Source organism: Enterococcus sp. AZ067 (genome assembly GCF_051715005.1).
In the GTDB taxonomy this organism is placed as follows: Bacteria; Bacillota; Bacilli; order Lactobacillales; family Enterococcaceae; genus Enterococcus_D; species Enterococcus_D casseliflavus.
The window spans coordinates 712,501-827,843 of the sequence record NZ_JBIOSY010000001.1 but is presented as its reverse complement, the minus strand read 5'-3'; the positions used below and the strand labels follow the sequence as shown (position 1 = coordinate 827,843).

Here is a 115,343-nt window from a genome sequence, read left to right as displayed (position 1 = left end):
GCCATATCGATAATGGTATCCTCTTCCAGTCCTTTTTTCTTTGCTTCCTTGGTGCTCAACTGGAGAGCCGCTAATATGCCCGCTGCAATAATGACTCCATACCAATGAATCACAACAGAACCAATCTCCACCGCATGGGGATTCAAAACGCCTAATACGAATTCCATTCTATTTGCTCCATTTCTTCAATTTTTCGCGTCATTCTAGTCATGGTGATGCTGAACAAGATTCCGGCTAAGCTCCATGGAAACCAAACAGTGAATACACTTTTATCTCCCTGGTCACTCGCTTCGTAATACGCCACTTTTCCGTGTCCGATTACGCCGGCTCCTTTTACAACTTCCTCTTCTTTTTCCATAGCTAACCTATCTGCCTCAACAACGTTAGACGTTTTTGCTTCGCCGCCAATCGTGTTCTTGGTGAAAGGGACGACAAAGAATGCACCCGCTGCTGACAACGTGATGGCAACTATCACCCAAAAATAATGCACATTCACCCCTACTTATTTTTACGTTTTGTTCGACAACCCTATCTTAAAGAAAAATAAAACAAAAAAACTTGAGGGTTATCATGTTTGTGCTTTTATTTTTCCAATGAATGAAGGTCGTTCTGTCTTAAAAAAGCCAAAAACGGACAGATGGAAGCAAAAGCACTGAGTTCTGTCCCGTTGTTAATGAAGAGCGACAGAACACCAACGTGTAGAAAAAAGTGTGTCCGATTATTCGCTGTAAAGCAATAAATCATCTAAATCCTGAATCTTGATCCTTTTCCCAGACAGCTGTTGAATCAATCCCTCGTCCTCCAATTCTCCAAATTTGCGACTGATGGTCTCAGGTGTCGTTCCTAAATAGGAAGCAATGTCCTTTTTTTCCATCGGCAGGGTGATGGTGGGAGAGTTGCCCATTTCAGGTTCCACATTTTCTGCCAAAAACAAAACTAAACGGGTAATGACACTCTCCAAGGCTACTTGTGTCGTTTGACGTTCTGAACTTTCTAACCGTTTAGACATTTCCGCCAATAGTTTTAAAGAAATAGCTGGGTATTGTTCCAGAAAATCTTGGACATCTTTTTGCTGAATCATACAGACAACGGTATCTCGGGTTGCTTCGGCATATTCCTCGTGTACTGCATCCGGGTTGAACAAGGTCCATTCTCCGGTGAAATCACCAGGGTTCAAGATCCGCACTAGCTGCTCTTTGCCAGAGTCTGCCAATCGATAAATACGGATTTTCCCACGATTGATAATATATAAAGTATCCTCTTTTTCTTGTGAACGAAACAGAAACTCTCCTTTTTGATACTGTTTCGTGTGGGCTTTTTCAGCAATGTAATTCATCGCGCTATCCTCTAAGTGATTGAATATTGGAACCAAGCGGATACAGGCTGCGTGGTCGCCAATTTCATGATGGGTATGTTTAGTCAATTCATTCTCCCCCTTTATTTATTTTGTTTATATTCGCTGCTTTTATTATATAAGTCTCTTACTACAAAAAAATTGATGCACATCAAGAAAATGGAAAAAGGACTGGAAAGAATTCCAATCCCTAAATCAGCTTTTACTTTTACCTTAATCTTCATCCTCATCAAGAGCGTCATCATCTTCTAATGCTTCTTTACCAATGAACGCTTGCAGCATCCAAATGTTCTTGTCTAAGTCATTTTTAAAAGCAATCAATGTATCTTCTAAAGCATCGTCACCCTCGTCTTGAGCTAAACGAATCGCGCGAATAGTTAGGTCACGAGTGCTTCTGAAGTCCTCGATAATATTTTCAACCATGTCTTCTGCTTTAGCGTATTTATTAACTGCATCTTCCGAAAGCATCGAATATTTTTCAAATTCAACCGTTGTCGAAGCAGGTTTATGCCCAGAAGTAATTAGACGCTCCGCAAGTTTGTCGAACCATTTTTCATTTTCGTTATACAACTCTTCAAATTTTTCATGCAACGTAAAGAAATTGGCTCCTTTTACATACCAGTGATATTGGTGCAGTTTCACATGTAATGTATGCATGTTGCCTAAAAGATGATCCGCAATGGCCGCTGCATTAATTTTCGTATGATGAACATGTTCCTTGTGTTCTTGTTCTTCTTGCAATCTTTCTTGGGGTGTTCTTTCTTGAGTGGCTTTATTTTCAGTCATGATTTATTCCTCCTATAATTTTGGTTTGTTTAAAATAGCTTTCTTTGATTCCTCCTTTTTCTTTACTGAATTTAGTATAGGATAGATTTCCGTTAAAAAAATTGACGCTCATCAAGAAAAGTATTTCTTAATAGACGCCAGGCTTCTCTATTAAATTCAACTGAAATAATCAAAGGAATGAAGTCGTTCCCTCCAAACAAAAATTTCATTAAAGTAGGGCCTAAAAAAAGAATAGCAACTATACTTTGTCAAGAGACCTGACTGCTATTTTTTTGCTTGTTATTCTTCAATTACCAAATGTCTTGCCTTGCAGTATATTTAATGCTCTTTCTCACTAGTGTTGCATGCAACACTAGTGAGAAAGAGCATTAATAAGATTAACCTAGAAGAATAACTTTACTTTATTTATGTCATACCATAAATAAAAATTGAAAAGAATTTTTTATTTATTTTTAGTAGATCGATTAATAGGAGTTTTAGCTTGGGAGCGTCAATAATTTTGTGTAAATGGTTCTTTCCTACTGTAGATTGTTTCTAATTCTCCATCGGTTGACTCAGCATTTGTTCGAGCTCGCCTTCGGCCTGTTGGAAACCTTTATGACTGCGACCTAGGAATTTTTGGTTGTGAGTATCAAAAGACGAGACTAAGAAACGTTCCATCGACTCTTCATTTTGGAACTGTTCCTTGCGGTGGCTGTATTTCTTGATTTGCTTATTAAAGGATTCAATCAATCCAGTTGCTGCACTATATAAAAAATTTCATCATAGTTTCGCCCTAGTCGTTCCAAAGATTCGATGACAAAAATATCCTTCTTCCTTAAAAAATGAAGTTCTTTTTGCAATTATTCTCGTGAGGTCTTCTTTTAACTACATAAAATTGTAACCACTGGTTTTAAGAGTAGTGTATCATCCCAAATCATATAATTAATTGACTGCGATTGTTATAAAACTCACGGTAAGCCATATAACTAGCAATAAACGAAGAAATCGCAGTAACTGAAATCAACATAAACATCACAACAATTTGGTAACGAATCGCTTGAACAGGATCAATTCCCGCAAAAATCAACCCTGACATCATACCTGGTAGGCTGACAAGTCCAACCGTTTTTGTTCGGTCAATAGAAGGAGCCATGCCCGTTTTGACGCTTTCTCTTACAATACTCATGGACGCTTGTTTTTTATTGGCTCCCAATGCCAATTTTTCCAATACCTGTTGGCGTTGGTCCGTAAATTTTGAATTCAAAGACCGATAGGTCACTCCAATCGCAGTCATGGCGTTGCTGGCAATCATGCCTGTAATTGGAACGATTTGGGAAGGGGACCAGTCAATGACTCCTGAAAAAACAAGAATGAGTAAGGACAAGGCTGTTCCTACTCCAATAGCCGTCGTTGAAATTTTAAAAGAGCGATTGATCCCCTCACTGCGTGTATGGGCGTTATAAGAAGCGTTGAACACAATGAACAAAACCATCGCTAAAGTGAGAAAGTTGTTATCCACTCGTAATACGTAGCTCAATACATATCCAATAAGGAATAATTGAACGACAGCGCGAATTCCCGCAATAAAAATGTCGTTTCCTAATCCCAATTTCTCTTTGTAATCAATCAACAAGGCAACTATCAAGAGGACAGAGGATAAAAGCAAAGAAAGATTACTGATTTCCAAATTGTTTGTCATTTCGATTCCTCCATTTTTCCACCTTTGATAGTAATCAGACGAGAAGCTTGGTCGATTTCTTCCTGGTTGTGAGTGACGGCCAACACCGTAGTTTGTTGGTCTTTCATCATGTCTCGGACTAAATCAAGGACAATCGCTCTGTTTTCTTGGTCCAATGAACTGGTAACTTCATCCAGGAGCAACACTTTCGGTTGATACATCAAATTTCGGACCAATGCAACCCGTTGTTTTTCCCCTCCTGATAGTTCCTTGACCTCTTTCGATAAGTAAGTTTCAGGTATTTGAACTCGTTCTAACAATTTTTTTGCACGTTCCCGATCAAATCCTTCTTCTCTTATGCGGGCAGGAAAAGACAAGTTCTCTTGAACTGTCTCATCGAATAGAGAAGCGTTTTGAAAGAAATAAGAGACTTCTTTTCTATACTCCACAGGATCGATTTTTTGCAGATCCGTACCTCGATAATAAATTTTTCCGGAAGTTGGGGAAAGCAGCGTACCAATTAATTTCAAAAGGGTACTTTTTCCACTTCCAGAAGGACCAGAAAAAACAATCACTTCCCCTTTGTTTACTGTAAAAGAGATATCTTGAAGGATTTGGTTTCCGTTTGCCTGAAAACCAACCTTCTCTAATTGAAACAATGAATCACTCATACCACATCTCTCCTTTATAAAAAAGCCCTGCACCAGTGGACCATCCATACGGGTGCAGGGCTTTTGTTTCATCCTAGTGTACCTCAGTGTTCGTTTGGATCGTTTTTGGCGTCTTCATGAGTAGGGTGAACCGTTCCTTCAAGGTGATCTGGACCAGCATAAATGGTATACAGTCTGAGCGGCTTATCACCGGTGTTTTCGATGTTGTGCCACATGTCCGCCGGAACAAATACGGCGTCATCATCCATCACTTTTTGTTGAACATGTAAGTTATCTTTAGAAGGCCCCATTTTACACACGCCTTCTCCTTCTTCAATACGGATAAATTGGTCAATGCCTTCGTGCACTTCCAAACCGATGTCATCGCCCGGTTGAATGGACATTACGGTGACTTGCAGTTTACTGCCTGTCCAAATGGTCGTCCGGTAATTATCATTTCCTGTGGTGGCGTCTTCAATATTAATGATATACGGCTTCTTCCCATGATCCTTGTAGTCTATTTCCATCTTCCATTCCTCCTAGTCTTTTTACTAAAACAATGATACCTACTTCTTATTTATAATAATTCTAATTAATGGTACCACATCTAAAATTCTATGCAAAAAATTGGCTTTTTGGAGAGCGATTCTAAACAAAGACCATATAACGCGCAATTACAATTGGTACCCCTTAATCCTCAGCACATAAAGGAAAAAATATGGAATCAAAAAATAACCGATATGTACTCTGGTTATGACTTGAATCAGGGAGAATTTCAGAGACGACACATCATACTTTTTTAGTTTGCACTTGTAAACTAACTAGCGTATATTAAGTTTATGCTCACTATCAAGCGTTGTCAATCCTTTAGAATCTTATCAATTTCGAAAGAAAGTAGCAAGGTTATTGATTGTGACTGTAAAAGTGGGGTGTTCCTATAAGCACATTAAACTATCTTCTCTAATTTATCATGCTATTTAAATTCTGTTTTTTCATGAGAATTTTTGTCCAAAACTTGTTAAAATGATTTTAAAAAATACTTACATACACAATCCCCAAAAAACACTAATGTCATTTCAGTCAAAAAAGATACCGCAGAAAATTTCCACCTGAGATTCGATACGATATTACTCTCTTGACAGCCAGCTTAATTCCTTAGTTGAATAGATTATTAAAGTGCACAAAAAAACAATGCGGCGTTTGTTATATTTTCTGGTATAAGCGACGGTGCTATAAACTTTTTTGCAGATTAAAAATCATATGAATTTAACTCCAGTAATAAGAGTTTAAGTGCCAATGCATGTTTGATTTCTTCGTTGCGTTGGTAAATCAAGAACAAAGTCGGGGTTTGGACGCGTCCAACGCTAAACACGCCTCTCATGCCGTTTTTCTGCATATAAAGCGTGTAAAGACGGGTGAGATTGATTCCTACCAGCCAATCAGCGATTTGTCGGGTTTCTGCTTCTTTGTAAGTGGAATAAAACGCCTGTCCGTCCTTCAGATTTTGAAATCCTTTTTTGATTTCGCTAGTTTCAAGCGAGTTGATCCATAAACGTTTAATGGTTTTCCGGCTATTTCCCGAAAGGTTGATAATCAAGCGGGCGATTGCTTCACCTTCTCGGTCGCTGTCGGTCGCAATCACGATTGTTTCCGCTTCATCTAAATGCTTTTTGACGATCTTGTATATATTGATGTAAGAATAGACACTGTTACGATAAAATACTTTGTAAAAATATACCCTACTTCCCCGATACTCATAACCATTCCTTCTCTTCTAGTACATTTGGTGTTCATTTTGATGATGCTCTTCTACTTCGGCTCATGTTTAGCAGCTTATTGATTTTTGCTTTATTGCTTCAGCCAACCTTTATTTACGGCATCATCTATAAGTTTTCTAACATAGTCCCAAACTTCTGGCATAATTTCTTTGATGACCTCGTTTCGTTTTAATTCGCGTTCAACATCAATGTTATTTTCTAACCAGGTATTCCCGTCACAGTAGTATATCTGCAAGACAGGCTGTAACCTATCGATTGCCGCTGCATATTTTGCTTCTACGGTTGCCATCTCCTCAAACTCTTCCCACAAATCCATAAATTCATCATATTGTTCTCTCGGTAATGTAGAAAATAAACTTGTAGCTGCTTCCCGTTCTCGCTGTACTTTATCCAGGTACCCAGCTTCATCATAACAATAGGTATCACCTGCTTCGATTTCTACCATATCATGAATAATTAACATTTTGAGTACTCGCAACAAATCCACTTGCCCTTCGGTTGCGACATGTTCTGCAAGCAATAGTGCACATAATGTCAAATGCCAGGTGTGCTCTGCATCATTTTCCCGTTGGTTTCTATCATAGATCAGTGTCGATTGTCTAAGGATGGCTTTAAGCTTGTCAGCTTCGACAATAAACTGGATCCTCTTTTCTATTGCATTCATCTGTGACCTCCAATTATTTGTTGAATGAATTTATATCAAAGGTACAGCTTTTTTCCACAATGCCTCCAAAGTTGCATAAAAAAACTGCAGCCTTTTCTTTTGGTAAAACAATTACTCCTGCACAAACCTTAATGAAAGGCTCCTTTCAAACTTCCTATAACACTTTTTCCTCACGAATGATCTTTGTTGTTACTTCAACTACTCCACGGAAAAATGCAATGAATGGGGCGTAGGCGCGATCAATGTCAGCCCACATCTTTCTTTAAAATAGGTTTTGCTATCTTGTTTCGCCACTTGCAAAATTTCTGCCTCAGCAAAAGGGACCACATTGTCACTCCCCCGCAATTCACTGCATTCCAAAATAATCAAAATCTCTGCTTCTAATGTATTGATTCTCGCATACTGTTCAAAAAAGTTTTCGTGATTGATTTCTTGGATCGCTCGTTTGATTTCGAAGCAATTGGCAAGAATCTTTTCTTTGAGTTCTGGAAACTCTTCCTTGAAAAAAAGCCGCTCCGTTTCTTCCATGTAGAAGTTTAAATATTCTTCCATTGAATGGATCTTAAATGCTGACTCCATCTTTAGTCCTCCTGTTCTATTGATTGGTGAATCTTATGTAAAATCCTGTTTATGTGTTTATCGTTGGAACGAATACGTCGATGCGTACTCTATGGAAATATTGAAAGGAAATCGACCTTTAGGCTGAAATCACTAGCATTACGTTAAATAGAGGATTCGAACACTCTTTCTTACCTTCGCTTTTTCGTAAAACGTTTCTGTTGACCGAGATCTTTATGCCTGCATTATTACATGTTTTTTAGGAAAGGAGACGCCAATCATTTGTTTGTTAGAAGCAAATAAAGTCCTGTTAGATACCTTCGGGTTGGATCGTATCAATTTTAGTTTCATAAAAGTAAACAAGCCCAATAGCCGATTGAGCGATTGACAAACTACATAGGAAATCTGAGAAACGCTGTGCAAAACTTTTCGCTTCCTACTAAAAAAAGGGAGGATTCTCTGGTTTTGAGAATCCTCCTTTTTTTCATACTGTGAAATCCACAGTTTTACGTATGTTTTTGACTAAACTCATTCTGGAACTTTTCAACTGCTTCAATCAGTTCAAGCCAGCGATCCCCCGTTGGAAAACTATTCCATTTAAAAAATTGGACGTTGGGATTTTGGTCAATAAAAGCTTGCCGATTGACGGGATAATCTGTCACGACAAAATCGGGATTTTCGGAAACAAATGAAAGTGTGTACCCAAACCAGCGCTTCAATCATTCCTTTTGTCTGATTTCTTGGATTTTTCCGAATTTTGATTCGTGAAAAATACGAACCGTAGAACGATCAATTTTCGCTACCAGAGAAAGAAGTATACTATATTGAAAAAGCAAGCGATTGTTCGCTTCATACATGGTTGAAAAAATTGGTGATTGTTGCGCTAACGATTCGTACATCTCCTGAACAAACGGAAAAATCTTAGGAAAGACACGGCGATAATCTTTGTCCGTGGTGCTTTTTCCAAAGGCATCGATCTTATTTTTCGATGCAAAAAGAAGCGAAACCGAATGAATATTCAAGGCATTGACCAACAGATAATCAATATTGCTTTCAGAAACGAGAAAAACTTTCTGAGCGTTTTCCGCAAATAGCCTTGCTGCAGCGATTGCTCGTGGAGAAAAATGATCCCCAATTGTTAACTGACTAGGAATCTCTTCAGGTAAGTACGTCGTCATGACAGAAAACATATAATACAAGAAGAGAAATTCTGTTTCTGGAAGCCCATTTAGAATCAAATTGTCTCTTAGCAATGGCTTGATCAGCTCTTCTTTAAATTCTTCAAAGGAAATCGTCAGATGCCTCATCTCCCTCATCTCTTGAGGAATCTCTTTTACAGGAAAGCCTCTTTTAAAACGATAAATACTTAACGCCAACAATTGAACAAATTTCTCCTGATCAATCCCGCGATAAAAACTGGGATAACTTGTCAACTTTTTCTTCAATGTACTGACACTTTGTTTCGTCAATCCACTATAACGCACGTTCGTTGCATCATAGATCTGCCAATACATGATGTGGAAAAAATGCCGAATGCGGTATTCTTCGCCCACAAAAAGCGGTTTTCTTTTTAGGTTCAATCGAATGTGATAATTTTCAAGAATCGTTTCTACTTCCTTTAGTTTTCTTTGAACCGTGCGATTGCTGACATAATGTTGTTGGGCGGTTTCTTCCAGCGACACATACTTATCACTAAAGAGTCTGTCTAAAATTTGAAATGGCATGCTTTCTTCTAGCATGACCGAATAAAGCTTAGACAAAAGAAAATTCGGCGCAAAATAAAGCGTCATCTCTCTACCTTCATGCAACGCAATCTCAAAATAAGGATACGCCGTTTGCAAATCGAGTGCTCGCTCAAAAACTAAGACGATTCGTCGTTTTGATAAGTTTGTCTTTTCAGCAAGAACATTTAGTTTTTCACGCTCCACAGCCTGCTCAAAAAAATGCGCAAACAATTCATAAACATCTTGGTCTAATTTAGTTAAAAGAAATTTATACATAATAATACCTCTTAACTTTATTTTTAAGGTAATTATACTCCTTTCACGATCTATTTTCATTCAGTGTGTATTCATTGACTACTTATTTCATTTTATAAGAAGCTGTCTCTGAAACTATCACCTTCTGAATCATTTAGGATAAGCAAAATCATGGCTACAACTACTTAGAACTACGAGTTACTACGTCTGGAGAACATTGCTCTTTCTAACAGCTAGTTTAAGACGACAAAACAGTCCAAAGCGCTATTTATCAAAAAATTATTTTATAATAATAAAAGTAAAAAACCGTATATTTTGCTACGATAGTAAGAGAGTCGGTTTTTAGGAGTATTTACAATCGAAGAGTTAGGTAGCCTTTGAGCATTTCAACAATTCCAAAAGCTTTTACTTTCTATCAATTACGCTTATATAAAGTTGAAAATTAGTACAGTTATTTTTAAAGTATCTTCGCCATAATCAAGCTAACTTCTTACATTAATTAAAAAGAATGGGGGGACAGGTGTTCATGCTTCGCTGAATGAACTGAAATCAATGAAAATATCAAAAAAAATAGTATGGTCAAGTGTTGCTAGTATTCTCGTTCCAATTTTAATAAGTCTCGCTGTCTTTGTCTCCCCTAGTAATAAACCTGGGATCGTTGTCTCAAATGACTTTGGAAAGATCACAGTTCCGTTGCGAATAAGTAGAATCTATTTAACTCAAACAAACACTGTCTTCTATCAGCCTGAAATACGCTCAGCCAAAACAGTTCTGGAGGAGGCGAATTTATTAGGAGAAAGCACACTTTCGATAAAAATCGGTGAGGAAGAAAAAGAAATTGTTTCTTATATTGATGCCAATGTTAAGAACTTCTCTCTAGAACTAAACGTGGAAGACTATGACAAAACAACAGGAAAATTAGTCTTGACTATTGCCTATCGTGATGGCTTGAATGATGAATTCAAGAACGTAACATTCGAAAGATAACTGATAAAAACCTATATTCTCGCTCATATTTAAATAGGGTTAAACAAAGAGTATCCAGAAAACAATCAATTCTGGATACTCTTTCCTCTCTATTGAAAAGCTTTTAATTTTCAGTTTTTCTTTTTCGTCTCAAAATTACTACGAAAGAAAACAGAACAGTGATGACTCCCAAAAAGCCCATGATTCGTTGACCTGTAAGTTGTTCTCCTGTTGCAGGCAACTTATTTTTTGATTTGGTTTGTGTGTTTGTTTGCTTGCTGTTATTTCCTGAGCTATTCCCGTTCTCTTCGTCCGGCGTCTTGTTTTCTGATTCTGGTGTATCTTTTCCTGAATCTTCTCCCGGTTCATTCTCTTTATCAGCACTGTAAACATAAATAACTTCTTGGACGGCATCACTGAAGGTACCTTTTGCATTTTTAGGCGTCTTTGAAACCCGCCAGCCAGATATTTCTTTGGCGTTGCTTTCATAAGACAAGCCAACTTTTCCATTAAGGATCGTTGGTTCAGCTAATTGATTTCCTTCCATGTCTTCATATCTTACGATAACCAGTGCTGCATCACTACGTTCATAAACATAGGTAACTTCTTGCGCATTTTCACTATAAGTCCCATTAGCGTTAGTTGGCATTTGGGAAACGTACCAGCCTGGGATGGCTTTAGCTTTACTTGTATAAGGTAAATCTATTTTGCCACTCAATACCGTCGGTGCAGATAGTTGATTCCCTTCTGTATCTTCATACTTGACCGTCACTGGCGCTGCATCACTACGTTCATAGACATAAATGACTTCTTGTGCCGTTTCGCTAAATGTACCTGTAGCATTGCTTGGCGTTTGAGCTACAAACCAGCCTGGGATCGCTTTGGCTTCACTTTCATATGGCAACCCTATTTTGCCATTCATTACGGTTGGTGCTGCCAATTCATTGCCTTCTGTATCTTCATACTTCACAGTAACTGGCGCTGCATCACTACGCTCATAGACATAAACGACTTCTTGTACCGTTTCGCTGTAAGTCCCGTTAGCGTTAGTTGGTGTTTGAGAAACGTACCAGCCATTGATTGCTTTAGCTTCACTTGTATATGGCAGACCTATTTTGCCACTTAATACCGTCGGTGCAGATAGTTGATTTCCTTCTGTATCTTCATACTTCACAGTAACTGGCGCTGCATCGCTACGTTCATAGACATAAATTACTTCTTGTGCCGTTTCGCTAAATGTACCTGTAGCATTGCTTGGCGTTTGAGCTACAAACCAGCCTGAGATCGCTTTGGCTTCACTTTCATATGGCAACCCTATTTTGCCACTCAATACTGTCGGGGCGGATAGTTGATTCCCCTCTGTATCTTCATACTTCACAGTAACTGGCGCTGCATCGCTACGTTCATAGACATAAATTACTTCTTGAGCACTTTCACTGTAAGTCCCATTGGCGTTTTCTGGCATTTGGGATACGTACCAGCCTGGGATTGCTTTGGCTTCACTTTCATATGGCAAACCTATTTTGCCATTCATTACGGTTGGTGCTGCCAATTCATTGCCTTCTGTATCTTCATACTTCACGGTAACTGGCGCTGCATTGCTACGTTCATAGACATAAATTACTTCTTGCTCATTTTCACTGTAAGTGCCGTTGGCGTTAGTTGGTGTTTGAGAAACGTACCACCCATTGATTGCTTTGGCTTCACTTTCATATGGCAAACCTACTTTGCCGTTCAATATTGTCGGTGCAGATAGTTGATTCCCTTCTTTATCTTCATACTTGACCGTCACTGGTGCCGCATTACTACGCTCATAGACATAAACCACTTCTTGTTCCGTTTCGCTGTAAGTCCCGTTGGCATTAGTTGGCATTTGGGATACGTACCAGCCGTTGATTGCTTTGGCTTCACTTGTATAGGGTAACCCTACTTTCCCACTTAATACTGTCGGTGCAGATAGTTGATTCCCTTCTTTATCTTCATACTTAACCGTAACTGGCGCTGCATCACTACGTTCATAGACATAAACGACTTCTTGAGCTGTTTCACTATAGGTCCCATTAGCATTGCTTGGCGTTTGAGCTACAAACCAGCCTGGGATCGTTTTGGCTTCGCTTGTATAGGGCAGACCTATTTTGCCATTCATTACGGTTGGTGCTGCCAATTCATTGCCTTCTGTATCTTCATACTTCACGGTAACTGGCGCTGCATCACTACGTTCATAGACATAAACGACTTCTTGCGCGACATCACTGAAGGTCCCTATCCTATCCCCTTGGATCTCTTTCAGTGTATAGCCTGAGATATCCTTTTCTTCCGTAGTAAAGGGGTCGCCTACATACCCTGATAAAGTGACATTTGGTGCAAGCGTCTGTCCGTTTTCGTCAAGATACTTGACCGTAACATCTTCTGCAGTATTCACATACTTCACAGGTACTTGATAATTCACTAAATATTGAATGGTACCTGTACTAGCAGCTCTCTCGGTGGATAAACGATTAGGAACCAGAGAAGTGATTGACAAATAGTCAACATTGGCGGGAATATTTTTAAATTGAATCCCTTCTTCAGTCAGTTCAAACCCATCATTTTCATATAAGGGAAAGATATAGCCATTTTTATCTATCCCCCGAATCGAATAAGAATACTTTTTGTTGGACAAAGAAGAGAGCAACGCATTTCCTTGGGTATCAACCATCATACGGTCTTTATAAAGAACATCAGATTGGCCATCTTTTACTAGCATTGGCTCTAATAGTATTTTCTCCTGAGTCATAATAGATAGTTGGGAATTTTGATGGTGTTCTGGAGATAGCTCTAACTTAGAAAAATCCGTCATGCTACTTGCATAGACCGTCAGATAATCTGTTACCCATCCACTAAGATATTGACCAACCCCAATTAATTCTTGGGCTGTCAAATAGGCATCATAATTTCCTATGTGGATATTTGAAAAAGATCCTTTTGGAAGAACGTGTGCTAGTACATTAGGACGGGTAAACAATGTTGCATTTTCCGCCATAGTGATTTGGGGAACATTCGTAGCAATAATAGACGTCGTGTATAACGCTTGCAAGTTGCTAGCGTATTCTAAACCAGTAAAATCGACTACTGTGTCTTTGACTAAAGAAGAAAAATCTAACTGTTTTAGATTCACCATATCTTCTTGAGTGATCGTATCAACTGTTTTGTTTAGCCCTTTCGCTACCTCATTTTGCAAATTCTTATCCGGCATCCAAGCGTCTAATGAAACGCTTCGATTAGAGAATGCCTCTTTCATTTCCGCTGATGATTCAGTTGCCGAGCTAGCTGTGTCTTTACTTGAATCAGGGAGGTTTTTTTCTGTACTTTCCGTCGAGCCACTTTTCTCATCATCATTAACCACTTCTTGCGATTCTGAGTTACTTGTGGTGTCACCGTTGATTTCTTCTTTTATACGAGAAGAATCGACTGTTTCAGTAGTCTCCTCCACTTTTTCTAATGTTCCTAATGTCGTGATTTCTTTGTTTGATGGAATGGTTTCCTGTTCCTCAGCCATAACTTGTGCCAAAGGTGCCAACACAGGCTGACTTAACAAGATCGCCAATGACAAATAGCCCCAAAATTTCCTTTTCATAACATTCTCCTTTTATATTCGTTTAAATACGATACGCTTTCCTATCTTTCACCTATCGACAAACTTCCCCTTCTGATGATGGTGACGACTTGTTAATTACAATCTTTAGACACAGGATACCCCTGTTCATTTTGATAGTATTACATGGTTCATCATTCTGAACACGTCAACATTTGTATCAGAAATGACCAAACTTGTCAGGTTTTAACAAACAGGTTATTCAAGCAAACAGATCGCTCACTTCACCTGCTCCTTCATGCTCCAAGCTTGGCCTCAGTTAGCGTTATAATCACTGATTTAAATTGTTTTTTTTAATTTACACACAAAAAAAGAGACACATAACATGCATCTCTTTGGGCGGCCCATTGTAAGTTCAGCCTATTATTGATTTTTTACTAGTTATCCCGATACTCGATCGTCAATCCTTTTAAAAAGTTGCGGGCATATTTGTCTAAACATGGTTTGTAATTGCGATGGCCTTCTTTTCGTAAAATGGCGCCTAATTCACCTTTTGAAACTTTAACTCCCGCTTGCTCGAAAATGTCCAGCATGTCATCTGTTGTTAGGGAAAGGGCGATTTTTATTTTCTTCAGCATCAAATTATTTACATTGCCATTGTTCAACTCTAGGACAGGTTCTGCAGCATCTGGCTTTGTTCCTCGTTGCGAGCGAATCAAACCATTTAAGAAACGCTCAAAGGCTTCATTGGTACACTCAATCTCGTAGGTCTCAGGATCTTTTTTCTTCAATAATTGTCTTACTTCTTCTTTTGTGAAAGAAGCGCCGCCAAGTTCAAAAATTTTCACCATGTCGGTATCCTTGATATCCAAAGCATAGCGTAAACGCGTCAAGCGATCATTGTGATTCATTCTATACACCATCCATTTCTTAGGTTGATTATAACAAATAAACCTAGACGAGTAATCCCGTTTTCGCTTTTTTACTCTAAGAACCCATTTGTTTTCGTTCAAATGTATATCGCTTCTCTCATTCTACTTCCTCCGCTATACTTGATTTAGGGAGTAAATTTATTCTAACAAAACAATAAACGAAAAAAAGCATCTGTTCCGATGATGTTTTGGATTGCTTTATTGTTTTTATTTTGTACACAAAAAGGAGAGGAAAGAAATGAAGAAATACGGGAAATTTTTGGTAATGATTGGGGTATCGACGGTGATTATGTTTTGTATGATGTATTTCAATGTCTACGCCCTCGATCATATCTTTTTCAGCCAAACCCGCCTATTTATGGCACTAATGATGGGCGCGATGATGGCGATCATCATGCTGTTATTTATGTGGAAGATGTATGACAACAAGAAAATGAATATCGGAATTTTAGTTGTCAGTGTTGTACTCTTTTTTGGTTCACTGTTTATGGTCAGAAGCCAAACCGCCGTGGGAGATACAGCCTGGATGAAAGCCATGATTCCCCATCATTCGATTGCGATTCTAACCAGTAAAAATGCCGATTTGTCTGATCCAAGAGTAAAAGAACTTGCAGAAAAAATCATTGACGCACAGGAAAAAGAAATCAAAGAAATGAAAGAATTGATCGAAGAGTTGGAAAACAAATAGCCAGTTTGTGTGCTCACTCAAAGTACCAGCAGATCAACTTTATCGCCACGGTTGCGAAGCCCTTCAAACAATGGCTGAAGGGCTTCTTTTTTTATCGTCAGTTGCTTTCTTTCTACTGAAAACCCCTGACCGTTATTGCATCCGTTCTTGTTTGACTTTCTTATCCACAACATGACGCTTGGCAAGCTCTTGGCGAATAGCCGCTAAATCAATCCCCATTTCTGCCATTAAAACCAATGTATGATACGCCAAATCAGCAATCTCATAAACGGTTTCTTGGCGGTCTTCCTTCATCGCCCCAATCACGACCTCGGTTGCTTCCTCGCCGATTTTTTTTAAGATTTTCTCACTGCCTTTTTCAAACAAGTAGCTGGTATAGCTGCCTTCTTGCGGCGTATCTTTACGACCTTTTATCAGCTCATACAACGCATCGATGGTCGGAGAGGATTCTGTACCATAAAGCACCTCTGTAAAGCAGCTTTCTGTGCCTGTATGGCAAGCAGGTCCGTCTTTTTTTACTTTGGCGACTAAAGCATCTTGATCGCAATCTGCGGTCAATGATACTAAATGCTGGTAATTGCCGCTGGTTTCTCCTTTGCGCCACAATTCTTGGCGACTGCGGGAATAAAAGGTCATCAATCGGTCTTTCAAGGTCAAGGTCAAACTTTCTTGGTTCATATAAGCCAAGGTCAAAACTTCATTCGTTTCCACATCCTGCACGATCACTGGAACCAATCCTTGTTCATCAAATCGTACTTGCACCATGTTATCCACTCCTTCTATTGCCTATCAAAACGCCAACGCTATACGATTCGTACGGGAATATCGACGGCCTGTAATTGTTTTTTCAGTTCTGGGATTTTTACCTCGCCATAGTGAAAAATCGAGGCCGCCAACCCTGCTTCAATATTTGGCAATTGAAACAGCTCGATAAAATCGGCACTTTTGCCAGCACCACCCGATGCGACGATCGGTAATTTGGTGATTTCGCTGACAGCTTTCAGCAAGTCTAAATCAAACCCCTGCTTCACGCCATCGGTATCCATGCTGTTGATGACTAGTTCACCAGCACCTAACTGCTCAGCTTGGCGAATCCACGCCAATGCTTCTAAGCCTGTATCTTCCCGTCCGCCTTTGGCAAACACATGCCAGTTCTCACCGACACGGCGAACATCAACGGATAAAACAACGCACTGGCTGCCATAGCGTTTCGCGCCTTCTGCAATCAACTCTGGTCTGCGAAGTGCCCCCGAATTGACGCTGACTTTGTCGGCGCCACAGTTTAAGACTCGTTCAAAATCTGCTACTTGATTGATGCCACCGCCCACCGTCAAAGGAATAAACACTTCTGACGCCACGCGCTGCAAAATGTCCGTGAATAAGCCGCGTTCTTCTGCAGAAGCAGTAATGTCATAAAAAACCAGCTCATCGGCGCCTTGTTCATTGTAAAAGCGCGCCAAAGTCACTGGATCATTGACATCTTTTAAGCCAGCAAAATTGACCCCTTTCACGACTCGCCCATCTCGCACATCAAGGCAAGGAATGATTCGTTTGGCGATCATGCTTCTGCCTCCCCTGCTGCTAAGACATCCGCCAATTGGAGACTGCCGTTATATAAGGATTTCCCAACGATCACGCCAGAGATGCCCAACTGTTTTAATCCTTTAATATCTGCCAATGAAGCCACGCCGCCAGAAGCCACGATGTCGCAATCCAATTGATTGAGTTTTTCGTATAGCGGCAGATTGATGCCTTCTCCTGTACCGTCACGTGAGATTTCGGTAAAGATGATCGTTTGCGCGCCCCATTCCACCAATTGTTGGCAAAAAGTAAACGCGTCTGTTGCCGTTTTCTCGAGCCAGCCTTCCACGGCCACTTTTTCTTCCTTGGCATCGACCCCAATCGCGATCTTATTGCCGTATTTCTTAAGCATCGCTTTTGTGAATGCTGGGTCTTTCTGGGCAATCGTGCCGAGGATCACCCGATGAACGCCTGCTGCCAAACAATGCTGGATCGTTTCTTCCTCACGAATCCCGCCGCCAACTTCGACAAACAGATTGGTTTGCTGGACGATTTTTTTTGCGACATCAAAGTAATGGAGTTTGCCAGCTTTGGCACCATCTAAGTCGACGAGGTGCAGATAGTTGGCACCTTCTTCTTCAAATGAACGAGCAAATGCCACTGGATCATCCCCAAACACTTCTTTTTGCTCATAGTCTCCTTGGTACAAACGGACCACTTTTTGATCTAACAGATCAATTGTTGGAAAAATTTTCATAGCGGCACCTCCGTAAATGCTTTTAAAATCTTCAACCCGACAGCCCCACTTTTTTCTGGGTGGAACTGAGTACCGAAGACATTGTCTTTTTGCACGATACCGGGAATTGCTAGACCATAGTCACTGTCTGCTATGACATACTCTTGGCAATCAGTAGCAAAATAACTGTGGACATAGTAGACAAAGTCTTGTTCCCCTAGCCCGCTGACTAGAGGACTTTCCTTTCTGACAGTCAGCCGATTCCAACCAATCTGCGGCACTTTCAGATTCAGTTTGGCTTCTTCAAAGGCGCTTTGCATGGAAACGATCCGTCCTGGAATCAAACCGAGCCCCGCATGTGTGCCAAACTCCTCACTACTATCAAACAACAGCTGCATCCCTAAACAAATGCCTAAAAAGGGTTTGCCAGCTGCTGCCAATTCTTGGATCGGTTCGATCAGCGACAACTCTGCCAACTTTTGGCGGGCATCGCCAAAAGCGCCTACGCCAGGTAAAAGAATGCGGTCGGCAGCTTTTAATTCTGCTAGTGAACGCGTGATTTGGCAGTCAACACCCAAATAATCCAGCGAACGAGACAAGCTGAACAAATTGCCGACCCCATAGTCGATGATTGCTAACATAATACGCCCCTTTCCTTATCTCATCCATCTGTGTGGAAGATACGTAATCATTTTTCCCTCATGAATCACTGGATCGTCCCTTTGGTTGAAGGGATCTCATCTGGGGCTGCTTGATTGATCGCTACTGCTTCACCTAAGGCACGCCCAAAGCCTTTAAAACAAGCTTCCACAATGTGGTGGCTGTTTTTCCCAGCGATTTGATGGAGATGGATCGTAGCACCTAATTCACGGGCAAAAGCAATGAAAAATTCTTCAACCAATTCTGTATCAAACTGCTGCCCGATTTTTTCGCTCGGTATCGCCAACTCTACGACTGCCATGCCACGACCGCTAATATCGATCGCTGTCATGACTAAGGCTTCGTCCATCGGCAGCAGCATACTGCCATAGCGTTTGATGCCTCGTCGCTCCCCAAGACTTTCTGAAAACGCTCGGCCAATGGCGATGGCTACGTCTTCTGTTGTGTGATGGGCATCTACTTCTGTATCACCATCACAGACCAACGTCAAATCAAAGCGACCGTGGCGGACAAATAATTCCAGCATGTGGTCTAAAAACCCCACACCAGTCTTGATTGATTGCTGACCAGTACCATCGATCGTCAACTGCAGGTGGATCTTGGTTTCAGTCGTATTGCGGGTAACTTCTGCTTTTCTCATTCCTTCACCTCTTCTATGATCGTTGTTAACACCGTCATCAATCGTTCCATCTGGGCCCTCGTTCCTACCGTGATCCGTAAATACTCTTTGATGCGGGGCTGATTAAACCAGCGGACGAAGATTTTCTGCTCTTTCAGTGCCTGATACAACTCTTCACCAGCAATCGCAGGGTGCCTTGCAAACAAAAAATTTCCTTGGCTGTCGGTCTGCTCAAAGCCGAGTTTCGCTAGGGCTTGCTTGCTCCACTCACGCACGTGGATCGTTGCTTGGATCTTCTCATCGACATACGCTTGTTCTTGCAAAACGGCTGCACCAGCGGCTTGGGTCAAACTATTGACATTGTAAGGATTCAAGCTAAATTTCAACCGATTCAAGTCTTGGATCAGTCCTTCATTGGCAACCGCAAAGCCTAGGCGTGCCCCTGCCAGCTGCCGAGATTTCGAAAACGTCCCCACGACCAAGAGATTTGGGTATTGATCGATCAAAGAAACCATTGAAGAGCCGCCAAAATCGATATAGGCCTCATCGACAATCACTAAGCGATCGGGATGCCGTTTTAGAAAGGCACAAATTTCGCTTTGTTCTTGATAAACCCCAGTCGGCGCATTGGGATTGGCAAAAATAACGGTCCCTTTGAGCGAATCGTAGTCCGTTAACGCAATCGAGAAATCTTCTTGCAGCGGAACAACGGTGGCAGCGACTTGGTACAAGGCACCATACACTTGATAAAACCCATAGGTCACATCGGGAAAGGCGATGCCGTTTTCCGTGAAGCCTTGAAAGAGATAGGACAAGACTTCGTCACTGCCATTACCGAGAAACAGCTGGGCTGGTTTAACGCCAAGATAGGCAGCCAGAGGGGTTGTCACCACTTCAGCAGCAATATCCGAGTAACGATTCAGCTTGTGGGCGGCATCGGCAACCGCCGCTTGAACACTTGGCGCTGGCGGATAAGGACTTTCATTGGTGTTCAGTTTAATAACGGCTTGCTCGTCTACTTGTTCCCCTGGTGTATAAGGAGTCAGCTTGTGATACTTTTGATGTAAAAAGGTCATTTTTCTCCCTCTCTTCGTACATTGATCGAACGGGCATGGCCGATCAAGTCTTCGGTTTCTGCGAACAACGCTACGGCTGGACCAGCCGCCTTCATGGCTGCTTCTGGGTAATACAAGTAGCTGCTTTTCTTAATAAAATCATCCACTGATAACGGCGAGTAAAAACGGGCGGTCCCTTCTGTTGGTAGGGTATGATTTGGTCCAGCAAAATAATCTCCCAGCACTTCTGGTGTATGATGTCCTAAAAAAACACTACCCGCATTTTCTACTTGTCCCAACAAAGCAAAAGGATCTGCCACTGCTAATTCAAGGTGTTCTGGGGCGATTTGATTGGCAATGGTAAGTGCTTCAGTCAAATCATTGACCAGAATCAGCTTTCCGCTAGATTCAAGCGCTGCAGCAGCAATGTCTTTGCGGGGCAGTTGCTTCAGTTGCAAGTCAAGCTCGGCTTGGACTTGTTCAATCAAGGCTGCTTCTGTTGTGACTAAGATGGCTTGCGCTAAGGGATCATGCTCGGCTTGTGCCAAAAGATCCGCTGCCAGCCAGCGCGGATTTGCGCTGGCATCGGCGATGATCAGCACATCGCTGGGCCCTGCGATCATATCGATATCAACTTCGCCGTACACCATTTTTTTCGCTGTGGCGACATAAATATTTCCTGGTCCGACGATTTTGTCGACTTTGGGAATCGTTTCTGTCCCATAAGCCAATGCCGCTACGCCATGGGCACCACCGACTTTGTAGATTTCATCCACTCCAGCAACGGAAGCTGCCGCTAAGATAGCAGCTGGAACTTTTCCTTGGCTGTCCGTCGGTGTGATCATAACGATTTTTTTGACCCCGGCGATTTTTGCGGGCAGGACATCCATCAAAACCGTACTAGGATAAGCTGCTGTTCCGCCAGGAACGTAGACCCCGACTTTTGCTAGTGGCAAGACCCGCTGTCCCATCACAACGCCATTTTCCTTCGTCAAGACAAAGCCTTGCTGGACTTGCTTTTGATGAAATGCCAAAATGTTTTCCTTCGCCTGTTCCATCACCTCAAGCAGCTCAGGGGAGACGGCTTGGACAGCCGTTTCAACCTCCTCAAGACTGACGGTTAAGGAAGACAAGGTCACTTGATCGATTTCTTCAATTAATTGAAACAACGCCTGATCTCCTTGCTGCTGAACACGGGCAATGATTTGGGCGACAATGGTTGAAACATCCTTCGTTTCCGACTGTTTCCTTGCCACAATCGTTTCGATCGTATCTTTTTGGGTCGAAAAAATTCTCATAATTGCTCCCTCACCTTCTCAATCACTGTTTGAATGCGTTCTTGCTTGAAACGCCACGTGGCGTGGTTGATCACTAAACGCGCTGAAGACGGCGCGATGTCTTGGATCACTTCTAAATCATTTTCTTTTAGTGTCGTCCCCGTTTCGACGATGTCAACGATCACATCGGAGAGACCTAACAAAGGAGCCAATTCAATCGATCCATGCAGTTGGATCAATTCCACCGAGCGACCTAACCCTTGATAAAACTGGCGGGTGATCTGCGGATATTTTGTGGAGACCCGCAGCGGGCGGGAGAAATCTTCCTCGAAATCCGTACGCGCCGCTACTGCCAAACGGCAGACCCCCATATGCAAATCAAGAAATTCGATGACTTCTGCCTTGCTTTCCATTAAAATATCTTTGCCTACGACACCGATATCCGCCACTCCGTGCTCCACATAGATCGCCACATCGCTAGGCTTGACTAAGAAAAAGCGCAGCTTGTTTTCTTCATCACAAAAAATTAGTTGGCGATTGTCTTTGAAGACGCCTTGCGCAGCGACTCCAGCTTTCGTGAATAAATCGTAGACGGCATCCCCCATGCGGCCTTTAGGTAGCGCAATGTTCAAATAGCCTGAACTTTCGTTGTCAGTCGGCACCTTTTGCCCTACATGGTTGAGCTTCATACCAAACCCGATCGCCCCTTGCTCTTTGCCTTGCCGACTCATCAAGCGATCATAACGGCCGCCATATAAAATCGTCTCTCTTGCTTCTTCGATGAATCCTTGAAACAGCAAGCCACTGTAATAATCGGCATCATTTAAAATTGAAAAATCCAGCCTTATCCGAATGGAAGCTGACAGTTGTTCTTTTTGCAATGCTTGATACAGTTGTTTTAGTTCTGCTAAACCAGCTTGTGCTTGGGGATACTCTGCCAGCAGCTCTTTGGCCTTTTGATACTTGGTTTCAAAATCACCTGACAAACGTACCAGTTTCGCCAATTTTTCAGCTTCTGTTGCTGACAAGCCAGCTTTTTCAGTCAGTGCATCCATACCATGGGAACTCTTGTCCCGCAGGCAGTGCAGTACCTTTTGTCGATCCGCTTCGGGGAAGCGTTGGCAGATGCCATCCAAAATCCCCATATGAGACAGATCCAAGGTCCCTTTTCCCACCTGAGCCAAACTTTCCCAAGCCAGTTTTACAACCTCCAGTTGATCTTCCCATGTGATTTGGTCAATGAGCTCCAAACCGATTTGATCGATCTTTTGGTATTCCCCTGCTTGACGATCCTGTCGATAGACATCCTCCACATAATACACTCTGCGCGCTTCTCCAGAAGGTGTATTTTTGGCAATCGACAAGGTGACATCGGGTTTTAGCGCCATCGTCCTGCCATCCGTGCCTGTAAACGTGATGATGGAAGAACCACGCAAGAACTGATCATTTTGCTGATAGTTGCGATACTCTTCAAAATTGTTCGAGTGATAAGGTGAAAAATGATGCTGCGTATACAATTTTCTTAATTTCAGTTCGACTTGTTCGGCTGGTTTTAATACATTCCATAACTCTTCCACACATATCACTCCTATTTCATGCCACTGATTCGGCTTTCTCACTGTTAAAGGCTCGCTTTATCATCGATTCACCATCAGTTTTTCTAATAATACTAATGGTTTTGCCATAAATAAGCAATGGTATTTTTCGAAATATTCTGGAATTTTTAGTCGATTTCAAGAGAACATAGCGATGTCGTTTCTTTGTTGACGATTATTCCATCGAATCTGGAAGTCAGTTTTCCTTTCTTAATGAAGTAACTTAGTACTTGTGCATCCGCCATCACTTAGTTGCTCAACCATAAAAAAGTCCGAAATATACGACCATCTTGTTTCAGAAACTCGTTATCGATTACTCTATCTTTTGTACCGTACAAAGAATTGGCGCAGATGAAGCGATGATATGAAAATCACCCAAAACGTTCATTGTTGTACTTATCGCTTATATTGCGCCACAAAAAGCAAACTGCAGAAGAATCAGAGAAAACAGCTAAATAGTACATGCTCTATAGCTTAATAAGGAGAGAAAAGTAAATGAACAAACTTATAGGAAAACAAATCTCATGGAACCACGCTTTGCTAGGAACAGTCCTCGCAGGTATCGGTTTGGTCGGTCTTTTGTATGCCCCTGCCATCGTCAGCATCTTCTCATTGTCGATTGCCAGCTATTGGGCATTACGGCTAGTTTACGGTAAAGAAGAAGTCAAGCAGCTCTTTGGAAAACCCATCGCGCCAGTGAAGACGATCAGCAAGTATTTTCTTTTAAACATCCTGATCAGCTTTCTCGTTTCTCTCGTTTTGCAATACGGACTAAAGTGGGATCTTCACGGAAACCCTGTGAACGAAGGCTTTCAGTGGTTGACTCTGCTAGTTATTCCAATCATGTTACTTGGAGAAGAACTCTTTTCCATCTTCTTTTTAGCGATTTTTTCTAGTAAATGTACCTTGCCAGTTGCCAGCATCCTTTCCGCGATCATCTTTGGCTTGGTTCATTACAGCACTTATGACAACGGCAATGTTTTCCATACCTTGGTCCATATTCTTTTCATTCAAGGGGTGGCGCGCTTGCTATTTAACCAAGCTGCCATCAAGAGCAACTCGATCCTGACTAGTTGGGGCACACATGTCTTGTTCGACCTGTTTGCTATTTTAGTGGCTTATCTGACTGCTTGAGAAAAACGAAAAAGACTGATTCAATTGAAATCAGTCTTTTTTGATACAACAACTAGTTACCTGAGTATTCCTCCCTGAAAGGAAGCATTGATCGCTTTTGTGCCTTTCACGAGGTTGGGTGTTTGTTCTATTCGCTGTGTTTCATAAGAAAATGTTCTTACTTTTTAAAGGGATCCTCTTTTACTTTCTCACAAATTTCTGCTTCACTGTACACCTTCATCAGCCGCTTGACTTCGCCTTCGATATTAAAACGCAGGGCTTCTGTCGCCTTCAGGTTTTTCAATGCTTGTTCAAGATAACAAAGAAAAGTCGTTTCCTTCATTTAACTCAGCCTCCATGTCAATCGTTAGTTTTACAGGTCACTTTAACAACGTCTCTCAACTCCTGATCAATCTCTCTAGAAAGCAAAAGGATTGTGCAGACATCTGCTTCTTAGTGGTTACACCAGACCGTGCTTTTGGAGTGCTTGCGCAATCCCGCCGTCTTCTGGTCGAGCCGTCACCTCGTCAGCTACTGCCAATAGCTGTTCACAGGCATTGCCCATCGCAATTCCTGTCGCAACGGCTTCAAACATTTCGACATCATTATGGCCGTCACCAAACGCCAAGGTATCTTTGTTATCGATCCCTAGATGATTCAAGAGAAAATCGATGGCTGTTTTCTTGTGGATATTCTTGATGCCGATCTCGCCACTGTCCTTGCCAAAAACAGGTACCGTACTGCGAATCATTTGGAATTGTTCGTGGTATTGGTCATGAACCTGTTCATAAGGAATGGAATGATTGATGAAGGAAACTTTGTTCACGTCATCGTAATCGATTTTCGCTTCGTCCTCGATCAATAAATCAAGGAACCACTGAATAGTTTGAACACGTTGTTTTCCTGCTTCACTTTCAACAGGCTCACCTGCTAAGACGATCTCAATCAACCGATTTCGTAAATTGGTACTTGCAAATAATCCTTGATTCGATTCCAAGTAATACTCGATTTGGTTTGCTTTTAAGAAATCGATCAGTCTTAATAAGGCTTCCTTTTCAAAAACTTTGTGAAAAATCACCTCATCGTGCACCTCGCAATAACCGCCGCCGGCACCAATCATTCCACTTAAAGGCAGTGCCAGTACATCTTCTGTGATTTCGGCTTTTGAACGACCCGTACACAAGAAAAATTCATGCCCCTTCTTATGTGCCGCTGTGATCGCTTGGCGAGCACTTTCCGGTACGTTTCCCGCATCATCGCACAATGTTCCATCTACATCTAAAAAGACAATTTTCTTCGTCATTTCATTCCCTCTTTCCTAACCCAATAAATAAAGCGCTCACATGAACATATTTGCTGAATCCAAGATGTCACCATCAGCCGCTTGCTATTAGTATAACAAATCACAAGATAACCTCGCTAGACTATTTTACTGACTCATACATAAACACGCTCTCCTTTTTTCTCGATGCCCTTTATCTTTGATGATCGTCAAATGGCTTTCATTTGATCACTTTTAAGGTGACTTATCCTTTGCGTAGCTTACTCTTCACTTAAATAAATCAACCCCCATTTAGGTAGTTGGTTAGTTGCATGACCCGTAAGCTCGCGATAATAGTACCGTTTGTCATGCTTGATCATACTGATAATTTCCTCTTCCTTCATCCCCAGCTCTTGACATAGGTCAGTTTTGGTATTGGTCACAAGTTCCAATAGAATTTGGATCTGTGCGTCCACAGCCAGAAGCGCTCGAAAGGTATCAAATAAGTTCTTTGTTCGATCATAGTAAATGTCATCGAAGCCAACACAAAGTTCCTGATAATAAGTAAAAAGTTTTGGATAGGCTGTCAGTACCCCAGCGCTTAACAATACTTCCTTTGAATAAGACAGATAATCCTTCGGGTCATTTATTTTTTCTGATAACACAGAATCACTCCTTTCCATCCATGGCTTTTCTTCAATGATAGCATTGATCCCTCATTTAATCGTAATGATTTCCTTCTTCGTTAATCGCCCCTACATCCCTTCACATAAAACAAAGGCTTTATCTTCTAGTATTTCAAATCACATGAAATCCTTGGGTGGCATCCCGTTCTGCGCTCACCTCCAATGCATGATCTAAGGAAATCAGTTACTCTCATTATAGTTTTTTGTTGCTCCAAGCTTATAATTCCTTTTTGCTCTAGCAGAGGAATAAGAGAGAAAAATCCAGCGTACCCGCATTGCTTTATCTAAGAAGAAAGATCAAAAGGAATTTATTTGCAATGATTTTCCGATGATTACACGATCAAACAAAAGAACGAATGGAAATGAATGCTTTTAACCAATGCTGTGGCGCCTTCATTCTCACGACAGCACAAAAAACCAATGATCGCTGGTTTCGATCATTGGTCAAAGTTCTCAAATTGCATGTTGTAAAAGCACGATCTGTCCTTTCTTTTTGGATCATGCCAAGATATAAGCGAGGCTAAAACGTCCTCTTACACTGTGAGCACAAAAAAGGATCATGCATATAGAAAATCTAAAATCTCACGTGGCGCGTCTACCAAAGCATCTGGGTTTTCTTCAGAAAGCTTTTTCGGATCGTGGCTGCCCCACGTAACGGCGATCGTTTTGACACCCGCGGCTTTTCCCATTTGGATATCAAAAATAGCATCTCCTATCATGATCGTCTTTGTCGGGTCAAATTGATAGTGTGCCACGACTTTATTGATTCCTTCGGGATGAGGTTTGTAGTGGGTCACCGCATCAGAGCCGATGATTTCTTCAAAGAACGCCACAAGGTCCTGAGCAGCTAGGTTTCGTTTGACGACTGCTGTCTTCTTACTTGAAACGACGAAACAAGGAACCTTTCGTTTGTTTAAGATTTCTAAGACATGGGGAATTTCTGGAAATACTTTCAAGGTACTTTCTTCATAGGTTTGGTAATAGGCTCGGAAAATCCGAATCAATTCCGCTGCGGTTTCTTGATCTAATGGCTGTTCAGACATTTTAAAAAATGATTCTTCGATCGGTATCCCCATATAATGTTCAATGACTACTTCACTGGGTACTTTGAGTCCCATCTCTTTAAAAGCTGCTTTTGTCGCCTTCACACTACATTCTTTTGAATCCAATAAAGTTCCATCTAAATCAAATATCACACATTCAACCTGCTTCACGATATTTCCTCCTCCAAAAGGTATTCCATCAATTTTCTACAAATGCTTTTTTCATTTACCCAGTATTTCTTTCCATTACTGATTATCTCTATTTTATCACTAAAAAAAAGCATTATCATATTTTTCCATAACCTTCTTCATTTATTGCTAATATACTTATATAAAAAACGACTCGCTTTGAAAACAGAGTCTTTTCTACAAGATAGGCAAATTTACCTGAAGGCCTATTTGTCAGACATAAAAAGTTAAACCCATTTTTAGCTTTTTTATTGCAAGATATATCCTTTGCCCCAAGCGGTACGGACGCGTTTTTCAGTATAGTCGTATTCATCTAATTTCTCATTGATTCGTTTCGCCAAAATCGATAGCTGCGATTTTCGGGAATTCGTGCCGCCGTTGCCCCAAATTTTCCAGCAAAGGTCCTCTCGGTTGATAAATTGCTCTTCTGCTAGATTATTGAAAAAGATCTGTTCTTGCAGACTAAGAAATTTAGGGAACGATTCCTTCGTTACTGATGCCTTTTCTAACTTGCGAGTATTTGGTGGCAAAGCCGCCAAAAATTCTCTCAACTCGACAAATGACCGATTAAGATAGGTCGCATTTTCTGCTTTTTCCAATATCGCTTCTTGTTCGTCATTCCCTGGCAAGATTCGAACGATCCGCTGTTGATAATAAGGAGCCAATGTCTGATTGAGCAATAAAAATTCTGGATCAGCAATTGTTTCACTGACAAATAAACAGTCAAATAACTTGGCACTTTCTATCAACCATTCCTCCTCTTCGGTACTTCTACCCACGAACACTTCATGGCTCAAAATCTGCAACTCCCGCTGCAAATCAATCTCATATGATATGTTTTTCGTCAATATGATAATTCTCATGACACACCCTACTTTCCTTTCTTATTTATTCAGAAATGAGTTGGAAATGATTTCTGAATACTTTATGTTGACATTATTACTTATTTTTATCAGCTTGAGGTGTCATTTTTTGTTCATAAATGGTGATCTGGTGTCATGTTTTGTAGGAAAAGGGTTTGCTCTCATATGCTTCACTTAGACAAGATTGAAAAATTGCAAATGATGGATTGAGAATGTATCGATAGTTTGTGGCCATTCATTGATACATTTTACGATTCTTTTGCTTTTGACTATTCCTGAACACAAAAAAAGAAGCTGAAAACAGCTTCTCTCACTCATAATTTTGTTTTGTATTTCTCGTCGTTTGCGGCACTCCAGCCAAATTGGTACGTTAGGGCAAAGGCTAAAATGAAGGTGATCACGGAAGCAATAACGGTGGCATAAAACCCTTGATCTAAGCCAGTTTCTGGATTGATCAACGACGGGACACCCAGTACGCCGGTTGCTAAACTATACAATTTCCCACCAAATAGTGAAGTGATCAAGCCACCTATTGCTGCACTGATACTGCCAATCAAAAAAGGTCTTTTCGCAGGAACGTTGATACCGAATAAGGCAGGCTCGGTGATACCGAAAAGTCCTGATACACCAGCTCCTAATGTCACAGCCTTGATATTTTTGATTTTCGTTTTTGCTGCGATTGCAAATACTGCGCCCGTTTGGCCCATTGCGGCTACAAAGAAGACGACAGCGCCAAAGTAACTAAACCCAAGTGTGGCAAACTCGGTAGCAAAAATTGGCATAAATGCTTTACTGATGCCTAGGAATACTAATAATTGCCAAGTTCCTCCAACTAACGTTCCCGTCAAGATGGGACTTACCTCATAAAGGAAATTGATAAGGTTTGTCACACCATCCATTGCATAAGTCAAAACTGGTCCTAGTACCATGAAAGTGATTGGTACAACCACGATTAAGGTCAACATTGGTACAAAAATCATTTTCAGTAAGTCTGGGATCACTTTCCGCAGTTGCTTTTCCACGATGGCTGCAAACCAAGAAGCCACAATAATTGGAAAAACGGTGCTGCTATAATCACGGATCAATAATGGCAATTGAGCAAAGGTCAAATCCAACCCTTCTGTAACCGCTGTCAAAACATTGGGATATAAAAGTGCTGCTGCAATCGCCATTGAAATAAAGGGCTTGCCACCAAACTTGGTCGCAGCTGTATAAGCAAGGAAGAATGGCATAAAGAAAAAGATCCCTTTGCCCATCGCGTCAATTACTAAATAAGTACCACTTGTCGTATCTACGATATTTAAGAAAACTAATAATGCTAAAATCCCCTGAAGGGTTCCGCAGGCACCTAGAACGCCGATAAATGGAATGAAGATGGCAGAAGCAATGTCTGAGATGGTGTCAATGATTCCCATTTTCTCAGGCGGATTCTCCTCATCTAACACTTCATCAACGGCTCCTTGTGTTTTAGCACCAAGAAGTTTTTCAGCTTCACTATAGTATTCAGTCACCTTATTTCCCATAATGACTTGTAGCTCTCCACCTCGGTCATATAACCCCATCACAGCAGAAATCTCATTGAGCTTCTCATCATTCACTTTGGAACGATCTTTTAGCTTGAAGCGCAGTCTTGTAAAACAATGGGTAACAGAATTGATATTTTCTTGCGAACCAACCAGTTGAATAATTTTTTCTGTTGTTTCTCGTTTATCCATTATGAGTATCTCCCTTTTATCAAAAATTAGTTTATTTTTCCGATTTCCTCACCAACAACTACTTCCTTTGCTTTAATTTCATCAAATACGGCCTCGGTCTGCCGATTTGTGTAGACGACGATGATCGTCTTTGGTTTTTCTAACCTATCAAGCATATTTAGATCTACATGGGCGATTTTATGTTTCGGAGAAACTTTGTCGCCCACTTGTACGAATACTTGAAAAGGTTCCCCTGCCAATTCTACTGTGTCGATCCCAATATGGACTAAAACCTCATCTCCGCTTTTCGTTACCAAACCAATCGCATGTTTGGTTGGAAAAACAGTAGTGACTTTTCCATAAATCGGAGCATAAATATCACCATCAGACGGTTCAATACCATAACCATCGCCTAACATTTTGCTAGAAAACACAGGATCACTGATCTGGGTAATATTGATCAAACGTCCATTACTTGGTGCGTAAAATGGTGCACCTTTATCATTTTTAAAAAGATTGAACATCATTGCTTATCCTTTCTGTTTGGAAAGTACGAGATACGCAGCCCCCAAAACCCCAGCGGTGTTTCCTAAATTTGCGAGAGTAAGGCGTTCTTTGTTTCTTGCTTTTGGAAAAACAAATCGTTCACAGCTAAGCCGCACGTGGTCTAACAATACCTGCCCAGCAGCTGCGATCCCGCCACCTAAAATGATTTTATCTGGGTCCAGCGTATTGGTGATGTGTGCGCAGGCTAGACCGATATAATAAGAAAACTCAGTCACAACATGGACTGCGAATACATCTTGTTCCTTTGCCGCATCAAATATTTCTTTGACACTCACTTGCTGATGACTACGGACTTTCTCCTTTAAGGAACTTTCTTCCTTGAATGTCTCGGCTAATTTCTTCATCAGGTGGACTAACCCTGTTGCACTTGCGATCGATTCAAGACAACCTTGGTTGCCACAAGTACATTGAAACTCTTCATCATCCGTCACATGAAGATGCCCGATTTCGCCGGCACAGCCGTGCCTTCCGACGACTAATTCATGATTGACGATCATTCCGCCACCAACACCCGTTCCTAATGTAAGAAACACTACATTTGCCTGATCTTCACCAGAGCCTTTCCATTTTTCTCCTAGTGCCGCTGCATTGGCATCATTTTCCAAGAAAAACGGACAAGCAAATGCTTGGGCAAACTGCTCATTTATTGGTTCGGTATGATGCCAATGTAAATTATATGCACCTGACACCGTACCATTGCTCCGATCGACAGCCCCTGGGCTGCCCATACCGATTCCCAAAATGCGCGCCATCGCGATTTGCTGCTCCACTATTGTTTGTTTGATCGAAGCGATGATCGTTGGAATAATTTGTTTCCCATTTTGTTCCGTGTTCGTTTCGATCGTCCACTGATGAAGTAGTTCGCCGTTCGTTTTTATAATGGCTGATTTAGTCGTTGTTCCACCTAAATCAATACCAATAATCAAATCTTTCATGCTCTCTTCCTTTTCTTCTTGATTTCATTCATTAAAGGTTTGCAGCCGTAGTTTATTTTCTTTGTATTCAATGATCGTAATACTGGAATTACCAATCTCTTGAAAAACATTTGTCTTGGGACTAATGCTTCGCACTAGATGGCGAATGACATTCCCATGAGTGACGATTAAACAATTTCGGTCAGTTCCCTCACAACTGTTCGCCAAGATTTCTTCTAATGCTTTTTCTAAGCGCTCGTTAAATTCAGCAGCAGATTCAGCATCATGGTAAGGGTCTAAGGCTTTCATCGTATCGGCGATTTCGGCAAGAGACAGTTTGCCAAAGACCTCTTTTAATTCAATTCCGTGTTTTTCAGCAACTTTAGGATAAACTTCTTCTCCCAACACCGCTTCAAAGGAACCAAAGAAGGTTTCTCTCAACTCTTTTATTGCGTGGATCTTTACCGAAGTACTCGTTGTATTTTGGGCTAAAATCAACTTTGCCGTCTGAAGGGTACGACCTAAGTCACTAGTATAAACGTTGTGAAAAGGGACTTCTTTCAAGCGTTCACCTGTTCGACTTGCACTTTGTTCTCCTTCTGGTGTTAACGGCGTGTCTGACCACCCTTGCATTTTTTTGTATTTATTTAAATAAGTTTGTCCATGACGTACAAAATACATCTTCATTTTTTATCCTGCTTTCAGTCTTTCACGCTGAAGGGAAATAAGTGGATCATTATTCCCCTTGCGTTCGATTTGATTATAGCTAACACGATGACATTCCCAAAATCTCTTTTTCCATTTTGATATGTCGCTTCAACATATCATACCCACTGATATACGCTTCATTTTCGAATTCTGACATAATGTAACCTTCAAAATCAGATTCTTGAATGACGGGTAAGATTTCTTCATAAGGGATACTGGCTTCCTTATTATTTTCAAACATCCAATGATACTTCGCATGAAATTCAAAGGTATAAGGAATGATCGCTTTTAACCCTTCTTTATCCCATTCTTTACGAAATTGTACGAAACCATACATTCCTTGAACTGCTGGAAAAATCGCTGGTGAGGCGTGTAGTTCCTTCATTTTAGTCATTACGCTTTCTAAAGGCTCATCAGCATAGCGCATCTCAGCAGCGATCTGCAAGTGTTCTTCAGAAGCCCCAGCCTTGATGGCTTTATCCCAATGCGGTTTGTTTGGTTTGGTAGCGAAACAACCAAAATCGGGAATAAAGCCAATATGCTTAGAGCCGGTTCTCTTAACGACGGCTAAGTTTTCTTGAATATAAGGGGTTGATGGTGTTTCAGGATTATGGATCTCAATGCCGACTTTCACATCGTATAACTCCGCATAAGGTGCCAGTTTTTCTAATACTGATGGTGGAATCACAAATTGTGCTCGCAGAACCCTACAGCCCAGTTTATGAGCGCTTTGAATATCCGTAATGGCAGCTTTTAATAGTTCATCTTCCGTTAAATTCCGATCATGGCGCATACCCAAATCATTGCTGGCAGAATAGCAAATCGGACCAATCCCATATTTTTCTTTGCAGTCATTGACTAATCCCAAAAACGCATCGCTGACGTATGGGTATGAGGGGATCATCTGTGCTGCAACGATTTCGTAACCTTCTGCGCCACATTCGGCGGCTTTTTTTACACATTCTTCGAATGAATACGTGCCATTGGCATATTCCATCGTAAACGTGAATAGTGTTGCCCCTAATTTGATTTTACTCATGATTTGCCTCCTTTTAGTCGATCAACTCGATCGGTTTTTCTTGTCCGCTATCCAAGGGCATGAATTGATGTCCAGGACCGATCTGCATGTAAGGAACCCTCAGCATCAACTCTACTTTGATCGTATGATTCCCTGCTGGTAACCCGCCTTGCTTGATCACTTTGACCTGTGCAGGCGCGGTCAACTGCCAGAATTCAGTCACACAATCTTTTAATTCGATCGGAGCAAACTCTTTCCCATTGATACAAAAACGCAAATCTTGTGGCAAGATTGGTTCGTCATCGACCGTAACCTCAAAACGATCGATGGTCGATAAGAAGTGGCCGCGGTAATAGCCTAGCCTTATGTCAAACTGATAGCCGACTTTTTCTCCATTGGCATACCTATTTTTTAATGATCCGTCCGTGATAACATCAACGAATCGCATTTTCATTGCAAAAGCCATGACGCTTCTCCTCCTTTAGTTGATGGTAATTTCTTTTCCTTCTTCTGCCGATCGATAAATGGCATCTAAAATCTGTGTGACCACAAATGCTTGTTCTGGTTTCACTAAAGGTTCTTTGTCTTCTACCACAGCATCAAGCCATTGCTTGACCTCTAATACTTCTGGCGCATTGCTGCCACCTTCAAAATATGCAATGTTTCCAGCAGCGCTGAGGGATTCTTCGGTAAGTAAGCCGTTTTTGGCTTGATTGAAAATCAACTCATTGGTTTTGAAGCTCATACCGGCGTTGATCTGAGCACCTGCTTTCGTTCCACAAAGAGTGGTCGCTGCTTCTTTCGACTCTAAAATATTCAACGCCCAAGAGGATTCTAAAAAGATCGTGGCACCATTTTTCATCTTGATAAAGCCGAATGCTGAATCTTCTACTTCAAAACTTTCCGTGTCCCAAGGACCAAACATATTGCCAGCGTCTGCTCCCGGTAAAGAACCTAACTTATGGAAGACCGAGCCATTAACTGAAACTGGTTCATAGTTATCCATCATCCATAAAGTGATGTCCAATGCATGCGTCCCGATATCGATCAATGGTCCGCCACCTTGTTGTGATTTATCAGGAAAGACCCCCCAAGTTGGAACCGCTTTACGGCGCAGAGCATGGGCTTTGGCAAAATAAATTTCTCCAAGCTCTCCTTTACTTGTGCTCTCGTGTAACGAACGGACTTCTTCTCTAAAACGATTTTGGTAACCGATGGTAAATTTCTTCCCCGATTTCTTCCAAGCTGCCATCATTTTTTCAGCTGCTTCTGTGTTATGGGCCATTGGTTTTTCACATAAAACATGTTTGCCTGCTTCAAATGCAGCTACTGTAATTGGACTATGACTCACGTTTGGTGTACAAACATGAACGATATCGATTTCGGGATCTGCTAGTAGATCATGATAATCTTGATAGTAATTTGCTCCGACAACGCCGTATTTTTCACAGGCGATTTTCGCCCGCTCCACTTGAATGTCACAAAAAGCAACTAGTTCTGCTTTGTCTTGTTGCTGGCTTAGTGCAGGAAAATGCTTTTGATTGGCGATACCGCCACAGCCGATAATACCGATTTTTAATTTTTTCATTTTTTTCTACTCCTTCTTAAATCACATAATTCCGCAAATAGTGGGTACTTAATGTGACAGATTTTTTTACATCTTCTTCATTTTTTTCAAATGCTTTGTCTTCGATCTCAATACATGTATAGCCGTCATAACCGATATCCGTTAATGCAGACACGTATTTTCCCCAATCAACATCTCCTAAGCCAGGTAACTTAGGCGCCATGAACGTTAACGGAGGTGCCATGACCCCTACTTCAGCAAGTTTGTCTGGATAAAGTTTGATGTCTTTGTAATGAACATGAAAGATTTTCTCTTTAAACTCTGTCAGCGGCTTCAAGTAATCGATTTGCTGCCAGACAAAATGAGAAGGATCGTAGTTCAATCCAATAAAGTCACTATCCAATAGTTCAAAAACCTCCCGCCAAATGTTCGGCGTAGTCATTAAGTTTTGTCCGCCTGGCCATTCATCCTCAGTAAAATACATCGGGCAATTCTCGATGGCGATCCGTACACCTTTTTCCTCGGCATATTTGATGATCGGCGGCCAAACGATTGCCACTTCTTTTAGATTTTCTGCAACCGATTTGCTTGGCATCCGACCAATAAATGTAGTCACTAGGTTGACATTCAGTAAACTGGCTGCATCGATAACAGTATATAAGTGTTCGATGATGGTTTTTCTTTTCACTAAATCCTCATCTAATGGATTGGGATAATAAGCTAATGCCGAGATCTCAACACCTTTTTCATGGCAGATCGCCAAGAGTGCTGCCGCTTTTTCGGCAGTCAGATGCTGCGTGTCAATATGAGAAACGCCAGCATAGCGTCTTTCTGCTTTTCCTTGCGGCCAACAAGCAACTTCCACGCACTCTAAGCCGTTTTCTGCAACAATAGCGATCATTTCCTCAAATGTTTGTTGGGCAAAAATGGCACTTACTACACCTAATTTCATGATTTTCCTCCTTCTTATTTGTTCAAAGAGCAACGGATTGATTGGTTTCACTAGATTGAACAGCGGCTTCTATGATTCTTAGAACTTCCCGTACTTCAGCTATTTTGATCAATGGTTCTTCTTTTCCTTCAATCGCAGCAACTACATTTTGATAAAAGTCTGTCCATTCAGTCACTACTTCTGGCAAGGGCTCTTCATACAACACACCGGCTGGTTGCGGAGCAAATTGACGGGTCGGTCCAGCCACTGTTTCAGCAATCTGAGCAGGCAATTTATCTAGTAGTTCACTCGTTCTGGCGATCCCTCCGTCACAAGCGAAAGAATTGATGTAGGCAGTTCCACGATTCCCTGCTGCTAACCAGCGAGGTTGATACTTCAAAAGATAGGTGGCAAGTTCAATATGGTAAGTAATGCCATTGTCAAACTTCAATGTTAAATTGAAGTAATCATCGACCTCGTCATTGATGATGCTTTTGATATCCGCAAAAATCGTGATTGGCTTTGCACCTTTCATCATTTGCATCGCTTGATCGATCAAATGAACGCCCCAATCGTACATCATGCCTCCACCGTACTTTTTGTAGAGATGCCATTCATGGATTCGACCATTGGCAGTATGGAGACGAGACTCGATCGTAAACACTTCGCCCAGCTGGTTTTCGTCCACCAGTTTTTTTATTATGCGAAAATCTCGATCCCAACGACGGTTTTGATGTACCGTGAAAAATACATGATTCTCCTTCACAGCAGCAATCATCTCGTCAAACTCCTTAACAGTTAAGGCTGCTGGTTTTTCATCAATGATATTCAAACCTGCTTTGGCGGCTTTGATCGTCATTTCTTTATGCAGATGGTTTGGTACGGTGAGAAGAACCGTATTGATAGCCGCATTTTCAAACATTTCCTCAGCTGAAAGATAGACATCGTATTTACTATCAGAAATATCTTTTAGTTTTTTAGGATCGATATCGCAAATTGCCACAATCTCGACTCCTGCTACTCGTGGGGCGTTTTTCTCATGCCATTTCCCCATACCGCCGTATCCGACGATTCCTAATCTGATCGTCATTTCTTTTCCCTCCCTTTCATTTACACTTTAAGTTTAGCGATTCCAAAGCAAAGTAACCGCTTTCTATTTGACCTACTCTCATTTCTTTTTTACCATCACGAGTCCAGCACAAAAAAACGAGGTAAAAAAGTAATGATTACTTTTCTACCTCGCTACTTCACTATCAATAGGGGTTAGGGCAATATAGATGAACTCATTTGCAGCCAACGTTTGCCTAAGATTAAGCTTTCCTTCAACGTCGGTCATTGCTTGCTGGAATTTTATATCTGGATCAGCTTTCAGTTTTAAGTATTCTAGGTCTTTTTTTCTTAACGAATGGCGATACCCGAGATCTCGCCAACCAGAAATCACATTGCCGCTACTATGATTGACCCGAAACATTTTTATCTCGTAGAGTTGCTGAGGCGCTAACTGAAAAGAAAGCGCAATTGCTTGGCACTTTTCTTCATCGAAATAGGTATCGATTTCCTCAATGTGTATCTTGTTCTCCTCCGTTAAATAATAAGTAACATTAGGTGCTTGATAATTGTACAAGATCAGGCTGACTTCTCGTTCTTCTTCGTTTTTACTGGCAATTATGCCCGGTAGGTTGATAATCAGTTCTTGATTTAAAAAGTTCATAAAGCGAAGGGCATGAAAGGCTGGTTTCGGAATTGATCCCTTTGCCAATAATCCAGCCCCCCCATGCAAGATTGCTCGTGAATCGATAAACTCGCTGAAAATATCAGAACCAACCCAATAAGCAATACCATCTACCAACTCCACAATAGCCGCCAAATTTTTTATCAAGTAACTTCCTTTGAACAAACTATCATTGATTGCATTCCGATTGGAGATCGTGTTGTTCCACTCTGTGATGTAAAGTTCCTTTTGACGATAACTGGATTGATTCAGTGTTTCTCTAAGCGCATTAATGACTTCTGGCAAATAATTTTCTGTTGCTATTCGTTTCGCATTTCGCTCGCCGCCTGTATCTACTTGATAAGGATAAATCAAATAAGATAAGAAGTCGAAGGCCACCTCGTTGGCTTCAAATAGCTTTAAATCTCTTTGGTAATCATAAGCCGAACTGACTTGCACCATCGCTCCTGGTCCACCGATTTTTATCGTGTCGCTATACTGTTTGATCAGCTCATATGTCTTTTTGTAGTGAGTGATCAATTCTTCAAGTCCATCGGTTCCTTGATAGTGCTCAAAGCTGAATTCAAACATCCACGTGCGGATACAGCTTAAGCCATAACGATTGCGGATATGCCGCATAAATTGCCTCAACAGATCAAACCATTCCTCACTGTTTAACCGAAATTTGAAGTCTTCATTTTCATAGACGAGGTGTTCACGAGTGGAGCTATGCAAGCGTCGAATCTTATACCGTAACTCAATAAAGGGGCGTAGGTTTTCTTTGACTAAGAAATCTAACACGCTATCGATTTTTTCAAAGTTATATGCCGTAGTAATCGTAGGATCGATATTCATCCCTTTCGTAAATAAATTCCAAAAGCGAATATAGGACAAATCGAGTTCTTTTTTCAGGCGGTTAACATGGTTACGCAAATCAGATTGCAGCAAATCTTCCGCGCTGCCAATATTCATGATCTGTTTCCATGGGTAGCTGTTTGATGTTCCTTTTGCATCAAAGACAATCTCCTGATATTTTGTCAATTGCTCTTCTTTGCCATCCGTGGGCAGCTGCTGCAAAAAATGCTGAGACGAATCACTGGGCTCGTTAGGAAGCTGCTGGGAAAACTGCTTGCGATAGTCACGGGGGGTATAGCCGTATCTTTCCTTAAACTTCCGATTAAAACCGTTGATATTGACAAATCCTGTCTGATCGGCAATCACTGAAATTTGTTCAGAAGAAGAACGAATTACCGCTGCCGCTTTTTCAAGCCTTAAATTTGTTAAATACTCAGTAAAGTTGATTCCCACCTGCTTTTTAAAGAAACGCGAGAAGTAGGCTGACGATACATTGAAATACGCAGCGATTTCATCTAGCGTGATGATTTTGGTCATATTCGTTTCTAGATAGTGAAGGATCTCATTCATTCGCGTGTCAGTCGCCTTATTTAGCGGTTGATAGATAAGAGCTGTCTTACTGAGGTGATCTAAAAAGTTGGCAGACAATGCGAGCAAATGAAAGTCCAGGTTTCCTCCGCTTTCTTTTAAATAGCTAGCAATTTGCAATGAAGATTCATTGATTTTTTCTTGTTGAGAATAAGGTTGAACTTTTTCTGTTTTAAACGTGTAGCGAGTCATGTCTAAAACACTATTCAGCAAGGACGTTGACACAAAATAAAGCAACACATAGGTCTCATTTGTCGTACTCTTAAGAGAAACACTTGTATTCGCTTTCATAAAGAACAAGTCTTTTGCTGCTAATGTTTCCTTTTTATCGGTAAATTGCAGCTGGAGTTTGCCTTTTAAAAGATGAATAACGAGGTTTTGATTCTCTGAGAACACTTGCTGAAATTCTCCAGTAAAAATCCTCAATCCGTTAGTAGAGGAATCTTTCCCAAATATGTGAAGCATTTCCTTCCCTCCTTTTGCCCAAATAAGGCAGGTTTAAATATCCTTACTATACCATTAATGTCAAGCAGGAAAACCTAATTTTCAAATAATTGTGATTCCCTCCTATCTGAGTTCTGTTTCGGCTGCGAAAAAAAACTTGACCCATAGAGTCAAGTCGCACTTATGAATATTTCCAGCTGTTTGGTTAAAATCAATACTTGATTTTCTAATACATTGATTCGGTTATTTGCACGTTTTAATTCAGCCATTACCTGCAGTAACTCTTCAGATTGTTGTGCCTGCTTATTTTTTTTGCGCGAATAAAGATCAGTAACGCCCGATTGTTCATACATTTCTACCAATATAGCGACTTTACTGTCTTCAACATCTACTTGTGTCGATGTATAGATTGATCCATTTGCTCCTGTACGAACTTGTTCCAATGTTTTCATCCATTCAAAGGCTTTCGATCCTACTATATATCCATAATCAGCTTTGACAATCATTTCTTCATCTTTTAACCAGCCATAAAAATTTTTTTGACTTAACCCATATGTCGTTTTAATTTCATGTAATTTCATCTCGTTCCCTCCCATTCAGTCACCTGCTTATAGCGTTCATACTTACATTTGGCATATCTTCTGATAAGAATGAAATCGCTAATAACGCTTCTATTTTATCATATATAACCAAAAATAATGAATTTTTTCTATAAAAAAGAATATAAAAGGCGATATGCATTCAGATTGCTTTCTTGTCCTCACTACTCCCACTTCAAATCCAACAGCTCTAGCATTTCATGGTAGGCGGTTTCGATCCGCTGGCGCTTTTCTTCAGGGACATTTTTGGCATATTGCCCATCTGGCAGATAATCTTCGGCAAGGTAGACTTGAAAATCAAAGGCCTGCAAGACGCCGTATTCTGGATCATAATAGGTACGATCAGGGATCGGTTCTTTGGAGACCCAAGTCGGATGCATGGCAATCTTGCTTAAATAGGTCCGCTGCCCTTCTTTGGAGATTTCAACTTCTGGGATGACGCCTCGTTCGGTCCAATAGTTGTTATTGACGGTTTCATAACGTTGATTCGACAATAAGTTTCCCATTGAATAAATGATAAATTTCTTTTCACCGTCCTTTTCGATGATTTCGGTTGGTTCTGCGACATGCGGATGGCCGCCGAAGATAATATCAGCACCAAAATCGATCATCTTCCGATAAACAGTTTGTTGTTCTTCCGTTGGTTCTAAAGAATACTCAACACCAGACTGAGGCATCACGATGGTGATATCCGCCAAGCTTTCCGCTTCTTTGATCTCTGCTTCCACTTTATCTAACGACAAGTCTTTCAAGTAGGTGTCATACTCTGCTTGAGTTAAGCTTTCTTCAAGGCCATTGAAGCCATAGGCATAGGCCAAGAGAGCAACTTTAATCCCGTTGACTTCTTTGACCAGGATTCCGCTATTGTCGACCGTGACACCAATCGTTGCCAAGCCTTGGTCGTGAAAAGCAGCCGCCGTTGTTTTGATTCCTTCGATCCCTGTATCTAAAATATGGTTATGGGCAAGATCAATCACATCAAAGCCCGCGTCTTTGATACTGGCAACGGCATCGATAGGGGCGTTGAATAAGGGAAAACCGCCAAGCGGTTTATTAGGATTGATGGTTCCTTCAAAATCACCTAAAGCAAGGTCCGCCGATGCAATCAGCGGTTTGACTTGCTCAAAATCATTGTCAAAATCATAACGCTTCCCATCGTAAGCGCTTAAATAAACAGGTGTATGATAAAGCATATCGCCACTAGCTGTCACTGTGACGGTTTTTACTGCTGGCTTTGTTTCGGTAGAACTACTCGTTTCTTGCATTGGCTTTGTTGCCTTTGTCGTTTCTGCTGTATGACGCTGTTCGGGGATGCTTGTCACTTGAATCACTAGATAAATCACTCCAAGTATGATTGCCAGCAACGCTGTACTTAACCCCACAATGATCCGCTGGTGTTTCTGACGCTCCCGTCTTCGTTGTTGTCTCATGCCCTCACCCTTTCACTCTGCTTTATCAAAAACCTATCTTCGTTTACGTTCTAACGAGGTTCCCTGCTCCCTTTCCTGCGAACCTCACTAAATAATATCTTTTTATTAAATAATTATACTATATTTGAGATTCCTTTAATAGGTCGTTTTGTAAAGAATAAAAAAACAGCCCAATCGTGATCGAACTGTTTCTCCACCTCTATGGTAGCTGATTTCCGAATGCATCTTTCTTGTAGAACTGGACTAACCTCAAACGGCATAAATAGTATCATTAGTTAATTCTTCCGCTGTTAACAGTCCTGAGTAACATCGCTTGCGTTCGGATGAACAGCAGCAAATGATGAAGGCAAATGACTCCCCTTCGCACGCTTCTCTCAATAAAGACCAAAGAGTATCTGTTTTATCCTACAAGACTTACAGTATTTTCGAAAAAATTTATACAACAGCAGTACGTAAAATCTCTGCAAACCATTGATAAACTGTTTCCGGACATTCATGTTTTTCTAATTCTCGAAAAAAATCTTTGGATTCAATAAGGGTAATAAACTGAGTCATCGCATTTAGATGCTGCTTGCTGTCTAATGCAGAAAGGGTAAAGATATACTTTACAGGAATCGTTCCCAAGACATATACTTCAGATTCTAACGTTGTCAATCCCATGCCAAGTTTTTTTGCACCTGCTTCAGGAACCGTATGCGGTAAGGCAACTTGATCGAATATCACCATATAAGCGCCTTCTGATCTGGTTTGTTGAATGATCGAATCGATGTAATTTCTAGTGATGATCTTTCTTTCAATCAATGGATTGGCTGCGAGATAAAAGGCCTCTTCCCATGTTCTGGCTTTTTTGTTTAATTGTATCAATTCTGGACGCATCATATCCAACAGCATTGCAGGTTCTTTTGACTTTTTCTCTTTTTGAGACATGATAGATGCCGTTGGCGAGCAGGTCTCTTGTACAAATTTCTCTAAATGATGCCGCAGAGCTGACTCACTAGTAACTGTTGAATATTGTTGAATAACCTGCATCAAGCCGTCGATCGTCACAGTATTAGGCTTGATGCTTGTACTGGTTTCGAATTTGACATCTAAAAACAACTGGGTTCGTTCCTCGTAAGACATGATCGGGTTTACTACAAAAATCGGCTTTTTTAACGGATAAAGTTGAAAGTTAGGTTTTGTCGTAAAAATGATATCGTATGACTGATCAAATGAATGCAGTTCGCTTGTTTCAATCGGTCCCAATAAGATAAAAGAGGGAAAGATTTCCTTTAATTCATTGTAAATGATTGCTGAGCTTCCAATACCATTTGGGCAGACAACGACCCCCACTTTTTGTTGCACCATATATTCTTCAGAATTTCTGATCAAAAGCGCAAAGTGCATGGTTAAAAAGGCTACTTCTTCATCTGGAAGCTTTGAATCAAAGCTATCACTGATTGGTCTCAAGGTTTCTTTTACGATCTGATAAAGGTCATTATATTTTTCAAAAATTTTCTCCTGCATAGGGTTGATGATCGGTAATCGAAACAGCATTCGGAAATAGGTCGGTCGAAAATGACTATATAATTGCTTGATGACAGAGTGTTTATCCTTGAAACGAATACCTGAAAGCAATTCAAATCGCTCGACAATTCTTTCTACCAAGTCAATGATGACCAAATTTCCTTGAAGCCATTCCTTTTCATTCCCTAATGCCATTCCCAGTACCCACCCACAGAGATAGTTCTTTTCTATACAATTCATCACCCCTGCGTTTTCTAAAACTTCTTCAGCAAAGCGGTACTCCTTCATTTTTACTAACTCATGATCATTAGAAAAGGGCTTTAGATCAAATTCATTCAAGCCCATTCTTGGGTATAAAAAAATAAGGATATAGTTCAATTCAATCAATCTATTTTCAACTAACTCTATCGCATGTTTTTCTAAAAGAAGAGAAAGATAAGTGTCCTGCTCATCCGCCAATTGTATTCGTTCGTTATGAATAAAGTAACGGTAGATAAAATCATCGTCCTTGCTAGTCACATCTTCCAAAATCATTCGAAATAAAGCGTAACGAATCATCAGTTCATCACCTGCTAAGTGATACCCCTCTTTTCTCGAGTAACTGATTGAAATATCGTACCCCTGCAATTCCACTTGTAATTTGCGCAGATCACTCATAAAGGTTGTTTTGCCGATTTTTAACGCATCTAAAAAATGGTTGACCGACAGATAGTCTTTCTCGTAGTAAAAGAGCGTCAAAAAGATATATTTTCCTCGTTCTTTTGAACTCATCTCATAATACTTAAACATACGCTCACGTAAAAATGACTCCAACAAATATTCCTTGCTTTTTTCAGGCAGTCGGATCACACTTTCCTTATTCACGCTAAGTGGTAGTTTTTGGGCAGATAGAAACTGGTTGATTTTATCAATGGTATACTCTATTTGAGTGCGGTTCATAGAATAATTCCGCTGAAGATAATCGTAACTGATGGTCGGTTTTTCAATCAGAGCCATCATCATCTTTCTCGTCCTATAGTCAATTTTTACCATCAATGTTCCCCCATTTCTGCAGCCTACTGTTCTACTTTCAATGTAAATCCTTCCGCTTGTACATATTTTTGAAGCACTTGATCTACCTGCTGCTTTTCTTCTTTGGTAAGATCCAGCACAGGCAATTTCGGTAAACCCACGTCTTGCCCAATTGTCCGCAGACAATACTTTAAACCGGCCGGGATTGTCGAGAGTTTGCAGGCCTCTCTAAAATCATCAATACTTGCTTGTGCTTGCCGCGCTTGTTCTATGTTTCCAGCTACAAATTGTTCATAGATCGACACATCTGTTTTCGTCACAACATTTGCGGTTGAAGCCACAGAGCCATCTGCTCCTAACTGTAATGCTTCTAAAATCTTAGAGTCGCTTCCCATCAGCAAAGAGAAATCCTCTCGATGATTTAATTCAAGATAGCCCTTGAAGTTTTCTAGATCACCGCTTGAATCTTTTATCCCAATGATCGAATCAATTTTGAGTAATTCCGAGAAAACATGACGATTGATGAAATTTCTAGTATTTGGCGGAATATTGTACAAAATGATTGGTAGTGTCGTTTGCTCAGCAATCATTCGGTAGTGATGGATCAACTCCTCATCGGTATATTTCAAAAGATACGGCGTAATGATGGAAGCAGCATCAACGCCGATTTTTGCAAACTCATTTACTAACTCAATCACTTTATTCGTTGCGATATCTCCGGCACCTGCAAATACTGGTACTCTGCCCGATACTTCATCGACAACGATTTTTGCAAACTGGATTTTCTCTTCTTTGCTTAAGGTATGAAATTCGCCATTGGTTCCTAAAATAAACAACCCGTGGACACCACCAGCAATCAAATGCCTTACAAGTTTTCTGGTGCCCTCTTCATTGATGCCGTTCTCATTTAATGGTGTGACCATTGCTGGTATAATTCCTCTGATTTTCATTGCGTAAGCTCCTTTTTTGTCGTTGCTCCTAAGCTTCCCCCTGGATGCCATTTAAGGTAATCTTCTAAATTGATTTCTTTTGCTTCTTGCAGCAACACCGACAGAACCTGCAGCTGGATCATTTGGGCGATCACAGAGGAACGTGGCGGTTTATTCAATGAGTCCCCTTCTTGGGAAACATAAGAAGACAATGTGACTTCAGCACAGGAAGCTAGGGAAGAATCTTTATTTCCTGTTACCGCTAAAATTACAGCGCCATTGGCTTTTAAGGCAGCAAGTGCATATTCTAATTCTTTGGTGTTCCCACTATTACTTATCGCAATCACTACATCGCCAGCCACGACTTGTCCTGCCGATCCGTGCACAGTTTCGGTTGTGTCTAAAAAATAGGTTGGCGTGCCGACAGATGAGAAAAGTGAAGCTGCATAGCCTGCTACATAGGAACATTTTCCCACGCCTGTTACATGAACACGCTTATGATTTTTTTCTGCATGGAGAATAAGTTCTTTGGCCTTCACCATCTGTTGATAGACTTCTTCTTCTTCAAGCCGATAAAATTGAGCATCGCTTTGGGCTTTTAAATTCGTACTATATTCAAACAAAACGTTTTTTTCATTCAATACAGATTTTCCTTCCTTATAGCAAGGAGAAATTGTATCCACCTTTCTCCTTGCTAATCATACTGTTTAACTAAATAGTTTTAAGATTTTATCTAGTAAAATTCCGATAATATTGTAGTCGATTTGAGGAAATCCAGCGTCTGTGATGCCTAATTCAGAAAAAGCTGGGAAAAGCACCAAAGGCAATGCAGTCAGCAAAATACCGCCTAAGAAGGATGCGATGATCGCCCCTTTCAACCCGCCTCTTATTGAACCAAAGACACCCATTGTTCCACCCGAGAAAAAAGCAATCCCAGCTGCTGGCAAAAGTACAACGGGAGAACCCATAGCAGCCATGGCAAACGTCGCTGTTAAGCCACCTATAAACGAGGTAATAAAACCGACAGGAACCATGGTTGGCGCATATTGGAAAAACACAGGAACATCTACTGCCGGCATTGATCCCGGGATATATTTTTCAGAGATCGCCACGAAGGCAGCCGTTAATTCAGCAATAAATTGACGCACACCATAAATCAGTACAGACATCCCCGCAGCAAATTGCAACCCTTGAATCAACGGATACAAGAACCATAAGTCGTTGCCAGCCATTTCTTGAACGACATCCATATGACCACTTAAAACTGCTGCGATCGTTGCAATGTAGAAAAGAATAATCATGAAAAATGCAACAGAGAAGACAAAATCTCGGAATACGGAGAAGAAATCAGGAAGCTCGCGATTGGCTGCTTTCTCTTTCTTTGCTTGCCAATTTTTCCCTCCAATGACACTGCCGATGACACCTGAGAACCAGTAAAAAATCAAGTTAAAGTGACCTAGTGCAACCCCTGCATTACCTGTCAGCTCATCTGTATATTTCTGAGCCAATTTGGGCAGCCCTGCTCCTGCAAAACCTAGCACCAAAGAACCAAAGATAACTGTTACCCAAGTGGGCATACCGTTCGAAATAAAAATCAACCCAATGACAGCAGCAAAGAAAAGATAATGCTGACCGGTTAAGAAAATTGATTTTAAAGGCGTCAATTTCGCAATAACTAATCCGAATATGAACCCTAAGCCCATAATCATTGATATTTCAAAACCATATACATCCATGGCTAACGCTGTAGCAGGCTCTACTGCCAGAACCGTCCCTTGAACACCAAATGCGGTCTGAAACAACGTGGCAAAATTTGCAGCAATCGTTCCTACATGACCACCACCAATATTAAAAATCATAAACCCAATGCCCACTTTGAGGACACCGCTCAGGGTCTCCTTCGCAGGCTTTCTTTGTGCAAGTAACCCAATCAAAGCCAAAATCATTAGCAACACAGCAGTATTTCTGAATTGGTTCATTACTAAAATTGCCATTCAATTTATTCCTCGCTCCATCAATTTATTTTGTTTGCATCGTTTCAAGAAATGTTTCTAGTTTTCCTTGGATCTCTTCTTTACTCATAATATTTTGAATGCCTATGACTTCATAAGGTTTGTTTTGAAAATCAGGTTCCGCTGCGATATCTGCCATACTCATAAAGGCATCGCCCGTAAAACCAATGAGGACGTCTAGGTTTCCATGAATCGTTTCAATGGGATAGCCGTTTTCTTCAATCACTGATTTTACTTTTATGTGAAGCAGCGTTGAACTCCCCATCCCAGCACGGCATGCAACCGCTATCAAATATTTCTTGCCATTACTTGTCTTAGGTTTTGCATCTGCTTGGATCGATGCATCATTTTTCTTTTTTTGAAAGAATCCCATCTTAACTCCTCGTTTCTTCTAATAGTTTTATAAATGCTTCTGGTGTCTGCACATTTGCTAAACGATCAATGATATTGTCCCTTGCTAAAACTTCTGCTAACTCACCCATCAGTTCCAAATGACTGGTCGGGTCTATCGCTGCCAAACAGAAAATGACTTTCACTGGATCATTGGGCGAACCAAATGAGATGGGGGTATTTAATGTCATCGCACTTAGTCCTAAACGACAAACCCCATCTTCTGATCGGGCATGGGCCAAAGCAAACCCAGGCATAAGCACGATATACGGCCCGGCATCTAAGACAGATTGAACCATCGCTTCGACATACTGTTTTGTAACGCTGCCATTCTTCAATAACGGCTGGGCTGCTTTTTTGATTGCTTCTTGCCAACTGGTACTGTCTTGTTGAAGTAAAATGTTTTCTTTTGTTAATAATGTAGTTTGCAAACGACGATTTCCTTTCTAAAAAAATTTCTTTAGGTTTTAGTAAAGAATTTCTCGAGATCATTCCTATACACACACTATAAGTGAAAAGTTCTGGCCTGAATAGACGATTTGAGACCACATATTTGTACGCGCTTCCAGATTAAGTGAACTGCTCTTTTCAAAAAGACTAGGTATACTGGCTATTTTTTTTATTAGCCTCCAATTTTTCTCGATAACCTTCTTGAGCAGTTCACAAAACTTATTCTCTCAAGGAAAAAGTGAACCAAAAATGGACAGATCTTTTGCTTGCACCCACAATAAAAAAAGAAGCTCTTAAATAAACTAAGAACTTCTTAAAGCAAACAATCTATTCATGGCTAAGATCTACCGTTTCAATTGTATTTCTACCCGTAGGTATTTTCACACAAATTTTTACTTACAACTGCTATTTTCTACTTTGCTTCCTCATGCTTCACGGGACAACTGCTATGACAATCAGAACAATGATCCTTTATCACCATGCGGTACACTACACGGGTGCCATAGCCAAAAATCAGGCCGCTTAGAATTATTGTAGCAATCATTTTTCGCCTCCTACGACTTGGATCAAGGGTGCACTCCCGCGGAATGGTTTCTTCAACAGAGCAAATACCAATAGCCCAGCAATGAGGATTGCCGCGAAAACACCCAGCGTGAGGTGTCCGCCTTCAAAGATGACGTGCCCGAATTGGTAGACCAACAAACTAGCGCAGTACGCCAAGCCACATTGATAGCCGATGGCTAACCATGTCCACTTGCTGTCCCCCATTTCACGGTGGATCGCACCGATAGCAGCAAAACAAGGGGCACATAGTAAATTAAAGACGAGAAAAGAGTATGCCGCCACAGCAGTGTAATCGCCGCGCAACACTTGCCAAATCTCCGTCCCGCTTTCTGACAACTCCCCGGTTTGTCCGTAAAGGATCCCAAAGGTGCCGATCACATTTTCTTTGGCGACCAAGCCAGTGATCGTCGCCACGGCGCCTCGCCAGGTTCCCCAGCCTAGGGGAGCAAAAAGCGGCGCCAAAAATCGTCCGAAAAAGGCCAAAATGCTTTGGTCTTCTGTGACCCGCTGCAAGGCAAAGCTGTAGCTGGAGGTAAACCAGACAAAGATACAAGCCACAAAAATTATCGTCCCGGCTTTTTTCACAAAAGCAATGGCTCGATCACAGGCACTTTTCAAAATCGTTGTGAGCTGCGGCAAGTGATACGCTGGCAGTTCCATAATGAATGGTGCCAGATCACCTGCAAATAAAGGCGTTTTTTTCAAGACGATCCCTGAAAAAATCACAGCACCCATGCCGACAAAATAGGCCGATGGGGCGACCCAACTATACTGAGGGAAAAAGGCTCCTGAAATCAATGCGATGATCGGCAATTTGGCAGAACAAGGCATGAAGGTCGTGACCATCACCGTCAACCGACGATCCTTTTCATTTTCAATCGTTCGGCTTGCCATCACCCCCGGCACCCCGCAACCGGTAGCGATCAACATGGGGATAAACGACTTGCCAGATAGACCAAACTTGCGAAACAGGCGGTCCATGACAAATGCCACCCGTGCCATGTATCCGCAGTCCTCCAAGATAGCCAAACAAAAAAACAGCACGAAGATCTGCGGCAAAAAGCCTAAGACCGCACCGACCCCTGCCACGATGCCATCTAAAATCAGTTCTTGCAGCCACTGGGCGACTTGCAGCTGTTCTAGCCAGTGCGCTGCTGTTTCGGGAATCCAGCTGCCAAATAATACATCATTGACCCAATCAGTACCAATCGTACCAATCGTCTGAATCGATAAATAGTAGATTCCCCACATAATGAAGGCAAAAATCGGTAGTGCCAATACGCGATGGGTCAACACACGATCGATTTTGTCGCTGAAGGCTAAGTGCTGATCTGTTTCCTTGATGACTGCCAGCGCCAACAATTCTTCAATGAAGCCATAGCGCTCATTGACGAGAATGGCGTCACTGCTGTCTTTAAAGATCAGCTCTAAAATCGAAATCGTCTCCTGAAGGACTGCTTGCTGGGAATCAGTTAGTTTACACATTGTTTGAATCGCTTCATCTTTTTCAAAGAGTTTTATGGCAAACCAGCGTTTTTGCTGCTGAGGAATCGTCTCTGGCAAAATCGCCATGATCTCGGTCAAGCCAGCTTCTAGACGAGCATCGTAGCGGGGAGGAAGCGGTTGTGTATTGGCTACATGCTTCGCTGCCTCGATCATTTTGGTTAAGCCGCGTTGCTTCAAAGCACTGATCCCTACTACGGGAACCCCTAGACCGTAAGCCAGCTTTTCGAAATTGATCTGCAAGCCTTTTTTCTTTAATAGGTCGATCATGTTGATGGCTGCCACAGTCGGGACATTCATTTCTAATAATTGCAATGTTAGATACAGGTTGCGCTCCAGGTTGGTTCCATCGATAATATTGATCACCGCGTCCAATGATGCTTCCATCAAATAATTGCGAGAAATCAGTTCTTCTGGTGTGTACGGCGACAAGGAATAGATCCCTGGTAGATCTTGGATCAATACTTGTCTGTCTTTTCGCAGTCGCCCCGCTTTTCGTTCCACGGTAACGCCTGGCCAATTCCCCACTGTTTGTTTGGCACCGGTCAATTGGTTAAAGGTACTCGTTTTCCCGCTATTGGGATTTCCTGCTAATGCAAAGTGATAGGTCATTACGCTTCGACTCCTTTTTCGACAAAAACCAACGCTGCTTCTTGCTTTCTCAAAGACAACTCATAGCCGCGGAGCCGAATCTCCATCGGATCACCCAAAGGAGCCAGCTTCACCACTTCCAAATGGACGTTTTTCGTAAGCCCCATATCCATCAATCGACGGCGCACCGCACCTTTGGCGGCGATCTGATTGACCTTCCCGCTTTCACCGACTTGCAGCTGATCCAAAGAGGTAATGATGGTTTGCTGCTGGGTTTCTGTGACATCGATTTGTTCCATGACCCGTTCATCTAAAGCGATCCGCGTCCCTTGGTGTAAAATGATGCCGCCTTTGCGATCTTTTTGTACCACAACGATTTCAACGCCCGTGCGAATACCAAGATCATTTAAATGAGCCGTGATTTCTTTGGTGGTTGCCAACGAGTCGATTTTGTATGTTCCAGAAGCCCGAGTTTGCGCCATTTTCATTGCTTCTTACTCCTTTTGTGAAGTGTTGTTATAATTAACCTACTTTAATTGAGAATGATTATCATTATAATAGAGCCATTTCCATAAGAAGTCAATCTGTTTTGGGTCTCACTTTGAATCTTCCTTCACAATACGGATTTTTTTTACTCATTTTGATTGCATATCCCCTGTATTAATTACGCAAAAACCTTGTAATTCTAAGTATTTTCCGCTTTTTTTCCTTGCATAAAAAACACAGAAACACTATAAATTGTGTATGCCGAATTCACAAGCACAAGATATAGTGTTTTTTCGTTGACTTTCTCCGAGACTTATTTATACTAGGTTTATAACTATTACAACTCGGAGGAAACAATTATGAATATCAAACTATTTTCGAAAAACAACTGCATGCAATGTAAAATGGCGAAACGCTTTTTAAGTGAAAATCAGATTGCATTTGAAGAAATCAATATTGATAATGAGCCTGAAGCATTAGAATTTTTGAAAGAACAAGGATTCCAAAGTGTGCCAGTCATTACCTCTGATGCGCAAACGATCATCGGTTTCCGTCCAGATCAACTACGTCAATTAGCGAGCTAAGATTTTTCTCAATGTGATGCTTTTGAGGGATTTGTCAGTCGTCCAGACCGCAAGTCCTTTTTTATACGAACAAAACAAGAAAAGAGGTTAGCCATTTATGAGCTTGAAAGAAATCAAAGATGTCAGTTATTTCAAATTGAATAATGAGATCAACCGTCCAGTAGATGGTCAAATTCCATTAAATAAAGACAAAGAAGCCTTAGCGGCATTCTTTAAAGAAAACGTTGAACCAAATACCTTAACCTTTGCGACTGCAATGGACAAAATCAATTATTTGATTGAAAATGATTATTTAGAAGAGGAATTTATCAAAAAGTATCGCCCTGCCTTTATTGAGCAATTGTATCAATTCTTAGATGAGCAACACTTTACTTTCAAATCATTTATGGCTGCTTACAAGTTTTATTCACAATACGCATTAAAAACGAATGATGGTACCGCGTATCTAGAACGTTACGAAGATCGGGTGGCTTTCAACGCCCTTTACTTTGCGGATGGCAATGAAGAGTTAGCAATGAGCTTGGCAGATGAAATGATCTACCAACGTTACCAACCAGCAACCCCTTCTTTCTTGAATGCAGGACGCAAACGTCGCGGTGAGTTGGTTTCTTGTTTCTTGATCCAAATCACTGATGACATGAACGCGATCGGTCGTGGGATCAACTCCGCGCTGCAACTTTCACGAATCGGTGGCGGTGTCGGGATCACGTTATCAAACTTGCGGGAAGCCGGCGCGCCTATCAAAGGCTACGAAGGGGCAGCAAGTGGTGTGATGCCTGTAATGAAATTGTTTGAAGATAGCTTCAGCTACTCAAACCAATTGGGTCAACGGCAAGGGGCTGGCGTGGTCTACTTGAACGTATTCCACCCAGACATCATCAGCTTTTTATCAGCGAAAAAAGAAAATGCGGATGAAAAAATCCGTGTCAAAACCTTATCATTAGGCGTGATCGTACCTGACAAATTCTACGAATTGACGCGCAAAAATGAAGAGATGTATCTCTTTAGTCCCTACAGTGTCGAAAAAGAATATGGCGTGCCCTTCTCTTATGTCGATATCACCAAGGAATACGACAACTTAGTCATGAACCCACGGATTCGCAAAACCAAAATCAGAGCCCGTGATCTAGAAAACGAAATTTCTAAATTGCAGCAAGAATCTGGTTATCCTTATATCATCAATATCGATACAGCAAACCGCAGCAACCCAATTGATGGCAAGATCATCATGAGTAATCTTTGTTCCGAGATCCTTCAAGTCCAAGCACCATCTGAGATCAACGGCAAACAAGAATACGAAGTTTTAGGAACAGATATCAGCTGTAACTTAGGTTCCACCAATATCGTGAACTTGATGGACAGCCCTGACTTTGGGAAATCTGTTCGAGCAATGACTCGTGCCTTGACCTTTGTTACTGATGCGTCTGACATTGACGTAGTACCATCGATCCAAAATGGGAATGCCTTGAACCACACGATCGGTTTAGGCGCAATGGGCTTGCATACCTATTTTGCAAAAAATCAAATGGAATATGGTTCACCAGAATCCCTTGAATTTACTGATCTTTATTTCATGTTGTTGAACTATTGGACATTGGTTGAAAGCAATGCCATCGCCAAAGAAAAAGGCGAAGTTTTCCATAACTTTGAAAAATCAGCGTATGCAGACGGCAGCTACTTCACCGATTATATCCAAGGTGACTACCAACCAAAATCGGAAAAAGTCAAAGCATTGTTCGAAGGCGTCTTTTTACCAACTGGTGAAGACTGGGCAGCCTTGGCACAAACCGTCAAAGAAACCGGCTTGTATCACCAAAACCGCCTAGCCGTTGCACCAAATGGTTCGATCTCTTATATCAATGATACGAGTGCCAGCATCCACCCAATCACTCGGATGATCGAAGAACGCCAAGAAAAGAAAATCGGCAAGATCTACTATCCAGCACCTTACTTGAGCAATGAGACGATCGGCTACTACAAATCAGCCTACGATATGGATATGCGCAAAGTGATCGATGTTTACGCAACTGCTCAAAAACACGTCGATCAAGGTATGAGTATGACCTTGTTTATGCGTTCAGATATTCCAGAAGGTCTTTACGAATGGAAAGAAACGACAAAACAAACCACGCGTGATTTGAACATTTTGCGTCACTACGCTTTCCACAAAGGCATCAAATCGATCTACTATGTACGGACCTTTACAGATGATGCAGAAGAGATCGGCAGCAACCAATGTGAAAGCTGCGTCATCTAATCCAACTTTTGCCTGAAAACGAACCAACCGCCTGCCCCTGCTCTTTCTTGACAGCGGGTCGGCTGTTGTCTTGATACGATTATTGGAGGAACCGACTATGGGTAAGACTTACTATGAAGCAATCAACTGGAATGAGATCGAAGATATCATCGATAAATCCACTTGGGAAAAATTAACAGAACAATTCTGGTTAGATACGCGGATCCCTTTATCAAATGACCTTGATGACTGGCGGACGCTATCTCCATTAGAAAAAACAACGGTGGGCTACGTCTTTGGCGGCTTGACTTTATTAGATACCGTTCAATCAGAAAGCGGTATGGATCAACTGCGTAAAGATGTCCGCACCCCACACGAAGAAGCGGTCTTGAACAACATCCAATTTATGGAATCTGTCCATGCAAAAAGCTATTCATCGATTTTCAGCACCCTGAATACAAAAGCGGAGATCGCTGATATTTTTGAATGGACCAACACCAATCCATATTTGCAAAAGAAAGCCGAACGAATCAATGAGATCTACAAAAATGGCACACCGCTAGAGAAAAAAATCGCCAGTGTATTTCTAGAGACCTTCTTATTCTATTCAGGTTTCTATACACCCCTTTACTACTTAGGCAATAACAAACTAGCGAACGTAGCGGAGATCATCAAATTGATCATTCGTGACGAATCCGTTCACGGCACGTATATCGGCTACAAATTCCAATTAGGTTTCAACGAATTACCAGAAGACGAACAGCAAAAGCTGAAAGACTGGATGTACGACTTGTTGTATGAGTTGTATGAAAATGAAGAGCGTTATACCGAAGAATTATACGATGAGATCGGCTGGACCGAAGAAGTCAAAACCTTCTTGCGTTACAATGCCAATAAGGCTTTGATGAATCTAGGACAAGACCCGCTTTTCCCAGATACCGCCAACGATGTCAATCCAATCGTCATGAACGGTATTTCAACTGGTACCAGCAACCACGACTTCTTCTCACAAGTTGGGAACGGGTATCTGCTTGGTTCCGTAGAAGCGATGAAAGACGATGACTACTTCATCGGACTTGATTGATCTGCTGACAAATAAACACCTTGTTTCTCGCCAATTGAGGGTGAGAAACAAGGTGTTTTTTAGTGAGCCAACTGGTCTTTGATAAAGGTCAACGTTTCTGTCAAACAGGCCTGTGCTTGGGGCAAGCTATAATCAAATTGGTATTCGTGGGTCACCGTTTCCGAATCCCCTTTGTAAAAGCGACTCGTCACGGGAATATCAAGAGCTTGCAGCTGGTTGGCAAAGGCAATGCCTTGGTCTTCAAAGGAATAGGCATTGCCATCCGTGATATACGTTGGTGGAAAATCAGCCGTCAATTTATCCACCAGTGAGATCTCCTGCAGTTGGGGACTATCTTGCCATTCTTTTTTGCCTAATAACGACCAAGCCACCGTTTTGACAAAGAATTTCATAAAGCGATCATCTGAAGAAGTCCCAGCGATCTGCTTCAAATCAAGCGGTCCGCAATAGGAAATAAACCCTTTCAGGGCCGATGCAGGAATGTCTTGATCAAAGGACATTTCCTTCGCATACGCTGGATTGGTTTGCAGTGCCACATATTGCCCAGCGATTTGGGCTCCTGCAGAATCCCCGCCGAAGAAGAGTTGATCGAAATCTAGCATGGGGTATGCTTGGGCATCTGCTTTGATCGAGTCTACCGCTTGGGCTAATTGTTTGACCTGTCCAGGATAATGCAGACTTGGTGCCCATTCATAATTAATCGAAATCACAGCGGCTTTGGTTTCATCGACGACATAGGTCGCAAACTCTTTGACCCCTTCTTTGTCTCCGCCGACATAGCCGCCCCCATGGACCCAAAAAATGACTGGAACAGGGCCTTGTGCCTCTTTGGGATAATATAGATCAAAGGTACTACGTTGATAATCCGATTGATACGTCAAGTCCTGTTTGACCGTCACATTCGGCAAACTTTTTTGATAAGCTGCCTCATCCTTGATGGTCACTTCTTGGTTAAACAGATGACCGATCAAAAAAGCCCCCGGTCGTGGGGAGAGTTGAAAAGCCAGAAAAACGGCAGCTAAGAGTCCGATCAGGACAATCGCCACCCACATGAAAAAGCGCAGAATTTTTTTCAAGTAAAAGCTCCTTCCTTCTTTCTGTTTCAGCTTTTTCATTTAACCATGTTTTTTTAGCAAATTCAATGACAATCGCTAAAGATTAAAAAAAGGATGATACCAATAGGCATCATCCTTAAAATAACATCGTTTATAATGGCAACATCATAAACAAACCAGCAGCGATCGCTGCCCCGATCATTGGACCGATGATTGGTACTAACGCATAGCCCCAATCGGAAGTCCCTTTGTTTTTGATTGGCAAGATTTGGTGAGCGATCCGTGGTCCTAAGTCCCGTGCCGGATTGATGGCATAGCCTGTTGGTCCACCAAGCGACAGCCCGATCGCTAAGATCAAGATCCCAACGACGATGGGATTTAATCCATCCGTAAAGGTATTGGCACCAAAAGCCAATAAGCCAAAGACTAAGACAAAGGTACCAATCACTTCAGTGATGGTATTCGATACTAAATTACGAACTGCAGGCCCTGTTGCAAAGGTACCTAAAATCGCGCCTTGGTCTTTTGTTTCATCCCATAATGGCAAGTAGTTGAGCCAAACGAGGATCGCCCCTACGATCGCACCAGCAATTTGTGCCAGCATAAACGGTACAGCCAAGCTCCAAGAAAAATTCCCCGTCATCGCCATGCCTAATGTAACGGCTGGATTCAAGTGAGCAGGTCCCATGTACCCTGAAACGTAAACGGCAATCGTTACCGCTGTCGCCCAGCCCATTGCGATCACGATCCAGCCAGAGGCTTCTGCTTTACTCTTTTTCAGATTGACAGCCGCACACACACCATCCCCTAACAAAACCAAAATAGCCGTTCCTAGAAATTCACTAAAGATCTGGGTTGTTTCATTCATCTTTTTTTCCTCCTTTTAAGGCTGTTAAATCTGATTCTGCGATCACTTGGTTCAATTCTGCTATATGGGCTGCTTTTTCTTCCTCGCTCCAGCCAAAGAAGTCGGTCATAGCTGCAACGACACCGGCATTGACTTCATCTAAGGTGTCTCGCATAAATAGGATATGGTTGGTCCGACGCAATAGATAATCGACAGGCGTCAGAACCATTTCTTCATGCAAGGAATAGTTCAAGGCCGTACTTTCTTTTTCATCTAAGCCCTCAAACTTCGTCTTGTAGTTCAACACTTGGGGAAGATTCGACCCATAAAGATGAGCCAAATACGTTGCAGCGGCTTCATCGAATCCAGCGGCTTGCGCTTGGTCAGCCAGCTTCGCTAAGTCTTCCTCTACATTGGCTGCATCAAGCTCACCACCAGAAACTGGGTACGTGGTTGAATCCACCAACTCGAAGGATGCACCGCTTTCTTGGAGCAATTCATTGATCCGTTTGACTGCTCCTTCCGCCATCAAGCGATAATCGGTGATTTTTCCCCCTGCCAACGTCAATAGTCCGTCTTTTGAGCGTTCCAAACTGCTGCCGCGAGAAACTTGCGATGGATCCACTTTGCTGGCTTCTACTCGTTCTTGTGCTTGTTTTACGGCTTTTTCTACGACTGGTCGCTGCCGCTCATCTTCAAGATACTCTTTGACGCTTTCAACGATCTGCTCAAAGCTTTCATCCGATAGTTTGCCTTTACCGCCGCCATTGTAATCAGACCCGCCATTATTCACAATCAACGGACGCAATCCTGCCCAGCTCGCTTCGATATCATTAAGGGTGATCTGAGCGTGAGGGAAGCGTTCATTCACGATGGTCAGTAGATAATCAACATCTTCTTGCGTGACCGTTGGATGGGCGAAATCGCCTGTATAATCCGTATCGGTTGTGCCAAAATAGGTCTTATTTTCTCTTGGTACCACGAAAACCATCCGACCATCATTTTTCCCAGTATCAAAATAGGTTGGTTGCGGCACTTTTAGTTTTTCCCGATCGACCACTAAATGGACACCTTTCGTCGGACGCATTTGTGGCGGCAACTCATCATTCTTGTCTAATTGACGAACGATGTCTGACCAAGGGCCTGTCGTGTTGATCACGACTTTGGCGTGAACCTCAAAGCGCTCGTTTGTCAGTTGATCCTCCACTTCTACCCCATTGATGATGCCTTGCTCATCATGTAAGATGCCGACGACTTTGGCTTTACTGATCATTGCTGCCCCATCGGCTTGTGCTCGTTTGATGTTTTCGATCACCAAGCGGGCATCGTTGTTGCGAAAATCAAGATAGACACCGCCACCGACTAAGTTTTCCGCCTGCAGCTGAGGTTCGCGTTCTAAGACCTCTTCTTTCGTCAGCAGATAATTTTCGTATTTACTGCCTGTCACATTCGCTAAGCGATCATAAAGATCCATCGCCACTTTGACAGAAAACAAGGAGAAGGTTGCCCCTGGTTCATCATAGATTGGCAAAAGCATTGGATCTGGTTTCGGGATATGCGGAGCAATTTGCTGCACGATCGCGCGCTCCCGCACGGTGTCAGCGACCACTTCCACGTCAAAGGTTTTCAAATAACGAATACCGCCATGAACGAGTTTGGTGGACCGCGAAGACGTTCCTTCCGCAAAATCCTGCATTTCCAAAAGCACCGTCTTCATCCCAGCGGCTGCGGTTTGAACAGCAACCCCCGCGCCAGTGATCCCACCACCGATGATCAATACATCATAGGTGGTCTTTGCCGCTTCTTGAATGGTTTGCTTCCGATCTTTATGTGAAAAGGTCATGGCTTACTCGCCTTCTTTCTTCGCTTTGAATTTGAAGGTCTGAGTAGCTGCCACCGCTTGTTTCCAGCCTTCGTACAAATTGTCTCTTTCTTCTGCTGGCATTTCTGGTGTAAACATTTGCCCTTCTTCTGCCATTGATTTCAATTCATCCAAGTCTTTCCAGAAGCCAACCGCTAGCCCTGCCAAGTAAGCTGCACCTAATGCGGTTGTTTCCAGATTCGCAGCTCGTTGCACGTCAATGTCTAAAATGTCCGCTTGGAACTGCATCAATAGATCGTTTTTGGCTGCACCGCCATCGACTTTCAGCAATGGGATATCGATGCCAGAATCTTTTTTCATCGTGTCGATGACATCTTTTGATTGATACGCAACAGCTTGCAATGTTGCCCGAACAAAATCTTCCTTCGTCGTCCCACGAGTCAAGCCAAAGACGGCTCCTCTTGCATCTGAATCCCAATAAGGTGCACCCAATCCAGTAAAGGCAGGCACCACATACACTTCATTATCGCCTTTTGCTTTGGCAGCTATTTCTTCTGATTGCGGAGAAGACTCGATCATTCGTAGACCGTCCCGCAGCCATTGGATCGCTGATCCAGCAACGAAGATACTTCCTTCTAAGGCATAATAGACTTTGCCGTTGATGCCATACCCGATGGTCGTCAGTAGGTCATTGTCAGACAATTGTGGTTCTTCTCCCGTATTCATGACGATAAATGCCCCAGTGCCGTAAGTATTTTTGATCATGCCTTTTTCAAAGGCCATTTGTCCAAAGAGGGCGGCTTGTTGGTCCCCAGCCATTCCAGCGATTGGTACTTCACTGCCGTAAAAATGGTAGCTGCGGGTGTGACCATAGACTTCTGAGTTGCTTTTGACTTCTGGCAACATCGAGCTTGGAATGTTCAAAAGATCCAAGATTTCTTGATCCCATTCTAATTTATGGATATTGTAAAGCATCGTCCGACTAGCATTGGAGTAGTCGGTGACATGGACTTGTCCATCTGTCAGTTTCCACACAAGCCATGAATCGATCGTTCCGAAAAGTAGCTCGCCATTATCCGCCTTTTCTTGTGCCCCTTCGATATTGTCTAAAAGCCAGCGCACCTTGGTCGCTGAGAAATACGCATCAATGACTAACCCAGTTTTTTCATGGATCATCTCTGTATGGCCATCTGCTTTTAATTGGTCAGCGATCGGTGAAGATTGGCGGGATTGCCAAACGATTGCATTTGCGATCGGCTGGCCTGTCGTTTTGTCCCAAACCACTGTCGTTTCACGCTGGTTGGTGATCCCGATGCCGGCGATTGCTTCTGGTCGGATACCTGATTCAATAAATGCCCCTGCGATGACTGATTGGACAGAGTTCCAAATTTCGTTGGCGTTGTGTTCTACCCAACCCGATTTTGGAAAGTATTGCGGAAACTCTTTTTGTGAACTACCGATTTTTTTCCCATTACGATCAAAAATAATTGCTCTTGAACTAGTGGTTCCTTGGTCGATCGCCATTACATAATTTTTTTCTGCCATTTGATTCGCTCCCTTTAGTTTTTTATACGCTTTTCTTGTTAGCGCTTTCTGACTTGCTTTTATTTTAGCTGAACTTTCGCTATGTGGTTCGTCAATTTTTTTTCAAATTTCTAAGAAATTGACGAAATCCACTATTGAAAGCGTTCGCGGATCATTTTTTTGATCGTTTCCCGATCATAAGCGGTACCTAGTTCACTGATTCGATAAGTCGGTGTTTTCGTCTCGATAGCATAATTTGCCAAGATCAAGTCATATTCTTGTTCTGGGCGATAGCGTTCTACGACTACGCCATTCAAATTTTTGAGATACAGCAGCCACATGTAGTAGAGGGCTTCTTTAAACAGTTCATCCATTTTCAAAGCGATCCCGACGCGAAACTCCCGATTGATTTGATAATCGATGATCGTGATCACACTCAAGTATTTGACCATCGTCATCATCAACAAACTATTTTTATCAGATGGCTTGATATCAAGCTCTGCTAAAGCCTTATCCAATAGTTCGTGACTGATTTGCTGGATGTTACGACTGGATAGCTGCGCTTCTAACTGCCAAATATTTTCTCGATCAAAAACCTCCACATCCCCTTTGAAAAAATACACGCGGCTGTGGATCTGCAGCAGGTGACCATAACAAGTGGCTTCGATTTCACGGGGAACAAACGATGGGCGGTAGAGATGCAAAATATGTTCCAAAATCAAGGTATCCGTCAAGGCAGTTGGCGTAAACCGAGAACGCTGCAGCATATACACTTGCAGATCGTGTTCGGATAACACCGAGAACGACAGTAAAAAGACAAAGTGCAGCATCGCCTCCTCTTCTCTGACTTCTAATGCATAATGGCCAAACCCACGAAATACCAACTCCCGTAATTGCTGAAACAAAGGATCTTTCGTGTAGGGTACCATTTTCTCCCGTAAGACTTGAAAGGATTGAGTAGCAATTTTCAGTCGCGCCTTCATGATCCTCAGCCATAGGGACAAGCGCTGTTGGGCTTCTTTCGTGAAGGTCATGTTCAGACCTCGTGTGATCAGACCGACGTATTTTTCATCGATCGGCAGCGGCTGACTGTCGAAAGAATGGACATACCAAAAGAGTTCAAAATAGAAATAACGAATTTGCGTTTCTTCCCCAATCAGCTTTCCTTGCCAGATCTCTAACTCGAATTCTGCTAGCAAGCCATTTAGCTCTTTGATTTTGCGAAACAAGGATGACTCGCTGACCGCTAATTTTTGTGCCAGCTGGACAGTGGTCACCTCTTGATGCTGCAAAAGATGCTCGAGGATTTGAAATTTCAATGCTGAACGATAAAACGCCCATTCGATTTGATTAAGGGAAAAAGTGGGACTCATTTCAAAGACCAGGACACCTTTTCGATAATACAACTGACACTGCTCTTGGTAGTGAGCCAGCTCATCTTGCAACTCCTCCACATATTTTTCCAAGGAAGGCTTACTGATGCCAAGATAGCTCGCCAGCTCGTGCAGTTCCATTTTTCCGCCCACCAGTAAAAGCTTTTTGAGCAGCTGCAATTGCTTTGCTTCTTTTTTTTCTAATAACTGATCAAGTCTCATCGGCATCACTTCCCGACCATAGAAAAGTTTCGTCGATTACATTAGTGAACCGTGGATGGAAGAAAAAGTCTTTTTGGGTCAACTCCTCCATCGTTGCCTGCTGCTCGATCGCAAACGCTAGTAAATTGATTTTTTCCAAAATATTGGCTTTTGATAAAAGCTGCGCACCAACGATTCGGCCGCTGGCTTGTTCGATCATCACTTTTCCATGAACCTGTGTTGGATCAAACAAGGAACTGGCGGCAGTAAACGTATGACAGACGATCGGAGATTCGAAGAAAAACCGATCCGACTCGGTCAAGCCGGTGCTTGCTAAGTACCACCCAAACAGTTGCGTACCGACTGTCCGCAATCCGCCACGAAACGGGATGGTTTTGCTTGCCAGATTGCGAGCTGCTGCGATCCCTGAGCGAACAGCATTGTTGACTAAGGGCATATAGACCGTGTCTTTCGTAATAGCATTTGGAATTTGGATCAAATCGCCGACCGCAAAAATATCCGTGGCAGAAGTTTCCAAGTAGGCATCTGTCCAGATGGTTTGATCACTGTGTAATTCAAAGACCGCAAATGCCTCTGGCAAGCGAGGATGAACGTTGACTGTCGTCAATACCAGATCGCTTTCATAGCCTTGATCGGCGGTTTCGATCCGAAAGCCTGTTTCCGTTTTAACGACTGCCAAAGTTGGCTTGGACCAATGCAGCTGCAAGTTGGGGATTTTTTCGATCTCCGTTAAAAAGGGCTGCAAAAAATCGTGATCAAAGTACTTGAATAAAGGATATGACATTGATTCGATCACACTGACTTTTTTTCCGATCGCAGTCAAGGTATTCGCCGCTTCCATCCCCGCTTGACCAGCACCTACGATGGTAATCGACTCTGCTTGGGGCAATTGCTGCAAGAAATGCTTGGCTGCCTCATATTCCTTGTAGGTCAGTAGTGCTTCTTCTGGTTGTGGCAAAACAGTGGAATCTTGACTGGAGCCTGCTGCCAAGACGAGTCGATCATAACTTAGTTCTCGCTTATCCGTTCGAATCCGATGATCCGAAGGAAAAATCTCCAGAAGCGTTTCTTCTAAGGCAACGTCGATCGTTTCTGCCTCCAGCTGCTCCTTCGTACAAAAGAATGCTTCTTCCAGCGATGCGATCCTGCCTTCGATCAGCAATAACAAACCGCTTGGAACAAACCCAAGATGGGCTTTTTTTTCTATCAATAAAATCTCTGCGTCAGGGTATAATCGGCGTGCTTCACGGGCGCAGCTGACACCCCCAAAGGACCCGCCTATGATAATGATTTTCATTGGATCACCTCTCTCCCTTAGCTTAAATGAAACGCTCTCATTTGACGAGTAAAAAGCTATCAGGCTGACTATTTTTTTGTTAACTGCGGTAAAATAAATGAGACCTATGCTACACTATACGCAAAGGAGTGTTCAAATGGTTTTCTTTTATCAATTCATGCTGGGATTGTTTGCCAGCATATTCGTTACAGCGGCAGCATTCGTCTTTCAGTGGCTGACTGTTTCTGGCGCACTGGCTGCGATTCTTTGCGGCACACTGGTCATTGGCTTTGGTCCGTGGTACAGCATCTTTTTGATTGGCTTTTTCTTTGCCAGCTCTGGCATCATTGGTCTTTTAAAGAAAATGCGCAGTCAGCCAGAGTTAGCTGTGCTTGCCAAAGGTGCTCGCCGTGATGCAAAACAAGTCTTTGCGAACATCACACCAAGCATCTTTGCGCTACTGCTTGCCTTTTGGACGAAAGAACCGCTATTCCTTTGGGGATTTGTGGCGGGAATCGCTAGCTGTACGGCTGACACTTGGGGCTCAGAAATCGGCGTGCTGAGTCCAAGTCCACCGCGTCACTTACTAACGGGAAAAAAATTACCACCAGGACTTTCCGGTGGTGTCAGTTGGTTGGGAACTGTCGCTTCCCTAGCGGGGAGTCTCGCCATCACTGGTTTATTCGCAGCAGCCTTATGGTTGAACGGCAAGCCGTTCTCCTTTGATCTCTGGTTGACCTTGACTGCTTTAGGCTTTGGCGGTAGTCTCTTGGACAGCTTACTGGGCGCAACGATTCAGGTGCGCTATCAATGCCCTGTCTGTCTCCAATACACCGAAAAAAAAGTCCACCACGACGTTGCCACCAAGCAAGTCGGCGGTCTTTCCTTTGTAACGAATGAAGGGGTCAATTTGCTGAGTTCAATAGTGATCGTTATTGTATCGGTCTTGCTAACTGGCTATTTTTTCAAGTAATCAGGCAATCCACTGCGATGACAGTTCCTTCATACAAAAAACCTTCGAGAGCTACACGTTTGTGTTTCTCTTGAAGGTTTTTATTTGTTTAGTGAAAGAATGATACGGATGCTCACTCCATAAGGAGCCTGATTAAGATGCAGGCGAATGATTCGTCACTTTGTAATAAGCAAAATCAGCATAGGATTGATGTTGATGTGCATCCACGGCACCAATAAAATTAAACAATCCTGTGAAGCCACCTATTTCTCCAGGCATTCCATTGACTCCTTCATCAGATAAGTAAGCCACTGACAGATCTTGGAGCAAAACTTGCCAAGTCTCTTGTTCCTCTAATCGATAGTAGACATTTGCGATCCCGTGATCGTATCCAATTTTCAGCTGAATATTTCCTTCGGGAACGACGACGCGCGTATTTACATATTCGATCCTTTGTCCTAATTTTGCTTGTAAGAGAGTCAAATAAGGACATCGCTTTTCTTCTGAATAGGTAACATGAGCATATAACCAATTGTTTGAATCATAATAAAGCCCAAGTCCTGCTGTTTGTGAATAATGGTTCGGTTGAAACTCCAACAAGGTCTCCACCTCATAGGTAAAAGAGGTTGCTCGTGTTGCCATGATGGCAGGATTCATCTGTGAAAACAAGGAATTGCCCCCATAGATCCGTAAGAACCCCTGCCGCTTTTGCGTACTGACCCATGACTGATGCTGTTGGCGATACGGTGTCATAAATTCTAACAGATACTGCGGCTCTTGAAATGAATCAAATAAATCAGTGTTTGGTTCATTGTCAATTGGAACACCAGCTAATCCTTTAAAAGTCATTTTTGCCAAATTGCTTCCATCTTCCATTTCCAACCAATTGTCCTCGGTCCAGTGCATCCTTTGAATAGAAGCTTCTCTTCCAAGAGGATTCAACAGCTGCCCCTCTAAGGGTCTTGACATTAAATGAGCCATGAACCATTCATCAGTATGGGTATGGACGAGCGAACCATGTCCTGCTTTTTGCATCACTGAATGAGGATTGACCATTTCAAAATGCCCAGCATCAGGGTCCCCCAAAGAAAACAGATGCCTTGGAGAAGAAGTAAGGATCGGTTCGCCTGAAGGATGCGCTTCATAAGGACCAAAAATAGTATCTGCGCGACCGACTTCCACACCATGAGCATAGCCCGTGCCTCCAGATGCCAGCAATAAAAAGTACGCCCCTTGATGCTTGTAGATTTGAGGTGCTTCCGCACACCCTCTGGTGGTGAATCCTTGCGTTACGCGATGCCAAGGGGACAGTAATTTACCTGAAGGCAAGTCGATCTCCGCAAGAACAATATGCCCCGGCGCTTGATAACCTTCTCTTGTTTCCCATTCCAAAATCGTTAAATAATGCCGCCCATCCTCGTCATGAAACAGCGCTGGATCAAAGCCAATTGAGGTAAAATAAATCGGTTCTGACCATGGTCCTCGAATGTCAGTCGCCCAAATGGCATAAGAATCAGCATTAAATTCACGTCCTGCCATGTTTACCATATGTGAATACGCCAGCCAAAATCGTTTTGTTTGTGGATCATAAGATAAATGCGGTGCCCAAATACCAGCTGGTGTATTGGTTCCACGTAAATTCACTTCTTCATTGTTCAAGGCATAGCCAACAAGTTGCCAATTCGCAAGATCCTTTGATTCGAAAAGTTGAATCGCAGGTGTCCAATGGAAGGTTGAAGTTGCGATATAATAACGCTCATCCACACAAATGATAGAGGGATCAGGCGCCATTCCAGGAATAACTGGATTTTTGATGATTGTCATAAGCTTCCTTCCTATTCTTAACTTTTTATTCGTTTTGCAACCAAACGACAGTTTTTTTATCATCGTTTGCAGGCGAAGGCGATAAATTGAAACCGTTTTATTTAGTTGCTACATTTATCTTACGAAACTTTTAGGGTAGAATGAATATCAAAAAAAAGCCAATACTTACCATTTTTCATTTTTAAGGAGGTCGTTCTGAATGAACCCAACACCTAAATGGCTAGAACAGCTGGTCAAATTACCCGATATCGATATCAATTTAAAAACCTTTGGTGGACACAAGCAACGTGTTTCCCAAGGATGGTGTGCACCACAAGAGACCCACTTTGCTTTTGAGATCATGATGATCATTGATGGAGAGCAGCGAACAATTTTTGAAGGCAGGCAGTTTGATTTTGTGGCAAATGATGTGATCCTGATACCGCCTGGTACCGCTCATGAAAATACTTGTCTCGTAGCAGAAGGTTTAGAGTATTTTTGTATGCATTTCGATCTTGATGATCCTGAGATTCAGCAACAGTTGTTGATGTATTGTCCTTTACTATTAAAAAAGACGAATCCCGCCTACCAAGCGATCGTTGCGATCCTTCAGCAATACATTGCGTTTTTGGCAAGCGGATACTTTGGAATGAAAGAAAAAATCGCCATTGAGATCTTACTGTTAGAACTGATGCGTGCCTTACTAGACTATGTCGAAGATGAAAAAAATCAGTTAGCGCATACAGATAACACTTCCCTTGTTTTAGCAAAAGCGATCGCTGAAGCGATCCAACAAAATTTTCGTACGTACACACAAAGCCCAACGGAAGAAAACAAAGCCTTGCTTTCCATGAGTTATACAGCCAATTCATTGAACATTAGTAATAGTACGATGCTGACGGTTTTCAAAAAAGTTTATGCTAGTAGTCCAAAACAGTACTTAGATCAATTACGTTTCAACCAGGCAAAATTCTATCTCCATCAACCCAAATTGACCATCGCCGAAATCGCTGAGATCATTGGCTATCAAAATGCCGCCCACTTTACGAGACAATTCAAAAAATGGGCAAATATATCGCCGAATAAATACCGTAAGCTCCAGTTAGAAGCAGCAAAATAAATAATCGACAAATAATGATTCGAGAAAAGCGACCCCTACTTCTTCCTCTGAGGATGCGAAAAAAAGCTTTTTTTCGCATAATAAATGAAAAATGGTAAATTTCCCCTTTTTTTTGATATTTCAAGTCCTGTCTGCATTCTTTATGATTAATACCAAGAAATCGTTTGCAGGAATAAAAACAGTTAGTTGCAAAAGAGCAAGATGAGTGGGTATTCTCAGCACACTTGCTTTGCATTACATTAAGGGGAATATGTATGATTTCAGAAAATTCAATGTCAATCAAAAGTCGGTTGCCGTTAAAAATCGGAATTTTGAGTCTTTCATTGGTCGTACAAGCTGCTGGTGCAGTAGCAGCAGCCGTACCTTTTATTATGAACGATTTTTCTGACCGAACCACCGCACAAGTCCAATCTATTTTGACACTGCCATCAATGGCAATCTTGATTTTCATTCTGCTAAGTTCATGGTTTATCAAAGCACTTGGCAAAAAGCGAACAGTCTGTTTAGGCTTGATGATCGCTTTAGTCGGTGGCATCTTACCGGCATTTACAATGAACTTTGGCTTGATTTTATTTGCCCGTATTTTGTTTGGCGCAGGTCTGGGACTCTTTAACTCAATGACCGTCTCCTTGATCGGCGACAACTTTACCGGTGCCGAGCAAAAAAATTTATTAGGTATTCAATCAGCCGTGATGACTTTAGGGAATAGCCTAGCGACGTTCGCTGCGGGCCTACTGTTAACGATCTCGTGGCAAGCTTCATTCTTAGTGTACTTGGTCATCTTACCGATTCTCTTTCTTTTTCTTTTCGGTTACCGCAACGTCAATGAAAAGCCCGTAAAAACAACGCAGCCATCAACCAACGCTACAAAAAGAAGAAAGCTGCCATTAAGCGTAACTTTAGGTATTTTGACTCTCTTTTTATTCTTCATTAGTTTGATGGTCGTCATTACTTCTTCTGCATTACTGATTCAAGAATTGGCGCTGACGAATCAAGGATTTCTTTCCACCGCATTAGCGATCGCCGGTATTTTTAGCAGCTTGGTCGCATTAGCTTTTGGTCAAATCACCAAATTATTAAAGCGCTTTACGCCAGTTGTCGTCATCAGTTTCGCAATGGTTGGTTTTTTTACGATAACCTTAGCACCTACGATGACCGTCTTTTTCATAGGTCTATTAGTGGTTTATCTTGCCAATCTTGTAGTTCCTTATGTATACAGTGTCATTCTTAGCGATGTAGATCCAGAAGCCAATAACTTAGTTGTTTCTTTGGCAATGGTCGCTTGTAATCTTGGTGCTTTTTCCTCCCCCTATGTCATAAACTTTATCAGTCAACTACTTGGCATGACAACGGCAGTCATGCAAGTCAGAATCGCTGCCGGAATCATGGCTATCATTGCTCTGATTTTTCTATTTCTCGCTTTCAACAAAACGACCACACCTATTAGTAAGGAGGAACTATAAGATGGAACAAAAACTTAGAGGCGTCAACCTAGGCGGTTGGCTTGTATTAGAAAAATGGATGGCACCTAGTCTCTTTCAAGGAACACCTGCCGATGACGAGTATTATTTAGCCTATGATCTACCAGAAGCTGAATACCAAGCACGGTTGTTGATTCATCGTGAAACATTCATCACTGAAGCTGATTTCTTGCGCATTTCAGCAGCTGGCTTCAATACCGTTCGAATACCTGTCCCTTATTTTATTTTTGGTGATCGTGCCCCCTTTATTGGCTGTATCGACTATTTGGATAAAGCCTTCGCTTGGGCGAAGGCTTATGACCTAAAAATCTTGATCGATCTTCATACCGCACCCTTCAGCCAAAATGGTTTTGACAATGGTGGTCTCTCGGGTGTAGTCAGATGGGCACAAATGCCCGAAGAAGTGGCGTTCGAATTAACGGTCTTGGAACGTTTGGCGCAAAGATATGCAGATCACGAAGCATTGTGGGGCATTGAAGTATTAAACGAACCGATCACAGATGGTGAAGTATGGCACAGCATGAATCCCATGGATCGTTTTCCACCTCGTGATCTTGCGTTAGCAAAAGGTAGCGCACCAATCTCTTTAGACTTTTTGAAAACTTTTTATCAAGATGCCTATCGAAGAATGCGCAACTATTTAAGCAATGACAAAGTGATCGTCTTTCATGACGGCTTCCAATTGCATGCTTGGAAAGAGTTTTTCGCCCAAAACGATTTTCACAATGTCATGCTAGATACGCACCAATACGTTATGATGGCAGAAATGGCTGGCACAGAGCAATCCTTGGAAGCCTACGTGTCTTTCATTGATGGCTTAGCCAAAGAGATCGCCACGGTTGCACAATATGTCGAGGTTTTTGTTGGAGAGTGGTCCTTGTTCAACTCCTATGCTGTTGGTACAGATACCAAAGGCGGCATCAATCCAACACAAGAAGAATTCAGCAGTAACCGTAGTTTGACAAAAAGTGAATTAGAAGAAGTTTATCAAACTTTGTGGCGTGCTTCAATCACAGCTTGGAACCAAGGAGCCGGACATATGTACTGGACCTATAAGTTATCCATCGATACGATCAATGAGCCTGCTTGGTATGGCTGGGATTCCTGGGATGCTAGTCGCGCTATGGCAAAAAACTGGATCGATCCACGTTTCTAAAACACAACAAAAAGCGAGATTGGAACGAAGCAAACGATACCTGTTTGCGTTACGTTTCAATCTCGCTTTTTTGTTGCTTTTAAGCAATATCCACTAAGCGGATCTTCGTGACATTTTTGTAGACAGACAATTCTTCGATCACTTCAGAAAAGCCTAGCCCTCGGGGGAGATCAATCGTATAGATGTTGGTATAAATGCGATAGTCTTCCATAAATTTGACATCAAAATTGACATCTTCGATCACGATATTTTTCTCTTGGAAGTACTCCGTCAAAAACTCTTTGGTCTCGGTGCGATGGATGTACTGGATCTCTAATTTTTTTGCTGTCGGTACGCGGACGATCCGCTTAACGATCGTCAATGCAAAGAAGATCCCGATAAAGCTGCTTAATGCGATGGTGTAAAAGCCCATCCCGATGGCAATTCCTAAACCTGCGATCGCCCATAAGGAAGCAGCCGTCGTCAACCCCGTCACCGAGCGCTTCGTCACAATGATCGTTCCAGCGCCTAGAAAACCGACTCCGCTGACGACTTGTGCGATCAATCGTGCTTCGTCTGAACGAATCACGCCTGCTAAATCTGGATGATCCAGCGCATCTCGCATGGCACCTGTGGCGATCTCCACTTGGATCAATGCAATGACACAAGCTCCCATGCAAACCAAGATATGGGTTCTAAGACCAGCTGGTCGGCTTTTGTATTGCCGCTCGTACCCAATCGCTCCTCCCATGATCATTGCCAGCAGCAATCTCAGCGCTACTTCAGGAATGGATAAATGCATATCAACCATTTGCATCCCTCTTTTCTTCGTATTCTCTCTTTTAACTATAGCATCTCTGATGAAAAAAAGAAAAAAACAGCGCCGAATCAGTCAAATAAAAAAAGCCCCCTCAGAAAATAAGCAAGTAAGCTACAAACCATTGCTCGCAGCTGCGCTGGCGCTACTGCACAAGCGCAGGGGGAAGCTGCGAGGATGGCTCATTTTTCCTTCTGACTTATTTCTGAAAAGGGCTGATTTTGTTTTACAGGTTGCTGGCAGCAGCCTCATCGATGATCACGATCACGTCATCATGCTTTTGTAAAACAGAAGCCGGTAATTCGTTGGTTACGGGTCCTTCAATCATTTTTTGGATCGCATCCGCTTTGACTTCGCCAAATGCCATCAAAATGATTTTTTTGCTTTGCATAATCGAACCGATTCCCATTGAAATTGCCGTCGTTGGGACGTCTTCGACTTTATCAAAGTAGCGTTTGTTGGCATTGATGGTTGATTCAGTCAAATCAACGACTGAGGTCGTTCCTTCAAAGGATGCACCAGGTTCGTTGAAGCCGATATGTCCGTTTTGACCGATACCCAAGATTTGGATATCAACTGGGTGATCCGCAATCACGCTATCGTAGCGTTGGCATTCTGCTTCTAAGTCTTCCGCTTTGCCGTTTGGTACGAAGGTTTCTTTGAATGGTTTTTTATTGAATAAATGAGCATTCATGAAGTAGCGATAGCTTTGTTCGTCTTCGCCGCCTAGTCCTACGTATTCATCTAAGTTGACTGAAGTCATTTCTGAAAAATCAACTTCACTGGCAGTCATTTCTGCATAAAGGGTTTCTGGCGTGCTTCCTGTTGCTAAGCCTAGGACCTTGGCGCCATTTGCCATACCTTCTTGAATCAATTCAAAAGCTTTCTTTCCGCCTTGAGCAGCATCTTTAACGCGAATAATTTCCATGATCAGCGCTCCGTTTCTATTTGGTATAGTCCAATAATACCACAGGTTGTGTTTGATTACAATAATTAGTCTAGACCAGATGACGATTTTTTCTCGGCAATCAAAAAAAGACGAGCTCTAAAATGCGCTCGTCTCTACTCGTATTCTACTTGTTTACCAATTTGTATAAACATCAATACCGCTATGACCGACACCTGTGTCATAGACTTTATAGGCACCTAAAGATGATTGACCAGTCGATCCTTTCGGTTGATTATCACTGGCAACAACGATGTACCCATCGGCATCACGGATGGTTCCGTCTGATGCTACATGGCGACCAGGGATATTCAATCCGCCTCCTGGCAAGACTTTTTGTGAGTAGTACGATTCCCTCACACCATTGAAATAGTTGATCCCATCCACTGGATTCAAGACACCAGAACCAGCACCAGGAACGCTTGAACGGGTTTGACTCACGTTAGCAGTCGCTGTGGATTCACTTTTTTCTGTGCTTTCTTTCGTACTTGTTTCTTTGTTTTCTACTGATTGGCCATCGTTAGAAACCAACAATGTTTCGCCATCAAAAATCATATTTGGATTTTCGATCGAATCATTTAAAGCTAAAAGGTCTTCGACCGTTGTTTGATAAGTAGCAGCGATCCCAGATAGAGTGTCTCCTGGTTTGACAACATGGGTTTGTTCTGCTGCTGAAACAACTGTTCCGCCAACGAATAAACCAAATCCTGCAACAACTGTAAATGCAAATTTTTTCAAATGAAAAAACCTCTCTTTTGATTATTTGTCCCGCGATCGGGCACAAGTAAGAGAATAACATTACAATATTGCAGGAAGGTTTCAGAAATATTTTTCATTATCACAATTGTTAAACAGAAAGTTACAGGATTTTTATTCAAAAATGCTAAACTTACAATATTGTTATCCCTTTCGATGAGTGCTTTTAGTGGCCACATGCTATAGTGATGCTAGTAATGGAAAGGAATGACACCCATGAAAAAACTACTAGTAACGCTTGGCGTTTTGATTATTGTCGTAGCCGGCTATTTCGGCTACACGTACTATGCAACAACGTATCGCGGCATCACGGCTTATGCTATCACACCCAACAAAGTCCCTGAAAAGACACAGACCTACAGCGATTCTGGTGAAAAAATCGATGGCTCTTTTACCTACAAATACACCTTTGAATTCGTAAAGAAAAATGGTGAAAAAGAACTCATGACCTATGACCTGACGGGCGAAAATGTAAAACCATTGGCTCCAAATACTTTAGTCAAAGCAGAAATCAGTAAGACCCGCATCATTTCTGGTCCCAATGAAGTCCCTCAATCAGAAGTCCCCGCAAAAATACTGTCTGAGCTGGAAACCTTTGACGAATAAGGACTTCTTACAAGAAACTTTCTACTTTTTAAGGTTCATTTTACTTTGACCGACTATGCTAGCTTTATACCAAAACTATTTTTCTTCCTCTTACCAGTCCTCGCCCGACTGGTATTTTTTGATTTTTCCCAATGGTCAAGAGTTACGCTTCTTATAGACAGAACCGCTCTAGCTTCGCAATGGTTTTTTTATCAAACTTTGATCAAGCAGCTATTGATGATCGGAAATAAATAAAAACCAGAATCAAGAGGATACAAGCTGGTGCCATCATAAAAAAACCGCTAGATTGTTTATCTCTAGCGGCTTTTTTTGCGATTTTAATAGAGTTCCAAGTATTGTTCTCTTTCCCACTCGGAGACTGTTTGGCGGAAGGCTGCCCATTCTAATCGTTTTGCTTCGACAAAGTTGGCATAGATGTGTTTGCCTAAGGCATCGATCATCACTTGGTCTTTGCGCAATGCTTTGATGGCATTGTGAATCGTTGATGGCAGATCTTCGATTTGTGCTTCTGCACGTTCTGTTTCGTTCATGATGTAGATGTTACGGTCGACAGCTGGTGGTGGTGTCAACTCACGTCTAACGCCATCAAGTCCTGCTTGCAGTAAAACAGCCATTGCTAAGTATGGGTTAGCGGATGGGTCAACCGAACGCAATTCCAAACGCGTTGACAAGCCTCTTGATTCTGGCACCCGAATCAATGGTGAACGGTTGCGTCCTGACCATGCCACGTATACAGGCGCTTCGTAACCTGGCACTAAGCGTTTGTAAGAGTTGACGGTTGGGTTGCAGACAGCCGTGTAAGCACGGGCGTGTTCGATCAAACCGCCTAAGAAGTGATACGCTGTTTGGCTTAATTGCATTGGTCCTTCTTCATCAAAGAAGACATTTTCATCACCTTTGAACAAGGACATGTTGCAGTGCATGCCTGAACCGTTGATGCCGAATAATGGTTTTGGCATGAAGGTCGCATGTAAGCCGTGTTTACGAGCAATAGTTTTCACGACAAGCTTGAAGGTTTGGATGTTGTCACATGCTTCCACTGCATCCGCATACTTAAAGTCGATCTCGTGTTGCCCTGGTGCCACCTCATGGTGAGACGCTTCAACTTCAAAGCCAAGGCTTTCTAATTCTAATACGATATCGCGACGGCAGTTTTCCCCTAGATCGGTTGGGGCAAAATCGAAGTAGCCGCCTTTGTCGTTTAATTCAGTTGTGATTTCGCCTGCTTCATCTAATTTGAATAGGAAAAATTCGGGTTCTGGTCCAAGATTGAAAGAAGTAAAACCAAGGGATTGCATGTCAGCTAATGCTCGTTTTAAGTTGCCGCGAGGGTCGCCTGCAAATGGGGTGCCATCTGGATTGTAGATATCACAGATCAAACGAGCCACTTTGCCATGTTCACTTTCCCAAGGGAAGATCATCCAGGTGGACAAATCAGGATACAGATACATGTCACTTTCTTCAATACGGACAAATCCTTCAATAGAAGAACCGTCAAACATCATTTTGTTTTCCAGTACTTTATCTAATTGACTTACAGGTACTTCAACGTTCTTGTTCGTTCCTAAAATATCAGTAAACATCAAGCGTAAAAAGCGCACGTTCTCATCCTTTACGATTTGTTTGATGTCTTCGGCAGTTCTTTCAAATTTTGGCATAGTATCCCTTCCTTTTTCCCAATTCTTATTTTATATCACAGCAACGGTCTACTAATGCTCTACATTCGTGGACCTTTTTGCTGGTATGGCTGTTGTTGATTCAATCCACCTTGAGCCAAGAGTTCATCATAAAAAATTCGACGTACATCTTCATCGGTCAGCGGCGGTTTGTTCTTCGCTTCTTTTTCTTTGGCAACTTTCATTTCATAAACTCGTTTGATTCCCGCCATGTTCAGTCCATCGGAAAGATAGTCTTTGATCTCTAGCAAGGTATCAATATCATTCAGCGAATACATTCGTCGATTGCCATCGCTGCGTTCCGGGTGGATCAATTCTTGTTCTTCGTAATAACGAATTTGACGGGCGGTGAGATCGGTCAATTTCATGACTGTTCCGATAGGAAAGACTGACATTGAGCGCCGCAATTCTTTTTCCCGCATAACTTGGCTCCCCTCCGTTTCAATGATGCTGCGTAACTTTATGGAAACTATACCAATTCTTTTTTTGCGTGTCAACCCCTCATGTTAGAAAAAGTGACATGAATGCAAATTTTTTTGATTTTTTCATTGGACCCTTGATTTGATCGCATGTTCAAGCAGTCCTTTTTCTGGAAGAAATGGTGCCTTAGCCAAAAATGTTCGGGTTTTGCACTTGAAGGAAGTCAAACCACTTATACTTCCATAATTTTGTCACCACAAAAAAAACGGTGCATCAGCTGCACCGTTTTCTGTTTATTCCTGTTCTTGCACCATTCTGCGTAGTGGATAGGTATCCTCCAGCGCAAATCCTTTGATATGATAGGTCTGTGTTGCTTCATCGAAGGTATTGCTCAACACTAGCGACTCCCGTTTTAAACGATTCAGCGCATTGCCTTCATCGGCTTGCAGCACCAGATGATAAGGCTGCATGATCTGCATCAATTCCATTTTGATCGCCTGAGTCAAGCGTTCTTTGCCTTTGGTACTTTTTGCTGAGATCAAGACATTGGGAAAGAGCGTTGGGACAAACTGATCAGCGTCGATGCGATCCGCCTTATTGTAGACCGTCAACATCGGTAATTGGGTCAAAGAAAGTTCCTCCATTAATTTTAAGACCGTCTCCTCTTGCTGGACCCGTTCTTCGGAACTGGCATCGACGACATGCAGCAAGAAGTCCATGTTTTGACTTTCCTCCAGTGTGGAATGAAACGCATCGATCAATTGGGTCGGCAATTCTTGGATAAAACCAACCGTATCGGTAATGGTGACTTCGAATCCTTCTGGCATCCGCCAGCGTTTCGTCAAAGGGTCGAGTGTCGCAAACAACTGGTCTTGCTCATACGTATCCGCACTGGTCAAAATGTTTAAAATAGTTGATTTTCCAGCATTGGTATAACCAATCAAGCCCATTTGAAAGACTTGGCTGTCTTTGCGCTTTTGGCGTGTTCGGTCTCGATGGGCTGCCACTTCCTTCAATTCCCGTTTGATGATGGTGATGCGGTTGCGGATGTGGCGACGATCGGTCTCCAGCTTGGTTTCCCCTGGCCCTCTCGTTCCGATTCCGCCCCCTAGCCGAGACATGTTCTTTCCTTGCCCTATCAAGCGTGGAAGCAAATAATCCAGCTGTGCCAATTCTACTTGCAGCTTTCCTTCTTTGGAACGGGCACGCATCGCAAAAATATCGAGGATCAGCTGGACGCGATCAATCACTGGCACTTCTAGCGCATCACCGATCAACTGGCTTTGCCTTGGTGTCAGTTCATGATTGAAAATCACTAGATCTGCTTCATGTGCTTCTGCCAACTGCTGCAATTCCGCAACTTTCCCCTTGCCGATCACGGTTTGTCGATCGACTTGCTGCCGTTTTTGCACCAGTGAAAAAACAACTTCACCATTGGCGGTTTTTGTTAAGCTTTTCAATTCTTTCATTGACGAATCAAAATGAAGATAGTTTTTCTCCGTTTCTACTCCGACAAGAATCACACGTTCTTGGCTCATCTTTTCTCCTCCAACCATTGGTCGATTTCTGTTTCAAGGGTACATTGTTCTTCAGGTTGCCTCACTAAATCAATCCATCGGGGCTGTGCTCGGTTATTGAACCACGTCAGCTGCCGCTTGGCGTAGCGGCGTGAGTTTTGCTTGATTTGCTCAACGGTCTCCTCCAATGTGGCCTGCCCTTGAAAATAGGGCAAAAATTCCTTGTAGCCGATTCCTTTGGCGGCTTGCGTTTCTGGATACTGCAAAACAGCTTTTGCTTCTTCGATCAAGCCTTGATCCATCATCAAGTCCACTCGCTGATTGATTCGCTGGTATAACACTTCTCGCTCAGTGGTTAACCCGATCATGAAGAAATCGTACAAAGCTTGTGGTGTCTCTTTTGGTGCAGCGATACTTTCGCCAGTCGTTTCAAAAACCTCCAACGCACGAATCACTTTCCGCTCATTGTTGTAGTGGATCTTCGCTGCTGCCAAGGGATCGACCGCCTGCAGCTTTTGCCATAAAGCTTCTTTGCCGATGGCTGCTGCTTCTTGTTCGTAACGCTGACGAATCGTTGGATCGCCTTCTTCTGCCCCTAAACGAAAGTCATACAAAAGCGCTTGGATGTATAACCCTGTTCCCCCTACAACGATCGGCAGCTTTCCTTGCTGCTGGATCGTCTCGATGGCTTCACGCCCCATTTGCTGGAAATCAGCGGCAGAGTATGCTTCCGTCATCCCACGAATATCGATCAAATGATGAGGAACCCCTGCCATTTCTTCCTTCGTCACTTTGGCGGTACCGATATCTAACTGACGGTAAATTTGCATGGAATCCCCGCTGATGATCTCCCCATGGTATTTTTGGGCTAACTGGATACTCAAGGCGGTTTTGCCGACTGCGGTCGGTCCCACGATTACTAAGACTTTTTTCATCCTTTTGTTTCCTCACGGACCTGTTGCACAATTGCCCGAGCTTTTTCTGGAAAATCGGTGATGATCCCCGTCAACCCCAGAGCCAAGCAGGTGCGAATCGCCGCTTCTTCGTTGACAGTCCACGGACGGATCGCGATCGGAAAATCAGTTAAGACCGTTGCTGTCTCTTGGATCCAGCGATAGGCAGGATGAATTCCTTCGATATACGGTCGGCTGAGCGCCAACGGTGGTTTGTCTTCCCCGCGTCCCATAATAAAATCAAGGGTCGCATCCGGTTCGATCGCATGGATCCGATCCAAGGTCTCGATATTGAAGGAACAATACCAATGAGTAAAGGGCCATTCTTGGCTATTCAATAAGTCGGATACTTTGGCTTCGATTCCTTCATACTCATAATGATCGGTTTTTAATTCGATCGTCAAAATGCCACGATAATTCTTCGCTGCAAGTAAATCCAACACTTCTTTTAGCGTGGGGACTTTGGCGGCTTGGAATTCCTCAGAAAACCAGCTGCCAGCATTGAGTTCTTTTAGTTCAGCAACCGTCAGGTCACAGATCCGACCTTTGCCGTTGGTCGTTCGATCAACCGTTTCATCATGCATGACGATCAAGCCGCCATCTTTTGATAGATGTACATCTAACTCAATGATATCAGCTTTGACCCGCACCGCTTCCGCAAATGCTGGTAGCGTGTTTTCAGGTCGGTTGCCGCTACTCCCGCGGTGGGCAACGATTTGTACCATCATTCTTTCACTCCATTCTCACTCTTTATTTTACCATGGAATCTCCTAGAACCAAAAAGCCTCTGTTTGTTTCGATCCTCTTAATGAATAATAACGCTTTGTTTCGGTCAAAGAAAAACACCCTTACTATGATCGCAGTAAGAGTGTGTGTGATCAGTTAAAAAAGCGCAACCGTCGATACTCTGGTTTGGTTGCCTTAACCAAGGCGAACGGCTGACCAGTAGAATCAAATCGTTTTTGAAAAATAGGTCAACGGTTCGCTCGTCATGTTTTTCATTTGGGTTTTACGCTCATTGACCATTTCGACTAATTGATCAAGGAAATTTTCCATAATGATCCGACCGCCTTTATAGGTATACCCACCGATTTTAACAGTTTCCTCTGGGGATAAAATCACCCGACGTGTTCCGATTTTTTTGAAAAATTCTTCCAAGAAAAAATTCGGTAGATAAAAACTGTTTTGCGCTGCAAAAGATTGTAAATAGGCAAAATCATCAATGGTGATATAACAGTCGTCAAAGGCATCAAAGCTGACATACTCATCCATCAGCATGACCCGTTTTTGTAGAATCTCACTGATTTTTTGATTCAATAAAACCAACGTTTCGATTTCTTTGACTTTATGCTCCAACAAACGGCGTTGTTTTTCTTTTTGCTCCTCATACCGAATGCGTAAATTAAAAATGATGGTTACTAACAATGCGCCCACTAAGACGCCGATCAAACCTGCTATTGCTACTGCCATTCTTCGATCCTTCCTCATTCCTTTTTTCATATTGTATCATATTTGAAAGTTTCGCAAAAAAGATAACGAACTTTTTATTTGACCTTTCTTGACCTAATCGGTATACTATCTCTTAGATATTGCGAAAACTTTATGCTAAACTATATCTATAACGATTTTTAGGAGGACTATCACTATGAATTTAATTCCTACAGTCATTGAACAATCATCTCGCGGTGAAAGAGCGTATGACATCTATTCTCGTCTATTAAAAGACCGGATCATTATGTTGAGTGGTCAAGTAACCGATGACTTAGCAAACTCGATCATTGCTCAGCTTTTATTCTTGGACGCGCAAGATTCTGAAAAAGACATCTACTTGTACATCAACTCTCCTGGCGGAAGCGTTACTGCTGGTCTAGCGATCTTTGATACCATGAACTTTATCAAAGCCGATGTTCAAACCATCGTTATGGGGATGGCTGCTTCTATGGGTTCATTCTTATTGACCGCTGGTGAAAAAGGCAAACGCTTTGCGTTACCAAATGCAGAGATCATGATTCACCAACCATTAGGTGGCGCACAAGGTCAAGCAACTGAGATCGAAATTGCTGCCCGCCACATTTTGGCAACCCGCGAACGGCTGAACAAAATCTTGTCAGAACGTACTGGTCAACCAATCGAAGTGATTGAACGCGACACCGATCGTGACAACTTCATGACCGCACAAGAAGCCAAAGATTACGGCTTGATCGACGAGATCATGGAATCAAACAAATTGAAATAAGCTTGCATAAAAAAAGGTGTACGAAGCAATTCGTACACCTTTTTGCGTCTTTTGGTTCGGCGTCAGACTTCACCATATTCGCCCTGTTGGTAAGCATACCCATTTTCCACGTAATGCGTGATGTTTGCCTGATTTTTGGCGATTTCTTCTTCTGTCAACGGACGGATCACTCGTGCAGGACGACCAAACGCCAACACATTGGGCGGAATGACGGTTCCTTCCGTTACTAACGAACCAGCACCTAACAAGCTATTTTCACCGATCACTGCATGATTCAAAACAATCGAGCTCATGCCGATCAGCGCCCCTTTTTTGATGGTACAGCCATGAAGCATACACTGATGCCCAACAGTCACATCGTCTTCCACGATCGTCGGGGCATCGTGATCAACGTGAATGATCGTTCCATCTTGAATATTGGTACGCGCGCCGATTTCGATGCGATTGGCATCGCCTCGAATCACTGCTTGAAACCAGACCGTACTCTCTTTTCCTAGAGTCACGTTTCCTACGATCGTCGCATTTTTTGCCACAAAACAAGGTGTTCCTTGCAACGAGGCTGGCGAAACTGTTTTGTGGGTTTCATTCCCTGATTGTTCTTTGTCCATCAACTTCTCCTTCCAATCCATAAACGGATCTGCGCTTTCTTTTTTCACTATAGCACCACCCTTGCGACAATGCAAAAAGAGCGCCAGTCAGACTGGACGCTCTTTTGGGCTTACTCGGCTTCTTCTGAAAATTGACTTTGGTACAGTTGGCTATAAAAGCCGCCAGCTGCCAACAAGGTTTCGTGATTGCCTTTTTCAATGATCGACCCTTGATCCATCACTAAGATCAGATCTGCTTCACGAATCGTTGACAAACGATGGGCGATCACAAAGCTGGTACGACCTTCCATCACTTTATCCATTGCTTTTTGAATCAGCGCTTCTAAGCGGGTATCCACCGAACTGGTGGCTTCATCGAGAATCAAAATCTTCGGATCAGAGATGACTGCCCGAGCGATGGTCAACAATTGTTTTTGCCCCAAGGAGACATTGTCCCCTTCAGAATTGATGATCATTTCGTAGCCGTCTGGCATCGTGCGAATGAAGTGATCGACGTTGGCGGTTTTCGCTGCATCAACGACTTCATAATCGGTGGCATCTAATTTCCCAAAGCGAATGTTGTCGCCGATCGTGCCTTCGTACAACCATGCATCTTGTAAGACCATCCCAAATAGTGACCGAACATCGTGACGTTCCATTTTCTTCGTGTCGATGCCGTCGATCTTGATGGCCCCTTCATTGACATCATAAAAACGCATCAACAAATTGATCAAGGTGGTTTTCCCAGCACCTGTTGGTCCCACGATCGCCACGGTTTGTCCAGCTTTGACTTCAAAGTTCAAGTCTTTGATCAACGGTTTTTTCGGATCATAGGCAAAGCCGACATGTTCAAAGGTCACGTCGCCTCTGATTTGTTCTGGCAATTGGATATCGGTTTGATTGACTGGCTCTTCTTCCTCATCTAGGATTTCAAAGACCCGCTTTGCTGCTGCTGAGGCACTTTGCAAGACGGAAGACAGCTGGGTAATATTCCCCATTGGCTGACTGACTTGCCAAATGTATTGAATGAATGCTTGCAGCTGACCAACAACGATCACGCCGCTGATCACGTAAAAGCTCCCCATGACTGCCATTGCGATATAGGTAAAGTAAGCGGTCATTTGCACCAACGGCATCATCAATCCTGAAACAAAGGCAGAACGAAAGCCGTAATAGCGCAACTGGTGGTTAACGTTTTTAAACCCTTCAAGTGTTTGCTTTTCCCGTCCATACACTTTCAACACACTGAATCCAGTCATGTTTTCTTGTACGTAGCCGTTCAGATCCCCTAACGCATTTTGCATGCCTTGGAAGTCTTTTTGCGACTTTTTGACGATCGTGCGAGAAATCAATAAGGAGGCTGGGATCATGATCAATGAAACCAACGCCATGTAGGTATTAATGTAAAACATCATGGAAACCGCCATAACGATTCCTAAGAAGGCATTGACGATCCCGATCAAGGCTTGTTGCATCGCACCGCTGACGGCATCCACGTCATTGGTCACCCGTGACAAGATATTCCCTTGTTGGTTGCGGTCGAAGTAAGAAACGGGCAAACGATTGATTTTTTCTTCAATGTCTTGCCGCAGATCTCGCATCGCAGATTGGACAACGTTGGTGATCAGCAGCCCTGACATCAATTGTGAGAAACAGTAACCGACACCAACGACTGCGATCCAGATCAAGCAAAGGATCACGTAATCAAAATTAACGCCTTCGCCTGCAGCGATGTTGCGGCTGATCTCTGTCGTCGGTAATCCAGAAACATACGGCATTGCCGCATTGAAGCCGACGGTTGCAACAGTAAACAGCAAGACTAGGATAAATTGTACTTTGTACGGTTTGATGTAAGCACCTAACCGTTTTAAAGAAGAGATTGCTTTCATTGTGCCAACTCCTCCTCTGATAATTGTGACGCCGCAATGTCGTAGTATACTGGACAAGTTTGCAGCAGTTCTTTGTGGGTGCCGATGCCAACCACATCGCCTTCGTTCAAGACGACGATCTTATCGGCATTCATGATCGTTCCTACTCGTTGAGCAACGATCAAAACGGTCGATTCTGTGGTTTCTTTTTTCAAGCGTGCCCGCAATTTTGCATCCGTTTGGTAATCCAATGCAGAAAAACTATCATCAAAAATATAGATCTCTGGTTGGCGGATCACCGCACGGGCAATCGCTAGGCGTTGTTTTTGTCCGCCGGAGAAGTTGGTTCCGCCTTCTGCCAAGTGAGCATCAAAGCCATCTGGTGTGCGAGAAATGAAATCTGCCGCTTGCGCAATCTCGGCTGCTCGTTCCAGCTCTGCTTGCGTGGCATCTTCTTTGCCATAGCGTAGGTTTTCTGCGATCGTCCCTGTAAATAGCAACGCTTTTTGAGGGATAAACCCGATCTTGTTGCGCAACGTCGTTAAGCTGTAATCCCGAACGTCAACACCATCCACCAAGACTTGGCCTTCACTGACGTCGTAAAAACGTGGGATCAATTGGATCAAGGTTGATTTTCCACTTCCAGTACTACCGATAAACGCCACGGTTTCCCCTGGTGAAGCAGTAAAGCTAACATTACGGATCACTGGACTTTGAGCATGTCCTGGATAAGCAAAGGTAACATTTTTGAATTCCAAGAAGCCTTTCGTCTTAGTTTCTGTCACTGGCTGTTCTGGCTCTTTGATTTCAGAAGTCGCATCTAACGCTTCTTGGATTCGACGAGCAGAAACGGCCGCTCGTGGATACATCGTAAAGACAGTCGCAAACAGCATGAAAGAAAACAGCGCATGGAAGATGTATTCGATAAATGCAATCAAGTCACCGACCTGCAGTTGCCCTTGATCGATTTGAATACTTCCCGTCCAAATAATCAAAATCATCACGATATTGAATAAGAAGAAAAAGCCTGGTTGTGCCGTTGCCATCAAGCGAAACAAGCTGCGAGAACTAGAAGCATAGGCTTGGTTGACTTTGCCAAAGCGTTTTTCTTCAAATTTTTCATTGACGAAGGCACGGATCACTCGTAAACCAGAGAGATTTTCCCGCAAGATGCCATTGATTTTATCTAGATTGGCTTGTTGTTTAGTGGATAAGGGTTCCGAGATTTTGGCAATGGCGATGACGGCCATCAGCAATATCGGCAATGCCCCCAAAACATACAACCCTAGTTGTGTACTTGTCCGCATGACCATGTACAAGCTGACCACAAACATCATGGGTGTCATTAAACCTGTCCGTAAGATGCTTTGCATAAACAGCATGATTTGATACGCATCATTGGTCACACGGGTGATCAATGATGAAACCCCGATTTTTTCATATTCGGTATGTGAATAGCCTTGGACTTTTTCAAAAAGATCGTCACGAATATCTGCCACAATGTTAGTGGTGATACGTGACGTGAAATAGCCTAACAAAATGTTCATCGTGATCCCCACAATGGTGATCGCGATCATCGCCGCACCCATTTTCCATATGTAGTCGCGATCACCAGCGGCGATCCCTTTGTCGATCATTCTTGCCAATAACGTCGGCAAACCTAATTCAATCAAAATAAAACCAAAAACACAGATGAAATTAAAAACCAGCAGTTTCTTGTTTCTCATCGTGTAGTGCCACATTAATTTCAAAAAATCCCCTCCTTTTTTACTTCATTACTTCTACTATAGCATAGGAATATTCTTATTGTAATGCACTTTCAACGAAAAAAAGCAAACTTCAGCGATAGTCCTTTCATTTTCTTTCAGTAAGCCTTTTCAAAATGACGTGTTTCTATACTTATTCGTTTTTCTGTGATAAACTAGGGATACTTGTAGTGGAACGACTTACAAACCCGGTGAATTTTTTATGACGACATTTGGAAAGCAAAGACGAGGCTTTCTCTTTTTTCTCACAACGATTGTCTGAAAAAAGCATGCAGCGGCTCTCGAAGCCTTCTTTTCAGGTCACTTTATTCGGACCTCGATTTTGTGATGCAGCGAATTCATCAACCAAATAGACTACTGCGAAAAGCAGATAAAGGAGAAAAGATATGATTTACAAAATTTATTACCAAGAAACAAAAGACCGCAACCCAAAGAGAGAACAAACCCACTCTTTGTACATTGAAGCAGACGATGCAGTGATCGCACGCCGTCTGGTTGAACAAAATACCCCATACAACATCGAGTTCGTTCAAGAACTAGATGAAAAACATTTAGCTTACGAAAAAGAAAACGCTGATTTCAAATTAGCGGAGTTTTAAGATGAAAGTTTCGCTGAAAAATAATGAGACTGGCGTATTCGGCGTCGGTGGACTTGGCGAAATCGGAAAAAACTGTTATGGGGTTCAATTCCAAGATGAGATCATCTTAATTGACGCGGGAATCAAATTCCCCGAAGATGAACTGCTTGGGATCGACTATGTCATTTCCGATTATAGCTACATCGTTCAAAATTTACCGAAAGTCAAAGGCTTGATCGTCACTCATGGTCACGAAGACCATATTGGCGGAATCCCTTACTTGTTGCGGGAAGCCAATATCCCGATCTATGCGGGACCCTTGGCACTTGCTTTGATCACCAACAAATTAGATGAGCATGGCTTATTGCGGGATGCGGAATTACACGAAATCAATGAAGATACGGTGATTCGTTTCCGTAAAACATCCATCAGCTTCTTTAGAACGACCCACAGTATCCCAGATGCTTTAGGTGTCGTTGTCAAAACGCCTTCTGGCAATATCGTCGCAACTGGCGATTTCAAGTTTGACTTTACGCCTGTGGGCGAACCAGCAAACTTGCACAAAATGGCAAAAATTGGTGAAGAAGGCGTCCTTTGCCTCCTTTCCGATAGTACCAATGCAGAAATTCCGACCTTTACCAAATCAGAAAAAACGATCGGCAGCTCGATCCAAAAGATTTTTGAAAAAATCGACGGTCGGATCATTTTTGCCAGCTTTGCCTCCAACATTTTCCGTCTCCAACAAGCTGCAGATGCGGCGGTTGCGACTGGACGTAAAATCGCCGTTTTTGGACGCAGTATGGAAAATGCAATCGTCAACGGACAGCGCCTTGGCTATATCAAGGTGCCAGATGGAACCTTTGTGGAATCTCATGAGATCAACCGTTTGCCTGCAAACGAAACCATGATCCTTTGTACGGGTTCTCAAGGAGAGCCAATGGCTGCTTTGAGTCGGATTGCCAACGGGACTCACCGTCAAATCCAAATTCACCCAGATGATACCGTGATTTTCTCAAGCTCACCGATCCCAGGAAATACCACGAGTGTCAATCAGCTGATCAACTTGTTGTTGGAAGCTGGCGCAAACGTGATCCATGGCAAATTGAACAACATCCATACTTCTGGTCACGGTGGCCAAGAAGAACAAAAACTGATGTTGCGTCTAATGAAGCCAAAATTCTTTATGCCTGTCCATGGGGAATTTCGGATGCTGAACATCCACACCCAGTTGGCACAAGATGTCGGTGTACCAAAAGAAAATTGTTTCATTATGGAAAATGGTGACATGTTGGCCTTAACAGCGGATACCGCTCGCTTGGCTGGTCATTTCAATGCCAATGATGTTTATGTTGACGGCAGCGGTATCGGTGATATCGGAAATGTCGTCTTACGAGATCGTCGCATTCTTTCAGAAGAAGGCCTCGTCTTAGCTGTCGCGACAGTCGATGTGGCGAAGAAAGAAGTCCTTGCTGGACCAGATATCCTTTCTCGTGGGTTTGTTTATATGCGGGAATCTGGCGAGATGATCAACGAAGCACAGCAGATCCTCTTCCGTGCATTGCGGGAAGTCTTGAACCAACCAGACCCAACAGAACACAAATTAAGAGAAGTGATGTCTTCGGCGTTACAGCCATTCCTATTTGAAAAAACCGAGCGTCATCCAATGATCCTTTCGATGATCATGACGCCGGACGATTTATAGTCTCACATGCGAGGGTAGTTCTCAGGTTACTGAGAACTACCCTTTTTCCTTTCCGTTATAAAAAGCAAAAAAAAGACCATCGAATCGATGGTCTTTTGGGGTTTTTGATTTCAAAGTGCTCTTACTGGCAGTTTGTTTGAAAGCTTACGCTTTGTTTACGTTAACTGCTTGAGGTCCACGATCAGAATCTTCCACGTCGAAAGTTACTGCTTGACCTTCTTCTAAAGTTTTGAATCCTTCACCTTGGATCGCTGAAAAGTGTACAAATACGTCTGTACCGTCTTCGCGAGAGATAAAACCAAACCCTTTTTCAGCATTGAACCATTTTACTGTACCTTGTTCCATTAAAAAAAACCTCCTCGTGCATAAGCACTTAATTGTGTGTAACATTGCCTTTGTGCGATAGAGGCCTAACGTGCGTTTCAACATCTATTCAGCAAACAAAATTACAATAATATTTTACACTTGCCCGTATTTTTTTGCAAGACAGACGATTAGACAATTCACCTTTATTTTTAATAATGTTCGCAAACTCGGCTTATTTTCACACGTCTTCCTGTTGCCACAGCCCCTCTTCTCGCAAACTGACATAGGCATTGTCGCCAATGATCAAATGATCCAATATGTCGATCCCCATCAAGTCTCCGCACTTGATCAAGCGGCGTGTAAACAGCAGATCTGCCTCTGAGGCTTGGGGACTGCCGCTGGGATGGTTGTGGACGACGATCACTCGGGCGGCACTGTAGCGTACCGCCCAATGAAAAATCTCCCGTGGGTGAGCGATCGACTGATTCAACGATCCGATGAAGATCGTTTTTTTCTGAATGATCTCATTTTTCGTATTCAAATATAGCCCTAGTAAATGCTCTTGACGACAATCCTTCAACTCTTGGATCAACTGATGGGCGATCGCCATACTAGAGTTGACCTTACCGTACTTTGGTTGAGCGGAGCGCTGGATTCGCACACCTAATTCAACCATCGCTTTGATCTCGATGGCTTTGATTTGTCCGACGCCGCGAATTTCTTGTAATTCATCGATCGTCGCTTGCTTTAGTTCATACAATTCTTGAAAACGATTCAAGACACTGGCCGCTAATTCGAGGACATTCAGAGGACGTGAGCCAGTTCGCAGCAAAATGGCCAATAATTCTTGATTCGAAAGGGCATCCACTCCATATTCTACTAAACGCTCTCGGGGAAACGAGCTTTGGGGAATCACTGTTTCATTGATCATAAAAAAACTCCTTTGCGTCGGTCTAATAAAAGATACGCAAAGGAGAGAGTATTTCATGAATCAGGTGCGCAAAAAATCGCAGCTAGATCGAAAAGGCGGTTTCTAGAAAATCTGGGACATCCTCTAGTGATGGTAAGACTTTCAAGACTTTTTCTTCAATGATGGTCGTCGGCGCGATCAAATCGGGAATCATAATGACTGAGATCCCTGCCCCATGAGCAGCATGAATACCGTTAGCCGAATCTTCAAGGATCACCAATTCTTCTTTTGGTACCGCCAATAATGCGTGGGCTTTTTCAAAAATCTCAGGATCTGGTTTTGCCCGTGTGACATCATCAAAGCAGACGATCTCAGGAAATTCCGCCGTTAAGCCTGCTGCTTCCAGCAAGGTATCGATCACTTTGCGCTGGTTGCTAGACGCCAACACTCGGGGAATCTTTTTCTCATCAAGATAATGCAATAACTCGTGGATACCTGGCTTCAATTCAGCCTCGCCCCGTTGGAACATTTCCAGCGTTTGCTGAAAAGCCGCTTGGATAAAGTCTTCGATCATTTGATGGCCAAAGGCTTCGTCGAACCGCTCATGGTAAGCTGCCCAGACTTCTTCATCCGAGACCCCCACATAAGCTAAATACAACTCTTTTGTATAGGGAATCCCCATTTGATCCGCCACGATTTGAGTAGCCTGGTAATAGAGCAGCTCCGTGTCAAAAATCAAGCCATCCATATCGAAAATCACACCACGTAACTTAGCCATTTCTTCCTCCTATTGCCAACAACAATTCACGAACTTCTGAAACAAAATACAACGATCCTGTCACCAGCAGCAAATCTTCATTGGTCATTTTTTCTAATAATTCTGCCAAGCCAAACTGCCATAAAGAGACGGTTGAGATTCGTTTTTCATCGAGTTCCTGATAGCCGTCTGCTAAATGCAATGCTTTTGGGAAATCAAAGGTCGTTAAATAAATCTCGGCTTGCGGAATTGCCAGCAATTGCTGAAGCATCTCATTGACGTTTTTGGTTTCTAAGGCTGAGAACAGCACATGGATGCGATAGTCGCTGAACTCTTCTTTCATCGTATCCACCAAGCGAGCCATGGCATGCACGTTATGGGCGCCATCGATGATCACCAGTGGTTCACTGCTGATTCGTTCCATTCGGGCGGGCCAATAGGCTTTTCTTAGCCCATTGCGAATTTCTTTAGCTGAAAATGGCAGCTGCCGTAGGTCGCAATACAGACTGTACAATTGGATCGCAACACCGGCATTTTCTGGTTGATGGCGGCCTAACATCGGTGTTTTCAAGCCTTTGATTTTGCCATGCTCATTTTCAAAATCAAACAATTCGCCCCACTCTTCATCAGGGTGACGATAGGTCACACGGTACTCTTGCCCTGCATGATACGCAGGTGCCTGTGCTTCTGCAGCTTTCAAATCGATCACCGAAAGCGCACTTTCAACGATATTGCCAGTCACAAGTGGAATTTGTGGTTTAATGATCCCCGCCTTATGGGCTGCGATTTTTTCAATGGTATCGCCTAAAACATCCATATGATCCATGCCGATCGTCGTGATCGCCGTCAACATCGGGGAAATAACGTTGGTACTATCTAAAAGTCCCCCTAGGCCAACTTCCATTATCGCAACATCGACTTTTTTTTCTTCAAAATAGCCTAACGCCATGGCAGTAATGATCTCAAACTGAGTGATGCCCGTCAGGGTTTCATCACGATCGATTTCAGCAACCAGCGGCTGGATTTTCTCCACCCAAGCAACCAAATCCTCATCTGATATAAATTGTCCATTGATTTCGATCCGTTCATTGAACGCTTCAATGTGCGGGGAAGTAAAAGTCCCCACTTGCTGCCCAGCTTCTTCTAAAAGACTGCGCAAATAGCTGACGGTTGATCCTTTGCCATTCGTGCCGGCGATATGGATCATGGTTATGTTTTTTTCAGGATTGCCCATTCGTTTTAATAATGCTTCGACACGCATCAATCCGGGTCTTTGCCCAAATGCCAAACGCGAATGGATCCACGCTGTTGCTTCTTCGCTTGTCATCTCCTTCACCTCGCTCTTATTTTATCAAAAATCACACAGCTTTCCCAATTTCTTTCCTTTAAACGAGAAATTTGTTTGACGGTTTCTATCGATTACGCAAAAACAAGCATCTACAAGAGATGCTTGTTTGCAGACAGTCGACGCTTCCTATTGAATCGTGCGCAATTGCTCGATCCGTTCTTGGACTGCTTTTTGTTTTTCAAGATAATCGGCTTCTTTGCTGCGTTCTTGTGCTACGACTTCCTCTGGTGCATTGGCAACGAAGCGTTCATTTGCCAATTTGCCTTGTACCCGTTGAACTTCTTGGGTGAACTTCGCTAGTTCTTTCTCCAAACGCGCGATTTCTTCTTCAATGTTGATCAACCCAGCTAGCGGCAAGTAGATCGTCGCGCCTGATAGGATGGCTGACATCGCCAATTCAGGGGCTTGTAAGCTGTTAGATATTTCTAGTTCTTCTGGATTACAGAAGCGTTCGATATAGTTTTTGTTGGCGATCAAGAATTCTTCGATCTCAGGTTCATTTGCTTGGATCAGCAAAGTGATTGGTTTCGAAAGTGGTGTGTTTACTTCTGCACGGATGTTTCGAACCGAACGAATCAATTCTTTCAACACTTCCATCCCTTGCGCCGCTTTTTCATCGGTCCATTCTGGTGCCACTTGTGGATACTCAGCAACGACTAATGATTCCCCTGTATGCGGCAGTTTGCTCCAGATTTCTTCTGTAACAAATGGCATGATTGGGTGCAACAAGCGTAAAATTTGATCAAGAACATGGACTAAGATGCTCTTATTGACTTGTTTCGCTGCTTCATTGTCACCGTATAAGGTTTCTTTCGACATTTCAATGTACCAGTCACAGAAGTCATCCCAGATAAAGTTGTATAATTGACGACCCGCTTCCCCAAATTCGAAGCGTTCAAAAAGATCAGTGACTTTTTCAATCGTTTCATTCAAGCGCGTCAAGATCCAACGATCCGCCACTGATTTTTCACCAGAAAAATCAATGTCTTCGGCAGTCATTTCGCTGACATTCATCAAGACGAAACGGGAAGCATTCCAAATTTTATTGATGAAGTTCCAAGCGGCATCCATTTTTTCATAGCTGAAACGCACGTCTTGCCCCGGTGCAGAGCCATTTGATAAGAACCAACGCAATGCATCGGCACCGTATTGTTCAATGACTTCCATCGGATCGATCCCATTTCCAAGCGACTTACTCATTTTGCGACCTTGTTCATCACGGATCAATCCGTGGATCAAGACATTTTCAAATGGTCGTTTGCCAGTAAATTCCAAGCTTTGGAAAATCATACGGCTTACCCAGAAGAAAATGATGTCATAGCCGGTCACTAATGTATTCGTTGGGAAGTAGCGTTGGAAATCTTCATTGTTTTCATCTGGCCACCCCATTGTTGAAAACGGCCATAAAGCAGAACTAAACCAGGTATCCAATACGTCTGGATCTTGTTGCCAATTTTCGGCATCTGCTGGCGCTTCAAGTCCTACATACATTTCTCCCGTTTCTTTGTGGTACCAAGCTGGGATTTGATGGCCCCACCACAACTGACGAGAGATCACCCAGTCATGGACATTTTCCATCCAACGTAAGAATGTTTGGTTGAAACGTGGCGGATAAAAGTCCACCGCATCGTCGGTTTCTTGGTTGTCGATGGCTTGTTTTGCTAATGGCTCCATTTTTACGAACCATTGTGTCGATAAACGAGGTTCGACTACTACGCCTGTCCGTTCTGAGTGCCCTACACTATGAACCATTTTTTCGATTTTGATCAGACGACCTAACGCCTCTAAGTCTTTCACGATTTGCTTACGAGCAGCAAAACGATCCATGCCTGCGTAGGTACCTGCTAAGTCATTCATTGTTCCGTCATCATTCATGACATTGACCCGCGGAAGGTCATGGCGGTTACCGACCTCGAAGTCATTCGGGTCATGGGCAGGAGTGATTTTTACGACCCCTGTTCCAAATTCTTGGTCCACGTACTCATCTGCGATGATTGGGATCTCTTTATTGACCAAAGGCAAAATCACTTTTTTACCAATCAATGCTTGATAACGTTCATCTTCTGGATGAACCGCGACTGCTGTATCCCCCAGCATCGTTTCTGGACGAGTCGTTGCGATCTCCACCACACCGCTGCCATCTGCTAATTCGTAAGACATATGGTAAAAAGCACCTTCGATGTCTTTGTGGATCACTTCAATATCAGATAATGCCGTGCGGGCTTGCGGATCCCAGTTGATGATGTACTCGCCACGATAGATCAAGCCTTTTTCATATAGCGTCACGAAAACTTTACGGACCGCTTCGGATAATCCATCATCTAATGTGAACCGTTCACGGCTATAGTCTAGAGATAAACCTAGTTTCGCCCATTGTTCCCGAATGTGACCGGCATATTCTTCTTTCCAATCCCATACTTGTTCAACGAATTTTTCCCGACCAAGGTCATAGCGAGAAATCCCTTGTTCCCGCAGCTTTTCTTCTACTTTGGCTTGGGTAGCGATCCCGGCATGGTCCATACCTGGTAGCCATAAGGTGTCATACCCTTGCATCCGTTTTTGACGAATGATGATGTCTTGTAACGTGGTATCCCAGGCATGACCTAAGTGCAATTTTCCTGTTACGTTTGGCGGTGGAATCACGATAGAATAAGGTTTTGCTTCTTTGTTGCCGCTTGGTTTAAAACGGTCATGTTCTAACCAATCTTGGTAGCGCCCCGCTTCTACTTCTTGGGGATTGTACTTGGTGGATAGATTTTCAGTTTCTGTCATAGTTGGTCCTCCTAAAGTTACGTTTTTTAGACGTAATGGTTGGTGTGGTTTTTTTGTGCCTGTTGCTGGGTAAAGCGTGACAATGTTTGAATCGTTCAGGATTAGTGCCGTGGTAGAGATGATTATCAGCTGTTTGTTGACGCCTCGCTTATTGTTCGTAAAAAAACGTTGCTTACAGAGGTCAAGGCTCGCTTCCGTGATCCGCTATTGTGTCTTAGGGCTTTTGGCAAACGATCTCACTCGCTTCGTGGACCAGTTTTGATGACTTCTTGTACTGTTCATCATCTATTCTGTCTTGCTTCGCAAGCCAATCGCAGTGATTCCTAGTATGGTTACTACGCTCCCTATGGTCGCCTAGTACTGTTCATCATCTGCTCTGTCCCTTGTGGGCCAATCATAGTGATTCCTAGTTTGGTTACTACGCTCCCTTTGGTCGCCTAGTACTGTTCATCATCTGCTCTGTCCCTTGTGGGCCAATCATAGTGATTCCTAGTTTGGTTACTACGCTCCCTTTGGTCGCCTAGTACTGTTCATCATCTGCTCTGTCCCACTTTGTGGGCCAGTCGCAGTGATTCACAGCAAAAAGCGCCCTAATGCCGAGGCATTAGGGCGCTGATACGCGGTACCACCTAAATTGCAGATTGCTCTGCCACTTTGACGTGAGGTAACGTTCACGACGCGCTTGATCTTACTGTGCGGCTTTGTCTGCAAGAAACAAACCGTGGTTCGGATCAAAGACCTTCAAGCTACCTTTTCAGTGTCTGGGGAAGTCTTGCACCGACCGACTTCTCTCTGACCGCCAGGGTCACTGATACTCCTCTTGAACATTGTCTTGCTATCATAGATTCTTGTTTCATCTTGCTACATTCTACAATGAACTTTTTTGAAAGTCAATCAGAGGTTTGCTTTCGCAGCGTCAATGGCTGCTTGATAATCCGGTTCGTGGGAGATCTCAGGCACGATCTCAACGTGTTGGATCACGCCTTCACGGTCTAAAACGAAAATTGCTCGGGCAAAATGACCGAAGTCTGGGATCATGATTTGATAGGCCTCACCGAAGGTATTCGCCGGATCATGAAGCATGATCATGTCGACGCCTTCTTGGCCGCACCATTGCGCTTGTTCTTCTTTTGTATTGTTAGAAATCGTGACAAAATGGATGTCATCCAATTGACTTGCTTCTTGGTTGAAACGCTTGGTCTGCAATGCACAGACGCGTGTCACGATATCGGGAACCACGCTGATGATCGTTGGTTTTCCTAGAAAATCAGTCAGTGTGTATTCCTTGTCCTCTAAACTTTTCAAGCGAAAATCAGCTGCTTTATCCCCTACTTTTGGTTGGTTGCCAGGCATCTCATAAACCGTTTCTTTGCGTGTAACTTGCATAACATCTCTCCTATAGCATTTTCTCCCAGTATAAGAAAGATTTTCAAAAAACGAAAAGGATTTGCTCAGACTTTCGATTTTTGCGAGTAGGTCGTATCAAAAAAGATCAATGTTTGCAATTCTGTCGTCAAATCAATGTATTGGATATTGACGTCTTTTGGCACGATGACGGGATCAGGGGCAAAATTTAAAATCGCTGTGATCCCAGCATCCACGATCGCATCGATCGCCATTTGTGAATAACGACTAGGAACGGTCGAAATCGCTACGGTGATCCCTTTTTCTGCTACGACTTCCGCCAATTGATCCATTCCATAGACATAACGCCCACTAATGGTCTGACCAATCATTTCTGGATCATTGTCAAAAACCGCGACCACGGAAAGATTTTCATTTCTGCGAAAATTGTTGTTGGCTAACGCTTTTCCTAAATTTCCATAACCAATCAAGGCGATTTTTTTCTCTTCATTGGTTTCTAAGATATAGCTCAATACCTCAATCAGATAAGGAACATCATAGCCATAGCCACTTCTGCCCAATTCTCCTAGATGAGAAAAATCTCGGCGGATCGTGGCTGAAGGAACTTGCGTGATTTCTGCAAACTCTTTCGATTTGATTCGCTGAATACCAGAGGCATCCAGTAATTTTAAGTGTCGTAAATAAGCTGGCAAACGTTTTGCCGTCGCTTTCGGAAGTTTTTTATCTCTTAATGCTTCCATCCTGTCCACCCTCCTTGTTAAATGATTCACATATTGAGTGTAGCATGTTCCATTTTCAATAGCAAGAAAATATTCACAAACTCTCCCACTCGATGAAAAACGACCACAACTATTCAAAAACAGTTGTGGTCGTAGCATTAAACTCGGGGTTTTATTATAAAAATTCAGCGAATTCCGTTGCTGCTTTTTCTTGATTTGCCGTGATTGCTTCCAGTTTCAACCCAGCCATCGCACGTTCCATCATCCCTTCGATATCGAGACGTTCTTCATATTGGTGGACCTTATCCAGTCTTGGGCGCGTCTTTGGTTGAGGAGGTGCAAAGATTGTGCAGCAATCCTCAAATGGCTGGACCGACAATTCAAAGGTATCAATGGCTTCAGCAACTTCAATGATTTCCAATTTGTCCATCGTTGCCACTGGGCGCACGATCGGCGTATTGGTTACTTCATTGATGGCGACCATGCTATGCAAAGTTTGTGAAGCCACTTGTCCTAATGATTCACCATTTAAGATGATCAAGCCATGACGAGCTTCCCGAATCGCATCCGTCAAACGCAACATCATCCGACGGGTGATGGTCATCCAATAGCCTTGTGGCACACGATTTTTGATTTCTTCTTGGATTTCTGTAAACGGAACTTCGATAAACTGGATGCTTCCCACATAAGGCGCAAGCTTCTTCGTTAAATCTTTGGCTTTTTGCAACGCTTGTTCACTCGTATAAGGAGGACTTGCGAAATGGACCGCTTCGATCTCAACGCCGCGTTTCATGGCAAAGTAGCCTGCGACTGGCGAATCAATACCGCCAGAAAGCATCAACATTCCCTTTCCACTGGTGCCCACTGGCAGCCCAGCGGCTCCTTGGATCGTTTCATAAGACAAATAAGCGCCATCGATCCGTATTTCTACACGCAAATTGATGTCTGGTTTTTTCATTTGGACTTTGATATCAGGAAAACGGTCGATCACCGCATTCCCTAAGGTCAAATTCAACTGGTTGCTATCTTGCACAAACGAATGATCACTGCGCTTGGCTGTGATTTTGAAGGTCTCAACGCCCGTATAGATCTCTGCCATGACGTCTTGAACGGCTTTCTTTAATACTTCGATATCTTTTTCGACCCGAATGCTGGGGGAAAAGTTTTGAATCCCAAAGACTTTTTGCAGCTTAGGAATGATCTCTTGGCTGTTTTCACCGTTCAATAGCAAGTGCATGCGATCTCGCTCGGCATGAACTTTGACATGGGGATAATCTGCTAAGGTACGTTTGACGTTTGAAGCTAATTGCATAATAAAACTACGACGATTTTTGCCCTTTGTTGACAGTTCGCCATAACGAACCATGATTTCTGAATAATTCACGAGAAAACTCCTTTGATTTGGATTGATTTTATAGTGGTCTGTCGTGCTTAATTGATTTTCGAAAATTTTTGGTACAACTGGTGGAAGACGATCAGAAACTGCTCGACTTCTGCCATTGTATTGCTCTCATCTAAACTGATACGAACAGCCGATGTTGCTAACTGTTCTGGAACGTGCATCGCATGAAGCGTACTGCTGGCCATCTTTTTACGGGAGGAACAAGCGCTCGTCGTCGAAAGATAGATCTGCTTTTCTTCAAAGGCATGGACTAAGACTTCTCCTCGGATCCCTTTTAATGAAAAACAAAGTATGTGCGGCGCAAACCCTTCTGTGCCAGAAAAAAGCGTGACTTTCTCGTACCCAGCCAGTGCTTCTTGCAAATAGCCTTTTAATAATTGAACATGGTTCGGCTTTTCAGCCTTTTGTTCTGTCGCTAAACGTAGGGCTTTTGCCATAGCAACGATTGCTGGTACGTTTTCGGTACCGCTGCGCTGGTTTTGCTCTTGCCCACCGCCGGTCATCAATGGCGCCAGCTTACGGCCTTGTTTCCAATAGATAAAGCCTGCGCCACGAGGTCCATGAAATTTATGCGCAGAGAACACGGCAAAATCGACCCGCTCATTGAACCATTGTTCTTGCGGCACCTTTGTGATGGCTTGGACGGCATCTACATGGAAATGGATCGTTGGATGGTCAGCTAGCACAGCTGCGATCTCATGGATCGGTTGGATCGACCCTACCTCATTATTGACCGCCATCACCGAAACCAAAATCGTTTCTTTGCGAATCAGGTTTGCTAATTCAGACACGTTGACAAAGCCTTGGGCATCGACAGGCACAACACTGACCTCAAACCCTAACTCGGCTAATTGAGCCGCTGTTTCACTGACGGCAGGGTGTTCAATACTGGAAATAATCAGGTGATTCCCATAGGCTTTTTTCGCTAAAGCAGTCCCTTTGATGACCCAGTTGTCTCCTTCAGTCCCCCCACTGGTAAATGCGATCTCTTTGGAAGAAACGTTTAACAGATCGGCGATCTGCTGACGAGATTGCTGCAGCAGACGATTGGCTTGATTTCCTAAATCATGCAGGCTTGAGGGATTGCCGATAATTCGCTGACTGACTTGGACATATGTATTTAAAGCTTGTGGATAAATAGCGGTTGTTGCACTGTTGTCAAAATAGATCAATGATAGGACCCTTTCTCTAAAAAAATTCTTTCCCATTATAACTGCTCTTGAGCTGAGTTTCAAGGTGACTCGTCGGCTTTGGCTTTTTTTAAAGGAAACTTTTCCTTCCTTCGTAAGCGGTACTCATGCAGCGAGCCATTCTTTCCATGAAAAAAGCCAGTCAGTTTTTCACTGCTGGCTTTCGTATTATACTAAGTCGCGGTTATTGAAGTAGAAGTTTTCGATCCGTTTGAAGGCACCTGGTTCTACTCGTTCCAACGCTGTGCCGATTTCATCTAGCGCATCTTGATAGCGATATTCTTTACTGAACAAGTAAAGTGATTTGTCGATCGCTGCCTTGATATCTGGATGAGAATGACGATAGCGGTTGGCATATTGCATCATTTGCTCAGTCAATGCCGCAGCATCCACTAAGTCTTTTGTTTGTTCATCTAAAAGATCAAGATCTTCTTCACAGACAGAAACCAATTTATTGATTTCTTGCATGTTAATGCGAATCTTGTTCAATTCTTTGCCTAATTCTTCGACACGATCCGTTGCCACGAAGAAGAATTCTAAATACTCGCCTGGCAAACCAGGTAAGCGTTGTTTCTCAACAAACCGTTTCAAGTTGCGTAGACGGAATTCGAAGCTTTCCACTTTTTCTTGTGCAACTTTTTCGCCACGACGTAATTCCGCAAGAGAATCATCGATTTCAACTTGCTGGCTTTCCACATCATCCAAAATCTTGTAGGCATCTTTGTAGAAGCTTTGCACTTCTGAATAAGGAATCTCATGTTTTTCCAATTTCGGTAAGTACTCGTTGTTGCGGCGAGCCAATTCGTCCACTTCGGTTTGGAAGCCGCGGACGCGACCCAATTCATTATGATTCAAAGTATAGCTTTGCGCCGTATGATCCAACTCGATCAACAACTGACGGTTGTTCTTCGTTGCGTGGTCAATGTAGTCTTCGATGATCTGACGATTTTTCATGACATATTTCTTGGCATTGATCTCACGTTCCATCACCGTATACAAGGCATCGATATCACTTGCAGTATCACGGCTTGCCACTTCAACGGAAGCGACTTCTGTTTTCGCTAGATCGTTCATGGAGTTTTCAACCCGTTTTTTCACACGGTTGATTTCTTCTTGGAAGTTTGCTTCTGGGAACACATATTTTTGTTCTAATAATTTTTTATAACCTTCTTGGATTTCTTTCAACTGATCAGGGAAGGTACGATTTAATTCTTCGTACGCCGCTGGGATCCGTTTCATTAGGTCTTCCACTTCATAGGTGTGTTTTTCCGCTTGGTCTAACACTTCCCGTGCTTCCACAGGATCGCCAGAAGTATTTAAGGTAACAAATTGGGTGAACTCAATTTCAATGTTTTTGATTTGTTTTTGCAGCTCATTGTAAGCAGGACCGAATTCTTCGCCTTGATCCCGCAGCTTCTTCTTCAAGTCTTCGTAAACGTCCAGCGCTTTTTGAACTTCCAGTGAATTTCGTTCTTCACTTTCTCGTAATTCTTTCAAGCCTGCGCGAATCTCTTCCACTTGGCGTTCCATCTCGTCCATGGTCGCTTCGGCTTGGACGATCGCCCCTTTTGCTTTAAAAAAGCGGATGCGTTCGTTCAGCTCTTCCACTTCAAAGATTTGACTTTCAAGTTCAGCAAAAGATTTTGTGGAGATATCTGTCCATTGTTGGTTCCACTCACGGAAGGTGTTTTGACTTTGACCAACCAAGTGCATTCTTTTTACTTCATCGACTTCTTCGATCACCGGCAAGTCAAACAGATTTTCTTTGCGTTTTTCCAAGTCATTCAGCTTTTCTTGGTTTTTCTTCCGCATGAAAAAGCCAATTGCATACAAGACCGCCGCAATGATGATGATGGCAATGACAATTCCAAAGATGATATTAGTTCCCATTTTGTGGTTCCTCCAATTTTCAAATATACATGTTTCGTCTAAAACCTGCTGATCAGCAGATTGATTGATAAGTTCGTTGAGTATAAAAAGGACAGATAGTCCCTTTATAAAAAAGCATCTACGCTAGATTATAGCATAAAGAAAAAAATCAAGCATTAGATTGAGGCAAAAAAGATCGACTTTTTTCGCATCGAATAAAATAAATCACGGCTTTTCCAGCGATAATGAAAACAAATCGTGAAATTTACATCAACAAGTGACTTTTTTTCTGATTTTTCCGATTTTTTTCAAGAAACCGCTTGATTTCTCCCTATTGAAACTGTACTCTAGTAAAAAGCTTGAACAGGAGTAATGTCAAATGAAAGTAGCGAAATTCGGAGGCAGTTCCCTTGCCTCAGCCGAACAAGTCGAAAAAGTTGTTGCGATAATTGAAAGTGATCCTAAAAGACGGTTTGTTGTTGTTTCAGCGCCTGGTAAGCGTTCCAGCGACGATCAGAAAGTCACCGATCTGTTATTAGCTGTCTGTACCCGTCTGTGTGCTCAAGAAGAAATCACTGATTTAATAGAAGAAATCTATGCCCGCTATACAGCGATCGCTGCCCCCTTTGGTATCGAACAAGTCCATTTAGACCGCATCTGGCAATCATTGGCGGCTTTTCAAACACTGCCTACTCAAGACAATCCGCATCTTTATGATACGGTCTTGGCAAGCGGCGAAGACAACAATGCCAAATTGATCGCAGGGATTTTACAAAGCCGTGGGTTAGCTGCTCGCTACATGAATCCGCAAGAACTTGGGTTGCTGGTGACGGATGAACCTCAAAACGCCCGTATCTTGAACAAGTCGTACGCCAAGATCGCACAATGGCGCGACAGTCCTGAAATCTTAGTGATTCCTGGCTTCTTTGGTTACACAGAAGCCGGCGAGATCTGTACCTTCTCTCGAGGAGGATCAGATATTTCTGGTGCCATCGTGGCGGCTGGTCTGCAAGTAGAATTGTACGAAAACTTTACCGATGTCGATGGGATTTTTTCTGCTCATCCAGGCTATGTTCATCATCCAGAGTCCATCAAAGAAGTGACCTACCGAGAAATGCGAGAGCTGTCTTATGCGGGCTTTACTGTGTTGCACGATGAGGCCTTGATGCCTTCATACCATGCGAAAATTCCCGTGGTGATCAAAAACACCAATAATCCAAGTCATCCTGGTACCTTGATCACCAACCAGAGAGACAATTTGGATCAGCCCGTGATCGGCGTTGCCAGTGACGAAGGCTTTTGTATGATCTATATCCGCAAATACTTGATGAACCGCGAAGTTGGGTTCACGTTACGGGTCTTAGAGATTTTTCGTGAATTTGATTTAAATTATGAACACATGCCTTCAGGAATCGATGATATCTCGATCATTATGCGCTCCAACCAGTTGAATCCAGTATTGGAAGAAGAACTGCTGCGCAAGATCGCCTACGAGATCGATCCCGATGAACTGCGAATGACCCACGATCTATCCATGGTCGTCGTCGTTGGTGAAGGAATGCGTCAACGAGTCGGGATCACTGCCGACAGTACCGCTGCCCTTGCGCGGAAAAATATCAACTTAGAGATGATCAACCAAGGGTCCTCTGAGGTCAGCATCATGTTCGGTATCCACAAAGAACAAGAAAAAGCCGCTGTCAGAACCCTTTACTACACTTTCTTTGATTAAACCAAACGTGCCAGTTGCACCACTCCTTTTGCTGATAAGCAATCGGAACGGGCAACTGGCACGTTTGGTTTTTATTCTGACGATTCTTGGGCTTGTTTTTGTGCCAATTGGCGGTTGATTTCTGCCTTGATTCGCGGTTCAGGAGCAAACCGTTCTTCCCAATCGATCGGCTTCATGACTTTGTGGGTCTCAGGATCATAATGGGGCTGCCCATCTGGGAAAAGTTTTCCCATGTTGGCGTCATGAACGATAGCCAGGATCGGCGCTGGATCGACCCCTAACAGTGAAAACGAGCCATAGGTAAAATACAGTAGATCACAAAGCGCATCGACTTGTTCTACTAGAGAATCACTGACAGGCTGTTGTTTGGCAGCCAGCTTGGCTTGGGCTTGATCGATCGCTTGATGCAAATGCTCCAGGCCTGCTTGAAAGGTCTCTTCGTCATTGTTGCTGGCAGCATAAAGGAACTCAACTAATTCTTCAATTTTAAAACCAGCACGAAACTGGGCTTTTTCCGCTGAAAAAGCTTGTGGATATGGCGGTCGCGTTGGATCAAAGGTTTTATGAAACTCTTCCGTCATTTCAAATGGACTCATTTTGCTCGCTTCTTTCTGCTTTTTCTCATGGTTCTGTTTTATGGTTCTGCGCTGTCTTCTACGTTGCGTCATAGATTGGCTACTTGCTTATTTTTTTATTCATTCTCTGCCTTGGGCATCCTCGGCAATGATGCCAAAATGGATCAAGGCTTTCTTGATGCCGTCATGATCGTTAGTATCCGTCACAAAGTCAGCACTGGCTTTAGTGATGGGCTGGGCATTGCCCATCGCAACCCCGATCCCCACGCCTTCTAACATTTCCACATCATTAAAATGATCCCCAAATGCCATCGCTTCTTCCATCGCGATCCCTTCATAGGCCAAAAACTCTTTGATGCCTTTGATTTTCGAACCGTTTTTCGGCACGATGTCAACAGAATAGGCATTGGATCGCTTAAAATCACATTGCGGCAGCTTGGACCGTAATTTTTCGCGCTCTGATTCAGGGCTCAGCATAATGCACTGATAGATGGGCTCTCGTAAAATATCCAACGATTCATAGCGTTTGGCGTTGCGATTGGGACTAAAGCGCTGCAAGACTTTCTTTAAAAAACCGACGGGAAATTTTTTCGGTACATAGCGTAAGTAGCGCTGCATGACGGGTGATTGGCTTAAGCGGATCGTTAAGCTGCCAGCCACTTGCGTTTCTCCGCCAAACATGACTTGGCGGTAATTTTCATCTGCGTATTCTACGATCGCTTCCAGCGTTTGTTTTGGAAAAGGTTTAGCATAAATCAAGTTTTCCTTCGTGTAGACATATTGGCCGTTATAGGTGATAAACATGTCTAACGACAAGTAATCGATCACCTTCTCTAAGTCAACCGGACCACGTCCGGTGGCAATGCCGCAGAGGACGCCATTGGCTTGGGCTTGTTTGATGGCTTCACGGGTACTGGCAAGCGCCTTGCCGTTGCTGGCAATCAGCGTGCCATCAATATCAAAAAAGATTGCTTTTATCATATGACTCCTCAAAATAATTTCAACTGATTAGGATTTAATGCTTCGTAATCGATCTGCAGCGCATCGATCAATGCGCGGGCATTGTCAGCGGCATCACGACCGGCATTATTATTGAAGACCACTGCGACTTCTTTGGCATTGGCTTCGATGGCTTGGACCGCTTGTTTTAACTCCGTTAGTTCGGCTTGGTCATAGCGATACAAGGTCCGCAGATTTTTGGCATCTGGTCCTGTCGCTGTCCAGCCGCTGTCGTTGCGTCCATGAAAACGGCACAAGACAAACGCGGGATTGGTCACGGTTGGATCAAGGGGAATGGTGGTCGATAGCTTTTTTGGCTGATCAACAACTACTAAGGAAAACTGCTTTCGCTTCATATAATCGATCATTCCCGGATACAGTTTCGGCTGATACCAGCTGCTGTCTCTCAGCTCGATCGCCACTGGGTAGCCCGCAAACCATTCTCGCACTTGGTCTAAATAGGCGACATTTTCTTTTGTACATTTAAAGCTGTTGGGAAACTGCGCCAATAGGCAAAAGAGTTTGCCTGCTTCTACCATTGGCGCGATCGCTTCTTTATAAAGCTGCAGTGCTTCGGTCATGGTCAACTGATCTGGCAAATCCCCTTGGGTGGTCACACTTTGATGGACTTTCAACACAAAGCGGAAATTTTCGGGAATCTGGGTCAACCAGTTGCGCACGTCTTTTTCTTTTGGCAAAAAATGATAGGTGGTATCCAGCTCAACTAACGGAAAATAACGGGCATACTCAAATAATTTCGAGTTTTTTCTTTGCACGAGACTGCCATGTTCACTAAATGTGGTACAACCAATTCGAATCATTTTTTCCCATCGCTCCTTGTTTTCTTATTTTAATAGTATACAATAGTTTTGAGTTAAGAGTAAATAAATCATTGCAGGTGATGAAAAAATGAAACGAATTCTCGTGTTGCACACTGGCGGCACCATCGCCATGAAAGAAGACACCCTGACAGGCGGCGTCAGCCCTGATGTCAGCAATCCGCTGATGGATGCACCGATCCACATAGACGACGATGTTGAATTGATCGTCGAAGACATTTTTAATATTCCCAGTCCTCATATGACCCCAAAAGAAATGCTGCAGCTGAAAGAACGTATCCAGCTGGCGCATTTAAGCGGTGTCGATGGGGTCGTGATCACTCACGGAACCGATACGCTGGAAGAAACAGCCTTCTTTTTAGATACCACAATCGGCGGTCAGTTACCGATCGTGGTGACTGGCGCCATGCGCTCAAGTAATGAAATCGGCAGTGACGGACTTTATAACTTTGAAAGTGCGATTCGGGTGGCGAAATCACCTGATGCCTTAGGAAAAGGCGTCTTAGTCGTGATGAACGATGAGATCCATTCCGCACGTTATGTTACGAAGACCCACACCACCAATATTGCGACATTCCGCACCCCGACATTAGGTCCGATCGGCTTAGTCACAAAGCACCGTATCTTGTTCATGCAAGAGCTGTTAAATAACCGCCATTTGGATGTTGATCGTGTCGATGGTCTGTTTCCGATCGTCAAAGCCTATGCGGGAATGACTGGGGAATTGTTCGATGCTTTAGCCGACTCGCTGATCGATGGACTAGTGATCGAAGCTTTAGGCGCTGGCAATCTGCCGCCGCAGACCATAGAGCCTTTGAAAAAACTGATCGCTAGAAACATTCCAGTCGTCTTAGTTTCTCGCTGCTTCAACGGCGTTGCCGAGCCGGTCTATGACTACTTAGGCGGCGGGATCGAATTGCAAGCTCTTGGGGTGATTTTCTGCAATAGCATCAATAGCCAAAAAGCCCGCATCAAATTGCTGATAGCGAAAAACCGTGGGTTGACCATGGATGAACTGCCTGATTTCATGGAGAATTAACCAAACAAAAACCCTTTTGCCATTCCGCTAATGGAGGCAAAAGGGTTGTTTTATTTTTCTCGCCAAGTAAAGATGGCTTCGCAGTAAGTATCCTCACCGATCTTGATCTCGTGGATCGTTTGCAGCGGCACAGCCTCGCCGGCTTCATCGACTGTCTTCTCATTGATTTGAAAATGGCTTTCGATCAAATGGCCGTAAGCCACTTCCCGATCAAAACGGATCGTCACTTGTGTCACTTCATGTTTTGTTAAAAACTCATAGCCTAAGACGTCCATCAGCCAATTGAAATACATGGCATTGTTGACATGCTGATTGCTATCAATATCGTAGAAACGCACCCGATAAGGCAAAAATTGTCCTTGCGTGATAGGGGTGATCTTCGGATAGCGTTTGATTCGCTTGATTTTTTCACTGCCAAAAGGCGCCACGATCTCATCTGGTACACTGCTGACTTTGCGCGTCTTCGGATCCATCAACGCAAAAACCGCCTCGATTTTGACCAGTTCCGTTCCGTCTTCTGCCAATAACCAGAAGTAACGGTAGCAGAAAAATTTATTGTATTCTCTCGCCTGGGTCGCCACTTGAATCTGCTCCCCTACGCGCGGCAAACGAGTCACCGTTATGTGATAGCTGGTAATGATCCAGGTCAAGCCATAACTAGCGATGACTTCTGGTCCGCGGTTTAACGCCGCACTTTGTTCTTCTGATGTCTTGATAGCGATGCCTAGCATGGCTGGAAACGTCATCGTTTGGTTGACATCACATTCATAATACGCCACTTCATGCGTGGTTTGATACTTTGCTGCCATAGTTCTAATTGCCTCCTAAAAACGACTCAATATTTCATCGACACTTGGTCCATAGCTTTCGCCAAACTGATTCAAATGGACCAATAAATAATACAATTGATACACTGGCAGTCGCTCTTGCCAATCCTCATCTAATGGATAGACTTCTTGATAGCCTTCCAAAAATTCCTGACGAAAACCACCGAAGAGCTGGGACATCGCAATATCCATTTCTCGATCCCCATAAGCGACTGCTGGATCAAGAAACACTGGTTCTCCTTGCTGATCGAACAGCACATTCCCCCGCCAAAAATCACCGTGTAATAAAGCAGGTGTGACGCTGCGATCACGCCAATTTTCATGCAAAAATTCTTTCAAACGCAGATAAGCAGCTTCCCGTTTGGCATGCCAGCGGTTACCCAGCTTCGCTAGTTCGACTTGCACATCCAAACGGCAGACTGTGTAAAAATCAAGCCAATCGGTGGTTTTCGGATTGACTTGCGGCAAAAAGCCGATGTAATTGTCTTCGTAAAACCCAAAAGACTCCTGCGTCTGCTGATGAAGCCGAGCCAAGCTTTGACCTAAGCGTCGCTGCTGTCCTTCCCCACCATCGATCCATTCCATCAATAAAAATGCCCTCTCTTCGGTCTGAACGAGACGTTCGATTTTTGGCACCCGCACGAAAGGGGCTAATTCAGCTAAGCCGTTGATCTCTGCTTGAAAGAACACCGATGAAACATGAGGATGGGTCTTTAAAAAATAGCGATTTTCTGCTGTAGTGAAACGATACGTTTGATTGACATCCCCACCACTGATGGGCGTCAGCGAGCCGGTCATCCCGATTGCTGCGAACAATGCTTCCTCCATACGGATCTCCCTTTCTTTACTCAGTCAGTTGGGCATTCAAATACGCTTGCTCTTCTTTCGTCAGCCCTAGTCCCTGCAGGAGATACTGATCAACCGAACCGAAGTGCTGATCGATCGCAGCCAAGCTTTCATCAAGAAAACTCTCTTTGGCACTCATCAAAACCGTGATCGCCGTTAACAGTTCTTGCGGCAAATGCTGGGTCATTGGGGCAAATTTTTCTTTTAGCATTGGCGCTAAATAGCGATTGGTTGCTAAATAATCTTCTTTGATCGTCGTTGGTGCCACCGCCAACACATGGAGCAATAAAAAGGCGCCAAAGCCTGTGCGATCTTTGCCAGCGGTACAGTGGAACAAGGTTGCACCTTCGCCTTCCGCATTGGCGATCACATGATCAAAAAACTGCCGATATTGTTGGCGGGCATAGTCGCTTTCAACAAAGTGACGGTAGACTTTTTTCATCTGCTCTTCGGCATCTTCCCCATCTTCCAAGCGCTGCTTCAAGCTTTCTGGCGACAAGGAAACCATCGTTTCGTCTTCTTTAAAAATAGGTAAAAAAAGCTGCTTTGCTGTGGCGATTGGTCGATCAGGCTGTGCATTGGCTTCAGCGATAGAGCGAAAATCAATGACCTGATTGACCCCATAGTTTGCCAGTACTGCTTGATCTGAAGCAGTCAATTCATTGATCGCCGCACTGCGGATCAATTTTTTTCGTTTGATCGTCGTGCCGTTTGTCGTTTGATAGCCGCCAAGTTCTCTGACGTTTGCTGCTCGTTCTAGTTGAATCAATTGTGTCATTGCTTATCCCTCCCGCGATGTTCTAGTTAAAAGTATAGCAGAAACTTCGCTATTAAGGGCACTGAAACCTAGATTTTTCTATGAGCTGAGCTTTAACGGACAAAAAAAAGAAAGACCACACGCAGTCTTTCTTTGCTTTCGCTTGTTACAAAATGTTTCTATTCGGCTTCGATCACGGCGGCAGAATCATCTAAGATCGAACGATCCAGTTCGTTGATACGACTGCTGGTCACCATTCCCGCAACCATACTGTCGCTGACATTAACGAGTGTCCGTGCCATATCGATCAATGGTTCAACAGAAATAACTAAGCCTACGATGGCGATCGGCAAGTTCATTGAGCCTAAGACGATCAATGAAGCAAAGGTTGCCCCACCGCCGACACCAGCAACGCCGAAAGAGCTGATCGTAACTACTGCAACTAGCAGCAGGATAAACTGCCAATCAAAGACATTGATCCCAACCGTTGGTGCAACGATCGTTGCCAACATCGCTGGATATACACCCGCACAGCCGTTTTGACCAATCGATAACCCAAAGCTGCCTGCAAAGTTAGCCGTGGCTTCATCAACACCTAACGCTTTGGTTTGGGTTTCGATGTTCAATGGCAAGGCACCCGCACTTGAACGAGAAGTAAAGGCAAAGCTCAAGACTGGAAAGGCCTTTTTGAAATACGTTACTGGATTGACCCGAACAGCGGTCAGCAATAATGAATGAACAAGTAAGACCAAAATCAAAGCCGCATAAGAGGCGATGATAAATTTGCCTAAGTTCAAGATGGCTTCAAAATCACTTGAAGCTAATACATTAGTCATCAATGCCAAAACGCCATAAGGTGTCAGGCGCAAAACTAACGTGACGATACGCATCACGATTTTATATAAGCTGTCCATCAAATTCGCAAAAGTTTCCGCTTCTTTCGGTGATTTACGTTTGACACCAAGAAAGGCGATCCCAACAAAGGCTGAGAAAATCACGACCCCGATCGTACTTGTCGAACGAGTACCCGCAAAGTCGGCGAAGACATTGCTTGGGATGAAGGAAACGATTTGTTGTGGGATCGATAGGTCTTGGACTTGTGTCGAACGTTCCGCTAATTCTGCGATCCGCGCTGTTTCCGTTGCCCCTTCGGTAAAGCTGGCACCGTCAAGACCAAAGACCATGACCATCACAATTCCGATCAAGGCAGCGATCGCCGTTGTCCCTAGCAAAGTCGCAAGAACCGTAAAACTGATCTTCTTGATTTTTTCGCTTTCTTTCATCTTGGTGAAAGCACCAACGATCGAAACGAAGATCAAGGGCATGATCAGCATTTGCAAGAGAGCTACATAGGCGCTACCGACCATCGTGATCCAGTCAAGAGCTTGCGTGACAACGTCAGAGCCTGTCCCAAAAATCAGCTGCAGCACGCCACCAAAAACGATCCCGACGAACAACGCCGCAAAGACCCGCGTAGAAAACTTCACGTGACGTTTTTGCAATAAGTAGAACCCATAAATAAGGGCAGCAAAAAGTAGAACAACAATAATAGTTAACAGATTTGTCATTTGAATCCTCCTTTTGTTCAATAAACATGACAAAGTCTGTCAGAGGAAGTAAAGGTTCCCAGTGACCATTCTTCAACAGTTCACTCTAATGAGACGTGTGGCATCATTAGTGACTATTCCATTTTAAAGAAGTTTGCTTCATCTTACAATAAATAAGTTCCCACTTTTCTGGGATGGTACCGCTTTTTTGTCAGAAAATAAAAAAAGAACCGTTGCCACAACCCCACACTGTTAGGATTTCTACTTTCCTAACGGTTGGATTGCGGCAACTGGTTCGTTATTTTTTCATTTCGACTTTTCGAAAAATTTCAGAGAATATTCAGGCAATCATTAGAAATTGCTGTCTTACGCTAAAGCACCCATTGGGTCCCAAGGTGCTAAGACTGTTGGTTCTGCTTCAAAGGCAGCCAATTGTTCTGCTGTCAGGAACTCTTTGCGAACCACGATTTGATAGGTGTATTCATCCATCCACGCATCGCTCATAACGAAGAAGCCATTCGTTCCGACTTTTTCACCCCAGCTGTTTTCGACTTTCCATTTGGTTGATTCGCCGTCGATCAAGTCAACGCCAGTCAAGACCATCGCGTGGGTCATTAAGCTTTCGCCAAAATCTAAGCGTTCTGCTTTGGTCATCGTAAAGTCGATGTCAAATAGGTCGTTGATATCATACGCATCTAATGCCATGATCCCAGTATCTCTGGTAGAAGATTGACCGACATCACAACCGAACCACACGGACTCCCCTTGTTCCAATTGAGCGATCGCTAATTTTTTGAAGGTCGGCATATCGACGTTCAAGTATTTGACTTCTTTGCCGCCAACCACGTTGCCTAGCATTTCTACGGTATACGATTGATTGTAAGGCTTGTCGGCAGTTGGTGCGTTGATGATGCTGACATAATCGTCAAGGTCCACCCCGACATATTTTTCATAAAAGCTTTGCGGTGTTAAATTGCGATCAATGTGATAGTTTTTGTCTTCATCACGGTATTCAAAATCAAAGGTTTCTGGCGGTGTGCCTAAAGAAGTCGCTAAGAAACGATAAATGTCTTCCAACATCGCTTCTTTGGCTGTTTGGATGTCTTCAGCTGTTTTGCCTTCAGCCACTAGCTGACGCAAAGCAACCGCATCTTTACGCAGTTTTTTGTTCAAGTAATTGTTTAGGTCACGAGAATTGGAAGAGTTGCTGCTTTCTGGCATGACCGTTTTTGGTACGATACCATATTTTTGGAAAATCGAAACGATCATGTCCCATTGCCCACCATCTTGTTGTGGTGTTTGCAATAAGAAAGCAACTTTGCGACTTGTTAAAGGCTCGTTAGCAGTTGCTAAAATATTTTCATAGAAATAGTTGGCTTTTTCGTATTTGTCCCAAAAGAAGGTATGGTTTTGCGACAATTCAAATTCTTTTAAATTGAAATCATTCAGCATCTTATGACGGAATGTATTCAATGCGGCAAACATCCAGCAGCGGCCTGATTGTTTTTGGTTTGAGACTTTCCCGGTTGTCACATCAACTGAAAAAACTGGCACATTGTTGACTTTTGCTGACACGTTTTCCGCAGAAGCGGTGATCCCATTTTTCACAACACTCCGTTGCAGTGCCGTTTGTTTATTATTGTCTTGATACGCTTGCGCAAAGGCAGCGGTGGTCTTTTTTGAAATTTCTGACATATTTCTTCATCCTTTCACTTTCCGTTCCTTCCATTTTACGCCTCTGCCTCTCAAATAACAACCGCTCCTAGAAAAATGAAAGGATCATCTTTCTAAGAGCGGTTGCTCGTATCAAGGATTTAAAGAGTTAGCATCAAAAGCAAAAAGCCAAGTAAAACAAAGGATAGTCCTCGTTCAAATCGTGCATAAAGGAAGCGGATCGGACGACTAGCTAGCAAGATCGTCAGTAAAACACTGGCTAACACCAACGTCACAAAACCTAATACCGACAGGTTCAAGTCGGTGATCGCTAATGCCCGCAAGCCCTTGATGAAGATCCCCTGTAAAAGATAGACCAGCAGGGTGTTTTTGCCCCACTTCGTAAAAAAGAGGTGCTCTCTAGGCACGAGGCTCAGAAAACCGATGATCCCCATCAGCCCGATCACGAAAAAGACCGCACGCAAGGGACCGCCGAACAACGGATAGCTCAAGTAATCGTCATAAGGCTTGGAACCAAAAACCATGTACTTGTTCATCCCATGAAAAAACGCGATAAAGGTGTAGATGATCGGTAAGAAAAGCAAACTGATGGTCCGAATCTTTGGTTTCAATAAAAAGCGCATCTCATTTTTGGGAAAATAAAACCCGATGATGAAAAACGGCAAAAAGACAAAGGTTCGCTGCAAGGTCAACACTTGATTTAAAAATGGCACGTAGCCAGCGAAGATACTCAAGCCGATACTCAGCAAGATCGCCTGCTTTTTGGACATTTTTTGAAAGACCAGCAAGGAGAGCTGCCAAAAGAACATGCTAAGCAAAAACCAAAGTGCCCATTGCGGATTCAACAGTTGGATTTTTAACGACTCCCGTAGACCGATCAACCAGTAATAGACGGTGTAAAACACCTGAAAGAAGACATAAGGCAGCAAGAACTTTTTCATCAGCTCACGAAGCTTGTGTCCCTTCGTCAACGGTTTGGCAAAGTACCCAGCCAGAAAAACAAAAGCTGGCATATGGAAAGTGAAGATAAAATAATATAGGTCATGATAAAACTTCTGATCGCCGATAAAAGGCTGTAGTAAGTGACTGAAGACGACCAAGATCATCAGTAAAAATTTTGCATTATCAAAGTAAGCCGTTCTTTGCGATTGGCTCATAAAAAGTTCCTCCTCTAAGTTGTATCTGTCAAAGGATACCTGATCCATGAAACAGAACTGTAACAAGCTATTTACTTTTTTCTAACGATTCTTGTTCATTTGATTACCAGTTGCTATTTTGTATGCTTTGTATTAATATATATAATACAAAGGAGCTGTCTTCGATGATATTTGATATTCAAACCCAAAGCAACCAACCGATCTACCAGCAGTTGCGGGAACAGATCATTGTCGGTATCGCAAAAGGCGATTTATCCGCTGGCGAATTGCTACCATCCGTCCGTCAATTAGCCGAAGAGATCGGCATCAATACCATGACGATCTCAAAAGCCTACAATTCCCTCAAAGAAGAAGGCTTGTTGGTCACGGATCGCCGTAAAGGAACCGCCGTTGCCGCGCCACCACCGTTTACTTCTGGACAAGAAGCGGAGTATCGCCAAAACTTGCAGCTGCAGCTAGCAACCGCTCTCTTACACGGCAAAAGCAAGCAAGCGCTTTTAACGGATGTTCAACAACTGCTGGACCAATTTCCTGAAAGGAATGAATGCAAATGACCTATCTTTTTTTCATTATTGCTCTTGTCCTCTGTGGGACGACCGCATTTGGTTTACGCTTGATCAGTAAACCCCACAAAAATGTTTTACTCGAAAATACCCTTGCCCCTGAGCATCTGGATGATCCTAGCGTCCACAGCTTGATCACAGAATTTCGCAAGCGTATCTTACAAATCGTTGGTACATTTAGTGTAGCAAGTCTCCTTTTTTTGTTCAATTTATCTGACTCCATCATCCTTACCCTGTTCTGGCTTTATATGGCCGCTTTGCTGGGGACAGCTTACCTGGTGCAAGTGCATTACATTGGAAAAATGCGGCAATTGATCCTTGCCAAAGGATGGGAACTACCTATCGATCCGATTCGGATCGATACCAAACTCGTTCAAGCCAAAAATAAACGGATGCTGCCGTGGTATAGCCTCGTTCCTGCAGCGATTTTGTTGATGATCAGTTTGTACCAAGCATGGCAGTTGCCTGATCTTTCTACAGGATACTTGATGGGCGGCGTCTCCTTAGCAATTTTTGCGCTGTTCGTCTATCTCTGGGTGATCATCAGCCGCTTACCCGTTCGCGGGATCAGCGGTGATTCAGCTATCGACCAGCACATCAATGATTTAACAAAGCGCTATTGGTCCTTATTGATCGCTGTCACTTGTACCATTACGCTGCTCTTGTTGACTGTCCCGCTGGCATCCATGTCCGCTACTGGAGCATTCAGTACTATCCTCTTAGTGCTCTTTGTTGTTTTGGTTGTTTTCTTGATCGTCTTTACCTTCTTCTTGTTGCTAGATCTGCGTAAAAAACAAGATCAGCTCTTAGAACCAGCAGGACAACCGCGCTATTATGGTGAAGATGCTTACTGGCGATATGGTTTTTACATCAATCCTAATGATGCGCGACTGTTTGTTCCTGACCGTGTTGGGATGAATATCGGCATCAATCTAGGCAAACGTAGCGGACAAATCGTCTCAGGTATCACCGCTGTCTTCTTACTTGTATTAATGGTCGGTACTATCATTCCGATGTATCGTTTAGATTTCGCTCCTGATGCGATCACCGGTGAAGTGCAAGGACAAGAAGTCACCTTCGATGCACCAATGACTGGGAAAACAACGGTCTCTTTGGCAGATATAGAGACGGTGGAATTGATCGAAGCTTTGCCATCGCCTCGTGTTCGTACCATGGGTGTAGGAACCGCCAGTTACCAAATCGGTAAATTTACCGTTGCTGGTGATCCTGCCAGAATGTTCGTGGACATAAACTCGACACCTATTTTAAAAGTCACCACCAAAGATGGGCCAACCGTTTTTTACACAAATAAAAAAGCCGCCGAAACGACGGATTTATACGAGGAACTAGTACAGAAGATTTCCTTAGCGGAGTGAGTGTTCTGGAGAAAAAACTGGGGAACCCATTATCCCCAGGCTATCCACAACCAAAAAAACGACCTTCCGAAACGAAGGTCGTTTTTGATACTCCGGCAGTAGGACTCGAACCTACGACATCATGATTAACAGTCATGCGCTACTACCAACTGAGCTATGCCGGAAGAATCTATCTGTACTATACCAAATAGTCAGATAATTTAGCAAGAGCAAAAATCAATTTTTTGTTCCTTTTTTTCAAGAAAATCCCCTTTTAGAAACTTCCCTTCCCGCAAAGTGTTTTTCTCAAGAAATATCCGAAAATCTCATTGACAAAGCAGCGCCTTTACGGTATTCTATATCTTGTGTTAAATAACACGCCGCTTTAGCTCAGTTGGTAGAGCGCATCCATGGTAAGGATGAGGTCGACGGTTCAAGCCCGTCAAGTGGCTTTGGTAGGACAACGTTTCTAGGACGTTGTCTTTTTTTGTGCATCTAATTCCCAAAGTATAGCGATAATTTCTGAACTTAATCATTCGTACGCCCCTAATTTCCTGCGATATACAAAAGAAATAAGATCGTAAAACCCAATAGTAGGACCGATACAACTGCTTTCACTATCCTCGCTGCATCTTTAAATTTAAACAAGAGCGTATATAGATTAATAAAGTAAATGATCGACAGGGCTGCTTCTTGCGAATATTCTTTCACTTGGATCAAGCCTAGCCATATAATCAGCAAAAGAATCGAAAAAACAACCAAATAGTTTTCTGCAACACGCTTCATTTCATTCTCCTTTTCAACAATAGACATTTGCAACCAGCTGAATCGTAGAACTCAGTAAATTATCAGACCCTCTCTCCAATACTTTTCCTACAGCCTTTGCTTATTAAAAGTGTAACAAACCATCTCTTCTAATAGTTGATTTTTATCAATTTAAATAAATATTTTTTTACAAAACGAACAAAAAGGATTTTTCAATCGGTGCTCACAGCTCAATTTTAGACACATCTTTTTTACCAAAAAAAACCCGCTCTCCTAAAGCTAAGAGAGCGAGTTTTTCAACTACAGTGAATTTTTTTGAAAGGAGATGCTTGATGCTGGCTAAAAAAATAACATATTCTTTCCGTTTAATTCAAATTTTTACTTCACGACCAACACCGTACATTTCGAATGATTGACGACATAATCGGTGGTTGAGCCTACGACAGCTCGGGTCAATGTGCCTTTACCAGTTGCACCGATAATGATCAAATCAATCGGGTACAATTCTGTTGCTGCATGAATGATAAAGCGTTTTGGATCGCCGACTTCAACGATTACCTCAACATCTTCTACCCCATGCTGATTGGCATCATAGATTTTTTTCAACATGTCCGTTTCCACACGCAATTTTTCTTGGTCAAAAATTTTTGCAAAAGCATAGGCACTTGTGGATAACTCAGCATTGTTGATAACAGAGAGGACATACAATTTGGCTTTGTTCATACGACAAATCGCGAGTGCTTCTTGGAACGCTTTTTCTGACTGATCCGACCCATCCAAGGCAACAAGTACATTTTGACAATTACGTAACATCCAAATCGCCTCCTTTTCTTTATTTTACCACAAAAAATGGAAGCGTTACAAAAAAGGACAAGGTCTACTCTTAAGAGACCTAAAACTTCCTTTAAGATTTGTGAAGTTCCTTACTTGTCTCCGTGATTATACAGTAAAATAAAGAGAAGAATGATTCGAGGTGAAAGAAATGCGCTCTTTTTTCCAGGCTGCGGTCACTGTGCTCTTGTACTTAGGGCTTTTCTTGCTGATAATCGGTATTATCGCCTTTTTCTTGCTAAAACTTTAAGCTTGGTTTGTTGAAAAGCAAGTTGCTGTCACATCCCTAAGAGGAGTGATACACTTGGTTTATCAACAATTATCGAAACGAAACAGCTTGCTGCTCACTCGTTTCAAAAAGGAGATCATGCAAAATGGACTTACATATTACCCCTACTGCCGCTGCTCGCTTTCCAGAAGGGCACGACTTATATATTTTGACGAGTAATGACGGATCGAACCAATTTTCTTCAGCAGCTGGATGCTGTATGATCGGCGAACGTTTTTTGATCACACCGATCGACGAACCGTTAGACCCATACAATGAGTTAGTCTCAAGCAATCAGTTTACTTTCTTTACATCAACCTATGATCAAATGTTCTTGACTGGTCATCTGATTCTAGATGTTCACCCAACTTCAGGAACTTTGATTTTGAAAAACGAAAGCGGCTATTTGGATACCAATCTTTTATTGGAATCCTCTCCACAGTTGAAACAAACGAATGCGTAACTAAAGAGCTGACAAATGCCTTGTAAGGTGCTTGTCAGCTCTTTTTCTCTATAATGAATCTGGAATCAACGCTAAGAGTTCTTGTGTCTCAGCGGCTAAAGCGATCGCACCAGCATCAAGCAATTCTTCTTTTGACCCAAAACCATATAAAACGCCGATTGCCGGTAACTGGTTTTCTTTTGCCCCTAAAATATCATGCTCGCGGTCGCCGATCATGATGGTTTGCTGCGCTTTTTGCTCCTTTTCGATCTCAGTTAACGCGTAGCGGATAACGGCCGCTTTTTCCCCACGTTTATTCTCGAGATCCGCCCCATAGATTCCTTTGAAATAGCCATCATACTTGAGATGGGTCAGGATCTCTTTTGCAAAAACTTCTGGTTTCGACGTAGCGATATACAAATCGTGATCCTGCGCCAGCTCCTGCAATGTTTCTTCGATCAACGGATATGGTTGGACTTGAAACATGCCCGCTTGACGATAATTTTCCCGGTAGAAGGCAACGGCTTGCTGGGCAGCAGCTTCATCGAAGCCCAAGCCACGGAAGGATTCAATCAAAGGCGGCCCCACAAAGCTCCGCAGTACGTCTTGCGCTAATTGCTCTTTTCCCATTTTTTCCATCGCATATTGAATCGATCCATAGATTCCTTCACTCGAATCAATGATCGTTCCATCTAAATCAAAAAGTACTTTCTTTCTCACGCCATCGTCTCCTTTTCTAATAGTATAGAAAAAAACAGCAGTACAAGCAACACTTCTTCCTTTTCGTTCTGATCTCATCTAAATAAAAAAGACGCTGCCCCATCAAAGGCAACGTCTTTGTTTTTGTCATTTTATGTAAAAAAAAAGATAGCAGA

Annotated in this window: 104 protein-coding genes, 2 tRNA genes, 4 pseudogenes and 1 other annotated feature (1 of these 111 running past the window's edge); of the genes and pseudogenes, 20 read left to right on the top strand and 90 right to left on the bottom strand. The window is 42.9% G+C overall.

All coding sequences use genetic code 11. The annotated features are described in order from the left end of the window. From lgt to IGI82_RS03815, 12 genes and pseudogenes are all read right to left on the bottom strand, one after another. A pseudogene (gene lgt / locus IGI82_RS03870) lies at window positions 1–167 on the bottom strand (prolipoprotein diacylglyceryl transferase); it reaches 688 nt to the left of the window's first position. After that, window positions 152–490: a hypothetical protein gene (locus tag IGI82_RS03865; RefSeq protein ID WP_003102891.1), complete on the bottom strand. Its 339-nt coding sequence runs from the start codon at window positions 488–490 to the stop codon at window positions 152–154. The pseudogene lgt and the gene IGI82_RS03865 overlap by 16 nt, the downstream one beginning before the upstream one ends. 228 nt (window positions 491–718) lie before the next feature. Further along, the gene (locus IGI82_RS03860) at window positions 719–1,423 is read right to left on the bottom strand and encodes a Crp/Fnr family transcriptional regulator (protein ID WP_003125436.1); all 705 of its coding nucleotides are present in this window, start codon (window positions 1,421–1,423) and stop codon (window positions 719–721) included. Between the two features lie 144 nt (window positions 1,424–1,567). Beyond that, complete coding sequence (locus tag IGI82_RS03855; protein WP_002292150.1) at window positions 1,568–2,140, bottom strand: Dps family protein; 573 nt, start codon at window positions 2,138–2,140, stop codon at window positions 1,568–1,570. 534 nt (window positions 2,141–2,674) lie between these two features. Next, window positions 2,675–2,881, bottom strand: a pseudogene (locus IGI82_RS03850) (IS256 family transposase); the annotation flags it as partial. 175 nt (window positions 2,882–3,056) lie between these two features. Then, entirely contained in the window at window positions 3,057–3,821 is a 765-nt protein-coding gene (locus IGI82_RS03845) for an ABC transporter permease (protein ID WP_002318452.1), read from the bottom strand. Further along, the gene (locus tag IGI82_RS03840) at window positions 3,818–4,471 is read right to left on the bottom strand and encodes an ABC transporter ATP-binding protein (RefSeq protein ID WP_002307505.1); all 654 of its coding nucleotides are present in this window, start codon (window positions 4,469–4,471) and stop codon (window positions 3,818–3,820) included. The genes IGI82_RS03845 and IGI82_RS03840 overlap by 4 nt, the downstream gene beginning before the upstream one ends. A gap of 83 nt (window positions 4,472–4,554) precedes the next feature. After that, a complete protein-coding gene (locus IGI82_RS03835; protein ID WP_002307506.1) occupies window positions 4,555–4,977 on the bottom strand; it encodes a cupin domain-containing protein in 423 nt (140 codons plus the stop codon). Window positions 4,978–5,750: 773 nt separating this feature from the next. Next, window positions 5,751–6,092: pseudogene (locus IGI82_RS03830) on the bottom strand (DNA topoisomerase); the annotation flags it as partial. Window positions 6,093–6,298: 206 nt separating this feature from the next. Beyond that, window positions 6,299–6,892 carry an HD domain-containing protein gene (locus tag IGI82_RS03825; protein WP_060792975.1) on the bottom strand — a complete coding sequence of 198 codons (594 nt, stop codon included), beginning with the start codon at window positions 6,890–6,892 and terminating at the stop codon, window positions 6,299–6,301. Between the two features lie 198 nt (window positions 6,893–7,090). After that, window positions 7,091–7,471 (bottom strand): DUF7006 family protein, encoded by a 381-nt coding sequence (locus tag IGI82_RS03820; protein ID WP_005225213.1) that lies wholly within the window; start codon window positions 7,469–7,471, stop codon window positions 7,091–7,093. Window positions 7,472–7,956: 485 nt separating this feature from the next. Beyond that, window positions 7,957–9,450, bottom strand: a pseudogene (locus IGI82_RS03815) (helix-turn-helix domain-containing protein). A gap of 531 nt (window positions 9,451–9,981) precedes the next feature. Between IGI82_RS03815 and IGI82_RS03810 the strand changes: the two are divergent. Beyond that, on the top strand, window positions 9,982–10,416 hold the full coding sequence (locus IGI82_RS03810) for a hypothetical protein (RefSeq protein WP_005225210.1): 435 nt from the start codon (window positions 9,982–9,984) through the stop codon (window positions 10,414–10,416). 103 nt (window positions 10,417–10,519) lie between these two features. Here IGI82_RS03810 and IGI82_RS03805 read toward each other — a convergent pair whose 3' ends face one another. Then, the gene (locus IGI82_RS03805) at window positions 10,520–14,011 is read right to left on the bottom strand and encodes a MucBP domain-containing protein (RefSeq protein WP_375806095.1); all 3,492 of its coding nucleotides are present in this window, start codon (window positions 14,009–14,011) and stop codon (window positions 10,520–10,522) included. Window positions 14,012–14,406: 395 nt separating this feature from the next. Further along, window positions 14,407–14,880 carry a DUF1456 family protein gene (locus tag IGI82_RS03800; RefSeq protein ID WP_375806094.1) on the bottom strand — a complete coding sequence of 158 codons (474 nt, stop codon included), beginning with the start codon at window positions 14,878–14,880 and terminating at the stop codon, window positions 14,407–14,409. A 259-nt stretch (window positions 14,881–15,139) separates the two neighbouring features. Here IGI82_RS03800 and IGI82_RS03795 point away from each other — a divergent pair, with 259 nt between their 5' ends. Then, the gene (locus tag IGI82_RS03795; protein ID WP_005225207.1) at window positions 15,140–15,589 is read left to right on the top strand and encodes a DUF305 domain-containing protein; all 450 of its coding nucleotides are present in this window, start codon (window positions 15,140–15,142) and stop codon (window positions 15,587–15,589) included. Window positions 15,590–15,721: 132 nt separating this feature from the next. Here IGI82_RS03795 and hisIE read toward each other — a convergent pair whose 3' ends face one another. The 8 genes from hisIE to hisG form a co-directional block, all read right to left on the bottom strand. Continuing rightward, a complete protein-coding gene (gene hisIE, locus IGI82_RS03790; RefSeq protein WP_010747556.1) occupies window positions 15,722–16,354 on the bottom strand; it encodes a bifunctional phosphoribosyl-AMP cyclohydrolase/phosphoribosyl-ATP diphosphatase HisIE in 633 nt (210 codons plus the stop codon). Between the two features lie 38 nt (window positions 16,355–16,392). Next, a complete protein-coding gene (gene hisF / locus IGI82_RS03785) occupies window positions 16,393–17,151 on the bottom strand; it encodes an imidazole glycerol phosphate synthase subunit HisF (protein ID WP_005225205.1) in 759 nt (252 codons plus the stop codon). Then, window positions 17,148–17,867, bottom strand: coding sequence for a 1-(5-phosphoribosyl)-5-[(5-phosphoribosylamino)methylideneamino]imidazole-4-carboxamide isomerase (gene hisA, locus IGI82_RS03780; protein WP_375806092.1), 720 nt, complete (start codon window positions 17,865–17,867; stop codon window positions 17,148–17,150). Before hisA ends, hisF begins: the two co-directional genes overlap by 4 nt. Beyond that, window positions 17,864–18,487: an imidazole glycerol phosphate synthase subunit HisH gene (hisH, locus tag IGI82_RS03775; RefSeq protein WP_060792980.1), complete on the bottom strand. Its 624-nt coding sequence runs from the start codon at window positions 18,485–18,487 to the stop codon at window positions 17,864–17,866. The genes hisA and hisH overlap by 4 nt, the downstream gene beginning before the upstream one ends. A gap of 65 nt (window positions 18,488–18,552) precedes the next feature. Further along, complete coding sequence (hisB, locus tag IGI82_RS03770) at window positions 18,553–19,146, bottom strand: imidazoleglycerol-phosphate dehydratase HisB (RefSeq protein ID WP_005225202.1); 594 nt, start codon at window positions 19,144–19,146, stop codon at window positions 18,553–18,555. Next, window positions 19,143–20,201 carry a histidinol-phosphate transaminase gene (hisC, locus tag IGI82_RS03765; protein WP_060792981.1) on the bottom strand — a complete coding sequence of 353 codons (1,059 nt, stop codon included), beginning with the start codon at window positions 20,199–20,201 and terminating at the stop codon, window positions 19,143–19,145. The genes hisB and hisC overlap by 4 nt, the downstream gene beginning before the upstream one ends. Continuing rightward, a complete protein-coding gene (gene hisD, locus IGI82_RS03760; RefSeq protein WP_438841780.1) occupies window positions 20,198–21,478 on the bottom strand; it encodes a histidinol dehydrogenase in 1,281 nt (426 codons plus the stop codon). Before hisD ends, hisC begins: the two co-directional genes overlap by 4 nt. Then, window positions 21,475–23,034: an ATP phosphoribosyltransferase gene (gene hisG, locus IGI82_RS03755; protein ID WP_010747551.1), complete on the bottom strand. Its 1,560-nt coding sequence runs from the start codon at window positions 23,032–23,034 to the stop codon at window positions 21,475–21,477. Before hisG ends, hisD begins: the two co-directional genes overlap by 4 nt. 513 nt (window positions 23,035–23,547) lie before the next feature. Between hisG and IGI82_RS03750 the strand changes: the two genes are divergently transcribed. After that, window positions 23,548–24,186: a CPBP family glutamic-type intramembrane protease gene (locus IGI82_RS03750; protein ID WP_375806090.1), complete on the top strand. Its 639-nt coding sequence runs from the start codon at window positions 23,548–23,550 to the stop codon at window positions 24,184–24,186. 157 nt (window positions 24,187–24,343) lie between these two features. Here the strand turns inward: IGI82_RS03750 and IGI82_RS03745 are convergent, their stop codons facing one another. The 26 genes from IGI82_RS03745 to IGI82_RS03620 form a co-directional block, all read right to left on the bottom strand. Further along, window positions 24,344–24,508 (bottom strand): hypothetical protein, encoded by a 165-nt coding sequence (locus IGI82_RS03745; RefSeq protein ID WP_016610470.1) that lies wholly within the window; start codon window positions 24,506–24,508, stop codon window positions 24,344–24,346. A gap of 117 nt (window positions 24,509–24,625) precedes the next feature. After that, complete coding sequence (locus tag IGI82_RS03740) at window positions 24,626–25,468, bottom strand: Cof-type HAD-IIB family hydrolase (RefSeq protein WP_375806089.1); 843 nt, start codon at window positions 25,466–25,468, stop codon at window positions 24,626–24,628. Window positions 25,469–25,707: 239 nt separating this feature from the next. Then, entirely contained in the window at window positions 25,708–26,091 is a 384-nt protein-coding gene (locus tag IGI82_RS03735) for a DUF7006 family protein (RefSeq protein WP_375806087.1), read from the bottom strand. A gap of 578 nt (window positions 26,092–26,669) precedes the next feature. Continuing rightward, complete coding sequence (locus IGI82_RS03730) at window positions 26,670–27,326, bottom strand: HAD family hydrolase (RefSeq protein WP_115231884.1); 657 nt, start codon at window positions 27,324–27,326, stop codon at window positions 26,670–26,672. Window positions 27,327–27,592: 266 nt separating this feature from the next. After that, entirely contained in the window at window positions 27,593–28,207 is a 615-nt protein-coding gene (locus IGI82_RS03725) for a transcriptional regulator (RefSeq protein WP_074934499.1), read from the bottom strand. A 314-nt stretch (window positions 28,208–28,521) separates the two neighbouring features. Beyond that, the gene (locus tag IGI82_RS03720) at window positions 28,522–29,922 is read right to left on the bottom strand and encodes a PTS transporter subunit EIIC (protein WP_438841779.1); all 1,401 of its coding nucleotides are present in this window, start codon (window positions 29,920–29,922) and stop codon (window positions 28,522–28,524) included. Between the two features lie 26 nt (window positions 29,923–29,948). After that, on the bottom strand, window positions 29,949–30,425 hold the full coding sequence (locus IGI82_RS03715) for a PTS sugar transporter subunit IIA (protein ID WP_438841778.1): 477 nt from the start codon (window positions 30,423–30,425) through the stop codon (window positions 29,949–29,951). Window positions 30,426–30,431: 6 nt separating this feature from the next. Then, window positions 30,432–31,403 (bottom strand): ROK family glucokinase, encoded by a 972-nt coding sequence (locus IGI82_RS03710; protein WP_015509077.1) that lies wholly within the window; start codon window positions 31,401–31,403, stop codon window positions 30,432–30,434. A gap of 24 nt (window positions 31,404–31,427) precedes the next feature. After that, window positions 31,428–32,069, bottom strand: a complete 642-nt coding sequence (locus IGI82_RS03705; protein WP_015509076.1) for a histidine phosphatase family protein — start codon at window positions 32,067–32,069, stop codon at window positions 31,428–31,430. A gap of 79 nt (window positions 32,070–32,148) precedes the next feature. Further along, window positions 32,149–33,129, bottom strand: coding sequence for a sugar phosphate isomerase/epimerase family protein (locus IGI82_RS03700; RefSeq protein ID WP_015509075.1), 981 nt, complete (start codon window positions 33,127–33,129; stop codon window positions 32,149–32,151). A gap of 13 nt (window positions 33,130–33,142) precedes the next feature. After that, window positions 33,143–33,574 (bottom strand): C-glycoside deglycosidase beta subunit domain-containing protein, encoded by a 432-nt coding sequence (locus tag IGI82_RS03695; protein WP_438841777.1) that lies wholly within the window; start codon window positions 33,572–33,574, stop codon window positions 33,143–33,145. 15 nt (window positions 33,575–33,589) lie between these two features. Next, entirely contained in the window at window positions 33,590–34,696 is a 1,107-nt protein-coding gene (locus tag IGI82_RS03690; RefSeq protein WP_438841776.1) for a Gfo/Idh/MocA family protein, read from the bottom strand. Between the two features lie 16 nt (window positions 34,697–34,712). Beyond that, window positions 34,713–35,627, bottom strand: coding sequence for a sugar phosphate isomerase/epimerase family protein (locus IGI82_RS03685; protein WP_015509072.1), 915 nt, complete (start codon window positions 35,625–35,627; stop codon window positions 34,713–34,715). A 22-nt stretch (window positions 35,628–35,649) separates the two neighbouring features. Continuing rightward, on the bottom strand, window positions 35,650–36,696 hold the full coding sequence (locus tag IGI82_RS03680; protein WP_438841775.1) for a Gfo/Idh/MocA family protein: 1,047 nt from the start codon (window positions 36,694–36,696) through the stop codon (window positions 35,650–35,652). A 144-nt stretch (window positions 36,697–36,840) separates the two neighbouring features. Then, window positions 36,841–39,225 (bottom strand): GH39 family glycosyl hydrolase, encoded by a 2,385-nt coding sequence (locus IGI82_RS03675; protein WP_438841774.1) that lies wholly within the window; start codon window positions 39,223–39,225, stop codon window positions 36,841–36,843. A 149-nt stretch (window positions 39,226–39,374) separates the two neighbouring features. Further along, window positions 39,375–39,785 (bottom strand): hypothetical protein, encoded by a 411-nt coding sequence (locus tag IGI82_RS03670; protein WP_438841773.1) that lies wholly within the window; start codon window positions 39,783–39,785, stop codon window positions 39,375–39,377. Between the two features lie 182 nt (window positions 39,786–39,967). Further along, on the bottom strand, window positions 39,968–41,233 hold the full coding sequence (locus IGI82_RS03665; RefSeq protein WP_438841772.1) for a CapA family protein: 1,266 nt from the start codon (window positions 41,231–41,233) through the stop codon (window positions 39,968–39,970). A gap of 435 nt (window positions 41,234–41,668) precedes the next feature. Continuing rightward, a complete protein-coding gene (locus tag IGI82_RS03660; RefSeq protein WP_438841771.1) occupies window positions 41,669–43,771 on the bottom strand; it encodes a BglG family transcription antiterminator in 2,103 nt (700 codons plus the stop codon). Between the two features lie 23 nt (window positions 43,772–43,794). After that, the gene (gene dapA / locus IGI82_RS03655) at window positions 43,795–44,700 is read right to left on the bottom strand and encodes a 4-hydroxy-tetrahydrodipicolinate synthase (protein ID WP_438841770.1); all 906 of its coding nucleotides are present in this window, start codon (window positions 44,698–44,700) and stop codon (window positions 43,795–43,797) included. Beyond that, window positions 44,697–45,362 carry an SIS domain-containing protein gene (locus IGI82_RS03650; protein WP_438841769.1) on the bottom strand — a complete coding sequence of 222 codons (666 nt, stop codon included), beginning with the start codon at window positions 45,360–45,362 and terminating at the stop codon, window positions 44,697–44,699. The genes dapA and IGI82_RS03650 overlap by 4 nt, the downstream gene beginning before the upstream one ends. A 24-nt stretch (window positions 45,363–45,386) precedes the next feature. After that, window positions 45,387–46,673 carry a PTS ascorbate transporter subunit IIC gene (locus IGI82_RS03645; protein ID WP_016610457.1) on the bottom strand — a complete coding sequence of 429 codons (1,287 nt, stop codon included), beginning with the start codon at window positions 46,671–46,673 and terminating at the stop codon, window positions 45,387–45,389. Window positions 46,674–46,698: 25 nt separating this feature from the next. After that, complete coding sequence (locus IGI82_RS03640) at window positions 46,699–47,064, bottom strand: PTS sugar transporter subunit IIB (protein WP_016610456.1); 366 nt, start codon at window positions 47,062–47,064, stop codon at window positions 46,699–46,701. A 1-nt stretch (window position 47,065) separates the two neighbouring features. After that, window positions 47,066–47,512, bottom strand: a complete 447-nt coding sequence (locus IGI82_RS03635) for a PTS sugar transporter subunit IIA (RefSeq protein ID WP_016610455.1) — start codon at window positions 47,510–47,512, stop codon at window positions 47,066–47,068. Between the two features lie 431 nt (window positions 47,513–47,943). Further along, window positions 47,944–48,075, bottom strand: a complete 132-nt coding sequence (locus IGI82_RS03630) for a FeoB-associated Cys-rich membrane protein (RefSeq protein WP_438841768.1) — start codon at window positions 48,073–48,075, stop codon at window positions 47,944–47,946. Then, entirely contained in the window at window positions 48,072–50,210 is a 2,139-nt protein-coding gene (feoB, locus tag IGI82_RS03625) for a ferrous iron transport protein B (RefSeq protein ID WP_438753159.1), read from the bottom strand. Before feoB ends, IGI82_RS03630 begins: the two co-directional genes overlap by 4 nt. Beyond that, window positions 50,210–50,677 (bottom strand): FeoA family protein, encoded by a 468-nt coding sequence (locus IGI82_RS03620; RefSeq protein ID WP_060793026.1) that lies wholly within the window; start codon window positions 50,675–50,677, stop codon window positions 50,210–50,212. The genes feoB and IGI82_RS03620 overlap by 1 nt, the downstream gene beginning before the upstream one ends. Window positions 50,678–51,034: 357 nt before the next feature. On the opposite strand from IGI82_RS03620, the gene nrdH reads away from it, so the two are divergent. The 3 genes from nrdH to nrdF all read left to right on the top strand — a co-directional run bounded on the left by nrdH (window position 51,035) and on the right by nrdF (window position 54,579). Beyond that, the gene (gene nrdH / locus IGI82_RS03615; protein ID WP_005225182.1) at window positions 51,035–51,259 is read left to right on the top strand and encodes a glutaredoxin-like protein NrdH; all 225 of its coding nucleotides are present in this window, start codon (window positions 51,035–51,037) and stop codon (window positions 51,257–51,259) included. A gap of 97 nt (window positions 51,260–51,356) precedes the next feature. After that, window positions 51,357–53,516 (top strand): class 1b ribonucleoside-diphosphate reductase subunit alpha, encoded by a 2,160-nt coding sequence (nrdE, locus tag IGI82_RS03610; RefSeq protein ID WP_005225181.1) that lies wholly within the window; start codon window positions 51,357–51,359, stop codon window positions 53,514–53,516. A gap of 97 nt (window positions 53,517–53,613) precedes the next feature. Further along, complete coding sequence (gene nrdF / locus IGI82_RS03605; RefSeq protein ID WP_005225180.1) at window positions 53,614–54,579, top strand: class 1b ribonucleoside-diphosphate reductase subunit beta; 966 nt, start codon at window positions 53,614–53,616, stop codon at window positions 54,577–54,579. Window positions 54,580–54,638: 59 nt separating this feature from the next. Here the strand turns inward: nrdF and IGI82_RS03600 are convergent, their stop codons facing one another. From IGI82_RS03600 to IGI82_RS03575, 6 genes are all read right to left on the bottom strand, one after another. Beyond that, window positions 54,639–55,694 carry an alpha/beta hydrolase gene (locus IGI82_RS03600; RefSeq protein ID WP_050979035.1) on the bottom strand — a complete coding sequence of 352 codons (1,056 nt, stop codon included), beginning with the start codon at window positions 55,692–55,694 and terminating at the stop codon, window positions 54,639–54,641. A gap of 91 nt (window positions 55,695–55,785) precedes the next feature. Next, window positions 55,786–56,502: an MIP/aquaporin family protein gene (locus IGI82_RS03595; RefSeq protein WP_005225178.1), complete on the bottom strand. Its 717-nt coding sequence runs from the start codon at window positions 56,500–56,502 to the stop codon at window positions 55,786–55,788. Further along, window positions 56,495–58,324, bottom strand: a complete 1,830-nt coding sequence (glpO, locus tag IGI82_RS03590; RefSeq protein WP_438841767.1) for a type 1 glycerol-3-phosphate oxidase — start codon at window positions 58,322–58,324, stop codon at window positions 56,495–56,497. The genes IGI82_RS03595 and glpO overlap by 8 nt, the downstream gene beginning before the upstream one ends. Before the next feature lie 3 nt (window positions 58,325–58,327). Further along, window positions 58,328–59,848, bottom strand: a complete 1,521-nt coding sequence (glpK, locus tag IGI82_RS03585; protein WP_005225176.1) for a glycerol kinase GlpK — start codon at window positions 59,846–59,848, stop codon at window positions 58,328–58,330. Between the two features lie 131 nt (window positions 59,849–59,979). Continuing rightward, window positions 59,980–61,422, bottom strand: coding sequence for a helix-turn-helix domain-containing protein (locus IGI82_RS03580; RefSeq protein WP_015509062.1), 1,443 nt, complete (start codon window positions 61,420–61,422; stop codon window positions 59,980–59,982). Next, window positions 61,412–62,719, bottom strand: a complete 1,308-nt coding sequence (locus IGI82_RS03575; protein WP_375806079.1) for an FAD-dependent oxidoreductase — start codon at window positions 62,717–62,719, stop codon at window positions 61,412–61,414. The genes IGI82_RS03580 and IGI82_RS03575 overlap by 11 nt, the downstream gene beginning before the upstream one ends. Before the next feature lie 136 nt (window positions 62,720–62,855). On the opposite strand from IGI82_RS03575, the gene IGI82_RS03570 reads away from it, so the two are divergent. Continuing rightward, window positions 62,856–63,671, top strand: a complete 816-nt coding sequence (locus IGI82_RS03570) for a DUF92 domain-containing protein (RefSeq protein ID WP_375806077.1) — start codon at window positions 62,856–62,858, stop codon at window positions 63,669–63,671. A gap of 132 nt (window positions 63,672–63,803) precedes the next feature. Here the strand turns inward: IGI82_RS03570 and IGI82_RS03565 are convergent, their stop codons facing one another. After that, window positions 63,804–65,474: a family 43 glycosylhydrolase gene (locus tag IGI82_RS03565; protein WP_375806075.1), complete on the bottom strand. Its 1,671-nt coding sequence runs from the start codon at window positions 65,472–65,474 to the stop codon at window positions 63,804–63,806. A 199-nt stretch (window positions 65,475–65,673) separates the two neighbouring features. On the opposite strand from IGI82_RS03565, the gene IGI82_RS03560 reads away from it, so the two are divergent. From IGI82_RS03560 to IGI82_RS03550, 3 genes are all read left to right on the top strand, one after another. Beyond that, entirely contained in the window at window positions 65,674–66,573 is a 900-nt protein-coding gene (locus IGI82_RS03560) for a helix-turn-helix domain-containing protein (protein WP_087626947.1), read from the top strand. A 254-nt stretch (window positions 66,574–66,827) separates the two neighbouring features. After that, window positions 66,828–68,036, top strand: a complete 1,209-nt coding sequence (locus IGI82_RS03555; protein ID WP_413153997.1) for an MFS transporter — start codon at window positions 66,828–66,830, stop codon at window positions 68,034–68,036. 1 nt (window position 68,037) lies between these two features. Beyond that, window positions 68,038–69,210, top strand: coding sequence for a glycoside hydrolase family 5 protein (locus IGI82_RS03550; RefSeq protein WP_074934473.1), 1,173 nt, complete (start codon window positions 68,038–68,040; stop codon window positions 69,208–69,210). 79 nt (window positions 69,211–69,289) lie between these two features. On the opposite strand, the gene IGI82_RS03545 is transcribed toward IGI82_RS03550, so the two are convergent. The 3 genes from IGI82_RS03545 to IGI82_RS03535 all read right to left on the bottom strand — a co-directional run bounded on the left by IGI82_RS03545 (window position 69,290) and on the right by IGI82_RS03535 (window position 71,690). Further along, window positions 69,290–70,000, bottom strand: coding sequence for an MgtC/SapB family protein (locus IGI82_RS03545; RefSeq protein ID WP_034858162.1), 711 nt, complete (start codon window positions 69,998–70,000; stop codon window positions 69,290–69,292). Between the two features lie 232 nt (window positions 70,001–70,232). Next, window positions 70,233–70,934, bottom strand: a complete 702-nt coding sequence (nagB, locus tag IGI82_RS03540; protein WP_005225171.1) for a glucosamine-6-phosphate deaminase — start codon at window positions 70,932–70,934, stop codon at window positions 70,233–70,235. Window positions 70,935–71,087: 153 nt separating this feature from the next. Next, window positions 71,088–71,690 (bottom strand): LysM peptidoglycan-binding domain-containing protein, encoded by a 603-nt coding sequence (locus tag IGI82_RS03535; RefSeq protein WP_005225170.1) that lies wholly within the window; start codon window positions 71,688–71,690, stop codon window positions 71,088–71,090. A gap of 234 nt (window positions 71,691–71,924) precedes the next feature. Between IGI82_RS03535 and IGI82_RS03530 the strand changes: the two genes are divergently transcribed. Next, a complete protein-coding gene (locus tag IGI82_RS03530; RefSeq protein ID WP_060792935.1) occupies window positions 71,925–72,314 on the top strand; it encodes a YxeA family protein in 390 nt (129 codons plus the stop codon). 317 nt (window positions 72,315–72,631) lie between these two features. On the opposite strand, the gene glnA is transcribed toward IGI82_RS03530, so the two are convergent. The 6 genes from glnA to IGI82_RS03500 all read right to left on the bottom strand — a co-directional run bounded on the left by glnA (window position 72,632) and on the right by IGI82_RS03500 (window position 78,350). Next, the gene (glnA, locus tag IGI82_RS03525) at window positions 72,632–73,972 is read right to left on the bottom strand and encodes a type I glutamate--ammonia ligase (RefSeq protein ID WP_005225167.1); all 1,341 of its coding nucleotides are present in this window, start codon (window positions 73,970–73,972) and stop codon (window positions 72,632–72,634) included. 59 nt (window positions 73,973–74,031) lie between these two features. After that, complete coding sequence (locus IGI82_RS03520; RefSeq protein WP_005225166.1) at window positions 74,032–74,412, bottom strand: MerR family transcriptional regulator; 381 nt, start codon at window positions 74,410–74,412, stop codon at window positions 74,032–74,034. 291 nt (window positions 74,413–74,703) lie between these two features. Beyond that, complete coding sequence (hflX, locus tag IGI82_RS03515; protein WP_195266092.1) at window positions 74,704–75,948, bottom strand: GTPase HflX; 1,245 nt, start codon at window positions 75,946–75,948, stop codon at window positions 74,704–74,706. After that, the gene (gene miaA / locus IGI82_RS03510) at window positions 75,945–76,862 is read right to left on the bottom strand and encodes a tRNA (adenosine(37)-N6)-dimethylallyltransferase MiaA (protein WP_375806068.1); all 918 of its coding nucleotides are present in this window, start codon (window positions 76,860–76,862) and stop codon (window positions 75,945–75,947) included. The genes hflX and miaA overlap by 4 nt, the downstream gene beginning before the upstream one ends. Next, entirely contained in the window at window positions 76,859–77,608 is a 750-nt protein-coding gene (locus tag IGI82_RS03505; protein WP_153883511.1) for a glycerophosphodiester phosphodiesterase, read from the bottom strand. The genes miaA and IGI82_RS03505 overlap by 4 nt, the downstream gene beginning before the upstream one ends. A gap of 223 nt (window positions 77,609–77,831) precedes the next feature. Then, on the bottom strand, window positions 77,832–78,350 hold the full coding sequence (locus IGI82_RS03500; protein WP_005231097.1) for a hypothetical protein: 519 nt from the start codon (window positions 78,348–78,350) through the stop codon (window positions 77,832–77,834). Between the two features lie 175 nt (window positions 78,351–78,525). On the opposite strand from IGI82_RS03500, the gene clpP reads away from it, so the two are divergent. Continuing rightward, window positions 78,526–79,116: an ATP-dependent Clp endopeptidase proteolytic subunit ClpP gene (gene clpP, locus IGI82_RS03495; protein ID WP_005225161.1), complete on the top strand. Its 591-nt coding sequence runs from the start codon at window positions 78,526–78,528 to the stop codon at window positions 79,114–79,116. 62 nt (window positions 79,117–79,178) lie between these two features. Here clpP and IGI82_RS03490 read toward each other — a convergent pair whose 3' ends face one another. The 3 genes from IGI82_RS03490 to IGI82_RS03480 all read right to left on the bottom strand — a co-directional run bounded on the left by IGI82_RS03490 (window position 79,179) and on the right by IGI82_RS03480 (window position 83,322). Then, on the bottom strand, window positions 79,179–79,772 hold the full coding sequence (locus tag IGI82_RS03490; RefSeq protein ID WP_005231095.1) for a gamma carbonic anhydrase family protein: 594 nt from the start codon (window positions 79,770–79,772) through the stop codon (window positions 79,179–79,181). A gap of 62 nt (window positions 79,773–79,834) precedes the next feature. Next, window positions 79,835–81,592 (bottom strand): ABC transporter ATP-binding protein, encoded by a 1,758-nt coding sequence (locus IGI82_RS03485; RefSeq protein WP_005225159.1) that lies wholly within the window; start codon window positions 81,590–81,592, stop codon window positions 79,835–79,837. After that, a complete protein-coding gene (locus IGI82_RS03480) occupies window positions 81,589–83,322 on the bottom strand; it encodes an ABC transporter ATP-binding protein (RefSeq protein WP_010747462.1) in 1,734 nt (577 codons plus the stop codon). Before IGI82_RS03480 ends, IGI82_RS03485 begins: the two co-directional genes overlap by 4 nt. A gap of 401 nt (window positions 83,323–83,723) precedes the next feature. Between IGI82_RS03480 and IGI82_RS03475 the strand changes: the two genes are divergently transcribed. Next, entirely contained in the window at window positions 83,724–83,936 is a 213-nt protein-coding gene (locus tag IGI82_RS03475; RefSeq protein WP_005225157.1) for a DNA-directed RNA polymerase subunit epsilon, read from the top strand. Window position 83,937: 1 nt separating this feature from the next. Further along, window positions 83,938–85,617, top strand: coding sequence for a ribonuclease J1 (rnjA, locus tag IGI82_RS03470; protein ID WP_438841766.1), 1,680 nt, complete (start codon window positions 83,938–83,940; stop codon window positions 85,615–85,617). 144 nt (window positions 85,618–85,761) lie between these two features. Here rnjA and IGI82_RS03465 read toward each other — a convergent pair whose 3' ends face one another. The 10 genes from IGI82_RS03465 to ezrA all read right to left on the bottom strand — a co-directional run bounded on the left by IGI82_RS03465 (window position 85,762) and on the right by ezrA (window position 98,276). Then, window positions 85,762–85,962, bottom strand: coding sequence for a cold-shock protein (locus IGI82_RS03465; protein ID WP_005225155.1), 201 nt, complete (start codon window positions 85,960–85,962; stop codon window positions 85,762–85,764). A gap of 199 nt (window positions 85,963–86,161) precedes the next feature. Beyond that, on the bottom strand, window positions 86,162–86,854 hold the full coding sequence (gene radC, locus IGI82_RS03460) for a RadC family protein (protein WP_005225154.1): 693 nt from the start codon (window positions 86,852–86,854) through the stop codon (window positions 86,162–86,164). Between the two features lie 82 nt (window positions 86,855–86,936). After that, window positions 86,937–87,611 carry an HAD family hydrolase gene (locus tag IGI82_RS03455; RefSeq protein ID WP_005225153.1) on the bottom strand — a complete coding sequence of 225 codons (675 nt, stop codon included), beginning with the start codon at window positions 87,609–87,611 and terminating at the stop codon, window positions 86,937–86,939. After that, window positions 87,604–88,917, bottom strand: coding sequence for a bifunctional folylpolyglutamate synthase/dihydrofolate synthase (locus IGI82_RS03450; protein WP_086339175.1), 1,314 nt, complete (start codon window positions 88,915–88,917; stop codon window positions 87,604–87,606). The genes IGI82_RS03455 and IGI82_RS03450 overlap by 8 nt, the downstream gene beginning before the upstream one ends. 147 nt (window positions 88,918–89,064) lie before the next feature. Then, complete coding sequence (locus tag IGI82_RS03445) at window positions 89,065–91,710, bottom strand: valine--tRNA ligase (protein ID WP_061053800.1); 2,646 nt, start codon at window positions 91,708–91,710, stop codon at window positions 89,065–89,067. 602 nt (window positions 91,711–92,312) lie between these two features. Then, window positions 92,313–92,547 (bottom strand) — a binding site (T-box leader). Window positions 92,548–92,604: 57 nt separating this feature from the next. After that, the gene (tpx, locus tag IGI82_RS03440; protein ID WP_010747457.1) at window positions 92,605–93,096 is read right to left on the bottom strand and encodes a thiol peroxidase; all 492 of its coding nucleotides are present in this window, start codon (window positions 93,094–93,096) and stop codon (window positions 92,605–92,607) included. Between the two features lie 65 nt (window positions 93,097–93,161). After that, window positions 93,162–93,815: a redox-sensing transcriptional repressor Rex gene (locus IGI82_RS03435; RefSeq protein ID WP_005225148.1), complete on the bottom strand. Its 654-nt coding sequence runs from the start codon at window positions 93,813–93,815 to the stop codon at window positions 93,162–93,164. Window positions 93,816–93,969: 154 nt separating this feature from the next. Continuing rightward, complete coding sequence (thiI, locus tag IGI82_RS03430; protein ID WP_005225147.1) at window positions 93,970–95,178, bottom strand: tRNA uracil 4-sulfurtransferase ThiI; 1,209 nt, start codon at window positions 95,176–95,178, stop codon at window positions 93,970–93,972. 47 nt (window positions 95,179–95,225) lie between these two features. Then, window positions 95,226–96,368: a cysteine desulfurase family protein gene (locus IGI82_RS03425; RefSeq protein WP_086339394.1), complete on the bottom strand. Its 1,143-nt coding sequence runs from the start codon at window positions 96,366–96,368 to the stop codon at window positions 95,226–95,228. A 186-nt stretch (window positions 96,369–96,554) separates the two neighbouring features. Then, window positions 96,555–98,276, bottom strand: coding sequence for a septation ring formation regulator EzrA (gene ezrA / locus IGI82_RS03420; RefSeq protein ID WP_005225145.1), 1,722 nt, complete (start codon window positions 98,274–98,276; stop codon window positions 96,555–96,557). 358 nt (window positions 98,277–98,634) lie between these two features. Between ezrA and IGI82_RS03415 the strand changes: the two genes are divergently transcribed. Continuing rightward, window positions 98,635–99,984 carry an aspartate kinase gene (locus IGI82_RS03415; protein ID WP_005237529.1) on the top strand — a complete coding sequence of 450 codons (1,350 nt, stop codon included), beginning with the start codon at window positions 98,635–98,637 and terminating at the stop codon, window positions 99,982–99,984. 71 nt (window positions 99,985–100,055) lie between these two features. Here the strand turns inward: IGI82_RS03415 and IGI82_RS03410 are convergent, their stop codons facing one another. From IGI82_RS03410 to IGI82_RS03400, 3 genes are all read right to left on the bottom strand, one after another. Beyond that, window positions 100,056–100,580, bottom strand: coding sequence for an HAD family hydrolase (locus tag IGI82_RS03410; RefSeq protein ID WP_438841765.1), 525 nt, complete (start codon window positions 100,578–100,580; stop codon window positions 100,056–100,058). 99 nt (window positions 100,581–100,679) lie between these two features. Next, entirely contained in the window at window positions 100,680–101,540 is an 861-nt protein-coding gene (locus IGI82_RS03405; RefSeq protein ID WP_060792942.1) for a Cof-type HAD-IIB family hydrolase, read from the bottom strand. A gap of 8 nt (window positions 101,541–101,548) precedes the next feature. Then, window positions 101,549–102,379: a DUF72 domain-containing protein gene (locus IGI82_RS03400; protein WP_005225141.1), complete on the bottom strand. Its 831-nt coding sequence runs from the start codon at window positions 102,377–102,379 to the stop codon at window positions 101,549–101,551. A gap of 88 nt (window positions 102,380–102,467) precedes the next feature. Here IGI82_RS03400 and IGI82_RS03395 point away from each other — a divergent pair, with 88 nt between their 5' ends. Continuing rightward, a complete protein-coding gene (locus tag IGI82_RS03395) occupies window positions 102,468–103,436 on the top strand; it encodes an asparaginase (protein WP_005225140.1) in 969 nt (322 codons plus the stop codon). Window positions 103,437–103,486: 50 nt separating this feature from the next. On the opposite strand, the gene IGI82_RS03390 is transcribed toward IGI82_RS03395, so the two are convergent. The 6 genes from IGI82_RS03390 to IGI82_RS03365 form a co-directional block, all read right to left on the bottom strand. Continuing rightward, window positions 103,487–104,245, bottom strand: a complete 759-nt coding sequence (locus tag IGI82_RS03390; RefSeq protein ID WP_010747450.1) for an acyl-ACP thioesterase domain-containing protein — start codon at window positions 104,243–104,245, stop codon at window positions 103,487–103,489. A gap of 15 nt (window positions 104,246–104,260) precedes the next feature. After that, window positions 104,261–105,091, bottom strand: coding sequence for a fructosamine kinase family protein (locus tag IGI82_RS03385; RefSeq protein ID WP_375806942.1), 831 nt, complete (start codon window positions 105,089–105,091; stop codon window positions 104,261–104,263). A 16-nt stretch (window positions 105,092–105,107) separates the two neighbouring features. Next, window positions 105,108–105,887, bottom strand: a complete 780-nt coding sequence (locus IGI82_RS03380; protein ID WP_074934643.1) for a tyrosine-protein phosphatase — start codon at window positions 105,885–105,887, stop codon at window positions 105,108–105,110. A gap of 158 nt (window positions 105,888–106,045) precedes the next feature. After that, window positions 106,046–107,434 carry an L-cystine transporter gene (locus IGI82_RS03375; RefSeq protein ID WP_375806941.1) on the bottom strand — a complete coding sequence of 463 codons (1,389 nt, stop codon included), beginning with the start codon at window positions 107,432–107,434 and terminating at the stop codon, window positions 106,046–106,048. A gap of 345 nt (window positions 107,435–107,779) precedes the next feature. Further along, a complete protein-coding gene (locus IGI82_RS03370) occupies window positions 107,780–109,108 on the bottom strand; it encodes an aminopeptidase C (RefSeq protein WP_218213556.1) in 1,329 nt (442 codons plus the stop codon). Between the two features lie 119 nt (window positions 109,109–109,227). Continuing rightward, window positions 109,228–110,244, bottom strand: coding sequence for an acyltransferase family protein (locus tag IGI82_RS03365; RefSeq protein ID WP_086339168.1), 1,017 nt, complete (start codon window positions 110,242–110,244; stop codon window positions 109,228–109,230). A gap of 164 nt (window positions 110,245–110,408) precedes the next feature. On the opposite strand from IGI82_RS03365, the gene IGI82_RS03360 reads away from it, so the two are divergent. Both IGI82_RS03360 and IGI82_RS03355 read left to right on the top strand, forming a co-directional pair. Then, window positions 110,409–110,798 (top strand): GntR family transcriptional regulator, encoded by a 390-nt coding sequence (locus IGI82_RS03360; protein ID WP_005225133.1) that lies wholly within the window; start codon window positions 110,409–110,411, stop codon window positions 110,796–110,798. Beyond that, window positions 110,795–112,183 carry a hypothetical protein gene (locus tag IGI82_RS03355; RefSeq protein ID WP_413127090.1) on the top strand — a complete coding sequence of 463 codons (1,389 nt, stop codon included), beginning with the start codon at window positions 110,795–110,797 and terminating at the stop codon, window positions 112,181–112,183. Before IGI82_RS03360 ends, IGI82_RS03355 begins: the two co-directional genes overlap by 4 nt. A gap of 90 nt (window positions 112,184–112,273) precedes the next feature. Here IGI82_RS03355 and IGI82_RS03350 read toward each other — a convergent pair. Further along, window positions 112,274–112,347 (bottom strand) — tRNA-Asn (locus IGI82_RS03350). Window positions 112,348–112,541: 194 nt separating this feature from the next. On the opposite strand from IGI82_RS03350, the gene IGI82_RS03345 reads away from it, so the two are divergent. Further along, window positions 112,542–112,614 (top strand) — tRNA-Thr (locus tag IGI82_RS03345). A 94-nt stretch (window positions 112,615–112,708) separates the two neighbouring features. Here IGI82_RS03345 and IGI82_RS03340 read toward each other — a convergent pair. Further along, window positions 112,709–112,948, bottom strand: coding sequence for a hypothetical protein (locus IGI82_RS03340; protein WP_010747444.1), 240 nt, complete (start codon window positions 112,946–112,948; stop codon window positions 112,709–112,711). Window positions 112,949–113,305: 357 nt separating this feature from the next. Beyond that, window positions 113,306–113,740, bottom strand: a complete 435-nt coding sequence (locus tag IGI82_RS03335; protein WP_005225130.1) for a universal stress protein — start codon at window positions 113,738–113,740, stop codon at window positions 113,306–113,308. Between the two features lie 392 nt (window positions 113,741–114,132). Here IGI82_RS03335 and IGI82_RS03330 point away from each other — a divergent pair, with 392 nt between their 5' ends. Next, window positions 114,133–114,489, top strand: coding sequence for an iron-sulfur cluster biosynthesis family protein (locus IGI82_RS03330; RefSeq protein WP_015509034.1), 357 nt, complete (start codon window positions 114,133–114,135; stop codon window positions 114,487–114,489). Window positions 114,490–114,537: 48 nt separating this feature from the next. Here the strand turns inward: IGI82_RS03330 and IGI82_RS03325 are convergent, their stop codons facing one another. After that, the gene (locus IGI82_RS03325; protein ID WP_005225128.1) at window positions 114,538–115,188 is read right to left on the bottom strand and encodes an HAD hydrolase-like protein; all 651 of its coding nucleotides are present in this window, start codon (window positions 115,186–115,188) and stop codon (window positions 114,538–114,540) included. Window positions 115,189–115,343: the final 155 nt, after the last annotated feature.

What these genes read in the sequence shown, in the direction of transcription:
- IGI82_RS03855 (WP_002292150.1), bottom strand. Translation starts at nt 2,140, where the DNA reads ATGACTGAAAATAAAGCCACTCAAGAAAGAACACCCCAAGAAAGATTG.
- IGI82_RS03845 (WP_002318452.1), bottom strand. Translation starts at nt 3,821, where the DNA reads ATGACAAACAATTTGGAAATCAGTAATCTTTCTTTGCTTTTATCCTCT.
- IGI82_RS03840 (WP_002307505.1), bottom strand. Translation starts at nt 4,471, where the DNA reads ATGAGTGATTCATTGTTTCAATTAGAGAAGGTTGGTTTTCAGGCAAAC.
- IGI82_RS03835 (WP_002307506.1), bottom strand. Translation starts at nt 4,977, where the DNA reads ATGGAAATAGACTACAAGGATCATGGGAAGAAGCCGTATATCATTAAT.
- IGI82_RS03825 (WP_060792975.1), bottom strand. Translation starts at nt 6,892, where the DNA reads ATGAATGCAATAGAAAAGAGGATCCAGTTTATTGTCGAAGCTGACAAG.
- IGI82_RS03820 (WP_005225213.1), bottom strand. Translation starts at nt 7,471, where the DNA reads ATGGAGTCAGCATTTAAGATCCATTCAATGGAAGAATATTTAAACTTC.
- IGI82_RS03810 (WP_005225210.1), top strand. Translation starts at nt 9,982, where the DNA reads ATGAAAATATCAAAAAAAATAGTATGGTCAAGTGTTGCTAGTATTCTC.
- IGI82_RS03805 (WP_375806095.1), bottom strand. Translation starts at nt 14,011, where the DNA reads ATGAAAAGGAAATTTTGGGGCTATTTGTCATTGGCGATCTTGTTAAGT.
- IGI82_RS03800 (WP_375806094.1), bottom strand. Translation starts at nt 14,880, where the DNA reads ATGAATCACAATGATCGCTTGACGCGTTTACGCTATGCTTTGGATATC.
- IGI82_RS03795 (WP_005225207.1), top strand. Translation starts at nt 15,140, where the DNA reads ATGAAGAAATACGGGAAATTTTTGGTAATGATTGGGGTATCGACGGTG.
- hisIE (WP_010747556.1), bottom strand. Translation starts at nt 16,354, where the DNA reads ATGGTGCAAGTACGATTTGATGAACAAGGATTGGTTCCAGTGATCGTG.
- hisF (WP_005225205.1), bottom strand. Translation starts at nt 17,151, where the DNA reads ATGATCGCCAAACGAATCATTCCTTGCCTTGATGTGCGAGATGGGCGA.
- hisA (WP_375806092.1), bottom strand. Translation starts at nt 17,867, where the DNA reads ATGAAAATTTTTCCAACAATTGATCTGTTAGATCAAAAAGTGGTCCGT.
- hisH (WP_060792980.1), bottom strand. Translation starts at nt 18,487, where the DNA reads ATGTTAGCAATCATCGACTATGGGGTCGGCAATTTGTTCAGCTTGTCT.
- hisB (WP_005225202.1), bottom strand. Translation starts at nt 19,146, where the DNA reads ATGAGAAAAGCAGAAGTTACCCGCAATACGACTGAAACCAAGATCCAC.
- hisC (WP_060792981.1), bottom strand. Translation starts at nt 20,201, where the DNA reads ATGACCTTTTTACATCAAAAGTATCACAAGCTGACTCCTTATACACCA.
- hisD (WP_438841780.1), bottom strand. Translation starts at nt 21,478, where the DNA reads ATGAGAATTTTTTCGACCCAAAAAGATACGATCGAAACGATTGTGGCA.
- IGI82_RS03750 (WP_375806090.1), top strand. Translation starts at nt 23,548, where the DNA reads ATGAACAAACTTATAGGAAAACAAATCTCATGGAACCACGCTTTGCTA.
- IGI82_RS03745 (WP_016610470.1), bottom strand. Translation starts at nt 24,508, where the DNA reads ATGAAGGAAACGACTTTTCTTTGTTATCTTGAACAAGCATTGAAAAAC.
- IGI82_RS03740 (WP_375806089.1), bottom strand. Translation starts at nt 25,468, where the DNA reads ATGACGAAGAAAATTGTCTTTTTAGATGTAGATGGAACATTGTGCGAT.
- IGI82_RS03725 (WP_074934499.1), bottom strand. Translation starts at nt 28,207, where the DNA reads ATGAGAATTATCATATTGACGAAAAACATATCATATGAGATTGATTTG.
- IGI82_RS03720 (WP_438841779.1), bottom strand. Translation starts at nt 29,922, where the DNA reads ATGGATAAACGAGAAACAACAGAAAAAATTATTCAACTGGTTGGTTCG.
- IGI82_RS03715 (WP_438841778.1), bottom strand. Translation starts at nt 30,425, where the DNA reads ATGTTCAATCTTTTTAAAAATGATAAAGGTGCACCATTTTACGCACCA.
- IGI82_RS03710 (WP_015509077.1), bottom strand. Translation starts at nt 31,403, where the DNA reads ATGAAAGATTTGATTATTGGTATTGATTTAGGTGGAACAACGACTAAA.
- IGI82_RS03705 (WP_015509076.1), bottom strand. Translation starts at nt 32,069, where the DNA reads ATGAAGATGTATTTTGTACGTCATGGACAAACTTATTTAAATAAATAC.
- IGI82_RS03700 (WP_015509075.1), bottom strand. Translation starts at nt 33,129, where the DNA reads ATGAGTAAAATCAAATTAGGGGCAACACTATTCACGTTTACGATGGAA.
- IGI82_RS03695 (WP_438841777.1), bottom strand. Translation starts at nt 33,574, where the DNA reads ATGGCTTTTGCAATGAAAATGCGATTCGTTGATGTTATCACGGACGGA.
- IGI82_RS03690 (WP_438841776.1), bottom strand. Translation starts at nt 34,696, where the DNA reads ATGAAAAAATTAAAAATCGGTATTATCGGCTGTGGCGGTATCGCCAAT.
- IGI82_RS03685 (WP_015509072.1), bottom strand. Translation starts at nt 35,627, where the DNA reads ATGAAATTAGGTGTAGTAAGTGCCATTTTTGCCCAACAAACATTTGAG.
- IGI82_RS03680 (WP_438841775.1), bottom strand. Translation starts at nt 36,696, where the DNA reads ATGACGATCAGATTAGGAATCGTCGGATACGGCGGTATGGGGAAATGG.
- IGI82_RS03675 (WP_438841774.1), bottom strand. Translation starts at nt 39,225, where the DNA reads ATGCTTCACATATTTGGGAAAGATTCCTCTACTAACGGATTGAGGATT.
- IGI82_RS03670 (WP_438841773.1), bottom strand. Translation starts at nt 39,785, where the DNA reads ATGAAATTACATGAAATTAAAACGACATATGGGTTAAGTCAAAAAAAT.
- IGI82_RS03665 (WP_438841772.1), bottom strand. Translation starts at nt 41,233, where the DNA reads ATGAGACAACAACGAAGACGGGAGCGTCAGAAACACCAGCGGATCATT.
- IGI82_RS03660 (WP_438841771.1), bottom strand. Translation starts at nt 43,771, where the DNA reads ATGGTAAAAATTGACTATAGGACGAGAAAGATGATGATGGCTCTGATT.
- dapA (WP_438841770.1), bottom strand. Translation starts at nt 44,700, where the DNA reads ATGAAAATCAGAGGAATTATACCAGCAATGGTCACACCATTAAATGAG.
- IGI82_RS03645 (WP_016610457.1), bottom strand. Translation starts at nt 46,673, where the DNA reads ATGGCAATTTTAGTAATGAACCAATTCAGAAATACTGCTGTGTTGCTA.
- IGI82_RS03640 (WP_016610456.1), bottom strand. Translation starts at nt 47,064, where the DNA reads ATGGGATTCTTTCAAAAAAAGAAAAATGATGCATCGATCCAAGCAGAT.
- IGI82_RS03630 (WP_438841768.1), bottom strand. Translation starts at nt 48,075, where the DNA reads ATGATTGCTACAATAATTCTAAGCGGCCTGATTTTTGGCTATGGCACC.
- feoB (WP_438753159.1), bottom strand. Translation starts at nt 50,210, where the DNA reads ATGACCTATCACTTTGCATTAGCAGGAAATCCCAATAGCGGGAAAACG.
- IGI82_RS03620 (WP_060793026.1), bottom strand. Translation starts at nt 50,677, where the DNA reads ATGAAAATGGCGCAAACTCGGGCTTCTGGAACATACAAAATCGACTCG.
- nrdH (WP_005225182.1), top strand. Translation starts at nt 51,035, where the DNA reads ATGAATATCAAACTATTTTCGAAAAACAACTGCATGCAATGTAAAATG.
- nrdE (WP_005225181.1), top strand. Translation starts at nt 51,357, where the DNA reads ATGAGCTTGAAAGAAATCAAAGATGTCAGTTATTTCAAATTGAATAAT.
- nrdF (WP_005225180.1), top strand. Translation starts at nt 53,614, where the DNA reads ATGGGTAAGACTTACTATGAAGCAATCAACTGGAATGAGATCGAAGAT.
- IGI82_RS03600 (WP_050979035.1), bottom strand. Translation starts at nt 55,694, where the DNA reads ATGAAAAAGCTGAAACAGAAAGAAGGAAGGAGCTTTTACTTGAAAAAA.
- IGI82_RS03595 (WP_005225178.1), bottom strand. Translation starts at nt 56,502, where the DNA reads ATGAATGAAACAACCCAGATCTTTAGTGAATTTCTAGGAACGGCTATT.
- glpO (WP_438841767.1), bottom strand. Translation starts at nt 58,324, where the DNA reads ATGACCTTTTCACATAAAGATCGGAAGCAAACCATTCAAGAAGCGGCA.
- glpK (WP_005225176.1), bottom strand. Translation starts at nt 59,848, where the DNA reads ATGGCAGAAAAAAATTATGTAATGGCGATCGACCAAGGAACCACTAGT.
- IGI82_RS03580 (WP_015509062.1), bottom strand. Translation starts at nt 61,422, where the DNA reads ATGAGACTTGATCAGTTATTAGAAAAAAAAGAAGCAAAGCAATTGCAG.
- IGI82_RS03575 (WP_375806079.1), bottom strand. Translation starts at nt 62,719, where the DNA reads ATGAAAATCATTATCATAGGCGGGTCCTTTGGGGGTGTCAGCTGCGCC.
- IGI82_RS03570 (WP_375806077.1), top strand. Translation starts at nt 62,856, where the DNA reads ATGGTTTTCTTTTATCAATTCATGCTGGGATTGTTTGCCAGCATATTC.
- IGI82_RS03565 (WP_375806075.1), bottom strand. Translation starts at nt 65,474, where the DNA reads ATGACAATCATCAAAAATCCAGTTATTCCTGGAATGGCGCCTGATCCC.
- IGI82_RS03560 (WP_087626947.1), top strand. Translation starts at nt 65,674, where the DNA reads ATGAACCCAACACCTAAATGGCTAGAACAGCTGGTCAAATTACCCGAT.
- IGI82_RS03555 (WP_413153997.1), top strand. Translation starts at nt 66,828, where the DNA reads ATGATTTCAGAAAATTCAATGTCAATCAAAAGTCGGTTGCCGTTAAAA.
- IGI82_RS03550 (WP_074934473.1), top strand. Translation starts at nt 68,038, where the DNA reads ATGGAACAAAAACTTAGAGGCGTCAACCTAGGCGGTTGGCTTGTATTA.
- IGI82_RS03545 (WP_034858162.1), bottom strand. Translation starts at nt 70,000, where the DNA reads ATGGTTGATATGCATTTATCCATTCCTGAAGTAGCGCTGAGATTGCTG.
- nagB (WP_005225171.1), bottom strand. Translation starts at nt 70,934, where the DNA reads ATGGAAATTATTCGCGTTAAAGATGCTGCTCAAGGCGGAAAGAAAGCT.
- IGI82_RS03530 (WP_060792935.1), top strand. Translation starts at nt 71,925, where the DNA reads ATGAAAAAACTACTAGTAACGCTTGGCGTTTTGATTATTGTCGTAGCC.
- glnA (WP_005225167.1), bottom strand. Translation starts at nt 73,972, where the DNA reads ATGCCAAAATTTGAAAGAACTGCCGAAGACATCAAACAAATCGTAAAG.
- IGI82_RS03520 (WP_005225166.1), bottom strand. Translation starts at nt 74,412, where the DNA reads ATGCGGGAAAAAGAATTGCGGCGCTCAATGTCAGTCTTTCCTATCGGA.
- hflX (WP_195266092.1), bottom strand. Translation starts at nt 75,948, where the DNA reads ATGAGCCAAGAACGTGTGATTCTTGTCGGAGTAGAAACGGAGAAAAAC.
- miaA (WP_375806068.1), bottom strand. Translation starts at nt 76,862, where the DNA reads ATGAAAAAAGTCTTAGTAATCGTGGGACCGACCGCAGTCGGCAAAACC.
- IGI82_RS03505 (WP_153883511.1), bottom strand. Translation starts at nt 77,608, where the DNA reads ATGATGGTACAAATCGTTGCCCACCGCGGGAGTAGCGGCAACCGACCT.
- IGI82_RS03500 (WP_005231097.1), bottom strand. Translation starts at nt 78,350, where the DNA reads ATGGCAGTAGCAATAGCAGGTTTGATCGGCGTCTTAGTGGGCGCATTG.
- clpP (WP_005225161.1), top strand. Translation starts at nt 78,526, where the DNA reads ATGAATTTAATTCCTACAGTCATTGAACAATCATCTCGCGGTGAAAGA.
- IGI82_RS03485 (WP_005225159.1), bottom strand. Translation starts at nt 81,592, where the DNA reads ATGAAAGCAATCTCTTCTTTAAAACGGTTAGGTGCTTACATCAAACCG.
- IGI82_RS03475 (WP_005225157.1), top strand. Translation starts at nt 83,724, where the DNA reads ATGATTTACAAAATTTATTACCAAGAAACAAAAGACCGCAACCCAAAG.
- rnjA (WP_438841766.1), top strand. Translation starts at nt 83,938, where the DNA reads ATGAAAGTTTCGCTGAAAAATAATGAGACTGGCGTATTCGGCGTCGGT.
- IGI82_RS03465 (WP_005225155.1), bottom strand. Translation starts at nt 85,962, where the DNA reads ATGGAACAAGGTACAGTAAAATGGTTCAATGCTGAAAAAGGGTTTGGT.
- radC (WP_005225154.1), bottom strand. Translation starts at nt 86,854, where the DNA reads ATGATCAATGAAACAGTGATTCCCCAAAGCTCGTTTCCCCGAGAGCGT.
- IGI82_RS03455 (WP_005225153.1), bottom strand. Translation starts at nt 87,611, where the DNA reads ATGGCTAAGTTACGTGGTGTGATTTTCGATATGGATGGCTTGATTTTT.
- IGI82_RS03450 (WP_086339175.1), bottom strand. Translation starts at nt 88,917, where the DNA reads ATGACAAGCGAAGAAGCAACAGCGTGGATCCATTCGCGTTTGGCATTT.
- IGI82_RS03445 (WP_061053800.1), bottom strand. Translation starts at nt 91,710, where the DNA reads ATGACAGAAACTGAAAATCTATCCACCAAGTACAATCCCCAAGAAGTA.
- tpx (WP_010747457.1), bottom strand. Translation starts at nt 93,096, where the DNA reads ATGCAAGTTACACGCAAAGAAACGGTTTATGAGATGCCTGGCAACCAA.
- IGI82_RS03435 (WP_005225148.1), bottom strand. Translation starts at nt 93,815, where the DNA reads ATGGAAGCATTAAGAGATAAAAAACTTCCGAAAGCGACGGCAAAACGT.
- ezrA (WP_005225145.1), bottom strand. Translation starts at nt 98,276, where the DNA reads ATGGGAACTAATATCATCTTTGGAATTGTCATTGCCATCATCATCATT.
- IGI82_RS03415 (WP_005237529.1), top strand. Translation starts at nt 98,635, where the DNA reads ATGAAAGTAGCGAAATTCGGAGGCAGTTCCCTTGCCTCAGCCGAACAA.
- IGI82_RS03410 (WP_438841765.1), bottom strand. Translation starts at nt 100,580, where the DNA reads ATGAGTCCATTTGAAATGACGGAAGAGTTTCATAAAACCTTTGATCCA.
- IGI82_RS03405 (WP_060792942.1), bottom strand. Translation starts at nt 101,540, where the DNA reads ATGATAAAAGCAATCTTTTTTGATATTGATGGCACGCTGATTGCCAGC.
- IGI82_RS03400 (WP_005225141.1), bottom strand. Translation starts at nt 102,379, where the DNA reads ATGATTCGAATTGGTTGTACCACATTTAGTGAACATGGCAGTCTCGTG.
- IGI82_RS03395 (WP_005225140.1), top strand. Translation starts at nt 102,468, where the DNA reads ATGAAACGAATTCTCGTGTTGCACACTGGCGGCACCATCGCCATGAAA.
- IGI82_RS03390 (WP_010747450.1), bottom strand. Translation starts at nt 104,245, where the DNA reads ATGGCAGCAAAGTATCAAACCACGCATGAAGTGGCGTATTATGAATGT.
- IGI82_RS03385 (WP_375806942.1), bottom strand. Translation starts at nt 105,091, where the DNA reads ATGGAGGAAGCATTGTTCGCAGCAATCGGGATGACCGGCTCGCTGACG.
- IGI82_RS03380 (WP_074934643.1), bottom strand. Translation starts at nt 105,887, where the DNA reads ATGACACAATTGATTCAACTAGAACGAGCAGCAAACGTCAGAGAACTT.
- IGI82_RS03375 (WP_375806941.1), bottom strand. Translation starts at nt 107,434, where the DNA reads ATGACAAATCTGTTAACTATTATTGTTGTTCTACTTTTTGCTGCCCTT.
- IGI82_RS03370 (WP_218213556.1), bottom strand. Translation starts at nt 109,108, where the DNA reads ATGTCAGAAATTTCAAAAAAGACCACCGCTGCCTTTGCGCAAGCGTAT.
- IGI82_RS03365 (WP_086339168.1), bottom strand. Translation starts at nt 110,244, where the DNA reads ATGAGCCAATCGCAAAGAACGGCTTACTTTGATAATGCAAAATTTTTA.
- IGI82_RS03360 (WP_005225133.1), top strand. Translation starts at nt 110,409, where the DNA reads ATGATATTTGATATTCAAACCCAAAGCAACCAACCGATCTACCAGCAG.
- IGI82_RS03355 (WP_413127090.1), top strand. Translation starts at nt 110,795, where the DNA reads ATGACCTATCTTTTTTTCATTATTGCTCTTGTCCTCTGTGGGACGACC.
- IGI82_RS03340 (WP_010747444.1), bottom strand. Translation starts at nt 112,948, where the DNA reads ATGAAGCGTGTTGCAGAAAACTATTTGGTTGTTTTTTCGATTCTTTTG.
- IGI82_RS03335 (WP_005225130.1), bottom strand. Translation starts at nt 113,740, where the DNA reads ATGTTACGTAATTGTCAAAATGTACTTGTTGCCTTGGATGGGTCGGAT.
- IGI82_RS03330 (WP_015509034.1), top strand. Translation starts at nt 114,133, where the DNA reads ATGGACTTACATATTACCCCTACTGCCGCTGCTCGCTTTCCAGAAGGG.